Source organism: Micromonospora sp. NPDC051196, assembly GCF_040682415.1.
Classification (GTDB): Bacteria; Actinomycetota; Actinomycetes; order Mycobacteriales; family Micromonosporaceae; genus Micromonospora.
In genome coordinates, this window is record NZ_JBFBAY010000006.1 from 1 (window position 1) to 115343 (window position 115343).

85 protein-coding genes and 2 pseudogenes (1 of these 87 running past the window's edge) are annotated in these 115343 nt (G+C 69.0%); 39 read left to right on the forward strand and 48 right to left on the reverse strand.

From position 1 onward, the window contains the following. The first annotated feature begins 437 nt into the window (after nucleotides 1–437). Genes AB0M35_RS14225 through AB0M35_RS14240 form a run of 4 tightly spaced genes read left to right on the forward strand, consistent with a single transcriptional unit; the run spans nucleotide 438 to nucleotide 3624 of the window. Nucleotides 438–1319, forward strand: a complete 882-nt coding sequence (locus AB0M35_RS14225; protein ID WP_363745245.1) for a hypothetical protein — start codon at nucleotides 438–440, stop codon at nucleotides 1317–1319. Between the two features lie 49 nt (nucleotides 1320–1368). After that, nucleotides 1369–1806: an ABA4-like family protein gene (locus AB0M35_RS14230; protein ID WP_363745247.1), complete on the forward strand. Its 438-nt coding sequence runs from the start codon at nucleotides 1369–1371 to the stop codon at nucleotides 1804–1806. 10 nt (nucleotides 1807–1816) lie between these two features. Continuing rightward, nucleotides 1817–3001 (forward strand): histidine kinase, encoded by a 1185-nt coding sequence (locus AB0M35_RS14235; protein ID WP_363745248.1) that lies wholly within the window; start codon nucleotides 1817–1819, stop codon nucleotides 2999–3001. Beyond that, on the forward strand, nucleotides 2998–3624 hold the full coding sequence (locus AB0M35_RS14240; protein ID WP_363745249.1) for a response regulator transcription factor: 627 nt from the start codon (nucleotides 2998–3000) through the stop codon (nucleotides 3622–3624). The genes AB0M35_RS14235 and AB0M35_RS14240 overlap by 4 nt, the downstream gene beginning before the upstream one ends. 5 nt (nucleotides 3625–3629) lie before the next feature. Here AB0M35_RS14240 and AB0M35_RS14245 read toward each other — a convergent pair whose 3' ends face one another. Together AB0M35_RS14245 and AB0M35_RS14250 are read right to left on the reverse strand one after the other, a co-directional pair. Next, on the reverse strand, nucleotides 3630–4127 hold the full coding sequence (locus tag AB0M35_RS14245) for a hypothetical protein (RefSeq protein WP_363745251.1): 498 nt from the start codon (nucleotides 4125–4127) through the stop codon (nucleotides 3630–3632). Further along, entirely contained in the window at nucleotides 4117–5919 is a 1803-nt protein-coding gene (locus AB0M35_RS14250) for a RyR domain-containing protein (RefSeq protein ID WP_363745253.1), read from the reverse strand. Before AB0M35_RS14250 ends, AB0M35_RS14245 begins: the two co-directional genes overlap by 11 nt. A gap of 313 nt (nucleotides 5920–6232) precedes the next feature. Here AB0M35_RS14250 and AB0M35_RS14255 point away from each other — a divergent pair, with 313 nt between their 5' ends. After that, on the forward strand, nucleotides 6233–8461 hold the full coding sequence (locus AB0M35_RS14255; protein ID WP_363745255.1) for an AAA family ATPase: 2229 nt from the start codon (nucleotides 6233–6235) through the stop codon (nucleotides 8459–8461). 15 nt (nucleotides 8462–8476) lie between these two features. Here AB0M35_RS14255 and AB0M35_RS14260 read toward each other — a convergent pair whose 3' ends face one another. From AB0M35_RS14260 to fxsA, 3 genes are read right to left on the reverse strand one after another with little or no spacing between them, the layout of a single operon-like run. Then, nucleotides 8477–9466, reverse strand: coding sequence for a hypothetical protein (locus AB0M35_RS14260; RefSeq protein WP_363745257.1), 990 nt, complete (start codon nucleotides 9464–9466; stop codon nucleotides 8477–8479). Nucleotides 9467–9477: 11 nt separating this feature from the next. After that, nucleotides 9478–13329: an FxSxx-COOH system tetratricopeptide repeat protein gene (gene fxsT / locus AB0M35_RS14265; protein WP_363745259.1), complete on the reverse strand. Its 3852-nt coding sequence runs from the start codon at nucleotides 13327–13329 to the stop codon at nucleotides 9478–9480. Next, nucleotides 13316–13507, reverse strand: coding sequence for an FxSxx-COOH cyclophane-containing RiPP peptide (gene fxsA / locus AB0M35_RS14270; RefSeq protein ID WP_363745261.1), 192 nt, complete (start codon nucleotides 13505–13507; stop codon nucleotides 13316–13318). Before fxsA ends, fxsT begins: the two co-directional genes overlap by 14 nt. A 270-nt stretch (nucleotides 13508–13777) precedes the next feature. On the opposite strand from fxsA, the gene AB0M35_RS14275 reads away from it, so the two are divergent. From AB0M35_RS14275 to AB0M35_RS14285, 3 genes are read left to right on the forward strand one after another with little or no spacing between them, the layout of a single operon-like run. Next, nucleotides 13778–14977: an FxsB family cyclophane-forming radical SAM/SPASM peptide maturase gene (locus AB0M35_RS14275; RefSeq protein ID WP_363745263.1), complete on the forward strand. Its 1200-nt coding sequence runs from the start codon at nucleotides 13778–13780 to the stop codon at nucleotides 14975–14977. Then, the gene (locus AB0M35_RS14280) at nucleotides 14974–16287 is read left to right on the forward strand and encodes an HEXXH motif domain-containing protein (protein ID WP_363745265.1); all 1314 of its coding nucleotides are present in this window, start codon (nucleotides 14974–14976) and stop codon (nucleotides 16285–16287) included. Before AB0M35_RS14275 ends, AB0M35_RS14280 begins: the two co-directional genes overlap by 4 nt. A 35-nt stretch (nucleotides 16288–16322) precedes the next feature. Continuing rightward, nucleotides 16323–17108 (forward strand): hypothetical protein, encoded by a 786-nt coding sequence (locus AB0M35_RS14285; protein ID WP_363745267.1) that lies wholly within the window; start codon nucleotides 16323–16325, stop codon nucleotides 17106–17108. A gap of 145 nt (nucleotides 17109–17253) precedes the next feature. On the opposite strand, the gene AB0M35_RS14290 is transcribed toward AB0M35_RS14285, so the two are convergent. From AB0M35_RS14290 to AB0M35_RS14300, 3 genes are all read right to left on the reverse strand, one after another. Then, nucleotides 17254–18696, reverse strand: coding sequence for a M28 family metallopeptidase (locus tag AB0M35_RS14290; protein WP_363745269.1), 1443 nt, complete (start codon nucleotides 18694–18696; stop codon nucleotides 17254–17256). A gap of 133 nt (nucleotides 18697–18829) precedes the next feature. Beyond that, nucleotides 18830–20929 carry a UvrD-helicase domain-containing protein gene (locus tag AB0M35_RS14295; protein ID WP_363745271.1) on the reverse strand — a complete coding sequence of 700 codons (2100 nt, stop codon included), beginning with the start codon at nucleotides 20927–20929 and terminating at the stop codon, nucleotides 18830–18832. Nucleotides 20930–21006: 77 nt separating this feature from the next. Then, nucleotides 21007–23544 carry a DUF262 domain-containing protein gene (locus AB0M35_RS14300; RefSeq protein WP_363745273.1) on the reverse strand — a complete coding sequence of 846 codons (2538 nt, stop codon included), beginning with the start codon at nucleotides 23542–23544 and terminating at the stop codon, nucleotides 21007–21009. 359 nt (nucleotides 23545–23903) lie between these two features. On the opposite strand from AB0M35_RS14300, the gene AB0M35_RS14305 reads away from it, so the two are divergent. Further along, the gene (locus AB0M35_RS14305) at nucleotides 23904–25280 is read left to right on the forward strand and encodes a hypothetical protein (RefSeq protein ID WP_363745275.1); all 1377 of its coding nucleotides are present in this window, start codon (nucleotides 23904–23906) and stop codon (nucleotides 25278–25280) included. 84 nt (nucleotides 25281–25364) lie between these two features. On the opposite strand, the gene AB0M35_RS14310 is transcribed toward AB0M35_RS14305, so the two are convergent. The 4 genes from AB0M35_RS14310 to AB0M35_RS14325 all read right to left on the reverse strand — a co-directional run bounded on the left by AB0M35_RS14310 (nucleotide 25365) and on the right by AB0M35_RS14325 (nucleotide 36320). Next, nucleotides 25365–26654: a serpin family protein gene (locus AB0M35_RS14310; RefSeq protein ID WP_363745277.1), complete on the reverse strand. Its 1290-nt coding sequence runs from the start codon at nucleotides 26652–26654 to the stop codon at nucleotides 25365–25367. A gap of 125 nt (nucleotides 26655–26779) precedes the next feature. Beyond that, on the reverse strand, nucleotides 26780–29020 hold the full coding sequence (locus AB0M35_RS14315) for a UvrD-helicase domain-containing protein (RefSeq protein WP_363745279.1): 2241 nt from the start codon (nucleotides 29018–29020) through the stop codon (nucleotides 26780–26782). Further along, nucleotides 29017–35442, reverse strand: coding sequence for a DEAD/DEAH box helicase (locus AB0M35_RS14320; RefSeq protein WP_363745281.1), 6426 nt, complete (start codon nucleotides 35440–35442; stop codon nucleotides 29017–29019). The genes AB0M35_RS14315 and AB0M35_RS14320 overlap by 4 nt, the downstream gene beginning before the upstream one ends. Before the next feature lie 152 nt (nucleotides 35443–35594). Further along, nucleotides 35595–36320, reverse strand: coding sequence for a hypothetical protein (locus AB0M35_RS14325; RefSeq protein WP_363745283.1), 726 nt, complete (start codon nucleotides 36318–36320; stop codon nucleotides 35595–35597). Between the two features lie 640 nt (nucleotides 36321–36960). Here AB0M35_RS14325 and AB0M35_RS14330 point away from each other — a divergent pair. After that, nucleotides 36961–37758 (forward strand): G5 domain-containing protein, encoded by a 798-nt coding sequence (locus AB0M35_RS14330; protein ID WP_363745285.1) that lies wholly within the window; start codon nucleotides 36961–36963, stop codon nucleotides 37756–37758. Nucleotides 37759–37780: 22 nt separating this feature from the next. Here AB0M35_RS14330 and AB0M35_RS14335 read toward each other — a convergent pair whose 3' ends face one another. The 3 genes from AB0M35_RS14335 to AB0M35_RS14345 all read right to left on the reverse strand — a co-directional run bounded on the left by AB0M35_RS14335 (nucleotide 37781) and on the right by AB0M35_RS14345 (nucleotide 39915). Next, the gene (locus AB0M35_RS14335; RefSeq protein WP_363745287.1) at nucleotides 37781–38152 is read right to left on the reverse strand and encodes a hypothetical protein; all 372 of its coding nucleotides are present in this window, start codon (nucleotides 38150–38152) and stop codon (nucleotides 37781–37783) included. After that, nucleotides 38139–38345 carry a hypothetical protein gene (locus tag AB0M35_RS14340; protein ID WP_363745289.1) on the reverse strand — a complete coding sequence of 69 codons (207 nt, stop codon included), beginning with the start codon at nucleotides 38343–38345 and terminating at the stop codon, nucleotides 38139–38141. The genes AB0M35_RS14335 and AB0M35_RS14340 overlap by 14 nt, the downstream gene beginning before the upstream one ends. A gap of 301 nt (nucleotides 38346–38646) precedes the next feature. Further along, a complete protein-coding gene (locus AB0M35_RS14345) occupies nucleotides 38647–39915 on the reverse strand; it encodes a cytochrome P450 (RefSeq protein ID WP_363745291.1) in 1269 nt (422 codons plus the stop codon). A 613-nt stretch (nucleotides 39916–40528) separates the two neighbouring features. Between AB0M35_RS14345 and AB0M35_RS14350 the strand changes: the two genes are divergently transcribed. The 3 genes and pseudogenes from AB0M35_RS14350 (at nucleotide 40529) to AB0M35_RS14360 (ending at nucleotide 42607) form a co-directional block, all read left to right on the forward strand. Beyond that, nucleotides 40529–40972, forward strand: coding sequence for a hypothetical protein (locus AB0M35_RS14350; protein ID WP_363745293.1), 444 nt, complete (start codon nucleotides 40529–40531; stop codon nucleotides 40970–40972). Nucleotides 40973–41363: 391 nt separating this feature from the next. Then, nucleotides 41364–41495 (forward strand): annotated as a pseudogene (locus tag AB0M35_RS14355) (cell division protein DivIVA); the annotation flags it as partial. Nucleotides 41496–41686: 191 nt separating this feature from the next. Then, nucleotides 41687–42607, forward strand: a complete 921-nt coding sequence (locus AB0M35_RS14360) for an alpha/beta hydrolase (protein ID WP_363745295.1) — start codon at nucleotides 41687–41689, stop codon at nucleotides 42605–42607. On the opposite strand, the gene AB0M35_RS14365 is transcribed toward AB0M35_RS14360, so the two are convergent. Then, nucleotides 42503–43279: a hypothetical protein gene (locus AB0M35_RS14365; RefSeq protein ID WP_363745297.1), complete on the reverse strand. Its 777-nt coding sequence runs from the start codon at nucleotides 43277–43279 to the stop codon at nucleotides 42503–42505. The genes AB0M35_RS14360 and AB0M35_RS14365 overlap by 105 nt on opposite strands. Before the next feature lie 240 nt (nucleotides 43280–43519). On the opposite strand from AB0M35_RS14365, the gene AB0M35_RS14370 reads away from it, so the two are divergent. Together AB0M35_RS14370 and AB0M35_RS14375 are read left to right on the forward strand one after the other, a co-directional pair. Next, on the forward strand, nucleotides 43520–44401 hold the full coding sequence (locus tag AB0M35_RS14370) for a helix-turn-helix transcriptional regulator (RefSeq protein ID WP_363745299.1): 882 nt from the start codon (nucleotides 43520–43522) through the stop codon (nucleotides 44399–44401). Next, on the forward strand, nucleotides 44394–44591 hold the full coding sequence (locus tag AB0M35_RS14375; RefSeq protein WP_363745301.1) for a DUF397 domain-containing protein: 198 nt from the start codon (nucleotides 44394–44396) through the stop codon (nucleotides 44589–44591). Before AB0M35_RS14370 ends, AB0M35_RS14375 begins: the two co-directional genes overlap by 8 nt. 528 nt (nucleotides 44592–45119) lie before the next feature. Here the strand turns inward: AB0M35_RS14375 and AB0M35_RS14380 are convergent. The 5 genes from AB0M35_RS14380 to AB0M35_RS14400 all read right to left on the reverse strand — a co-directional run bounded on the left by AB0M35_RS14380 (nucleotide 45120) and on the right by AB0M35_RS14400 (nucleotide 56362). Then, nucleotides 45120–45314, reverse strand: coding sequence for a hypothetical protein (locus AB0M35_RS14380; RefSeq protein WP_363745303.1), 195 nt, complete (start codon nucleotides 45312–45314; stop codon nucleotides 45120–45122). 36 nt (nucleotides 45315–45350) lie between these two features. Next, a complete protein-coding gene (locus AB0M35_RS14385; RefSeq protein WP_363745305.1) occupies nucleotides 45351–50261 on the reverse strand; it encodes a class I SAM-dependent DNA methyltransferase in 4911 nt (1636 codons plus the stop codon). After that, nucleotides 50258–53077: an SNF2-related protein gene (locus tag AB0M35_RS14390; protein ID WP_363745307.1), complete on the reverse strand. Its 2820-nt coding sequence runs from the start codon at nucleotides 53075–53077 to the stop codon at nucleotides 50258–50260. Before AB0M35_RS14390 ends, AB0M35_RS14385 begins: the two co-directional genes overlap by 4 nt. 16 nt (nucleotides 53078–53093) lie before the next feature. After that, nucleotides 53094–54194 (reverse strand): serine/threonine-protein kinase, encoded by a 1101-nt coding sequence (locus AB0M35_RS14395; RefSeq protein WP_363745309.1) that lies wholly within the window; start codon nucleotides 54192–54194, stop codon nucleotides 53094–53096. Between the two features lie 206 nt (nucleotides 54195–54400). Further along, a complete protein-coding gene (locus tag AB0M35_RS14400) occupies nucleotides 54401–56362 on the reverse strand; it encodes an N-6 DNA methylase (protein WP_363745311.1) in 1962 nt (653 codons plus the stop codon). A 98-nt stretch (nucleotides 56363–56460) separates the two neighbouring features. Here AB0M35_RS14400 and AB0M35_RS14405 point away from each other — a divergent pair, with 98 nt between their 5' ends. The 7 genes from AB0M35_RS14405 (at nucleotide 56461) to AB0M35_RS14435 (ending at nucleotide 63629) form a co-directional block, all read left to right on the forward strand. Then, complete coding sequence (locus AB0M35_RS14405) at nucleotides 56461–57006, forward strand: DUF4352 domain-containing protein (RefSeq protein WP_363745313.1); 546 nt, start codon at nucleotides 56461–56463, stop codon at nucleotides 57004–57006. A 77-nt stretch (nucleotides 57007–57083) separates the two neighbouring features. Beyond that, the gene (locus tag AB0M35_RS14410; RefSeq protein ID WP_363745315.1) at nucleotides 57084–57902 is read left to right on the forward strand and encodes an RNase H family protein; all 819 of its coding nucleotides are present in this window, start codon (nucleotides 57084–57086) and stop codon (nucleotides 57900–57902) included. 32 nt (nucleotides 57903–57934) lie between these two features. Further along, nucleotides 57935–58201 (forward strand): hypothetical protein, encoded by a 267-nt coding sequence (locus tag AB0M35_RS14415; protein ID WP_363745317.1) that lies wholly within the window; start codon nucleotides 57935–57937, stop codon nucleotides 58199–58201. A 413-nt stretch (nucleotides 58202–58614) separates the two neighbouring features. Then, nucleotides 58615–60726 carry a PQQ-dependent sugar dehydrogenase gene (locus AB0M35_RS14420; protein ID WP_363745319.1) on the forward strand — a complete coding sequence of 704 codons (2112 nt, stop codon included), beginning with the start codon at nucleotides 58615–58617 and terminating at the stop codon, nucleotides 60724–60726. A 77-nt stretch (nucleotides 60727–60803) separates the two neighbouring features. After that, the gene (locus tag AB0M35_RS14425) at nucleotides 60804–61823 is read left to right on the forward strand and encodes a sugar phosphate isomerase/epimerase (RefSeq protein ID WP_363745321.1); all 1020 of its coding nucleotides are present in this window, start codon (nucleotides 60804–60806) and stop codon (nucleotides 61821–61823) included. A gap of 84 nt (nucleotides 61824–61907) precedes the next feature. Then, on the forward strand, nucleotides 61908–63236 hold the full coding sequence (locus AB0M35_RS14430) for a TIGR04013 family B12-binding domain/radical SAM domain-containing protein (RefSeq protein ID WP_363745323.1): 1329 nt from the start codon (nucleotides 61908–61910) through the stop codon (nucleotides 63234–63236). A 12-nt stretch (nucleotides 63237–63248) separates the two neighbouring features. Next, nucleotides 63249–63629 carry a MazG-like family protein gene (locus AB0M35_RS14435; RefSeq protein ID WP_363745325.1) on the forward strand — a complete coding sequence of 127 codons (381 nt, stop codon included), beginning with the start codon at nucleotides 63249–63251 and terminating at the stop codon, nucleotides 63627–63629. Here AB0M35_RS14435 and AB0M35_RS14440 read toward each other — a convergent pair. The 3 genes from AB0M35_RS14440 to AB0M35_RS14450 all read right to left on the reverse strand — a co-directional run bounded on the left by AB0M35_RS14440 (nucleotide 63583) and on the right by AB0M35_RS14450 (nucleotide 65822). After that, complete coding sequence (locus AB0M35_RS14440; RefSeq protein WP_363745327.1) at nucleotides 63583–64353, reverse strand: alpha/beta hydrolase; 771 nt, start codon at nucleotides 64351–64353, stop codon at nucleotides 63583–63585. The genes AB0M35_RS14435 and AB0M35_RS14440 overlap by 47 nt on opposite strands. Before the next feature lie 67 nt (nucleotides 64354–64420). Further along, nucleotides 64421–64990, reverse strand: coding sequence for a DJ-1/PfpI family protein (locus AB0M35_RS14445; RefSeq protein WP_354970464.1), 570 nt, complete (start codon nucleotides 64988–64990; stop codon nucleotides 64421–64423). A gap of 88 nt (nucleotides 64991–65078) precedes the next feature. After that, on the reverse strand, nucleotides 65079–65822 hold the full coding sequence (locus AB0M35_RS14450) for a GntR family transcriptional regulator (protein WP_363745329.1): 744 nt from the start codon (nucleotides 65820–65822) through the stop codon (nucleotides 65079–65081). 298 nt (nucleotides 65823–66120) lie between these two features. On the opposite strand from AB0M35_RS14450, the gene AB0M35_RS14455 reads away from it, so the two are divergent. The 7 genes from AB0M35_RS14455 to AB0M35_RS14485 all read left to right on the forward strand — a co-directional run bounded on the left by AB0M35_RS14455 (nucleotide 66121) and on the right by AB0M35_RS14485 (nucleotide 74415). Next, entirely contained in the window at nucleotides 66121–67554 is a 1434-nt protein-coding gene (locus tag AB0M35_RS14455) for an extracellular solute-binding protein (protein ID WP_363745331.1), read from the forward strand. A gap of 14 nt (nucleotides 67555–67568) precedes the next feature. Then, nucleotides 67569–68498 (forward strand): sugar ABC transporter permease, encoded by a 930-nt coding sequence (locus tag AB0M35_RS14460; RefSeq protein ID WP_363745333.1) that lies wholly within the window; start codon nucleotides 67569–67571, stop codon nucleotides 68496–68498. Next, nucleotides 68498–69409 (forward strand): carbohydrate ABC transporter permease, encoded by a 912-nt coding sequence (locus tag AB0M35_RS14465; protein WP_363745335.1) that lies wholly within the window; start codon nucleotides 68498–68500, stop codon nucleotides 69407–69409. Before AB0M35_RS14460 ends, AB0M35_RS14465 begins: the two co-directional genes overlap by 1 nt. Beyond that, nucleotides 69409–70476, forward strand: coding sequence for an ATP-binding cassette domain-containing protein (locus AB0M35_RS14470; protein WP_363745337.1), 1068 nt, complete (start codon nucleotides 69409–69411; stop codon nucleotides 70474–70476). Before AB0M35_RS14465 ends, AB0M35_RS14470 begins: the two co-directional genes overlap by 1 nt. Further along, complete coding sequence (locus AB0M35_RS14475; RefSeq protein ID WP_363745339.1) at nucleotides 70476–71552, forward strand: ABC transporter ATP-binding protein; 1077 nt, start codon at nucleotides 70476–70478, stop codon at nucleotides 71550–71552. Before AB0M35_RS14470 ends, AB0M35_RS14475 begins: the two co-directional genes overlap by 1 nt. A 58-nt stretch (nucleotides 71553–71610) precedes the next feature. Continuing rightward, nucleotides 71611–73071: an NAD-dependent succinate-semialdehyde dehydrogenase gene (locus AB0M35_RS14480; RefSeq protein WP_363745341.1), complete on the forward strand. Its 1461-nt coding sequence runs from the start codon at nucleotides 71611–71613 to the stop codon at nucleotides 73069–73071. Between the two features lie 126 nt (nucleotides 73072–73197). Continuing rightward, on the forward strand, nucleotides 73198–74415 hold the full coding sequence (locus tag AB0M35_RS14485) for an iron-containing alcohol dehydrogenase (protein WP_363745343.1): 1218 nt from the start codon (nucleotides 73198–73200) through the stop codon (nucleotides 74413–74415). Nucleotides 74416–74498: 83 nt separating this feature from the next. Here the strand turns inward: AB0M35_RS14485 and AB0M35_RS14490 are convergent, their stop codons facing one another. After that, the gene (locus AB0M35_RS14490) at nucleotides 74499–74987 is read right to left on the reverse strand and encodes a VanZ family protein (protein WP_363745345.1); all 489 of its coding nucleotides are present in this window, start codon (nucleotides 74985–74987) and stop codon (nucleotides 74499–74501) included. A gap of 306 nt (nucleotides 74988–75293) precedes the next feature. Then, nucleotides 75294–76340, reverse strand: a complete 1047-nt coding sequence (locus AB0M35_RS14495) for an alpha/beta hydrolase (protein ID WP_363745347.1) — start codon at nucleotides 76338–76340, stop codon at nucleotides 75294–75296. On the opposite strand from AB0M35_RS14495, the gene AB0M35_RS14500 reads away from it, so the two are divergent. Further along, the gene (locus AB0M35_RS14500) at nucleotides 76314–77243 is read left to right on the forward strand and encodes a WYL domain-containing protein (RefSeq protein ID WP_363745349.1); all 930 of its coding nucleotides are present in this window, start codon (nucleotides 76314–76316) and stop codon (nucleotides 77241–77243) included. The two genes, AB0M35_RS14495 and AB0M35_RS14500, sit on opposite strands and share 27 nt — an antisense overlap. Before the next feature lie 112 nt (nucleotides 77244–77355). On the opposite strand, the gene AB0M35_RS14505 is transcribed toward AB0M35_RS14500, so the two are convergent. Then, the gene (locus AB0M35_RS14505) at nucleotides 77356–77631 is read right to left on the reverse strand and encodes a hypothetical protein (protein WP_363745351.1); all 276 of its coding nucleotides are present in this window, start codon (nucleotides 77629–77631) and stop codon (nucleotides 77356–77358) included. Nucleotides 77632–77755: 124 nt separating this feature from the next. On the opposite strand from AB0M35_RS14505, the pseudogene AB0M35_RS14510 reads away from it, so the two are divergent. Further along, nucleotides 77756–77917, forward strand: a pseudogene (locus AB0M35_RS14510) (IS5/IS1182 family transposase); the annotation flags it as partial. Nucleotides 77918–78002: 85 nt separating this feature from the next. Continuing rightward, a complete protein-coding gene (locus AB0M35_RS14515) occupies nucleotides 78003–78515 on the forward strand; it encodes a SigE family RNA polymerase sigma factor (RefSeq protein WP_363745353.1) in 513 nt (170 codons plus the stop codon). A 523-nt stretch (nucleotides 78516–79038) separates the two neighbouring features. Here AB0M35_RS14515 and AB0M35_RS14520 read toward each other — a convergent pair. Further along, complete coding sequence (locus AB0M35_RS14520; protein WP_363745355.1) at nucleotides 79039–80694, reverse strand: hypothetical protein; 1656 nt, start codon at nucleotides 80692–80694, stop codon at nucleotides 79039–79041. Nucleotides 80695–81032: 338 nt separating this feature from the next. Between AB0M35_RS14520 and AB0M35_RS14525 the strand changes: the two genes are divergently transcribed. Then, entirely contained in the window at nucleotides 81033–81857 is an 825-nt protein-coding gene (locus AB0M35_RS14525) for a class I SAM-dependent methyltransferase (RefSeq protein WP_363745357.1), read from the forward strand. Between the two features lie 183 nt (nucleotides 81858–82040). Here AB0M35_RS14525 and AB0M35_RS14530 read toward each other — a convergent pair whose 3' ends face one another. Both AB0M35_RS14530 and AB0M35_RS14535 read right to left on the reverse strand, forming a co-directional pair. Continuing rightward, on the reverse strand, nucleotides 82041–82445 hold the full coding sequence (locus tag AB0M35_RS14530) for a hypothetical protein (RefSeq protein ID WP_363745359.1): 405 nt from the start codon (nucleotides 82443–82445) through the stop codon (nucleotides 82041–82043). Further along, nucleotides 82442–82756, reverse strand: coding sequence for a hypothetical protein (locus AB0M35_RS14535; RefSeq protein ID WP_363745361.1), 315 nt, complete (start codon nucleotides 82754–82756; stop codon nucleotides 82442–82444). Before AB0M35_RS14535 ends, AB0M35_RS14530 begins: the two co-directional genes overlap by 4 nt. A gap of 300 nt (nucleotides 82757–83056) precedes the next feature. Between AB0M35_RS14535 and AB0M35_RS14540 the strand changes: the two genes are divergently transcribed. The 4 genes from AB0M35_RS14540 to AB0M35_RS14555 all read left to right on the forward strand — a co-directional run bounded on the left by AB0M35_RS14540 (nucleotide 83057) and on the right by AB0M35_RS14555 (nucleotide 86607). Continuing rightward, nucleotides 83057–83611: a hypothetical protein gene (locus tag AB0M35_RS14540; RefSeq protein WP_363745363.1), complete on the forward strand. Its 555-nt coding sequence runs from the start codon at nucleotides 83057–83059 to the stop codon at nucleotides 83609–83611. Between the two features lie 175 nt (nucleotides 83612–83786). After that, nucleotides 83787–84833 (forward strand): methyltransferase domain-containing protein, encoded by a 1047-nt coding sequence (locus AB0M35_RS14545; protein WP_363745365.1) that lies wholly within the window; start codon nucleotides 83787–83789, stop codon nucleotides 84831–84833. Between the two features lie 29 nt (nucleotides 84834–84862). Further along, nucleotides 84863–86110 (forward strand): NAD(P)/FAD-dependent oxidoreductase, encoded by a 1248-nt coding sequence (locus AB0M35_RS14550; protein ID WP_363745367.1) that lies wholly within the window; start codon nucleotides 84863–84865, stop codon nucleotides 86108–86110. 8 nt (nucleotides 86111–86118) lie between these two features. Further along, nucleotides 86119–86607 (forward strand): MarR family transcriptional regulator, encoded by a 489-nt coding sequence (locus tag AB0M35_RS14555; protein ID WP_363745369.1) that lies wholly within the window; start codon nucleotides 86119–86121, stop codon nucleotides 86605–86607. Nucleotides 86608–86701: 94 nt separating this feature from the next. Here AB0M35_RS14555 and AB0M35_RS14560 read toward each other — a convergent pair whose 3' ends face one another. The 3 genes from AB0M35_RS14560 to AB0M35_RS14570 form a co-directional block, all read right to left on the reverse strand. Next, a complete protein-coding gene (locus AB0M35_RS14560) occupies nucleotides 86702–86860 on the reverse strand; it encodes a hypothetical protein (RefSeq protein ID WP_363745371.1) in 159 nt (52 codons plus the stop codon). 57 nt (nucleotides 86861–86917) lie between these two features. Next, nucleotides 86918–87931, reverse strand: a complete 1014-nt coding sequence (locus AB0M35_RS14565; protein WP_363745373.1) for a diguanylate cyclase — start codon at nucleotides 87929–87931, stop codon at nucleotides 86918–86920. Between the two features lie 762 nt (nucleotides 87932–88693). After that, entirely contained in the window at nucleotides 88694–89524 is an 831-nt protein-coding gene (locus tag AB0M35_RS14570; protein WP_363745375.1) for a helix-turn-helix transcriptional regulator, read from the reverse strand. 135 nt (nucleotides 89525–89659) lie between these two features. Here AB0M35_RS14570 and AB0M35_RS14575 point away from each other — a divergent pair, with 135 nt between their 5' ends. Further along, nucleotides 89660–90052, forward strand: a complete 393-nt coding sequence (locus AB0M35_RS14575) for a nuclear transport factor 2 family protein (protein WP_363745377.1) — start codon at nucleotides 89660–89662, stop codon at nucleotides 90050–90052. A 77-nt stretch (nucleotides 90053–90129) separates the two neighbouring features. Here the strand turns inward: AB0M35_RS14575 and AB0M35_RS14580 are convergent, their stop codons facing one another. The 12 genes from AB0M35_RS14580 to AB0M35_RS14635 all read right to left on the reverse strand — a co-directional run bounded on the left by AB0M35_RS14580 (nucleotide 90130) and on the right by AB0M35_RS14635 (nucleotide 105885). After that, on the reverse strand, nucleotides 90130–93396 hold the full coding sequence (locus AB0M35_RS14580) for a response regulator transcription factor (RefSeq protein ID WP_363745379.1): 3267 nt from the start codon (nucleotides 93394–93396) through the stop codon (nucleotides 90130–90132). Nucleotides 93397–93402: 6 nt separating this feature from the next. Further along, entirely contained in the window at nucleotides 93403–94437 is a 1035-nt protein-coding gene (locus tag AB0M35_RS14585; protein ID WP_363745381.1) for a MoxR family ATPase, read from the reverse strand. Between the two features lies 1 nt (nucleotide 94438). Continuing rightward, a complete protein-coding gene (locus AB0M35_RS14590) occupies nucleotides 94439–95890 on the reverse strand; it encodes a hypothetical protein (RefSeq protein WP_363745383.1) in 1452 nt (483 codons plus the stop codon). Then, a complete protein-coding gene (locus AB0M35_RS14595) occupies nucleotides 95878–96981 on the reverse strand; it encodes a caspase family protein (protein WP_363745385.1) in 1104 nt (367 codons plus the stop codon). Before AB0M35_RS14595 ends, AB0M35_RS14590 begins: the two co-directional genes overlap by 13 nt. Next, nucleotides 96978–98171, reverse strand: a complete 1194-nt coding sequence (locus tag AB0M35_RS14600) for a hypothetical protein (protein WP_363745387.1) — start codon at nucleotides 98169–98171, stop codon at nucleotides 96978–96980. The genes AB0M35_RS14595 and AB0M35_RS14600 overlap by 4 nt, the downstream gene beginning before the upstream one ends. Nucleotides 98172–98378: 207 nt before the next feature. Beyond that, on the reverse strand, nucleotides 98379–99089 hold the full coding sequence (gene deoC, locus AB0M35_RS14605) for a deoxyribose-phosphate aldolase (RefSeq protein ID WP_363745389.1): 711 nt from the start codon (nucleotides 99087–99089) through the stop codon (nucleotides 98379–98381). Between the two features lie 129 nt (nucleotides 99090–99218). Next, a complete protein-coding gene (locus AB0M35_RS14610) occupies nucleotides 99219–100268 on the reverse strand; it encodes a zinc-binding dehydrogenase (protein ID WP_363745391.1) in 1050 nt (349 codons plus the stop codon). Nucleotides 100269–100294: 26 nt separating this feature from the next. Beyond that, complete coding sequence (locus AB0M35_RS14615) at nucleotides 100295–101779, reverse strand: FGGY family carbohydrate kinase (protein ID WP_363745393.1); 1485 nt, start codon at nucleotides 101777–101779, stop codon at nucleotides 100295–100297. After that, the gene (locus AB0M35_RS14620) at nucleotides 101776–102600 is read right to left on the reverse strand and encodes a carbohydrate ABC transporter permease (RefSeq protein ID WP_363745395.1); all 825 of its coding nucleotides are present in this window, start codon (nucleotides 102598–102600) and stop codon (nucleotides 101776–101778) included. Before AB0M35_RS14620 ends, AB0M35_RS14615 begins: the two co-directional genes overlap by 4 nt. Beyond that, nucleotides 102600–103568 (reverse strand): sugar ABC transporter permease, encoded by a 969-nt coding sequence (locus AB0M35_RS14625; RefSeq protein ID WP_363745397.1) that lies wholly within the window; start codon nucleotides 103566–103568, stop codon nucleotides 102600–102602. The genes AB0M35_RS14620 and AB0M35_RS14625 overlap by 1 nt, the downstream gene beginning before the upstream one ends. 55 nt (nucleotides 103569–103623) lie before the next feature. Continuing rightward, nucleotides 103624–105000, reverse strand: a complete 1377-nt coding sequence (locus AB0M35_RS14630; RefSeq protein WP_363745399.1) for an extracellular solute-binding protein — start codon at nucleotides 104998–105000, stop codon at nucleotides 103624–103626. 102 nt (nucleotides 105001–105102) lie between these two features. Then, nucleotides 105103–105885: a GntR family transcriptional regulator gene (locus AB0M35_RS14635; RefSeq protein ID WP_363745401.1), complete on the reverse strand. Its 783-nt coding sequence runs from the start codon at nucleotides 105883–105885 to the stop codon at nucleotides 105103–105105. A 448-nt stretch (nucleotides 105886–106333) separates the two neighbouring features. Between AB0M35_RS14635 and AB0M35_RS14640 the strand changes: the two genes are divergently transcribed. Continuing rightward, entirely contained in the window at nucleotides 106334–107011 is a 678-nt protein-coding gene (locus AB0M35_RS14640; protein WP_363745403.1) for a lytic polysaccharide monooxygenase, read from the forward strand. 183 nt (nucleotides 107012–107194) lie between these two features. On the opposite strand, the gene AB0M35_RS14645 is transcribed toward AB0M35_RS14640, so the two are convergent. The 3 genes in view from AB0M35_RS14645 to AB0M35_RS14655 are tightly spaced (at most 10 nt apart) and all read right to left on the reverse strand, a layout consistent with a single transcriptional unit that may run on beyond the window. Further along, on the reverse strand, nucleotides 107195–108931 hold the full coding sequence (locus AB0M35_RS14645) for a hypothetical protein (RefSeq protein ID WP_363745404.1): 1737 nt from the start codon (nucleotides 108929–108931) through the stop codon (nucleotides 107195–107197). 10 nt (nucleotides 108932–108941) lie between these two features. Beyond that, on the reverse strand, nucleotides 108942–113405 hold the full coding sequence (locus AB0M35_RS14650; RefSeq protein ID WP_363745406.1) for a hypothetical protein: 4464 nt from the start codon (nucleotides 113403–113405) through the stop codon (nucleotides 108942–108944). Beyond that, nucleotides 113405–115343, reverse strand: partial view of a DUF3892 domain-containing protein gene (locus AB0M35_RS14655; protein WP_363745408.1) — the final stretch only. The gene runs 3506 nt beyond the window's last position; only the last 1939 of its 5445 coding nucleotides appear in the window; its start codon lies beyond the right edge, outside the window; the stop codon is at nucleotides 113405–113407. The genes AB0M35_RS14650 and AB0M35_RS14655 overlap by 1 nt, the downstream gene beginning before the upstream one ends.

The following is a 115343-nucleotide window of genomic DNA, read 5'->3' on the forward strand; positions in this document are numbered from 1 at the left end:
CGCCGCCTCACCCGAGGCCAACCAGCCACCCGCCAACAACGCCGCACCTACCACCAACAACCGACGTCATAGCCCCTTCTCAAACACCCTCTGAGGCTGGCCTGGACGCGCCAGGATTACGAGTCCGACGTTCCGCGACTGGTTGAGTCATTCAGTGGCGTCATCCAGCTGCAACGTCCTGATGGCATTGCAGTGGTGAACGAGCAGATCCCGTGGCGCTGACCGGCAACGACCGCAGTGGGCCTGGTCAGCGTCGCTCGCTGCCGGCCTCGCGGCAGTGCGGCGGCAACCGCCTCCTACCAGGGTAGGAGGCGGCGGTCAGACCCGTGGTCGTGGTTGGGGCCTGCGGTCGGGCGCGCTGCGGCACTACGCCGAACAGCATCGGAGGCATGACTGGTACCTGTCGACGCCAGGGGACGACCTGGCACCGTCCATTGATGGTTTTCGTCTGGGCGATGGCGGCCCTCGCCGTCGTCTCCGCCGTCGGCGTCGTCGTCGACGAGCGGGTCCTGACCGGTGCGCCGATCTGGCTCAAGCCGTTGAAGTTCGCGGTGTCCTTCGTGTTGTACGGCGTGACCCTGGCCTGGCTGCTCTCCCTGCTGCGCCGGCGCAGCAAAGTCGCGGAGTGGACGACCACCGTCATCGTCGCGCTGGGGGTGCTGGAGATGGCCATCATCGTCGGGCAGGTGTTGCGCGGCACGACCAGCCACTACAACGTGACAAGCCCGTTGAATGCGGTGCTGTGGCTGTTGATGGGTGCGGCGATCATGTTGCTGTCCGTGGCGCACCTCGTTCTCGCGGTGGCGGTGCTGCGGCAGCCGGTTGCGGACCGGGCCGGCCGGTACGCGATCGGGCTGGGGTTCGGGCTGGCGCTGCTCGGCATGCTGGTGGCGATCCCGATGGTGATGGCCGGTGACGGGTCGGCCGCCGAGGGGATCGCCGGGGCACACAGCGTGGGGGCGGTCGACGGTGGTCCCGGGTTGCCCCTGGTCGGTTGGAGCAGCACCGGCGGGGATCTGCGGATCGGCCATTTCGTGGGGCTGCACGCGATGCAGGTGTTGCCGGTCCTGGCAATCCTGCTCGGCCGGTTCGGCGGTGGCCGCCTCGACGGGGATGCCCGGGCGCGGCTGCTGGTCGTCGCGGGCGGCGCGTACGCCGGGTTGACGCTCCTGGTCACCTGGCAGGCGTTGCGGGGGCAGCCGCTGCTGCGGCCGGACGCGCTCACCCTGGGCGTCGCGGCGGCGCTGATGGTCGGCACCGTCGCCGCCGCGCTGGTGGTGGCTCGTGGCCGCAAATCCGAAGTGGCGCTGGCGGCGTGAGCGGGCGGAGCATCAGGTTCACCGTGTGCCGGTATGAAGGAGAGCAGACATGACCGAGGTGCTGTTCACGCTGACGTTCGCGGTGGCCGCGCCGTTCTGGGCGCTGATGATCCTGGCACCGAAGTGGTCGGTGACCGCCCGGATCATCGCCTCGCCGCTGATCGTGATCCCCGGCCTGGTGATCTACGCGTTGCTGGTGCTGCCCGCGCTCGGCGAGGTGCTGCCGGCCGTGGCGTCCCCGACCCTCGACGGGGTACGCGACCTGCTGGGCGGGGCGGACGGCGCGGCAGCAGGATGGGCACACATGATCGTGTTCGATCTGTTCGTCGGTCGGTGGGCGTGGCTGGACAGCCGGGAGCGGGGAGTGCCGTCGCTGGTGATGGCGCCGGTGCTGGTGTTGACGATCCTGCTCGGGCCGCTCGGCCTGGCCGCGTACCTGGCCATCCGGGGCAGGTGGACGCCGCGCCCGGCCGGTCCGGAGAGCTAGGGTGACCCGCGTGGGTTGGGTGGGACGCCTGTTCGACGCGCGGGACAGCTTCGCGCGGATGGTCCTGCTCGACCTCGCGGGTCTCGGCTACCTGATCTTCGGCCCGCTCGGTGGCAGTCGACCGCCCGCCACGCAGTGGGTCCTCGCGGTGATCGCGTTCTCGCTCGGCCTGGTGTTGCACCGCCGGCCCCTGATCAACCTGGTGGTGCAGACCGCGCTGCTGGCCGTGGCGATCCACCTGGTCGACGACACCACGATCAACCAGGTGGGGGCCAGTTGGGCGTTGCTCGAACTGACCATGCGGGCCGAGGCGACCCGGACGATCTGGCTGGCCGCCGCCGGGTTGGCGGCGGTCGCGCTGACCGACTCGATCGGCGAACCGCTGCCCCGGATCCTCGCCGGTGTGGTCGGGCTGCTGCTGGAGGTCGGCGTTCCGCTGCTGCTCGGCCTGGTCGTGCGGACGACCCGCGAGTTGACCACGCAGGCACAGCAGCGGGCGGCGGAGGAGCAGCGTCGCCGGGAGTCGGAGGCCCGCGCCGCCCGCGCCGACGAACGCAGCGCGATAGCCCGCGAACTGCACGACGTGGTGGCGCATCACGTGGCGTCGATGGTGCTGCGGGTCGGCGTGGCCCGGCATGTGTTCACGGACCTGGATCCGCGGGTGGGCGCGGTCTTCGACGACGTGCACGGCACCGGCACCGCGGCCCTGGCCGACCTGCGCCGGCTGGTCGCGGTGCTGCGCGACCCCGACACGGTACGCGGCGACGCGGCGCTGACCGCGATCGAGCCGGCGGCGCTGCCGGCCGCCCTGGGCGCGGCGGTGGATCGGGCCCGCCAGGCCGGGATCACCGTGGAGGCCGACATCGACCCGGCCATCGCCTCGATCGACGCGGTACGGGGTTTGGCGGTGCTGCGTCTGACCCAGGAGTCGCTGACCAACGTGGCCAAGCACGCCGGCCCGTCCGCCGTGGCCCGGCTGACCGTACGGATGCTCGACGACGCTGTGCACTGGGAGGTCGTGGACGACGGGCGTGGCCCGGTGTCGGCTGCGGTGCCGGGCGGCGGCGGTCACGGCATCCCGGGGATGCGGGAGCGGGTCGAGGTGCTCGGCGGCCGGTTGACGGCCGGACCGATCAAGGGTACGGGCTGGCAGGTCCGCACGGTCCTGCCCGCCGCTGCGGAAGGGGTGTCATGATCCGGGTGCTGCTGGTCGACGACCAGCACCTCATCCGCGCGGGCCTGCGGATGCTCTGCGAGTCCGCGCCCGACATCGAGGTCGTCGGTGAGGCCGACAACGGCCGCGAGGCGATCTCCCTGGCCACCCGGCTGCGGCCTGACGTGGTGGTGATGGACCTGCGGATGCCCGGTGTGGACGGGATCACCGCGACCACCCGCATCCTCGCCGATCGGCCCGCCACCCGGGTACTGGTGCTGACCACGTTCGGCGACGACGACCACCTCTATCCGGCCCTGACCGCCGGTGCCTGCGGGTTCCTGCTCAAGGACGCGCCCCCCACCGACCTGCTCGACGGCATCCGCCGGGCCTCGGCCGGGGACAACCCGTTCAGCCAGGAGGTGCTGCGGCGGCTGGTGCACCGGGCGGTGCACGCCCGCGCCGGGGCATCCGAACCGTTCGACGGGCTGACCGCCCGCGAACAGGCGGTGCTGGAGCTGGTCGCCGAGGGCCTGTCCAACGCGGAGATCGCCGATCGTCTGCACATCGGCGTCACCACCGTCAAGACCCACATCACCAGCCTGATGACCAAGACCGGCAGCCCGAACCGGGTGCGCCTGGCGCTGTTCGCCCACGGGGTCTGAGGCCGTCAGGCGCGGCGGGCCTGGGCGGGCCACAGGATGGTGGTCGGGATGCCGCGCTGCCGGGCCGCCTCGACGGTCCGGTCCGTCGAGGCCGCGTGGCAGCCCGGTGACCCGTCCCAGACCGCGACCAGCCACTGCACCCGGCTCAACAGTTCCTGGTTGGCGGCCACGTAGGCGGCGGTGTCGGAGTGGTGGTGCCCGGTGTGGATGATTCCGCTGGCCCGCCCCAGCAACTCGTCGAAGTCGGCCCGACTCGCGGCGGTGATCGTGTCGCGGTAGTCCAGGGCGGGCAGGATCACCTCGTACGTGCCGCCGGTGGCGAGGACCACCCGCGCGAAGATCTGGTCGGTGCCGTCGGCCAGGCAGGTGACGCCGTGTACCGGCCGGTCGCTGAGGCGGCCCAGTTCGACCCGCAGCGCGTCGGCGATCGGCCGCTCGCTGCCGGGTGCCAGGTGGATGTGGCCCGCGATGCCGACGCGCAGCGGGCTGTTCTCAGCGGCCATCGGCTGCTCCCGGCCGTGGTGCGGGCACCGTGCTGGTCAGCCGGATCAGTTCGAACCCGCTGTCGGACAGCACATCCGGCAGGGCCCGGATCTCCTCACGGTTCTGCTCCTGCACGGCGGGGCTCAATTCGTCCCACGGTCGCAGTTCGGGATGCCGCTGGCGGACGTCGTCACGCGGCTCACCGTACGTCCAGCCTTCCGCGCGCCGTTCCCGGCACCACCGTTCGTGTTCGAGACGGGCCAACTGCTCGATGCGGTCGGTGATGGCCTGGCCCGCCGCCGAGGCGTCCCCGGTGTGCCCGTGCCGGGGTGCCACGACGCAGCCGAGGTTGAGTAGCTTGGCGGCGATGTCCTGGACGTGGCTGCGGTTGGCGCGGCGCAGTGACTCGGGCAGCCGGGACCAGTCCACCATCGCGGGGGCTTCGCCGAGGCGTACCCCGGCGCGCTGCCGGGCGTGCAGGTACCGCTCGTGGATCTGTTGGGCCAGCCGCTCGGTGAGGTCCTCGGCGATCAGTCGGGCCTCGCAGGCGTGGGTCAGCACCGGGTAGAGGCACAGCTTGCCGTGGACCTCGTCGAGCAGGTCGTGGCGGGAGTCGCCGTGAAAGGCGGCGGCGAGCGCGGCCTGCCGGTAGACCGGCACGAAGACGGTGCTGCGGGTGCCCTGCCAGAGCGCGGGGGTGTCCAACGCGAACTGCAGGCCGCTGTCCTCTTCCCGCAGGCAGATGTAGATGCGGTCGTAGCCGCCGACGGCGAACTGCGCCAACCCGGTCAGCCCGTCGATGTCCAGGTCGTGCGTCGTCACCCGGCAGACGGTACGCAGGAACGGGTAGCGGGCCGCCACGAGTGCGAGTTCGGCGCTGGCGTCCGGGGCGACCAGGTCCACCCGCAGCGGTGCTCCGGCCGGGTCCGCCCGGGTGCGCTGGGCTCGCCAGTGTCGGACCGTCTCGACCAGCAGGGCGCGACGGAAGCTGCCGTTGCCGACGATGAGCACGGTCGTGGTCCGGCCCCGGGCCGGTCGCAGCGGGTGGTGTCGGTGCAGCGCGCGGGCGGCGATGTCGTCGACGTGGAAGTAGTCCAGGCGCAGCCGACTGGAACCGGCGGCGCCGAGCCGCCGCGCCTGCAACGACAGGCACATCTCCGGATCGTGAACCTGGACGTAGACGCGCGGCGGATTGCGTCGGTCGTGGATCAGGCGACTGGCGGTGTTGGCGATCGCGTGGTTCAGGTCGTCGTCGTGGGTGCAGGCGTAGATGGTGTGTGCCCTGGGCAGACCGGCGCCGCGCAGCACCTCGATGCTGGTGGGGTCGCCGATCACCCCGAGGTACCGACGTCGGCGGTACTCCAGCGGACCGAACGGTTCGGAGCGCACCACGACCACCCGTTCACCGTCGGCGAAGAGTCGGTCGGCGAGCATGTGGGCGAACTGGGAGTCGCCGCAGACCAGCACGTGGCCGCTGGCCCGCCGGGCCCGCCACCGGCGGATCTCGGCGGCCAGCAGCAGGCGGGCCGCCTCGGCCACGGCGAGCAGGGTGAACATTGGGGCGACGAACCGGGCGACCTGCAACTGCCACGGGTAGGGGCCGGGTTCCTCGAAGGGTTCGGCGCTGAGGAAGAACAGTTGCAGCGCGTAGTAGAGCACGTCGTAGGAATCGTGGATGGCTTCCGGGCGTACCGTGCGCAGCCGGTCGAACCCGAGGTAGCCGAGGACCAGGGCGACCACCCCGATGACTCCGAACACCACCCGCAGCCACCAGACGGACGGCCGGGCAAAGCCGGAGGCCGGGTACATCATCGAGCGGTGTCCTCCTTCGGAGGGCCGTGCGCACGGGAACCGGCCGGTCGGGGCCGCCCCGGTCGGCATCGCGGCCACCGGACTGCGCCCATGGGCCAATGGTATTGGACGCAGTCGATCACGAGGGCGTTCGGCGGACCCGCCGATCGGGTCTTTTTTGCAGGTGAGCCCCATCTGCGCCCGGTTGAGGGTCCGCCTGGATGGCTACCGACGGCTACGATTTGAGGACGTTCCGGTGGCGGCGTACGGGGAAACCGACCTCCGGCGTGGGACTGCCTGGTGCCCAGACCAGAGCTACCGGAGGATCAGGGCAATGGACGCAATCGAAGATCCGGCGGCGGTCGACCCGGTGAATCCGTTCTCCCCGACAGCAGTGGCCCGAGTGACCGAGGGCGGCGCGCTCGCCACCACCGTGGTCACGGTGGCCATCCGCGACGCGCTCGCCCACCTCGACAACTACCTGCGCACCGGCAACGGCGGAACGGTCGCCGTGGTGGGTGACTACGGCACCGGCAAGACGCACCTCGCGGCCGAGCTGCTGGCTCATGCCCGGCGAAGCACCACGGGGGCGGGTCAGGCCGTGTACCTCGACGCGCCGGCCGACACGTTCCTGTCGCTGAGTCGAGGGTTCCTGGGCCGGCTGTCCCGCGAGGCGGTACGCGCCCTGGTCGACGACTACCGGGCGGAGTCGGCCGGTGCCGCGACGCCACCCGCCGCAGAGCGGGTGACACCGGAGCGGGAGCGCACGGCACCCGACGATGAGCGCACACCGTCCGGTACGGGGCTGCTCGCCGAGCGGTTGCGGGCCGAGTTGGCCGAGGTCACCACCGACCCGTCCTTCGGTACGGTCCTGGCGATGCTGACCGATCCGGCCACCGAGGCGCCGGCCTGGGACTGGCTGATGGGTTACCCGCCGGGGCCGGCCCTGACGAGCGTCGGTGTCGTCGCGCGGACGGATGTGGAGTCCGGCGCGGTGGAGACGATGGGCGTGCTGGCGCTGCTGTACGCGCGCCGACACGAACGGTTCGTCCTGGTGCTCGACGAGCTGGACAAGATCCTGTCCGCGGCCGGGCGGCCGGACGACGAGACGTTGGCCCGGTTCTCCCGGATGATCGGCGTCTTCGCGTCGGCCGGAGCGTTGCTGGTGATCGCCGGTCTGCCCGAGTTGCTGCACCTGCTGACTCCGCAGGTACGCCAACGGATCGGGCCGATCGTGCGGATGTCCGCGCTCAACGCGCAGGACGTACGCGACTTCATCCGGCAGAGCCAGCTGCGGGCGTTCGGCCAGGCGAGGCTGTCACCTTTCACGGTGGAGACCACCGAATACCTGACCAACCTGACCGACGGTGTGCCACGGCGACTGATCCGGTTGTGCTACCACCTCTACCAGCGTGCGGTGCAGGACGGCACGCCGGTCACCCACCGGATGGTCCGGGAGGCCGTGCGGATCCAGTTCGACCTGGCCAGCCGGCAGGACGTCGCGGCCGACGTGCGGCGGGTGCTCACCCAGGAGGGCTGGTCGTACCAGCGGGACCATCTGATCGGTTCGCTGCGGGATCTGCCGGTCGACTTCTGGGTGCCGCTGGACGAGCAGGGCGCCGGCTGTTGTGTGCTGCTGACCGAGTCGGTGCTCAAGTCCGAGGAGGTCGACGAGCTCAACCGTCGGGTGGTGGCGATCCGGGCGGCGGTGCCGGACAGCGAGGTCATCCTGGTCGTCGTCGGGCACCTGCCGGCGGAGTTCGCCGCGGACCTCACCGAGACGTTCAGTGTGGAGCCGATCGTCCACGATCCACAGACCTTCGCCGAGGATCTGTCCGGCAGCGTCAAGGCGTCGATGCGTCGGCTGGAGCAGGCGCTCGGCGCGGACGCGTTGACCTCGGTACGGCAGCGGGTCGAGCGTATCCAGCGTCAACAGACCAACGCTCAGCGCTCACTGGAACGGCTGTCGTACCAGCTGGACGAGATTCGGGGTGACCTACGTCCGGATTCCCGAGGGCCGGCGCAGCGGAGCACGTCGGCGACGACGCACCCGGCCGAGGCGGGGCTCGCCAGTCCGCTGCCGGGCCGGGTGGCCCGGGTCTTCGTGGAGGCGGTGCAGGCGCTGGATCAGCTCACCGGTTTCGAACGCCACCTGCGGGACGCGTTCACCCCGTCCCGGCCGGAGCCTGCACGCCGCTCCGGTGAGGCGGCGCCGCTGCTGCGTTCGGGCCTGCGCTCGCGCGACGTGCAGCGGGCGCTGGGTACGGCCCTGGTGTTGCGACGGCTGATCGAGGCGTTCCGCGAGGGTGTCGAACAGTGGTACGTCAACCACCGGCATGCCCCCCATCCGGCCGACCTGCAACGGCTGGACCGGCTCTGCGAGACCTACGACGGGATCGCCGAATACCTGCCGTTGTTCCAACTGGACCTGCTCGACGATCTGGCGCTGCCCGACGGCGGCGCCACGGTCGAGCCAGCGGACCGGTCCCTGAGCTGGTCGGAGGCGAGGTCGATGTTCGACGGCCTCAGTGGGCAGGTACGCCGGCAGGTGGTCGACGGCTGACCAGCCGGCAACGGGCTAGGTGCGGGCCTGGAAGAGCTGCCCGCCCACCTTCCACATGGCCTGGTCGGCGTGGCTGACCCAGTCCTGGTCGAGGCACACACCGAAGATGTACTCGTCCGGGGCGAGCAGGTAGTAGTAGACGGCGCCGATCTCCAGGTCGAGCACCAGCCGCTCGACCTCACCGGTGATCGCCCGCCGGAGGTCCCGGCTGACCTGCAGGGCCAGCAACGACAGGTCCCGGGCCAAACGCTCATAGCCGGTACGCCGGTCGATCACGGTGGCGCCCCGGTTGAAGAACTGTTCGAGATCCGGGTGCCGCAGGATGTCGACCGCCGTCACCTGCTCACCCAACCGGTGGTGGCTGAGATAGTGCAGGCCGGCGGGGTGCAGGGCCCGGGCGAGGACTGCGTCGCCGTCGTCCGCACCGGTCAGGTAGGGCGCGATGTCGCCGCCCGACGACGACTGGTCGTACGCCTCGGTCAGCCAGCCGCCCGGATTTTGCGACGGCTGTCGCACCAGCCCCCGCAGGTCGGTGGCGAGTTTCGCGGCGCCCTGGTCGCTCTGACTGGCGGTAGCCGGGTTGACCACCGCGTCGATGGTCGGCGGTGTCCTCGCGAAGCCCACCACGTGTTCCCCGCCGACGGTGGCGTTGCAGAAGACGTAGTCGACCCGGGTCTGCACGGCCAGCCGTACCAGCCCGCCGCACTGCAAATGCCAGACCCGCCGGCTGAGCTCGGCGGCGCGGTAGGCCAGTTGGGCGCCCACCCGGCGGTGGGCCTCACGGCGCTGCGCCAGATCGGTGTCGGCGCGACCGGGCGGCGCCGATTCGTGCGCCAACAGGTCCAGCGAGAAGTCGAGCACGCCGCCGGTGTAGTGCGCGATGTAGTAGACCGCCGGGTCGGCGAGGAGCAGCTGCCGGCACAGGTCCCGCTTCTTGCGGAACCCCGGCACGTCCTGCTCGGCGGACTCCTCCACCACCGCATCGATCAGCTGCGGGTCGGTCACCTGGTCACTCCTCAGCTTCTCGGCACGTCGATGTCGGTGTCGGTCAGCGCGGTCACACCTGCGTCCTCCGTGCCGTCCCGCCGGGCGACGATCGCGGCGAGGTTGGCGGCGGCGTCGCCGGTGCAGGGGTGCCGCCGGCCGAGGAAACGCAGGCTGGTCAGGTGTGTCTCCTGCTGCAGGCGTACGGCGTCGGCCAGCTCGCCATGGGCGGCCAGGTGACCGGCCTGGGCCGTCGCGGCGGTCAGTGTCCACGGGTGGGCGTCGCCGAGCCGGGCCCGCAGGGTACGCATGCCCCGCTCCCCGTCGCGGATGGCGTGGTCGTACTCGCCGGTGCCCCGGTGGCAGATGCCGAGGTTGACCGAGCAGACCGCGGTGAACGGGTGGCCGGTCTCCAGCGTCCGCTCGTAGCCACGGAGGCAGCGCATGGCGTGTTCGACCGCGATTCCGGCGTCCCCGGCCCGGTAGTAGTCGATGGCCATGCTGAGCAGGCTGGACCGGGTGAGCGGATGATCTTCCCCGAACCGGTCCCGGTAGCCGCGGAACGTCTCGATGCTGCGCTTCTTCGCGGCGAGGGTCAGCCCGAGGCGTCGTTCGGTGACCGCGAGGCTGCGGTTGACCTGTAGTTCGTCGAGCTGGTTGGCCGACCGCAGCTCGTGCACCCGTTCCAGGGTCCCCCGCAGGGTGGCCAGCGACAGCTCGTACTCGCCGCTCTCCCGTTCCAGCGTGCCCACCAGGCACGAGGCCCGCCACGTCGCCGGCTCGTCCGGCCCGAAGAGGGTCATCCACCGGTCGAACAACTGGTGCGCCAGGCGCAGTGCTTCTCGCGCGTCGCCGGTCAACTGGAAGGAGATGGCGAGGTTGTTGATCGCCATCCGGGTGTTCGGATGGTCGCCACCGAGGACCTCCTGATAGGCGGCGAGGGTGGCCTGGTCCTCCACCAGGGCGTCCTCGAAGCGGCCGAGACCACGCAGGTCACCGCCGCGACCCCGGCCCGCGATGAGGGTCCGGAAGTGCCGTAGTCCGTACCGGCGGCGCTGCTCGCTGAGCACCTGCTCGTCGAGGCGCAGGGCCTCCTGCGGTCTGCCCAGCACCCGGTGCAGGTTCGCGGTCTGCACGAACAGGCGCATGGTCAGCTGGTCGAAGTCGCCGTCGGCCGTCCATTGGTCACAGGCCTGCTGCGCCAGGCGGACAGCGGACTGCCAGGCGTCGCTGTCGCCGAAGTAGAACAGGTAGCGGACCTGCTTGACCACCCAGTGCCGCACCCGCGCGTCGTCGGTGGTCAACGCCCCGGACGGCACGAGATGGCGTTGCAGTTCCTCGAACATCGGCAGGTAACGCCGGTCGTCGGCCTCCGGGTCGGTCGGCGCGTAACCGGCCAGCCCGTGCAGGACCTGACGGTGTCGTTCGCGCCGCTGCGGCTCGGGTATCGACTCCCGGATCAGGACCTGGATGGCCCGGTGCATCCGCAGCGCGGCACCCCGCCCCCAGTCGATGTCGAACAGGGCGAACCGGGCACCCACGGCCAGCACCAGGTCGATCTCCCCGGCGGCGAGCAGCAACTCCTGCGGGTCGGCCTCGGCTGCCGCGGCGAGCTGGACCAGCATCGGCGTGGACCGCAGCAGCGGCAGGCCGATCCCCTCCGGGGAGAGGAACGCGGCGACCTCGGCGACCCGCGTCGCCAACGCCCCGAACTCGGTGTCCCGCAGGGTGGCCAGGGTGTTGTCCAGCACCCGTGCGACGGTGGAGGTACGCGATCCGGGGATCCGTTCGGTCGGCTCCTCGGCGCCCGGCTGACTCAGCCAGGACAGCAGCTCCTCGACGCATCGGCTGACCGCCACCAGGTTGGGCACGCCCTCGCGTTCGAGGGCCCGGGTGCGCTCACGGATCCAGGCGGTGGCCAGCCGCAGGGCCAGCGGCAGATGATCGACCGCGGCAGCGATGGCCCGGGCGTCCTTGGCGCTGATGCCGAGCATCCGCCGCAGCATGGTGACGCTCTCGTCGCCGCTGAACGCCGCCACCTCCAGCGGCGCGGGCAGATTCGACGATCCGTCGTCGCGGGAGGTGAACAGGATGTGACCGGCGCCGGGGCGGGGCAGCAGGCCGGCCAGCACCTCGGCGTCGTCGGCGTTGTCGTAGATCAGCAGCCAGCGGGCGATGGTGCCGCGCGGCGCCGACAGGGCGGCCACCGCCGCTTCCGCCGCACCGACGCTGTCCACCACGTTGATCTCCTGGGCCAGCTCACCCAGGGCCGCCTGCACCGTCTCCCGGTCCTGCGCCGGTATCCACCAGACCACGTCGTAGTCGTAGGCGAAACGGTGGGCGAACTCGCGGGCGATCTCGCTCTTGCCGACGCCGGCCCCGCCGGTGAGGGTCACCGGCCCGCCCCCGTCGGTGAGCTGGTCGCGCAGCCGTTCCAGGTATTCGCTGCGCCCGACGAAGGACTCGTTGCGCGGCGGCAGGTTGGAGCGCAGCCGCCGGTCCGTCTCGGCCGGGTAGCGCGACGCGGAGCGCAGGTCGCCGGTGGGCTGGGTGGGTGCGATGAGACCCAGCCGGCTCAGCAGCAGGGGTTGGGCCCGGGCCGCGTCGACCTCACGCAGGTCGATGATCCGGCTGGGATCCAGTTGTTTCGGTGGCTGGCCGCCGGTCAGCACACCGAACACCTCGATGTCGGTGCCGGGTGCGGTCGCCAGGCCGGCGCCGAGCACCCGGACCACATTCGGGGAGAGCAGGGCCAGCACGGTGGCGTCCGTCTCGTACGCCGGTGCGGCGCCGGCCCGCAGCGCGTGCGGGTGGACGTGGACGTTGGCCCGCCGCAGTTGCCCGGCGATCCAGTCGGCGTACGGCCGGTCCGCCGGCTCGTACAGCACGTGGATCTCGTCCGCGCTCTCCGCCCGTTCCAGCAGCACACCCCGGCGGTAGCGGCGGCGGATCCGCTCGGGCACCTCGGCCACCCGGGTCACCGCGCCACCGCTGATCCAGGAGGCCATCTGTTCGTACGCCGACAGCAGGCTGCTCGGCTCGCCGGGGGTGTCGGCCAGCACGGCCAGCACGTCGTCGTAGGTGTCGTAGGTCGGCTCGGGCACCTCCACGATCTCGATGGATGAGTTCGGTGCACCGGCGGACTCGTCGAGCAGCTTCGCGAACGCCTTGCGGGCCGAGTCGCGGGCCTCGCCGTACCACGGTTGGCTGACGTCGCGCAGGGTGGGCGCGGCGAGGATCCGGATGCCGCCGGTGGCCTGCCGTTGCAGCTGGTCGGCGAGGTCGGCGGCCTCCTGCAAGGCCGGGCGGCGAGGTGGAATCGAGACCACGGCGACGTCGCTGAGCATCGCGGCGTAGCTGACGCCCGGCATGGTCAGATCCACCGGGGTGTCGATCAGGACGTAGTCGTAGCCGGCCTGCCGCAGCAACTGCCGGGCCCCCACCGGGTCGGCCTTGGGTAGGCCGTCGACCTCGAGGCTCACCCCGACCAGGGCGAAACCGAAGCTCGTGCCGGGAATGGCGTACCGGTAGAGGACACCTTGCTCGGGCGCGGGCGGCGTGCCCAGCGCCGAGGTGCGGTGGGCGGGTACGTCCGGGTGCGGGCTGGTCAGCGCGGCCAGCTCCGCGCCGAGCACCCCGGCGCTGACGACGGCGTCGACCCGGAAGGAGCGCAGGTAGTCGTAGACCCGGGGGGTTTTCGTGCACCAGTCGACGGCGAGGACGCGCTTGCCGTTCGAGGCGAGGATCCAGGCGATGTTGGCCACCGCGCTGCTGCGCCCGGAGTTGCTGCTGCTGGGCGACATGAAGGACACGATGGTGCAGTGCCCCGCCGGCTCGCTCACGCCCACGGCGGCCGGGCCGGCCTGCTGGTCAGTCGTCGCCATCGAGCGCACTGTCCCAGCCTGCGTACTGGTCACCGGCGGCGGCGCTGCGACGTTGCAGGCGGTGCAGCGCGGCCAGCAGGACCTGGCTGGGCACGCCCTCCAGGGCGGCCAGGTCCACATCGGTGAGATCGATCAGATCGGAGCGCCACACGTCCTCCCCGATGTCCAACCCGATCACCGCCTGTCTGCATATCGCACAATGATCGCGTCGCCTCGAAGCCGGACATAGATCGTTGGCCAGATCCGCTGCGTACGCCCATGATAACGGTACGGTGTCGACCCTACGGGGGTCCGCCCCGCCACCCACAGCCGACGACGGTGGACCATCTCGGACGGCATTGTTCGCCGCCCATCGATGCATCGGCTCCCCGGTCAACGTCGCTCATCAATGTATGCTGGTCGGTGTCGACGGCGGCCCACCGGCCGCCGCCAGTTCGTGGAGCCCCTGATGCCCGGATCCGACGAGGACCACCGGCCAGCCGGTGATTCGGCCGTCCGCCGTGCCCCGCCCGTCGCCCTCCGCCAGTTCGTGCTCAAGCTGCACAGCCGCTGCGACCTGGCCTGCGACCACTGCTACGTCTACACGATGGCCGACCAGCGCTGGCGGGACCTGCCCCGGACGATGTCGCCCCCGGTGCTTGCGGCGGCCGCGCGCCGCATCGGCGAACATGCCCGCGCGCACCGGCTCGACGTCGTCTCCGTCGTCCTGCACGGTGGCGAACCGCTGCTCGCCGGGCCGACACGGATCGAGAGCGCCGTGTCGGCCATCCGACAGGGCGTGGCGCCGGTGCCGACCCGGATCACGGTGCAGACCAACGGCATCCGGCTGGACGAGGCGTACCTGCGGCTGTTCGATCGGCTCGACGTGCGGATCAGCCTCAGCCTCGACGGCGACCGGAACGCCCACGACCGGCATCGGCGCGGCCCCGACGGGCGGGGCAGCCACGACCGGGTCGACGCGGCGATACACCGGCTCACCACCGGCTACCCGCACCTGTTCAACGGTCTGCTGTGCACCGTCGACCTGCGCAACGACCCGGTCACCACATACCGCAGCCTGCTGGCGCACCGGCCGCCGACGATGGACTTCCTGCTGCCGCACGGCACCTGGAGCACTCCCCCACCCGGGCGGGTGGCGCAGCCCCGACCGACCCCGTACGCGGACTGGTTGATCACGGTCTTCGAGCACTGGTACCACGCGCCCGGAGCACCCGTACGGATCCGTTTCTTCGACGAGATCATCCAGGTGCTGCTCGGTGGCACCTCCCGACTGGCCGGGGTGGGCACCAGTCCCGTCGCGGTGGCGGTGGTGCAGACCGACGGTGCGATCGAGATGGACGACACGCTCGCCGCCGCACACGCCGGCGCCGCACACACCGGGCTGCACGTGCTGCGGGACCGGTTCGACGACGCACTCGACGTGGCGGCGGTACGCGCGCAGCAGGCCGGGCTGGCAGCCCTCTGTGACACCTGCCAGGCCTGCGACCTGCGCCAGGTGTGCGGCGGCGGGCTGCGTACCCACCGCTACCGCGCCGACACCGGCTTCGACAACCCGTCGGTCTACTGCCCCGACCTGTACGCCCTGATCAGCCACATCGGGCGTACCGTGCGGCGCGATCTCACGGTGCTGTCCGGAGCGGCCCGGTGATCCCCACGGCACATCGGCTGCCCAGGGCGGTCCTCGACGAGTTGGCCGCCGGGCGCGGCGGCGCGGATGCCGTGGCCCGGTTACGGGCCGCCCAACACAGCAAGTCGGTGCTGCTGGTACGCGCGATCATCCTGCTGCTGCGCGAGCGGGGACATCCCGACCGGGCGGCGATCGAGGCCGCGTACCGGCTGCTGGCCGGGCTCCGGCCCGAGCAGCGAGCCGGGGCGCTCGGGCATCCGCCGGTCGCCGCCTGGGCGTTCGGCACCGTGGCACTGCTCGGCGGGGCCGGTGCGGCACAGGCGTATCCCGGCCTGCTGGCGGCGGTGGCGGCCACCGCAGCCGTACGCACCGCAACGGACACCGACCTGGACGTGCCGCTCGCGGCCGGCGCGGCCGGTCGGTTGGATCTGCCCGGTCTCGGTACGGCGGCGCTGCCGGTCTCCGCCACCCGCGCCCGGATCCGGGTCGCTCGCGGACACGCCTGGGCGTACGGCGCGGGAGAGCGGATCGACATCGGCGCCGGCTCGACCGACCCGCGCTGGCAGCCGGTGCCCCGGCTGGAGTTGGCGCACCACGGGCTGCGGTTGTCCCTGCTGCTGGACACCCGCAGTTGGCGGCATGTGCCCGGCATCGGCACCGGCCACCGGATCGGCGGTGAGTTGACCGCCGCCTGGCGGTCGCGCCTGGACGAGGCGTGGCACCTCCTGGTCGAGCACCATCGGCCGGTCGCCGAGGAGGTCTCCGGCGCGCTACGCGCGCTGGTGCCACTCCCCTCGCCCCGCGCCGGCAGCCGCAGCGGCACCTTCCACCACGCCTTCGGGTCGGTGGCCATGTCCCTACCGCCGGACGCCCGATCCGCCGCCGTCGTGCTGGCCCACGAGATCCAGCACGCCAAACTGGCCGCGCTGAACGACATGTTCGCCCTGCTGGAACCGGGGCCGGCGGACCTGTTCTACGCGCCGTGGCGCACCGATCCCCGGCCGTTGGACGGCCTGCTGCACGGCGCGTACGCCCATCTGGGTGTGGCGGGGTTCTGGCGCCGGCAGGTGCGGGTGACCGCCGCCGGTGCGGCCCGGTACCGCGCCGAGGTCGAGTTCGCGCGGTGGAGCAGGGCCGCCGACGACACCGTACGGCTGCTGGCCGCGCAGCGGCGGCTGAGCCCGGTGGGCCGGCAACTGGTCGACGGCATGGCCGGCGTGCTCGCCCGCTGGGCGGTCGAACCGGTCAGCGCGCAGGCCACCGAGCGGGCCCGACGGCTGCTCGACGAGCACCGCAACCGGTGGGATCGACGCCGGACCCCGACCGGCTGACAACTCGTATCGCTGGACTCCACTACGCTGTGTCCATGGGGGAGGGTAACGAACAGCCGGCGCGCCGTGAGTGTTTCGTGATCGCACCGATCGGTCCTGAGGGCTCGGACATCCGCAAACGCAGCGACCAGATCCTCAAACACGTCATCCGCCCGGTGGTCGAGGAGCGGGGTTACGTCGCGGTACGTGGCGACGAGATCGAGCGCGCCGGTCTGATCACCTCGCAGGTGCTGGATCGGATCATCCAGAACGACCTGGTCATCGCCGACCTCACCGACCAGAATCCCAACGTCTTCTACGAGTTGGCCGTCCGGCACGCGCTGCGCAAGCCGTTCGTGCAGCTGCTGGCCAAGGGCCAACAGCTGCCCTTCGACGTGCACGGCATGCGGGTGATCCTGGTCGACCACACCGACCTGGACAGCGTGCACAACGCCAAGGACCAGCTCGGTCGGGCGATCGACGCCTTCGGTGAGGCCGCCGACGTCGTCACCCCGATGTCGGTCGCCCTCACCCTGCAGGAGTTGCGTGGGTCGGCCAGCCCGCGTGAGGCGGGTCTGTCGCAGATCATCGAGACGTTGCCGCAGATGATGGACATCCTCCAGGACGTGCAGCGGCACCTGGGCACGGGCGGCCTCAGCGAGGGGGCGGGCGACGACGACCACCGCCGGCTGCGCACCCTGGTCGAGTCGCTGGCCGCGCGGGGCGGGGTGACCGCCGACGAGTTGACCGGGCTGCTCGGCGGCGGCAGCAGCCGGTTCGAGCGCTGGGTCGAGGCCCTCATCCAGCGGGTCGACCGACCTCCCGGTCACCGGCCCCGCTGAGCCGGCACGGCGGCACGCTGCCACCGCAGCCGATCAGGGGCGTACGCCGGTGTGGCGGTTGACGGGCGCGTGAGGCGCCGATCCCGCCCGCCGCCGTCGGAGACGGACGGGATCGAAAGCGCTCGGAGCCCCGGCGCGGCTGTCGTCAGCGGGGGAACGCCACCGGGCTGCGGTATCCGTCCCGGCTGACGGCGCGTACGCCGAAGAAGACATTGTCCTTGGACAGGTCGACGGTCGCGGTGGTGACGTCACCCACCTCGATGACGTGGGTCCAGTCCGGTTCGGTCGTCTCCCGCCAGAGCACCTCGTAGCCGGCCAGGTCCTCCTCCGTGCCCCGCTGCCAGCTCAGCGTCGTGTCGTTGGTGAGGGAGTTGGTGGCCATCCTCGCGTTCTTCGGAGTGCCGGGTCCCTGGGCCAGCGACCAGATCGTCGCCCCGTTGACCCGGGCGACGCGGGTGATGTACTGGAAGTCGCAGAACTCGGGCAGATCGCCGTACTGCTTGCCGTCCACCACGCGGACATCCTGGTGCTGATGCGCGAAGTCCTCGTTCGGCTCGGTGAACCGGCCCGCCGGCCAGCCCTCCTGCAGGAAGGGAATGTGGTCGCTGCCGCGCAGGTAGCGGTCCCGCCGGTAGATCACGCGGACCTGCATGCCGGTGATGCTGTGCGGGTTGACGTCGGTGACGAAGCGGGCGAGCTGACGGGACGCTCCGTCGTTCTCACCGCCGGTCGACAGCCGGGTGTTCGCCTGTTGCGGCGTCTCGGAGGTCGGCACACCCTCGGCGAAAAGCCGTACGGTGCGCTTGTCCCGGGTGCCGTCGTCGGCGGTGCTGCTCCCGACGATGTCGTTGCTGAACATGCCCTGGATGTCGACCCCGGCGGCCTTGAGCTGCTTGGCCATGTAGGTCGAGCCGTAGAGGCCCTGCTCCTCCCCCGCGACCGCGGCGAAGATGATGGTGGCCTTTGTGCGCCGGGTGGCCAGCACCCGGGCAAGCTCCATGACCACCGCCACGCCGGAGGCGTCGTCGTCGGCGCCCGGCGCGTCGCTGACGGCGTCGTTGACGTTGCTGGCCCGGGAGTCGTAGTGCCCGGTGATGACATACACCCGGTTCGGGTCGGTGTCACCGTGCAGGGTGGCGATCACGTTGGTGATCTGGGTCGGTACCGGAATCCGGGAGGCCCGTTCCTGAAGGTAGGACTGAAGCTCGACGGTCATCCGGCCACCGGAGGCCGCAGCGTAGCCGAGCATCTCCTGGTAGATCCAGTCCCGGGCCGCGCCGATGCCACGCTCCGGGTCGGTCTGGCTGGACAGGGTGTGTCGGGTCCCGAACGCGGCCAGCCGCCGCACAATGGCCTCGATGCGCGCCTCGTCGACCTCGGCGAGGATCCGCTTCAGCTCGTTGTCGGGTTGCTGGGGCTTGGCCGGTTTGCCTGGTCCGTCGATGCGGTGCGCACCGGGGGCCGCTGCGGCCGGGGCGCCGATCAGCGGTACGGCCACGGTCGCTGCGGCGGTGGTGGCGGACGCGGTCAGGAAGGTGCGGCGGGTGGACCTTGTGGGTTCCGCGCCGGGTTGCGGTGAGGATCTCATGTGATGATCGTGACCATCGACCGGGAAGACTGTCTATATTCAAGTGTCGAAAACAGCAACGCCAGACCCCGATCTTGATGAGTTTGCGCTCGAATCGAGTCGATGCCGACTCGGAGGTCGACCAAGAATGTGTTCAGGTGGCGGCGAAGGACAGGAACGGGCTGGGTGCGCCGCTCCAGGAGACGTGCAGAGCTTCCCGGGCTCGGGTGCTCGCCACGAAGAGCAGACACCGCTCCCGGAGCAGGTCGGACTCATGTTGCAGCGGGTCCACGTCGGGCGGCGTGACCTCCTTGGCGAAGGGAACCGTCTTCGCGGTGACGCCGACAATGGCGACACACCGGAACTCCAGGCCCTTCATCGCGTGCATGGTGGCCAGCCGTACGCCGTCGACATCGGCGCCCGGCTGGTCGCGCACCCGGACCGAGGGGATCCCGGCGGCGGACAGTTCGTCCTGCACGCTGCTCAGGGTGGTGTTGAACCGGGCGCAGACCGCGATCTCGCTGTGCCCGACACCCTGGTCGCGCCACTCCCCGACCCGCTTGACCAGCGCGCTGATCTCGGCCTGCGCCGAGGGGTACCCCTGCGTGGTGGGCCGCCTGCCGTGCAACAGGGACCGGTAGCCGGTCAGGCTGTCCTCGCCGTCGCCGCCGAGATCCTCGACCGACGAGCCGACGAGCACCTTGGTAGACCAGGTGAGGATCTCCTCGGTACTGCGGTAGTTGATCCGGAGCCGGCTGCTGCGACCGGTGACGGAAATCCCGAGGGCGTTCAACGAGACCCGTGAGTCGTAGATGCGTTGGTGCGGGTCACCGGTGACGAACAGGTCGTCGGGGCCGGGCGGCACGACGGCGCGCAGCACCCGCCACTGCGCCGGGTGCAGGTCCTGTGCCTCGTCGACCACCACATGCCGGTAGCCGTGCTCGGCCAGGTCGGCGTCGCCGAGCAGGTCCGCCGCGCGAGCGCAGATCTGTAGGTGGGTGGCGGTGCCGGCGGCCGACAGCTCCTTGGAGAACAGCTCCACGGCGTCCCACACCCGGTCGCGCTGCCGTGGGCCGAGCGCTGTCCCTCGGCCGCGCCGGCCGGCCGCACGGTACGCCTCCCGGTCGCGGATGTCCTGGGCTAGGACGACGTGCCGGTACTCCTGGGCCAGGAACTGCTCGGTGAAGGGCAGCGTCAGCTTGCGGCACACCCGCCGCCAGACCTGCCGTTCGTCGGCATCCCCGATCGGCATCGGTACCCGACCGGCGAGAGCGCGCACGGTCCGGTTGGCGACGGCGTTGACGGTGGTCACCCCCACCCGCGTCAGTTGCTGCTCGTCGCCGAGCAGCAGCGCCAGGTTCTCCCGCAGACTCGCGGCCAGGGCGTTGGTGTACGTGGTGAGCAGCACCCGACCCTCGGGCGTACGGGAGAGCAGGTGTTTGACCCGGTGTAGTGCCGCCACCGTCTTCCCGGTGCCCGGCCCGCCGGTCACCTGCGCCGAACCGGTGTACGAGATGCGGTACGCGACCCGCCGCTGCGACGGATGCAGGAAGACCCGCCACGCGGCGAACGGCTTGTCGAGGATCTCGGAGAGTTCGTCCGGGCTGGTCACCAGGGTAATCCGGCTGGCGGTGTTCGCGATCGCGATCTCCAGGCTGTCGCCGGACGCCGCTGCGGCATCCGCCGGCCGTCGCTCGATCATCACGTCGCGGTAGACCTCGTCCGGAGTGAAGCCCTCGGCGAGATACTGCAACACCTCGAACTGGTCCTCGGGCAGCAGAGTGCCGAACGCCTCCAACTGCGGCTTGTCGACGATCGTGCGGACCGCCCGCAACACCTGGTCGTCGATGCCGAGGTCACGCAGCACGGTGTCGGAGTGCTTGGCGAACAACAGGCGCGGTGCCCGCGCGGCAGCTTGCTCCAGCGCCGGGGTGAGCTGCTCGATGGCGACGACGTTGCGGACCTCCAACGCCCGCGTCGCGCTGTTGACCGTGTAGAGCCGCTTCGCGGCCCAGGTGTACGCGTCGTCATGCGGGACCACGTTGATCAGCAGGAAGGTGTCGCTACCGTCGTCGGGTGCGAGCACCACGCCGCGCCAGAAGTCGGTGATCCGGATGGTCCGCATCCGCGGATCACGGGCGTTGTGCACCGACTCCAGATGCAGCCCCTTGTCGGCGTGCAACTCGGCTACGGTGAGCTGCTGGAACTTCTCCATCGCCTTGCGTACACCGGCCTTGACCGGCTTCTCCAGCACGTCGAAGCTTTGCCAGAACGTGTTGGCGAAGGCGAGCTACGGCACGGCAAACCTCCCGGTTGCTGGAGCGATGGCAGCTAGATATGACGGTCTAGGGTGGGGGCGGTCGCCAAGTCGTAGAACCAGCGGAGATGATCGAACAGTGCCTCCCGGGCCTCGGCGTCCGCAAGGACCGTGAGGGGGAACCCGGGGCGGAGGGTAATCTTGGCGGCGGCGATGTCGACGTCGGGTAGCTGGTTCAGCCGTTGGCGCAGCTCTTCGCGCAGGGTGGCGTCGTCAAACGGCGCACGAACGCTCAGGTGTTGGAACACCACCTCGAACTTGCCGCTCGGGTAGATCGCCGCCGGCCAGATGTTGCCCAATTCGTGATCCTTGCCGCGCGCCATCAGGAAGCAGGAGGTTTCCCCCGCGCTGCCGTACAGCAGGGTGCCGCCCATCGTGGTCCACGCATCGAGCACCACGTGCACAGCGGTCGCGATCGTGGGGCCCTGTAGTGCGGTGAGCTGCTCGATGAACCGGGCGGCGTAGTCGACGTTCCCAGCCGGCCGCTGTCGTGGCAGCCGTTCGGGCAGGTCCTCTGGTGTCACGCCGGCAAGCTGTGCCAGCTCCTCGGTGCCGATGCGTTGGGCCTGGTCGGCTCGGCCGTGTTCGTCGAACTTCACGCCCTCCGCGCTGAGCAGCTCACGCGGATCGTCGGCCCGGCTCGGGTCAGGCCATCGAAAGTTGGCTGCTACCAGGCCATCAGCTTGCAGGACCCGATGAGCGTTCGGGGCCGGGTGTCTGGCCAGTCGAGTGCCCACCGGTAGCGGTGCCGTGCCGATGAGTGCGGCGATGTCGCCGTACGTGGTCCAGGATCCGGCGGGTAGTTCGGCAAGTGCCTTGTTCATCAGGCCCCATAGCGCATCCAACTGCTCGGGTGCCTGCTCAGTGGGGCTGGGCCAAAGGGTGACGATGCGCTCGGCGAGTGCATCGGCTCGGGCGTGGATCTCGTTACGACCCCACCGTTCCTGTCGGGCGATCTCCTGGTTCAGTTTGATGCCGCTGCGCTCCAGGTCCACCCGCTTGAGCACGAAGGACTTGTTGCCGAGTTCGGAGTTGTAGCCGGTGAGGGTCAGATTTCCGAGCGTGTGCACGAGGGCTTCGTACGCCTCTACGAAGTTCTCGTCCGGGCCGAGGTCGGCGGCCAGCATCTGCCGCCACTCGGGGGTCGGGGTTTGCGGCAGGACATGCTCGATGGTCAGGGAATCCGGCTTCACCGGCTCCTTACTACCAAACGACTCCTCCAGCCACTGGAGGATCAACTTGCGTTGGTGTGCCCGGCCGTTGAGGTAGAACGGGATCGATCGCACGGCGGCCCGCACGCTGGCGTCGCTGGCATAGTGCTTGCGGCCCGTCGACAGGTACGCCCGGACCGCATCGTCAACTGGCAGTTCCTGGCTCATCTCGGTGACGATGCCGAGCAGGATCCGGTTGATGTTCGCGGTGGCGCGGCCGATCAGCAGACGCCGGACGAAGAAGCTCTCGACATACCGCATGGCCGAGGCGACCTGCTCCGAGGTTGCCGTGCCCCGCTCACGGCGGTCGAGCAGGTGCAGCAGCAGTGGATAGACGGTGGTCGTGCCCCAGACGCGCAGCCGCTCCAGTCGCTGCCGTACGGCCGGGTGCTTCTCCTGCGAGGGGTGGAGGATGACCCGCAGTAACGCGCCGAGTTGACTGAACCGTCGGACCTCCGCCTCGATCTCCTCTTCGGAGCGCAGCCTGTTCAGCCGGGCCTGTTGGGCGGCGTAGACGTCGGTCTGCTTGACCCGCGGGTCGCGGTGCACCAGGTCTAGCCAGAACAGCAGCACCAGATCGTCGGGCTCCAGATGCTCCTGCAACGGCAGCCACAGGGTCTGGTAGACGGTCTCACCTCGGGTGGGCAGGCGCATGAACAGGTAGTTGCGCAGCAGGTCGGCCTGGGACAGACGCAAGCCGGTGTTGTTGAGCGACTCGAAGATCCGGTAGACGTTGTCACCGGCCTGCGCGGTCACCGACACCAGGGCCAGGCCGGAAATGACGGCGTTCTCGATCCGCTCGATATCCAGCGGATCGTCGGGGTCGTCGGCGGCGGCCAGTTGCGCGCCGAAGAAGCGGTACGCCTCACCGATCGGGTCGGCGCCGCCGGCCTGCGGAGTCGAGTCAACACATGCCAGATAGGCGGCCCGGTTGGCCTGGGTGGGGACCAGCTTCAGCCGCTGCGATTCCGCCCTGAACGGGTTGACCAGGTACTGCATGTGGATTCGATCGTGGTGCTCCGGGCCGTCGTGTTTGGTGCGGTGGTCGCGAATCGCGCAGAGCAGGATGGTCAGGGTGGTGAGTCGTTGCTGCCCATCCACCACCAGGTACTCGGCGACCCCGGCGGGTCCGATGTTCGGGCTGGGGGCAAGCACGAGCGAGCCGATGAAATGTGTCGCTTTCGGGTCGTCGATCTGGTCGTCGGCCAGCTTGCGGATGTCGTCCCACAGTCGCGTCAGCTGCGCCTTTGACCACGAGTAGGTGCGCTGGTAGAGCGGCACCTGATACTGCTTCGCGCCTTCCAGCAGCTCCCGCAGAATCGTCTCATGCGCCGCAACCATGCAACCGGCTCCTCGCTGTGATCTGGTCTTGAGTCCGGCAAGACAACCAGAGCAGCGGCGGGCCAGGCAACCCGAGAAAGGGACGAAAGCCCATTTGCCGATCCGCCAGCATGTCGGATGCCCGACATAGGACTATCAACTCCTCCATTCGCTCGAAATGCCGTGCGCCGTTCAGAGGCGCGATCCAGCCGATACGACCGACCCAGGTCGGAGGTTCATGTCCGGCAGCGGCCGTCCACCGCCATTGACACACCGCGATATCTCGATCACTCTGGGTGCCTGTCTCGTGCGGTCCGTCGACACCGGGGGTGGCGGTGGAAATAGACAAACTCGTGGAGTCTTTGAGTCACCGATCTCTGGTGGCGCTGGAGTCCGACGATCAACTCGTCGCCGATGTGCTGCGGTACGCCGAGACACACGCCAAGAAACGGGAGGCGTACCGGTACCACAAGGGGTTGACGCCGGTCGGGATCGGTACGGGTCGGCTGTGGACCAGTCCGACGCAAGTCCTGCACGAACTCGGGGTTGCCACCACCCTGCTGACCGCGTCGCCGCTGTCACAGGTGGCACGGCACTGGGCGGCTGTTCGTTACTGTGCCACCCTGACCAGGGCCGACGGTCGACGTCTTGCCTTGACGCGCGACGCGAACGAGGTTGTCTACCACCACAAGGTGACCCAATCTGAGCAACTGGGCATCGGCTTGGCCCTCGTTGTCGCCAAACGGCTGCTTCAGCAGCAGTATCGCGGCTGGACATTCCACCCGGTCGACGCGGAGGTGGCGTTGAAGGCCGGCTTCGTGGGCGGGGTCGGCACGGTGCAGTCGGTCTCGCGCACCAAGATGCGGCCGGATTACATCTTGCTGGGACACCACATCACGAAGAACAACCGACGGATGAAGATCGTGCTCCTGGAGTGCAAGGGCACCCATCAGGCACCGAGTTTCATCCACGGACAACTCGCCCGAGCTGCCGTACAGGTACAAACGCTGGAGGTCGGAGGACACCGACCACCCTCGCTGATGGTCGCCTCACATCTCTCCCGGAGCGGGATCACCGCCTACGTGCTCGATCCACCCGGTGACGACGAGTTGTGGTCCGGCAGCGACGAGGAGCTGAACGAGTTGGTGAGCGCCAGCCCCGAGGACCAGTTCTGGCGATCCCGCCCGGCCACCCCTGGCGAAACCGATGTGAGGGATGCGCCAGAGACTTCCCCTGCGGACGAAACCGTACCGACGCCGGACCTGGTCGAGGAGTTGCCGCCCGGTGCTCCCGAGGTGTTCGAGATACCGGAGCAGGAGCGTGGCTGGTTCACCCAGATCCTGACTCGCGCCGTGGCGGCCACCGCCCTGCTCTTCGCGGGGAACAGCGCCGACGCCAGCGGATATGCCACTCGACGCCAACGCGGTATCGAGGACTTCGAGTCTCAGCCTGGGCTGTTCGACCTCGATCCGGCGTGGGCGACGAGCAGCGCGGTGACGGTCGAGCTGCCCAACGGGATCTCCGCCGAGGGCACCCGGTATCGCGCGCCTCTGGGACGAGGCCGAACGCTGGAGGTGTTCCGGGGTGTGGAGAGCCACCTCTACCGACAACTGGTCGCGGGCCGGGTCGGCGCGTACCTGAGGGATGCACCAGGTTTTTCCGACAGGCGGGCAGCAGCACCCGCAGATGGCGGAATCTACTCGTTCGGCCAGGACGGGACCGTGCTCGTCGTTCGCGTCCTCGACAGCGGCAGGTGAGTCGCGAACGCCGGGAGGCTGCGCGCCCTCGGCGGGGACACGCAGCCTCGGCCGACAGGGCTGTCGGCGAGCCCGTCCGAAGCGCTACGGGCCGGTGGCCAGCGGGTCGTGGACCCGACCGAGGAACAGCGGTACACCGGTGAACCGGTCGTGGATGACGTACAGGAACGGCCGGTTCACGAAGAACTGCGGCCCCTGCGGGATCGACGGCGGCCGGACGATGACAGCCGACGCGCCTGCCGCCTCGGTGCCCTTCTCGTCCACCGCGATGAACGTCTCGTGCAGCACGTCGTCGATGCGCAGGGCCGGATCGGTGCTCATGCCGGTGAGGTCGGCCTGCGAGGTGAACGCGGTGGGCATGCCGAGGCCACTCAGCAGGGCAGCCAGTTCGGCCGGCAGGCGGAACGTCCATCGGGGCAGGCGCAGTTGGACGGTGGCGATGCCGAACCCGGTCAGCAACGCGCCCAGCCACGTCACGTCGAGGTTGGCCTCGATCGCGGCGAGATCGTCGCGGGTCGGCATGACGATGGCCATGGCCAGCCCGTCGCCCGCGAAGGGCACGTCGACCGCCCGCCATCCATCTCCTTCCTGGTAGCCCATCGGGTCGAACGGCCCGCGCATCATCGCGACGTCGACAACGCTGCCGTCGTCCCGGGTGAACGGCTCCGTCGTCGTGGCCGTCGTGATGAACCGGTATTTCCAGGCTGCCTTGAGGTAGGTCGTGTTGGTGAGGATCAGCCTGGTGTCGGGGCTCACGACGCCGGAGGGCAACAGCTCCGGGATCTTCGCGTTGGTCCGGTCGGACACCCAAGTGTTGATCTCCTGGCGGGCCACCTCCGGCGCGCCACCGAAGTCGACCGGGTGCGGCGCGGCACCGTAGTAGCCGGCCAGAGTGTCCTGGAACCCGGGTCGCAGGCCCAGACCGAGCCGGGTCCACAGGGCGTTGGCCGTGGTCAGCAGCGGCCGGGCTACCCCGTCACCGTCCTGGTAGCGGGTGGCGAGGGTCTGTTCGACGGTGTTGAGGCCGCTGTCCAGCGCGCCGGGTCGGGGATGGGGCGCGTGGAGCACCGCGTCCATCTCGTCCGCCGTGGTCGAGCCGGCACCCGCCCTGGTCATCGCCAGCGCGAGATTGACCGAGTACGGCGCGCACACCACGTTGCCACCGGGACGGGTCGACGCCAGCTCGCGGTAGAGGTCGGCCGAAAAGCCACGCACCGCAGTCGCGGCAGCGGCCATCGTGGCAGGATCGGGGGGTACGCGTACCGCATGGGTCGATGTGGACGACTCGTCGAGCCGACGGGACTGACCTGGGGTGGCGGTGAGGGCGGCGGCCGCTAGCGGCACCGTCCGCAGCACCGATCGACGCGAGACCATATCCCGACGGTAATGCAGTCGTGCCGGAAAACACCAGGCCAAGCACCCAAATTCATCGAAAGTCGACTATGGAGTAGGCCCTCGACCCGGCATCCAGGGGTATGCGCGGCTGCCCCCGGGTCGGCTCACGGTAGCTGGCGTTGCACGAGGCGGCTGGTGAGAAACGGGCTGGGCGTGCCGTGCCAGAACACCACCAGCTCGTCGCGAGGACGGGTCGCGGCAACGAAGAGCAAGGACCGATCTCGCTGGCGTTCGCGCTGGTAGCGCTTGGGGTCGGTATCCCGATAGCGGCTGATCAACTGTCGGGGTATCAGCCCGTCGCTGACCCCAGCGATGATCATCCGCTGGTATTCGAGGCCCTTGAACCGGTGCATGGTGCCGACGTGGATACCGTCGGGCTGTTTGGGACCGTCGGGGCCGATCTCCACGGCCGGCAGGCCGTCGGCTTGCAGGCGCGCGAGCACGTCGGCCGCGAACTCCTTCGTCGGCACGCAGACTGCCACCGAGCCGTCGGTCGGGTCACCCCAGGCGTGCACCTGCTCGGCGATGAGATCGCGTTCCTGGGTCCACGTCGCCGCGCCTCGGAAGGACGGTCGCTCTCCTCGCAGCAACGAGCGGTATCCGGCCAGGTCTTCCTCGCCGCCGTCGAGGTCGTCGTAGACCTCCCCGGTCATGATCTGTAGCGCGTCGGCGAGGATCTGCCGGGTGGTGCGGTAGCTCAGCGTCAGCCGCGAGGACCGGCCACGGATGTTGATGCCGAGGCTGCCCAGCGTCACGTGGTTGTCGTAGATCCGCTGGTGGGTGTCACCGGTGAGGAACATGTCGTCCGGGCCGGAGGCCACCATCGCCCGCAGCATCTTCCAGTGGGCCGCGCTGAGGTCCTGCGCCTCGTCGACCACGACGTGGCGGTACCGGGGTCGATGGAGACTGCCGGAGGATTCGGCCGAACCGGCGGCGGCACGGTCCATCTCAAGTCGGGCGGCCCGTTCGGCGACCTGTCGCCAGGTCCAGATCCCCTGTCCTTCCAGCCAGGTGGTGAACCGCTCGGTGAGCCGCCAGATCTGGTCGCGTTCCATCCGGTTGAGGCTGCGGCCACGGTTCGGGCGGCGGGCCTTGAAGTAGTCGGTCCGGGAGTTGAGTACCTGGCCGAGGATCACCTGGGTCCATTCGGCGGCCAGGAATTCGGCGTCCCAGCCGGTGTCGCCGACCTCGATCAGGAAGTCGGCCCACAGCTGCGGCACCTCGTTGTCGCTGACTACCCGCCGGCCACCACCGGCCCTGGCCTCCGAGACGACCCGGCTGGCCAGCCGGTCGATGTTGACGATGTCGACTCGGGCGACGAGTTCCTCACCGCCGAGGGCCATCAGCCGGGTACGCAGATCGGCCGCGAGGTTCCGGTTGAACGTGGTGAGCAGGATGGGTTTGTCCACACCGGGCGATAGCTGCCGGGCGAGGTACGCCACGCGGTGCAGAGCCACGATGGTCTTTCCGGTGCCCGGTCCCCCACCGACCCGGGCGGGGCCGTTGTACTGCCGCTCCACCAGCTTGCGCTGGGTGGGGTGCAGGAAGATCTGCCACCGTCCGAACGACTCGACAAGCATCGCCTGCAAAGCCTCATCGTCGGAGGTCACCTGGGTCGCCGGCCGGGCCACCGCGGCCTCGAAGTCCTCGGGGTCGATCGGTTCCTCGGCCCGGACCGGGTCGGTGACCTGGGCGCGTACCTCGTCGTAGGTCTTGCCGTCGAAGAGGGCGAAGAGCACGTCGGTGGTGAGTTGTGGTGCCCGGTCGAGCAGTTCCAGCAGTTGCGTCTCGGTGGTCAGGTCACGGATCTGCGGCAGCAGCGGCTCGGCGACACCCAGTTCCACCAGTTGGGTGTCGGCGTAGCGGTCAAAGATCGGTTTCGGCGTCGGCTGCGGCTCGACCACCGACGGGTCGGTCGCCGACGGGTCGGTCACCGAGGGACCAGCCACCGCGGGAACGGCCACGGACGAATCCGCGGAGACGACCCGGCCGACGATGCTGTCGCCGACCGGCGTCAGGTCGATGACTTCGATGCCGCCGGTGATCCGGTTGATGCGGTACGCGTATCGGCTCAGGTCGTCGTACACCTCGCTGCGGTGCTTGACCGCGACGAGCAGGAAGTCCTGCTCGGCGATGTGCAGCAGAAGCGCGCGGTAGTCCCGGTTGATCCGCGCGGACATCAGCCGCGAGTCGCCGTGCAGTGACTTGAGTTGGAGACCGGGGTTGTCCGGGTTGTGGCGGAACTTGTGGGTGAACTCGTAGACCGCTCCTTTGTCGGCGCGGCTGAGCTTCATGACCTCCTTGTCGGCCCGATCGAGCATCCGCAGCATCGCCCCGGTCTTCATCGGCCCTCTCCCCCACTCGTCGCGGCAAGCTGCGCCGCCAACTCCTCCGCCGACCACTGCCGCGCGGTCCGCACCCGCCAGCCTGCCTCGGCGTACGCCCGGTCCCGGTCCTCGACCTCCGGATCGTCCGCCGACCCGCTGAGCACGACGGCGACGCGCCGCTCCGGCCAGGCCAACTCCGCCTGCCACCCCTGATCCCCGAGCTCGTAACCGACGACCGGCAGGGGCAGGTCCCGAGCGGCCAACTGCTGGACCAGACCTTCCAGGGTGCCTTCGTCGGGGTCCACGTAGCGCAGCACCTCGCGCCAGGGTGATCCGTCCTGCACCGGCTGGGCCTGGGTCAGTGGGGTGACCGCACCGAGCCAGGTCGCGGACTCCTCGTCCAGCGGCAGGGCACGTCGGGTCAGGGCCAGTCCCGTGCCCTCGGCGACGGCCATCGACGCAGGCTCGAAGCTGTCGAGGTGGGAGACCACGAGCTGTCCGGCGTCACCACCGCCCTCGGCGAGGAACTGGATGACATTGCCCCAGGCCAACCAGCCCGACCAGCGCTGTTTGTGCCCGTCGGCGGCGATCGCCGCGGGCAGATCGTCGAGCACGGTCAACGCCGACCAGGTCGGCAGCGGCTTGCTGCGGCCGTCGACGAGCAGCGTCACGGCGCAGTCGGCGGCGTCCCGGGCCCGCACGACCATGATCTTCCCCTGGGTGGCGGGCGGCGGCAGTGGCTCGCCGCGCAGCGCCGCCAGCAGCCGGTCGGCAACGCCACCGGAGTCGCAGCGGCTGTTCTCCCGGGCCTGCGGAAGCAGACCGGCGAGGGCGGCTTCGGCCCGCCGCTGCCAGCGGTGCAGGTCCGGCTCGGCGAGGAAGCGCAGCAGCTGCTCGATCGGGTTGGCCCAGACCGTCGTCTCCAGTTCGTCCGGGTCGGCGCCGGGCAGGAACGTCCGGTACCGCTCCCGGGCGGCCTGTCGACTGATGCCACCGTACGGCAGCCAGCGCCCGGGGCTCTCCACGTTGCCCCAGGTCACCACGTCGTCCCAGGTGGCGGCGAAGACCAGGTAACCGTGGGCACGAAGCCGGGCGCGCTTCTCCGCGTCGTCGGCGAGCCGGTTGTACTGACTGGAGGCGTGGTACTTGAAGCCGTCGAGGTAGACGGCGACCTCGGGCGACGGCGCGTCGAGGCGCTTGAAGTGGACGTCCGGCCGGGTGCCCTGGACAGTGTTCTGGAGTTTCATCTGCCAGTGGGTGACGTTCTGCCCGCCGTCGGTGACGAAGCGGAGGTCGGCGATGCGGGCGCCGTCGTGATCCGTACGCTTCTCGACCCGCAGCCCGGAGTGCGGCGTGACGCCGAGCGCCAGCAGTTTGGTGAGGAAACGCATCTCCAGTTCGCTCTCCACCTGGCCGATGAGCGAGATCTCGTCGGTGCGGGTGCCCTCCTCCACGTTCCAGCTGTCCAGCAGCTTGTCCAGCATGCCCAGCGCCTCGTCCCGGCTCATCAGGGCGAACTGCTCGTTGCGTGCGTAGCGCAGCAGGCAGCGGTGGCAGACGGGCTTGGCCTGGAGTCGGCACTCGCAGGTGGTGATGCGCTGTCGGGCCAGTTCCAGCACCCGGCGGAACTCGTCCGGCTCGGCGAGCCGGTGCAGGTAGCCGGTACCCCGTGGCTGGGTGTCGAAGACGACGACGAAGTTGCGGGTGCCGTCGCTCTGCCCGTCGGGCATGGTGGCCAGGACCGCCTGGAGGTGGGCGGGGTCGCCGCCGTACTGGGCGGCGATGCCGAGCCGGATCGCCGCGGCGAAGGACACGACCCGCTCGGCCACCAGCGCGGTCGCCGCCGGGATCAGGATGCGCAGCGCCTCGGTCTCCAGCTCGTGGGCAAGGATCAGGTCGACGTGGGTGTCCGGCGCGGCCGGCGATCGCCGGTACGGACACCAGGGCCGATGGTGTTCGGCGCCTTGCACCACGGTCGCCCCGGACGCCTGCGCGGCGAGCTGCTGACTGACCACCGGCGCACCGTCGACAGTGGTGCCTCCGCACGAGGTGCAGGTGTGGAACTTGTTGATCCGCACCTCCTCACCGGCGAACGTCTCGGCGGCCCGGTCGAAACGCTGGGCGCCCAGGTTGAAGTGACGGATCATGGCGTGCCGGCTGTAGTCGACTCCGAAGGTCTCGTGTGCGTGCCGCCAGGACGAGTCGACCTTGGCCGGGTCGATGTCGACCGCGGCGGTGGTGGCGTAGAAGCGCCGCTTCCGGTCGTCGTTGTCGTCGCGGATGCGGGCGTCGTCGCGCTTGTCCCGGCTGTAGACACGGGTCGGTCGGAGCACCTGGAACAGCCGCCCGTGGTCGGCGATACCCCGGTCGGCGCAGCGCGGACAGGCGCTGGTGTCCTCCTGCGCCAGATGGGTACGGACGTATCCGCACTGCCCGCAGATCCGCCACTGCTCGTACGCGGGCCGGTCGGCCGGGCCGACCTCCAGGCCGGAGATCTCATGCTGATAGCCCCGTACGTAGTAGCTGTTGCCGGGGGCGATCTCCACCAGTGCCGCACGGGCGGGGCGGGCGTACTCGCGCAGCTCGCTGTGGAACCGGCGGTCACCGTCGACCTGCTCCTCCCAGGTCAGGGTGGCCTCCAGGTCGGTACGGGTGTCGATGAGGGCGTAGTTGGGCAGCAGTCCGAACTCCACCAGGGTGCCGTGTGCGGCGGCGGCGCTGATCTCCCGCAGCCGACGTCGTACGGCTGCCTCTTCCGCCTTGAGCATCTTCAGCTCGCGGGCGTGGTCGGGGTCGCTGGACACCAGCTTCGCTCGGGCGGCGGCGATCTCCTGGAGCCGGCGCCGCAGGTCGGCCAGGCGCAGCTCCCACCGTTCATCGGCCTCCTTGACCCGGTGGGCGATGCCGTCGACGGCGAACTCCCGCAGTTCGTCGGCCGCAGCCCGCAGGATCTTGTCGCCGAAGAGGGCCAGGAAGTTCTCGACCAGGTGTGGTCCTTCCCGGCGGCCGATCTCGGCGAGGTGGCCCAGCCAGCCGCTCGGGCCGAAGAGGACGTGCGCCCGGCGGGGCATCGGCAGCACACCGGGCAGCCGGCCACGGGCAGCCAGGTCGATCAGGTGGGCCAGGTACTGCCGGCGCAGGATCTCCACGGCGGACAGGAAGCAGCCGGGTGGCACGATCTGCCCGGCGATCATGTCGCGCGGCTCGGTGAGGTAGTACCGGTCCCGTTCGGTGCGCCCGACCAGGGTGAGCACGAGGGCGTTGCCGCTGCGGCGACCGGCACGACCGGCCCGCTGCACGTAGTTGGCGGGCCCGTGTGGCAGCGACGCCAGCACCACCGCGGATAGCGCCCCGATGTCGATGCCCATCTCCAAGGTCGGGGTGCAGGAGAGCACGTTCGGGTCGGTGTAGCGCTTGCCGTCGCGGAACTGCTGCTCGACGGTTTCCCGCTGGGCGCGGGTGAGCATGCCGGTGTGCTCGCCGGTCACCACCCGGAACACCGGGCTTTCCAGGTAGAGCCGCCGGTAGTAGTCGTCCGGCGTGGTGTCGTCGGGTGCGGGTCGGAGCCGACCACGGCAGCGGTACTGCCGGCACGGCTGGCCGACCCAGTCGGCGACCCGGTCGGGGTGCTCGGTCTGCTGCCAGTGACAGGTGTCGCAGCCCACACCGGCCGCCACGGCGGCGGTGTCGTCGAGGCGGGTGACGCGCAGATGGCCGGGGAGCAACCCGTAGACGGTGTTGCCGTCCTCGGTGTCCCCGGCGGCGACGATCCCGGCGGCGGCCAGGGCCGGCAGCAGTCGGCTCAGGTAGCCGGCGGCCTCGCCCAGATCCAGGCCGAGACAGCGGGCGGTCCAGTCCTGGTACCAGTTGCCGCGCGCGGTGATCGCGTCGAACTCGGATCGGGACTTCGGCGTGGCCAGCAGGAAGGCGGGCGCGGAGACGCCCCGGGGGAAGGCGGGCATACCGGCGGGACGGCCGCCCCACACCTGCCACCGGGTGCCGCCTCGCCGCAGGTACGGCACCAGCCACTCGTGATAGACCGCGCCCCGGGTACGCAGCCGTTCCAGCAGCCCGCGCAGGAAGGCGAGGTAGCGCGCGTCGTCGGGTGCGGCAACGCCGAGCTGGCCGGCGCCGGTCAGCTGCACGTCGCGGCAGAGCGCCACCGCTGCGGCCGGGTCATCGAGCGCCACCTCGACGGCGACGGCCCGGGTCAGTTCCAGGGTGCGGCCCTGCCGGGAGCGCAACCCGGCCTCCATCACGGTGGCGAAGACCAGCCGTTCACCGATCAGCGACCAGGTCTGTCGGCTGCCGGTCTCGTCCCCGGCGAGCAGGCCGTCCACGCCCGGTTGGCCGTGCAGGTCCGGCGGCACGACGGTGGAGAGGATCTCCGGCCGGGCCGCCGCCGCGACCATCTTCGTGACCAGATCGTCGAGTCCGACAGCCTCGCCGGGGGTGAGCTGGTCGGCCAGCAGAGAGCGCAGGGAGAACGTGTACGACCGGTTGGCCACGAAACCGGCCCGGTGTGCCGCGTCCTGGACGGAATCGTTGAACAGCAACGTCTTGCGTTCCGCCTCGGTCAGCTCTCCGCCGGTGAAGAGTTGGGTGATGGCCACCGAGGCGAGGGTGGCCAGGCCGGCGCCGAGGAACCGGATGCCGTGATCCAACTGGCAGGACGGGCAGCGGTCCTTCTCGGCGGCGTCGACGGCGGTCAGGTCACCGAGCACGGCGATCTCGTCGTCGCCCAGTGCCCGGTCGCGCTGCTCGTCGTAGGGGCGCACCCGCCGGCCGTGTTCGAGCACCAGCAGACCGGCGGCGCGTTGGCGGATCTCGTCGTCGGTGGCGGCGATCAGTGCGCGCACCCGACGTTTGTCCCGGCCGACGCTGGCCCGGTAGATCTTGTCCGGGTCGGTCTCCAGCTCCTGCGGATCCTTCTCCGGCGACAACGCCGTCCAGCCGGAACGGCCACAGTGCCGGCAGTAGACGGCCGGTAGCCGCAGGTGACGGTTGTCGGCAATGACCGCGTCCCGCTCGGTGGCGTAGGGGTCCAGCTCGCGCGGGGCCTCGCCGTACCAACCGAAGGTGGCCTGGTGGGAGGTGCCGCGCAGCAGCCGGGAGACGGCGCGTACCCACAGGTGGGTTTCGATGTTGAGCAGCGGTCGACGGTTGTCGTGCGGGTTGCGGGCCATGGACAGCAGCCCGACGAATCGGGCCAGGGCTCGCGCGGTGATCTCGGGTCGACTCTTCATCGCGCTGCCCCAGCCGGTGGCGTTCTTACGCGGCAACACATCGATGATCTCGTCGAGGGTGCGCGGCGCCGGGCCGAGCGAGTCGAGCACCGCCTTGGTCAGCGGGTGTTTGAGCAGCAGCTTGCCGAGTTGCCTCGGGTTGTCCAGGCAGTCCTCGCCGAGCACGAGTTCGGCGATCTCGGCCATCATCTTCGCCGGGTCCCGGCCGTCGACGGCGGCGAGTTGCTCAGGGCTGGGCAGCGGCAGGTTGAAATCCTGACCGGCCATGAACTCGCCGGGCTCGTAGCGTTCCTCCCCCATCAGCGAGTCCGCGTCGAATGCGATGCCGAAGACCTGCTCGGCGACCTCCCGGATCGCGGTTCGCCCGTCCCGGCTGCCACCCTCGCCGAGGGTGGCGGAGGTGGCCACCGGGCAGATCGGCCCCAGCGGGCGGTCCGGCTCGGCCAGGCCGAGCGCGGCGGACAGCCGGCGCAGCAGCATCGCCACGTCGGTGCCCTGGGCGCCGTCGTAGGTGTGGAACTCGTCGAGCACCACGTACGCCGGCTCGGCGCCCTCCCACAGCGGCAGGTCGTCGGCGCGCTGGAGCAGCAGGTCCAGCATCTTATAGTTGGTGATCAGGATGTCCGGCGGAGTGCGACGCATCTCCGACCGCTTGGTGAACACATGTGGGTATTCGATCTCCGCAACGTCACCGATATAGAGGCCGGCGGTCACCCCGGCCAGCGCCGGGTCGGTGAGCAGCTCGTTGAGGCGGTGGGTCTGGTCGGTGGCCAGGGCGTTCATCGGATAGAGCAGGATCGCCTTGACGCCGGGCTGTCCCTGCTGCCGGCGTCGCCGACAGTGGTCCAGGATCGGGATCAGGAACGACTCGGTCTTGCCGGAGCCGGTACCGGTGGTGATCAGCGTCGGCTCGGCGGCCTTCCCCCTGGTCGACAGCCGGGCGAACGCCTTCGCCTGGTGGCGGTAGGGGGTGAAGTTCTGCGGAGCCCAGTCCAGGTTCGCCCGCCAGTCGCCCTCCGCCGGGCGGAAGGGGGTGCGGATACGCAGGTACGGCCCACGGAAGATGCCCTGCTCGGGGTGGGAGAGAAAACCCTCCAGACCTTGACGTACGCCTTCCTCTGTCAACCCGAACGTGGTGGTCAGATATTGCGTGAGGGTCCGGCGCAGGGTATCGGCGGCGATCGTCGGCCTCATGAGCGCATCACCCGCGGCATGCTACGTCAATATCCACTGTGGTTGACCGGTTGATCAGCCGCAGTGGAGCTTCGGTCGGAAACGCGACACCTCGTCACATATGGAGGATGCGGTCGCTCTACAACGTGCCCTCGGAGACTGACCTTGCCCAGTCACCGATTGAGGAGCATGACCTCGATCGCGGCGCCGATAACGCCAGCGGGACAGATCGTCACGAGGGCTGTCGTCACTGCTAGAAGGACCCTCGGCACATGTCCCATGCGCGAGTTGAGGCGGTATACCGCCGTAGCCATGAGCAGCAGTCCGAGCAGCATCATCTGAACGGACCCTGCACCACCGGGGGAGCTGGTCGCCACGACCATGAGTATGAACGCGATCGCGAGCAGCAACAGGTCGCCGGGACGGGGTGGGGCGACCTTGAGGTCCGCAACCTCGATCTTGAGCGCGGTGGCGACATCGCCGCGATTCCGTGCCGTCACGACGGCTGTCGTCACCTCCGCCACCTCTTCGAGCGTCATCTCGCCCGCAGCGACTCGCGCATCCAGCATCGCCAGGAGGTGTTGTCTGTCCCGTTCGGTGATCGTCTTGCCGGCGAGCCCCGCAGCGCGCTTGGCGTCTTCGACAATCACGGGCGCGCCCACAGCGGTGTCGAAGTATGACATCTGTTGTGCTCTGACGAACACGAGATCATCCGCTCGTAGCGACACCCGCTCCGAGACGGTCCAGGTGGGACCAAACCCGAACCCGTTGAGTGGCTGGAGAGTTATGCGCGAGTAGCCGCCCTCAACCGTGATCCCCTTGACCGCATAAGACCTCCAGCGGAGATCGCGCAGGCGGCCCGGGTTCTGCGCGAGCCTAAAGTCGCGACGGCTCGGCATCTGGCGGCCACCCACAAAAGTCACGTGCGCTGTGCCGTTGTCGGTGCATGGATGCTTGGGCCACGGCGGCCCCAGTTCATCGAAGAAGACACGGCTGCCATGCTGGTTCGCGTAGAAGTAGACCGGCGCGCCGCAGACGGGGCAACGGGCATTAGGGCTAATCCATCCCACCGGCCCGCTGGGCACCGCACGGGTGGAAACCGGCGACGTCGATCTTGCGTAGGTTTGCCGACGTGGCGCGGAGAATCTCCCAGACGAACGTGTCACGTTGTGGGTGTTCACCCAGTGCAAAGAGCCGCCCGAACTCTTTCGCCAATGTCCCCGGCGTCGGTAGGTCGCCACCTGTTCACCACCACCGCATTTGCATTGGGCGAGCATAGCCGGAGACGTGGCGTCATCGACCTGGCTGATTTGTTGACGGCGATCATCCCCGGCCATCTCGTAACTCAGACCGATACCCTTTCCTCCGTCCGGCTGACGTCTACGGCATCCGACGGACTTGGGGCAGACGATCGTTCATCTCGCGGTATAGAGCGAAGGATGGAGATCGACGATCGTACGGCGACCTCGTCGATTGATCGACATGCATCGTGCCCGACCGGCCGGTGAGGAATCGGGCTCTGCTCCGCAGACTCGCAGGGTGACCAACCAGCCTCCGCAGAACCCGGGGCAGTGGCAGCCCTCGCCGCCGGCCTCTTTTCCGCACGTTCCGCCGCCCGGCCATGGCAGTAGGGCGCCGTACCCGACCGGGGTCTTCCCGGCAGCGGCCGGCGGTTGGGTCGCGCAGCCACCGAAGCGGACGAACCCGCTGATGTTCGTCCTGATCGGTGCCGTCGCTCTCGTACTCCTGTGCTGCGGAGTGGCTACCATCTCGGCGATCGTCGCGCCGCCGGGTGATTCTCCGAAACAGCAGGATCTCGCCGCCGAGGCCGTCCCGTCCGCCCGGGCTGACGACACTTCATCACCGACCACGGCAGCCGCGCCCACACCGTCGCAGCAGGCGACCCCGACGCAGTCTCCGACACCGGTGACGCAGACGCGCACCATCACCGTGACGAAGAAGGTGCCGTACAAGACCAGGACGGTCAACGACTCGTCCCTGGCCAAGGGCACCAAGAAGGTGCGTACCCCGGGCGTGCCGGGCGTCAAGACGCTGACGTACCAGGTCACCGTGATCGACGGAGAAGAGACCGCGAAAGAACTGATCAAGTCGGAGATCACGAGGAAGCCGGTCACCCGGGTCGTCCGGGTCGGCACCAAGGAGACGCCACAATGTGATCCGAACTATGCCGGTGCCTGCGTACCCATCGCCAGCGATGTCGACTGCGCCGGTGGCAGCGGCAACGGCCCCGCCTATGTCGAGGGACCCGTGCGCGTGATCGGCGATGACATCTACGACCTCGACCGGGATGGCGACGGCATCGGCTGCGACCGTTGATGGCGTAACCATGGCCGAGGTTTCAGGCGTCCGGCCGCAGCGCGGCGACCCGGGCCAGGACCGGCCGGAATGCGCCGGGCTGGTGATCCGGCCCGATCTCGATGCCTTCGAGCCACACCCACTCACCGTCGTACCACTGGCTGACGTCGAGCCGGACCCGGACGATCCGCAACCGCAGCGCACCGGTGGCGTACCGATGGTCGGCTTCGGCGAGCCGGACCACGTCGCCGGCCGCCACGGTCACGCGGGGCACGACCGGCACGCGGGCCCGCGTCGCCTGGACCCGACCGCGCGGCCATGGCGGCTGCGGTCCGGTGGCGGCCAGCGCCGCCCGTCGGGCGCGCAGGATCAGCCGGTTGCGGATCTGCACGGGCGACAGGTCAAAAACGTTCATCGCCCGGCCGTTCCTCGGGCCGCTCGTAGACCAAGGCGCCGTCGCAGCGCGAGGTCACCCGCAGCTCTGGTACGACATCCTCGACCACCAGCCGCCGGAACCGCCCCGGCACGTCACCGTCCGGTATCGCCTGCCCGGTCAGGTCCATCGCGACCTTTCCGGGCCGCAGGAACCACTTCCATCGCCTGCCCATGTCCCGTCACGCCTCCCTGCCGGTTCGAAGTCCTTTCCCGACTCGGCGTGGCCGTCCTCTTTGTCGAACACAACTGGGCGAGGACAGGCAGCAGCATCACTTTGCCGGAAAACGCGGCGGCCGGTTCGGGGGAAGACCCGGCCGCCGCGCTGCGGCAATCAAATGACAGTACGCAGGGAAAACGCAACGCCTGACGGCACAATCGCCCGCGATTTCGCCGACTTTCTTTTCCGCAATCCCCGGATGTTGCACCGTTGGATCGCACAGTGTTGCAGGACAGCCAACCGACCCACCGGCAACCTCAGCTCCAGCGGACCTCGACCCCGGCTGGTGTCAGCAGAGTGCTGCGGGCCGGTGCGACGCTGTCGGTCGGCGGCAGCTCAAGCTCGTGTCGCCCGATGACGGCGGCCAGCGCCATTGCCAACTGCACCGGTCCCAGGCGGGCCCCCGGACATACCCGGGTGCCGGCCCCGAACGGCAGGTACGCCTTACCGGTGTAGGGAATCCGTCCGCGCTGCCAGCGCGATGGAGTAAAGCTCTCCGGGTCGGTCCAGAAACGGGGATCCCGATGCACCAGGTACGGTGTGAAAAGCACTCGATCGCCAGCCCGCAGCGGGTATCCAGCCACCTCAACCGGCCGGGCGCAGGTGCGGCTCATCAGCAAGGTCGGCGGGTGCAGGCGCATCACTTCTTTGAGCACGGCCGCGGTGTGCGGCCACTCCTCGCCGGGGAGCGCGCCGCCGTCAGCCTGGGCCTCGGCGCGGATCGACGCCGCGTCGTCCGGCCGCTCCGCCAGCCGTAGCAGGCACCAGCTCAGCACCGCGCCGGACGGACCGTGCGAGGTGACCATCAGCAGCCGCAGCGCAGCCACCAGGAACCGTTCTGGCAGTCCTCGCTCGATCAACGCGTCCAGCGCGTCGGCAGGCTCGGCCTTACGGCGCTGGGCCAACCGATCCCGTACCACCTCGGTCAGGAGCTCCACCAGGGCGTTGTTGAGGGCCGTGGCGCGCTTGGCGATCGGCCGGCGGCTGATTCGCAGCCGCGACTCGGAGCCGTCGGCGACCTCCAGCGAGGCCCAGAACACCGCCTCCACCGCCTGCGCCACCGCCACCGTCGCCTGTGGATCGGAGCCGACGCAGTAGTCAGCGACTGCACCACCCACCAACCGCTGTGCCGTGTCGAACAGTGGCCGCCGAACTCCGGCCAGCCGCTCGGCCTCGTCGTTCATCCTCTGGCGAGCGCGGGGCAGATGCGCCGTCAGCACGGAACGAGCCAGACCCTGCTGTAGATGGCGGCGGGTCTCCAACCACAGCGGAAGTCCCTCGACCAGCCAGGCCCGGCCCCGCGCCCCGGCCACCATGGCGTTGTCGAGTAGAAACTCGTCATTGGTGCCGACCAGGACCTGATGAATGGCCTCTGGATCGTGGATCACCACAGTGCTCGGATCGAGCCGCACGATATCGCCGAACTCGGCGTGGGTTTCGCGCATCCAGCCGATCGGGTCGGCGTTGAACTCCAACGCCGACCCGATGTAGAACCGACCACGGGGGCCGGGAACCTTCGGCCTCATCATTCCCCCTCGGGCGCGGGCGCCTGACGCGCCCGAGTTGACATGATCAGTAGAGCGGGTAGATGTACCCCCAGCCGCGAGTCGCCTGGGTCATACGCTGCTTGACCGCCGCGAGATACCTCATGATCGCTCCTTTCGGTTTGCCGCTGGACGACTTACCAAAGTATTCGGTTCGACCAATGTCAAGTCAATGGAGCACCCCCGGAAAATGCCGACTTCAACCATTTCTTATCCATTGGTCGGAGATCGGGCCGCCCAGCCAGCGGATGAGATCACACACGGCCCGCTCGTAGACCAAGCCGTCGCAGCGCGAGGTCACCCCGCAGCTCCGGTACGACATCCTCGACCACCAGCCGCCGGAGGTGCCGGGAAACGTGGCGGCCGGTTCGGGGGAAGAACCGGCCGCCACGCTGCGGCAATCAAATGACAGTACGCAGGGAAAACGCAACGCCTGACGACGCAATTGCACGCGATTTCGCTGACTTTCTTTTTCGCAGTCCCCGGATGTTGCACAGTCGGATCGCCGAGTCTTGCAGGGCAGGCAGATTTCCTTGGCACCCGACTCAACCCGTAGCATCATCGGATTCCGCAAGTTGATAAGCCGGAGGTCGGTGTGCCGCGCTGGGACGGCTTCTTCGCCAATCTGGCAGGTGCGTTGGCCGACCTGTTGATCCAGCTGTTCGCGACGTTCCTGACTGCGGCCGGGGTGGTGTCGATCCTGCGCGGCCCGGCCGAGGGGTTCCTGCCCGCGCTGCTGCTCCTGGCCGGCGGGCTGGGCCTCCTGGTGGTGCCGATCACCCGGACCGTGCGCGGCACCTACGTCATGAGGGTGTCCGGCTCCGGCACGGTCGATCTGGAGGTGAGCACCGTGTCGGTGCCGTACTTCGTCCTCGACCTCGGCTGGCTCGTCTTCGGCGCACGCTGGCTCCACGACTCGCTCACCAATCCTCCCGCACCACCGGACCCGTACTTCGACCTCGGCGGGCCGGCGACGATCCTGTCGGTCGAGGCGGTCCTGCTCGGCCTACGGATACGGAGCCGGCTCCGCGACCGGTGAGCGGACTCGAAGCGGACCCTCGGCCGGCCACCGAATCGGCGGCCAGGCCGTCAAAGCCCAGCAGCCGGGTCGTCACCGGTTCCTGTCACGCCGTGCCAGCATCGCCTTGTACACAACCATCCGAGGAGAACCTATGCGCAAGCCGGCCAAGACTGCCGCCGTCCTTGTCGGGCTCGGCGTCGGCGTAGCAATCGGTCCGTCCCTTGGTCCGGCCGCGCTCTGGTCCGGCGTCGTGATCGCGGTGCTCGGCGTCGCGCTCTACCTGGTCGGTACCACGGAATCCGATCTCGTCGGCGACGGCCTGGTGGACCGCGACGAAGATACCGGGGTGGCAGGCGACGGAACCACCACAGGAACAACGGTCGCTGCCCCACGGCGGCGAAACCGCCAGCGGCCAGGCCTCAGTGGCCTGGGCACCCGGGTAGAACAGATCCTCGAACTCGCCGAGAAACAGGCCAACGACCACCGCGCCGAGGCGCGGCTCGAGAGCGAGGCGATCGTGACCGCTGCCCGACGGGAGGCCGAGGCGATCCTGAAACGAGCCCACGACCAGGCGACCGGGATCACCGGCACCCGCCGGGATTCGTCTCCGGTACCGCCCACCCGGACGGCTTCACCAAACGAAAACCCGAGCCCTCTCATCGATACGACGCCACCGCAGCGCTCGACCAGCGGCAGCTGAGAATGTTTGCTCAGGGTGATGGGATTTGTGGGATGAAACGGATGGAAGTCCGCCGCGACAACGTTGTCCTGTCCTGCCTCGACGGTGGGTTGGGCGACGACGGCATCATCCTGTTGCATGGCCTGGCCGGCAGCGGACAAGAAATGGTGCCTACGGCCGAGGCCCTGCTACCGGATCACCACGTCATCGCCATAGATCAGCGCGGACACAGCCATTCGACACGTCGACCGGAGGACCTCTCTCGCCGAGCGTACGTAGAGGACGTGGTCGCCGTCGTCGAGGAACTCGCGAACGGTGCACCGGTGACGGTTGTGGGTCAGTCGATGGGCGGGCACACCGCGATGTTGTTCGCTGCCTGGCATCCCCACCTGGTGCATCGGCTGGTGCTGCTGGAAGCCGGAGTCGGGGGCGGTGGCGCTCAGGACGACTATCCGGCCAGGCTCGGGGACTGGTTCGCGTCGTGGCCAGTACCATTCGCCGATCTTCCCAGCGCGGCCGAGTTTCTTGGCTCCACCCCGATCGCCCGATCATGGCTGCGGGACCTGGACAGACGCGCGGACGGGCTGTGGCCACGATTCGAGCCCGATGTCATGCGGGCCGCCATCGCGGCCGTTGCGGACAGGGCGCGATGGGACGAATGGCAGCAAGTGAAGGCTCCCACCTTGCTGGTACAGGGTCAGAACGGCACTATCCCGGCCGCCGAGGTGCAACAAATGCTGTCATTACGGCCCGACGTCATGCATATCGTCATTCCTGACGCCGGCCATGATGCACACCTGGAACAGCGAGACGCATGGGTACGCGCGCTACGAACGTTCCTCGGCAGTCCGTCGCCGAGGCATCTTCACTCAGCTGCGGCAGACGATCGTCGCGTCGTCGGTGGCGACACCGTCGCGGACCTCGGCCTCCCTGACCCGGCGGATGATCTCGCCGGGCCCGTCGGTCCTGAGTAGGTGCAGCAGTCCCGCCCAGTCGGTGAGCCCGAAGGTGTCCACGAACCGGCTTGCGCCATTGCTGAGCAGTGCCGTCGCGGTCACCTCGTCCGCCGGGCAACTGCCGGTGATCGCCTCGTCCACCACCCGCGGGTCGTCCTTGGCCACCCAGAAACCGCCCGGGCTGTTGCGGTGAGCCCGCAACTCCCGCAGTAGCCGCCGGTACTCGTCACTGCCCTCGGGAATGCCCGTCAGCCGGGCCGCGAAGGACCGGGCGATCACCACCTCGCGCGGATCGTGGGCGACGAACGGCTCGACCCCATCCCGGCCGACGACCACCACGGCGTCGCCGAGGACGAGGTGCTCGACGAGCCCGCCGGAAAAGCGGAGCACCGCCACGGCTGCGTACGGGCTGATCGAGTGCGCGACGTCGCACGTGTCGCGGTGCTCGTCGGTGACCCGCCCGATGCTCTCGGCCAGCACGTCGCGCAGGCTCCGGTCCTCAGACAGCATGCCCAGGAGGGCACCGCCGAGACGGGTGGCGTACCAGGCCACGCCGTGGTGGCAGACCTTCTCGGCGCCAGCGATGCCACCCGCGCCGTCAACCAGGACCATGCCGCACGGAACGGCGCCCGCGAAGTCCTCATTGGTGCGCCCGGGATGTCCCGCATCGGTCGCCATCGCTACCCGCATTACCCGATCATCCCACGGCCAGAAGGGCGCACTGTAGCCAGACCGCCGTGCACTCCGATACGCCAATAGACGCGCATGGGAATTGCGCGATAACGACTGCTGTCAGGGCTGTCTTGTATGGTCAGAGGCGTAATGAATCTCGCGCGGATGGTGTTCGGAGAAATGAATTCTCCGGCAACCGCACCGCGTTTCACCGATGGCGTCCGGATGTAACAAAATGCAACACGGGAGGGGTGGCTGATGGCCGACGACATGGGATCGACAGTCCCCAGGCGACAGCTCGGGCGGGCGCTGCGCGACCTGCGCACCGAAGCACGCATGACCCTCGACGGCGCGGCCGAGGCCATGCAGTGCAGCCGACAGAAGATGTGGCGCATCGAGACCGGCCTCGGCCCCACCCGCGCCGTCGACGTCAAGGCCATGTGCGAGCTGTACGCCGCCACCCCCGAACTGACCGCCGCCCTCACCGCCCTGGCCCACGAAACCAAGGCCAAGGGCTGGTGGCACTCCTACGGCGACGCCATCCCCGACTGGTTCGAGCTGTACGTCGGCCTTGAATCCGCCGCCTCGCACCTACGTGAGCACGACGACACTCTGGTGCCAGGGCTTCTTCAGACTCCCGCTTACACCCGTGGGGTCTACCAGAACCGACCCAACATGCCACCCGAGGAGCTGGAAGAGGTCTTGGAGGTTCGCCGACGGCGGCAGGAGGTCTTGGTTCGGCGACGCCCAAAAGCACCGAATCTGGAGTGGGTCCTGTCCGAAGCCGTGCTGCTGCGATGCGTCGGCAGCCCCGCCACGATGGCTGAACAACTTGACCGACTCCTGGAACGCACCGCTCTGCCCAACGTGTCGATCCGGGTTCTCCCGCTGTCGGCAGGCGCTCACTACGGCGCGCTGGCCGGGGCGTTCGTCATGCTCGACTTCCCACTCGGCAACCGAGTCGTCCCTGACCCGTCCATCGTCTACAGCGAGTCGGTGACCGGCGCACTCTACCTCGACCGGGCAGAAGAGTTCGCGGTCTACGAGAAGGTCTGGGCGAGCCTCGTCAGCCTTTCACTTGATGAGGAACAATCAGGAAGGATGATCAGCAAGATCAAGGAAGAGGTCCACCATGGCTGACGATTTGCTCGGGGCGCAGTGGCGCAAGAGCACCCGCAGCGGCGACAACAACGGCAACTGCGTCGAGGTCGCCGACAACCTCCCCGGCCTCGTCGCAGTGCGCGACAGCAAGGACCCTGCGGGGCCCGCCCTCGTCTTCTCTGTCGCGGCGTGGGCCAACTTCGTCCGGGCATCGAGAAATACGCGCTAAGCCTGACGCTGGACGGGAGCATCCGGCGGACCGTTCGACGGGCGGGGCCGCAGTTCTGCTGCGGCCCCGGTGTGAGCTAGCCGACGTAGAGCAGCATATTCGACGAGGTCGTCGGATTATGGATCATCGTTGACAGAGAGCTGCTCGGGGTTAGCCCCGGCCACTCTGCCATTCGAAGCGGCCCACTCGGGAGGAGTAGGCCCACTTCCGAGTTACGCCGGATTAATGCCGAGCAGCAGGACGGCCTGGTCGGACCCGCCTTAAAGTCAAACCCTTGTCGACCGTACTGCAACGCCTCCGCCTTCCCCCGTCGAATCCCCGTTTCGGTCCGCGGTACCCGCCCGAGACGCCGATCCGGACTCTTTGAACACCGAGCATCTTCCGCCTGACAGTAAGTCAAGGAAACGGCGATAACGTGCTTCCTAACAGCGATACACGATCCAAGAGAACGGTCAACCGCCAGGAACGCACACAAACCCGACAGCAGGATCGCCGCCACCAAGAGCAAGATAACGCCCCACCAGCCTTCTAGCGTTTTCTATTAACGCTACGGAAGAATTGACGGATTGCAACAAGTAAAATTGCCGCCAGAACTGCGTATCCCATTGACTCACCGGCACTGCCGAACAGCTTATCCATGACCATGAATAAACACCCAATTAACGCCATAACGACGACTAGCGCAATTAGGCAACCGCCAAAATCGAAATTTTCATTGCTCATGAAAGACCACCAAAACTTAAGAGCGAACCCGACCCGCTAGGCTGACATCCAGCCAGCATCGATCGCGTTCTGGAGCCGCGCACTAAATGCCGCATGCGCCTGCCGATATTCGTCCTCACGACTCGCCTTGTAGAAAGGCGCTGTGTACCCATCGGGTGCCGGCACAGAAACGGGATCTGACAGATGCCGCAGCAACCTCTCGTACGTATCCGTGGCCTGCCCAAAGCCATAGGAGTAGGGATCACTGGAAATTCTGCGACCACCAGCATCGAACCACATTCCACCTTCGCGATCCATCAATATCGGATACCTTGAACCAAGTATTGCAATCAGCTCATCAATTCCAATCCCTAACCACACCGAAACTAGCGCGTCAATCTCAACCAGAGCGGCGCGTCGCTCATATTCAGACCGTAGCGGCACTGACATATTCCAATCGCGCGCGACCGCACTGAGATCCCGAAGGGCCGGCCAATCGACGGACCAACTTAAGACGTTCCATTCAGGATCATAGAGCTCACCCCAAAGCCCTGCGTAGTGGGTCGTCATCGCGTTCAAGCGCAAAGTCCGCAACAATAAGTCAGACGCAAGCGGATGACCCTTCGTCGGCATCGGCATACCCATCGCCTCACTAGGACGCAAGTCCGCTCGTCCAGTGATGCGCAGGAAATAGTCCAAAGGGAGCGAGGCCCAGAAACCACAAGAAAGGGCAGTCTCTAAGTTGGACTCCATCGCCATCGAATGTACGGTCTGAACGTGGGCCGGACCGGGCGGCAACAGCGCAGCGAATAGGGATCGCTCGGTGTTAAACGCGATCATTCGACGCCACGCCAGTCGATAATAGTCCGTATACGGGAAACCTTGCCACAACTCCTGCGACCTTCGGCTCGACTTTTCCGAGCCCACTACCACATAATTTGTGCGAGGGACATAATCGGGACCAAGACTAGCAGGATCAATTAAGTTCCAGTCTCGGTTACTTCGACACGGAACGGCTGGCTGCTTAAAGAATGGAGAGGCGATGCCGAAGTGCGGACCTTGAATAACCATTTCATTCACAGAATTGGGAATTAGTTGATTCCATTCGATGAGTCCTTCTTTCCTGGCGGCAGTTTCATGATAGCCGTCGGTAACATTAACCATCGCCTGCCCGATTCTGGAGCCAAAAGCGGCTAGGGCTTTGATTGCTGCCTGCTCGTCCACTGTTATCGGATACAGCAGAGGCGCTTGCGTCGCCGGAGCAGTTGAATGACCTCGAAGGCTCTGCCATTTAGAAAGTTGACCTTGATTAACAGACACCACCCGGCGAAGGTGGGGTCTCGTGTCCCACTTTCCATTGTACTTCAACCCGGGCGATAAACCGCTCCCGTCATGAGCTAGGGAGTCGGCGAGGGTAGCAGCACCGTATAAACGGCTAAGGTGGAGGAAATCTATTTCTTGAGGTCCGCCGTAGATATGCACGCCGAACTCCAGGCTCCGCACAGCATCCTGAAAAGCCCAATTCGATCCGTTTACGAAGTGAGCATGCACACGTAGGCGACGATAAGCGGCCTCACGCAAGTTTCCTTCACGAAGGCCGCCAAGATGGGTATCTGGATGGACCAACCCCCCTGTACCTAATAATCCTGAGTGTGACCACACTCGACACATCATAGCCCGATAAAGGTCCGGCTGAGTGCCGGCTAGAAGCGGATAAGTTGCCGAGCCACCGATAAAAGCAACATTCCCAGAGTTTGCAGCTAGCTCAGCCAGAAGAGTTAGGCGCACTACTCTGATGGCTGCCAGTTCTCGCTTACGCGACTCACTGACCTCAACCGCAACCTTGTCATTGAGTTTGAACCAGGGATCATACTCAGCGAGGACGACGTCCTCCATCCACAGAGGGCGAACCCACGGCGGATTGCCTACCTGAAGGTCGAAGCCACCTTTGGCTAGTGCCTGTGCAAAGGTCAACTCCCAGTGGAAGAAGCCCTGCTGCTCGGCGATTCGCTCGGCGGCGAGCAGCCATGGGAAGCGGTCGGCGAGCGTCCACGGTGAGTCAACGCCGATCACCCCGTCTAGTCTCTGTTCGAAGTCGCTCATCTCGGCGAGGCTGGTGAGCTTGCGGCCGTAGAACGCTTCGGTGGTCTCATCGGCGTCGGTGCGGCCGATCAGCGCCTCCGCAAAGGTCAGCCAGTCGTCCAGGTTGGTCAGGGGGACCTGCTTGCGGAGTTGTTCGGCCACGGTCGCGCGACGGGTGCCGGTGGCCTTGGTGGGCAGCTTCATCTGCTGCGGCTGCACGTTGCCGAACAGGTCCGCAGCCTCGTAGACGGCCGGTTCGTCGTACGCAGGGATGTCTTTGACGTGCTCGACCTGGACGGGCGTGGCCGGGTAGACGGGGTCGGAGCCGTCGAGGAGGCCGACCTTGTCCAGCGGCCAGAACCAGAGGGCGCACCACACGTCCATCAGGGTCTTGAGCCGCCAGTACGGGGTGCCGGGGGCGGTCAGGTCGGCGAGGATGTCTTCGCGGGCTACCGCTTCGCGCACCTCGGGCAGGTCGTCGGCGCCCCAGACCTTGATGTCGCGGCGGATCTCGCGCTCGGAGATGGCGAGGCGCTGCTGCACCAGCCCCCACAGGAACTCGACTCGGCGACCGAGCGCTTGCAGGCGTTTGACCTGGGAGTTCTTGCCCTTGGCGGATGGCGTGCGCTTCATCGCCGTACGCCAAGCCTTTAGCTTTGCGGTTTCGGCCGGCGCCAGTTCGCGGGCTTCCTTCTCCCCCGCTACCGCGCCCCAGCCGTCGGCGGGAAGCAGGAAGTGGTGGATGGTGTCCGGGTCGATCGGGCCGTCGCGGAAGGGTTTCTCGGCCGGGGCGGTGGTGAGCCAGGACTTGTCGGCGAGTTGCTTCGCCTCGTAGGTCTTGCGTCCGCAGCCGATGAGGGAATTGCCGCGTTGCAGGTGCAGGCCGAACCAGGGGGCCTGGAGGCCGGCGTGCATGACGTTGAGCCAGAGGGAGACCTCGGCCAACTCGACGGCGGTGCGGTTGAGGTCGACGCCGTAGCAGTTGTGCAGGGCGATGTACGCCTTCGCCCGCTGGAGTTCGAGGTGGTAGTCCTCCGGGTCGAGGGTGGTGTCGAGTTCCTTCTGGCGGCGGCGCAGGTATTCGGCGGCGACCTGGTTGATGGCCTCGTTGAGGAACGCCCCGGAGCCGAGCGCCGGTTCGCAGATCGTCCAGTCCAGCAGTTCGCGGGCGGGCGTGATCGTGTCGTCCTGGTCGAGGCGGTACTTCAGGGCGAGTTGGACGGTGACCTCGGTCAGCGACTGCGGGGTGTAGTAGGAGGCGCTGGTCTGCCGGTCCCGGCCGGCGAGCCGATAGACGAACTGACCGGCCTCGTAGACGACGCGGCTGCGGATGCCGGTGTAGGCGTTCTCGCGGTAGACGAAGACGTTGTCGTCGTACTCGTCGGCCTTGGAGGCGGGGATCATCCACGAGCCGTCCTTCGGGTCGCCGTTCTTGGCGACCTCGTAGAGCTGCTCGGTGGCGACGAAACCGGTGTACGACATCAGGCCCTCGTAGACCGCACCGAGCTGGTTGATGCCGAGCTGGGCGTACGAGATGAAGCCGCCGCGTCGCCGCTTGCCGCCCTTGGTGAGCATCAGTCGGCGCAGCACCTCGAAGAGGACCTTGTTGCGCAGCCGGGTGTCGATTTTCGGGCCGTCGGGGTCGTCTTCGTCGCTGCCGGGGACCGGGATGAGTCGACCGATGAGTCGGGTCTTCTCCGGCAGGAACAGGTCAGACTTCATGGGCTCGAAGCGCAGGCCCTCGCCCTCGCTGGCCGTTGCCTCGATCTCGGTGCCGCCGCGCGGGCGGTGGCCGTCGTTGACCATGCGGAACAGCAGGTCCAGCGACTCGTACAGGTGGGTGCCGTCCTCGGCGGACGGGGGCAGGCGACGCGCGACCAGGTCGCCGATGCGGGCCAGGCTGTAGCCCTCGACGTACTGGGGGTCGTTGACCGGCAGCACGCCCAGCTCGGGTCGGGCCTCGGCATAGAGCAGGAACAGGATGCGGTAGAGGTAGCGCAGCGCCTCGCGGCCGAGTTCCTTGGCCAACTCGTCGAGCACCATCACCTGCTGCGGCTGGTAGCCGGCGGCGCGGATGCGGTCCAGCACCTCGTTGGCGATGAGTTCGACGGAGACCTTGAGGCCCTCGCGGAGTTCGCTGGAGACGCCGACGGCGTGTTGGCGGGAGCCGGCGACCAGGTCGGCGAGGGGTTCGGTGCCGCCCTCGGCGGGCGGGCGCAGCGAGTCGGCGCCGAAGAGGGCGGCGACGACGTCGTACTCCCGGTCGTCGTTGCGGGCGTACGCGGTGTCCAGGCTGACGGCCAGGTAGCGGCCCTCGCCCCAGGCGGCCCGGTCGGCGAGGGTGATCACGCCGCCGCTGAGGATCAGCACGTAGCGGGGTGGCTGCTCGGCAGCGAACAGCCAGGAGGCGAGTTTCGCGCCGGTGGTGATGGTCTCGTTGCCGGGCAGGGTCACCGGGTCGAGTAGTTGACCGGCGGCGTCCGGGTCCTGGGCGGCTTCGGTGTCCACGGCCCAGCCGCAGTCCAGCGCAACAACGCCGTGCGCAGTGCCCAGCTCGGCGTGCGCGACGGTGATCTCCTGCTGGTGGCCGGCGCGTTCGACGGTGATGGTCTGCGGGGTCGGCTCGAAGCCGAGCGCCTTCAGCAGCTCCTGGTGCAGTTTGCGCAGTCGTTCCGGGTCGAAGAACTCCTCGTCGGCCAACTCGGTCTTGGCGTCGAAATAGGGTCGGCGCAGACCTCGCAGGCCGGTGCGGGGGGTCTGCTGGTTGGCCTTCTCCCGCTCGGTCCACTGCTTGACCAGGCCAGCTTTGAGGGTGGTGGGCAGGATCTCGGCGAGGTAGTGCGCGGAGAGGTACTCGCCACGGTTGGTCAGCGACTCGAAACTCATGCTGGCACTCCGTGCTCAGGGGCGGATTCCGGCGAGGGGACGAGGACGGCGAGCACCCGCAGCAGCGGTTCGCCGTCGGTTTCCAGGCGGTCGAGCAGGTCGTGCTGCTCGGCGACGGTGGCGTCGACACGCTGGCGGCGGCGCTCGCGGTGCGCGCCCGGCAGCTCGTCGACCAGGCTGGCCTGTCGGAAGGTGACCAGTCGTTCCCGGTGGCGGCGCAGCGGTTCGGCGTTGGCCGCGTCGAACTCGGCGCGTTTGCCTTCCAACTGGTCGCGGGCGGCGGCCACGGCCCGTGGCAGCAGCGCGGTCAGCGAGTCGGTGTCGATGGTGTCGACCCGGTTGACCATGTCGGGGCCGACACCGGCTGCGCGCAGCACCTCGTCCATCGGCGCGATGGTCGGTTCGGCAGGAAGGCCGGCCACGGCCATCCACTGCACCACGGTGGGTTGGCCGAGCCGGTTGGCGTAGACGCCCTGGATGAGGAAGGTCGGGGTGCTCACCTCGGCGGTGAGCACCGGGGCCTGCTGGCGGCCCAGCCGGATCAGCACCTTGTCGACCAGCCAGTCGACCATCGGGTGCACGTCGCTGAGGAAGGCGATCTCCGGCCACATCGGCGTCCTGCTCTGCCGCGCCTGGTCGAGCTTGCGTTGGGCGAGCCGACGGTCGAAGGTGACCTTCAGCCGCAGGTCCTCGCCCTCGCGGTGGGCACGCAGGTAGGAGCGCGGCAGGTCGGTGAGCCGGTGCACCAGGTCGTCGGGGGCGCGGAAGGTCAGCAGCTCGTCCTCGCGGCGCAGGTCGATGCGATCCTCGGGCCGGTCGTCGTAGATCTCGTGCAGGGCGGCGTCGACGAAGTCGCGGGTGGAGTCGAACAGCTTCGGCACCCGGGCCTGCGGCACCCCCTCGACGACCGGGGCGCTGCCGACATCGCCGAACAGGTCGGCCAGCACGTCGATCTCGGTGTGCGCCTGCGCGTACGACTCGTCGACGGTCTTGCCGTGGAGCAGGTCGCGTACCAGGCGGTCCTCCTCGGCTTTCGCGTCGTAGTGGCCGGTCGCGGCCTCCACGCTGCCGAGGGTGCGGTGGGCGGTCTCCTCACGCCGCAGCAGCACCTCGGAGACCGTACGGTCGTCCTTGGCGTCCTCGCGGGCGGAGGTGAGCAGCAGCGCCCGGAACTGCGGCTGGTGGCGCTGCCCGTACCGGTCGATGCGGCCGTTGCGCTGCTCGATGCGGATCAGGCTCCACGGGATGTCGTAGTGGATCAGGTGGTGGCACTGCTGGTGCAGGTTGACGCCCTCGGAGGCGACATCGCCGGTGAACAGCAGCCGCACGCCGCTGCCGGCCAGTTCGAACTCCTGGAGGATCTGCTGTTCGTCGGAGTCGGCCACGCCGCCGTGCAGCACTCTTATCGCCTCGGGCTTCAGACCGAGCAGGCCGGGGACGGTGTCGGCGAGCCATTTGATGGTCGGTACCCGCTCGGAGAAGACCACCGCCCGGGTGTCGCTGCCCTTGCCGACCCCGATCTCCTTCAGTTCCTCGACCAGGCGGCGCAGTTTGCTGGCGTCGCGGTCGGTCATCGCCGAGGTCAGCTCCGCGAGCCGGTCCAGCGCCGCACGTTCGGTGCCGGTGGCCTTCTTGCTCCGGTTGGTCACCGTCTCGTGCAGCGCCCGGTGCGAGGAGAGAAAAGACTTCAACAGGGTGTACGGGAACAGCCGGTGCTGGCCGGTGATCGACTCGTCGCTCCACTTGCCGGCCAGCCACACGTCGGTCAGCTCGTCGAAGATCTGCTCCTCGATGGGGGTGGCCTGGCAGTGGCGGGCCTGGGACGGCCCACGGTCGGCCCAGCGGTCGCCGATCTGGTCGCGTACCTCCGGGCTGATCTTCGTGCGGCGCAGGTAGAGGTGGGCGATGTCGCTGGCCTGGTAGTCCTTCGGGTTGGCGATGGCCGCCGGGTCGAGCAGCGAGATCAGCTGGGCGAAGGACTCCTTGTCGCCGTTGTGCGGGGTGGCGCTGGCCAGCAGCAGCGCGTCGGTCTTCGCGGCCAGCCGACGGGCCAGTTCGTTGCGCTTGGTGCCCTTGTTGATCAGATTGTGTGACTCGTCGATCACCACGGCGTCCCAGGTGGTGGCGTCGAGGTGGTGGCCGAACTGACCGGCGTCCTTGAGCGTGTCGACGGAGATGATGGCCCGCTTGAAGTGCGTGAACGGATTCCGCCCGGCCGGGATCTCCTGCTGGATGCGCTGGATTCCGGTGGAGTCCAGCCGTACCAGCGGGATGGCGAACCGGGTCCACAGTTCCCGCTGGAACTGTTCGAGCACCTGTTGGGGTGAGACGACCAGGATGCGGTCGCCGCGCCCCCGGCGGATCAGCTCGGCGAGGATCAGTCCGATCTCCAGGGTCTTGCCCAGGCCGACCACGTCGGCCAGCAGGATCCGTGGGCGCAGGCCGGACAGGGCCAGTTCGACCGGACGCTGCTGGTAGGTCAGCGGGTCGAGCAGGAACCGGTCGGTCAGGGCAAGGCCGCGTTCGGTGCGGGGCAGGGGCGTACGCCGCAGCACCGCCTCCAGGAACAGCCGGCTCTGCCGGAACCGGGAGGAGGTGTCCCGGACGAGTTGGGTCTCCTCGGGCCGCATCGGCGCGATGGCGTCGAGGGCGGTGAAGAAGGTCGCCTCGACGTCCTGCACGAACTCGGAGACACCGACAGCCTTGATCATGGTGCCGTCGGCGGTGCCGGTCTTGACGCTGCGTACCAGCCACTCCTCGTCACGGACGACGATGCGGGAACCGGGGGCGAAGGTCGCCTCCTGGGCAGTGGTCATCGGTGATGCGGCCTTCCTACAGGGTGGATCGGCGGGCATACTGGCGGCGCAGCCTGTCGACCAGCCAGGTCACGTCGACCGGCGGGCCGCTCCCGAAGCGCTCGGGATCGACCTTCGTGGGGGCCGGTTCCGGCACCGCGACGGTGCTTCTCTGCTCGACAGCGCGGTCGTCCGCCCGCTCGCTCGCCACCACGGGCGGGTCCTCGGGATCCTGCTTCGGGTCTTGCAGGTCGGGCGGGACCAGCAGTTCGGTCGCACTGTCGTAGGTGCGCGCGGCGACCTCCTGCCGCAGGTCATGGACCTTCCTGCCACTGGTCGCGGTGGCCACGGCCAGCATGCGGGCCTGCACGTCGGCGAGCGCGGGCCGGGCGGACGGGTCGAAGGCGAGCATCGCGCCGAGCAGTGGCACCAACTCCGCCGGCACACCGGACAGGTCGGGCAGGTCACTCGGTTCGGTGATCCGCAGCAGCAGATTCCACGAGTTGGTCGGTGGATAGAGAGCGTGACCGGTCAGCGCGAAGACCAGCACCGCCGCCAGGCCGTAGATGTCCATCGCAGGGGTCAGCTTGCGCTCGCCCCGGACCTGCTCCGGCGACATGTAGGCCGGGGTGCCGACCATCGCGCCGGGTTCGGTCAGGTAGTCGCTGCGGTCGATGAGCACCGCCAGGCCGAAGTCGATGAGCTTCGGGCCGTCCGGGCCGAGGATGATGTTCTGCGGTTTCAGGTCCCGATGCAGCAGACCGGCCTGGTGCACCTTGGCCAACCCCTCGGCCAGCATCGCTCCGGCCATGGCAGCCAGCGGCAGCGGCAGCGGGCCACGGGTGTCGACGTACTCGCGCAGGGTGGCGCCGGGAACGTACTCGACCGCCAGCCAGGCCGGGTCGCCGGTGGTGTCGGCGTCCTCCAGTCGAGCTACCCGGGAGCCGAAGACCAGCTTGAGGCTCTCCACCTCGGACGCGAAGCGTTCCCGGATCGTCGGCGCCGCGATGAGATGCTTCTTGATCACCTTGAGTGCGACCCGCTGGGCGATCGGGGAGACCGCGAAGTAGACGTCCCCCATACCGCCGCACCCGAGCGGCTCCACCAGCGTGTACCCACCGACGTTGCCGAGTGCCATTGGTTTCCCCCTCCACAATGGCCCATACCCGACGCCTTGGTGCGCTTCGGGCTGCATGGACGCATGACCGTACAACGCCCGTCAATGGGAAGCCACCGGCCCTCTGGCGCGTCAAAATCGCCCTGACGGACCACAATCGACAGCCGATCGTGCCTGCGCCGCGCGGATCGTGCTTGCGTCGCGCGGTGAGCTGCTGGACGTGGCGGTTAAAGACCTTCTTGTAGTGACCCGCTGGCCAGGCCGTCGGCCGTCAGCTGGACCAGTTCCGCGCCGAGCGTCGCGGCCTGCCGGATCGCCGACTCGAAGGCGTCCAGCCGGCGAAACGCCGCCCCCTGCACCCGTTGGTCCTCCAGCGACATCCGCCGCACCTGGGCGCGGCGGATGTCGAAGCGCAGCGTTCCGGACAGGCTCGACGCCTGCTTCTCGTTGGTCGAGGTGCGTAGTTGCCCCGCCAGGAACCACGGATCCAGTGCCGCCGGGTTGGGTCTGAGCAGGTAGAGGTTGCGTCCGAGCAGTGCACCCTCGGCGGTCACCACCCGGGCGGTGAGCTGTCGGGCGACCATCGGCACCACCACGTCGCCGACGGCGAGGCAGATCTGCTGGCCGAGCCGGCCGTCGTCGTGGCCGGACGGCGGCTCCCCGTCGAGCACATCATCCACGGTCAGCACACGTGGACCGTCCGCCGCGCTGCCCGCTGCGGTTAAGGCGGTGCCGGACGAGCCGCCGTCGGCCGAAGCAGCCCCGGATGAGGCTTCGGAAGCAGCGGTGGCGCGGATCGGGCCGAGCAGGTGCAGGGCACCGGAGCGGACCAACTCCCCCACGGTCAGGAATTCGTCGTCCGGCCCCTTCTGCGCGGGCGTGACCTGCGGCATCAGCGCGGGCAGGTCACCGACGAGGGCGGCGAGGCGTTCTCTGGTGCGTACCACCTGTTCTCCGGTGGCCTCGCCCGCGACGGCGGGTTGCCGGCGCGCGGGGGTGAGGTCGACCTCCTCGTCGAGCAGTTCGATCACCGGTACCGCGCGGGCGAATCCCGGCTCCTCGGCCTCGGGGTCGGCGTCGAAGGCCCGCCAGGCGGCGAGGATCCGTGGCCCGTTCGTGGTCAGGTCGACGCCGGCGGCGTCGACGAGCAGCGTCCGCGCCGGTGGTGGTGTGTCGGGCGCGGGCCGCCGCAGCACCCACAGATGCAGCGGTACGCCGTGCGGCGCGGCGGCCCCGGGCGGCAGGGCGATCACGGCGCGCAGGGCGCCGCGGCGCAGCAGTTCGGCGCGGATACGTCGGCCGGCTCGGCGGCTGGCCACCGTGGGGGGCATCAGCAGTACGGCGTGCCCGCCGGCCCGCAGGTGGGCCAGGGCGTGTTGGACCCAGGCCAGTTCCGGTTCGGTACGCGGGGTGGTGCCGACGATCCAGCGTGGGTCGTGGCCGAGTTCCTCGTCGCCCCAGTTGGTGGCGCCGAAGGGTGGGTGGCAGACCACGGTGTCGTAGGTGTGCCCGGCGTACGCGTCGGCGCGTAGCGAGTCGCCGACGTTCATGGCGCCGGGCACCTCGCGCAACGCGAGCCAGAGTTCGGCGAGTCGGGCCAGGCCCTCGTCGAGTTCCTGCCCGTAGGCGGTGGCGCAGCCGGCGCGGACGGCGGCGCGCAGTACGGCGCCGGAGCCGGCGGCCGGGTCGAGGACGGTGCAGCCATCGACGCCGGCCAGCCCGACCATCAGGTCGGCGAGGTCGTCGGGGGTGGCGAAGGACCGCCCGGGGCCGGGTGCGGAGAAGCGTTGCCACAGTTCGTCGAAGGCGCCCTGGGGGCCGAGTTCGTCGGCGAGGGCTTCGAGGTCGGGCAGCAGCGGTTTCAGATGTGGGTCGACGGGACGGCGGGGGCGTTGGCCGCGTTGTCGGGCCAGGAGCAGGACACCGACGGCGGCCAGTGCCGCGGCGGGGGATTCGCTGGCCGGGGCGATCCGCCGCCAGAGCCGGTCGGCGGTGGCCTGCTCGGCGAGCTTGCCCTGGGCGCACAGCCACTGTTCGACCTGGATGAGGTCGAACTCGGGACTGGCCGCCGTGCCGCCGACCGGGGCGGGGAAGTCGACGTGCCGCTTGCGCCAGTTGCTGACGGCGGCCCGTCCGACCCCGGCGAGCCGGGCGATTTCGGCCGCCGTAATGGTCGGTTTCACCTGCACGTTCGGAGTGTGCCACACCTGTCAAGCGACATGTCTGTTGACAGTGTTCACGGGTGGTGTTCTCATTGACGCCGCACATTTATGACTGGAGGACAACTATGCGTAAGACCACGCTGATCGCCTTGCTCGCCACCGCTCTCATCGGCCTGGGCTGCGGTGCCGGAGCCACCGACGAAGCCGGCGACGCGAGTGGCGGCGACGTCGCCGCCAAGAGCGAGGACAAGAAGGCCGACAAGGCCGACAAGGTGGCGAAGATCGGCGACCCGGCCCGCGACGGCAAGTTCGAATTCACCGTCAAGTCGACCAAGTGCGGCGTCCGCAAGGTCGGCAACGACCTGCTCGGCGCCAAGGCGCAGGGCCAGTTCTGCCTGGTCACGTTGAAGGTCAAGAACATCGGCAAGAAGTCGCAGATGTTCGACGGCAGCAGCCAGAAGGCGTACGCGGCCGACGGCACCGAATACTCCGCGGACGGAGCTGCCGCGATCTACGCCAACGAGAACGCCGAGACCTTCCTCAACGACATCAACCCCGGCAACCAGGTCACCGGCGTCGTCGTCTTCGACGTCCCCAAGGACGTCAAGCTGACCAAGCTTGAGCTGCACGACTCGCCGTTCTCCGGCGGAGTCACCGTCGCCCTGAACTGACCCACGCGCATCGACCGGGGCGGGTTCCACAAGACCCCGCCCCACCACATTCCACTTCCGAACGGAGGGAGAACGTCGTGCGTCCTGACGAGTTTCTACGTGCCGTGGAGTTGCTTCCCGATGACCTGCGCGAGCCCGCCTTCGCGTTGCAGGCCTACGTCCGGCCGACCCACTGTCTCAAGTGCGAGCTGATCGGTGACGGGTTGCGGTTGTGCCTGACCGCCGCGCGATACGACGAGTTCTCCTCGGCCCGCCACCTGCTCGACACCGCACAGCAGCAGGCCGTTGAGCACGGCACGGCCTGCCGCAACCAGCCGGACCGGCGCCGGGGTCGCGGCCGGGTGGCACGGTGGGCGAGCGCGTCCGGAGCCACGGTCGCCGCGACCGACGCCAGTTGGAAGGACCGTGCCGGCGGCATCGGGTACGTGGTCAGCGACGGCCACTACGGCCTGCGAGGCCGGTACAGCGGACGGATGGACACCACCGGGTACTCCCGGGTCCTGATCAACGAACTGCGCGCGGTCGACTTCCTGCTGAGCGCCCACGACGTGCCGCCGGTGGGGATGGTCGTGCTGCTGGACAGCCTCGCCGCGTTGCGCTATCTGCACCAGTGGCAGTCCGGCAAGACGACCGCAATGCCGGCGGGCTACAGCCTGCGACCCCGCCAGTGGTCCGATCAGCCCACCCTCGTCCGGCTCGCCGAGCTCGTGCAGCAACGGCCGGACCTGTCGTTCGAGCATGTCAAGGGGCACAGCGGCCACCCGCTCAACGAGGCCGCCGACGCCTTGTCCCACATGGCCCGTCGGCGAATCGGCGAGTCCTTCGACGTACGCCGGCGCGCCCACGACCTGGTCGACGCCTTCCTGCGTGACTGGCACGCCACCGTCGCACGCTGACCGCCCCCCGCCCTGACAGGAAGGACATCGCCGTGTCGAGCGAACGGAACCCGCAGCCGCGCGACGAGAAGGTCCCCGCCGTCGACGCGGACCAGACCATGGCGCGCCGGTTCGTCCAGCAACGGCTGGCCGAGTTGCCGCACCGGCCCGAGGATGCCGAGGCCCGGCTACGCGGCCTGCTGGCGATCTATGAGGAGTTGAACGCGCTGGGTCATCCGGAGCCGATGGTCCTGCTGGCCGGCGTGCTGGGCATTCCGGTGGATGTCCTGATCCGGCACCTACGCGCCGCGCAGCGCTGACCCGGACGGCCCCTCGCGTTCGGCCTGCGCGCCTTGGCGCGTTGGTACGACCACACCTGACAGGCGGTCGCTGCACGGATGCGCTCCCGCCGAGCTGCGGTTCTTCCTGCACCGACGAGGCTTTCGCTGCCTTGGCGGAAAGTTCCACGGAGGTCGGCGAAAGCCATAGACACATCTACATCACTTTGTTAGCTTCAGGCGAGATGTTACGTCGAGGTAAATCGATACAGGCGCCTGCACCTCGGCCGTGACCTCGCCATTGACCACATCTGCGTCCCTATCCATCAGAACACGCCCAGACTGCCGCGCAAGCGGTGCTGACGGGCGATTCCGTGCTGCCCCCATCCCACGAGGAGGAACCAGCCCCTCCGTCTACGACCTGCCCGACCAGTCCCTCACCGAAGGAGAGGCAGTTGAAGAGACGACTCGCGCTCGCCGTGGCCGGCCTGACCGCCGTCACCCTCACCGCGACGCCGACCCCGACGATGGCCGCGCCGGAGACCACCAACACTCCCCCGGACACGGCCTTCCAGAAAGTCACCCTCAACGACCGACCGGGCGAACCGATGGACCTCGCCGTGTTACCCGACGGCCGGGTCCTGCACGTGACCCGCGCGGGTCAGGTCTGGTTACACAACCCCGCCACCCGTCGCAACACCATCGCCGCCACCCTGGACGTGTACCAGCACGACGAGGAGGGCCTGCAGAACGTCGCGATCGACCCCGGTTTCGGCAAGGGCGGCAACAACTGGGTCTACCTGTACTACTCGCCCCCGATGGACACTCCGGTCGACGATCCGTCCACTCCGGAGGTCAACGAGGGCGACGCGCCGGCCTGGGGCACCGAGGAAGACTTCGCGCCCTTCCGTGGGGTGATCCGGCTGTCCCGGTTCCGCCTGGTCAAGGACAAGCTGGATCTGCGGACCGAGCAGCAGATCATCGACGTGCCGGTCGACCGGGGAATCTGCTGCCACGTCGGCGGGGACATCGTCTTCGACAGCAAGGGCAACCTTTACCTGTCCACCGGCGACGACACCAACCCGTTCGAGTCCGGCGGGTACGCCCCGATCGACGAACGGCCCGGCCGCAACCCGGCGTACGACGCGCAGCGCAGCTCGGCCAACACCAACGACCTGCGCGGCAAGATCCTGCGGATCACGGTGGGCGCCAAGGGCGGATACACCGTCCCGAAGGGCAACCTGTTCAAGAAGGGCACGCCGAACACCCGGCCCGAGATCTACCTGATGGGCCTGCGCAACCCGTTCCGCATCGAACTGGACCGCGAGACCGACACACTGTTCGTCGGTGACTACTCGCCGGACGCCCGCCAGCCCAACCCTGAGCGCGGGCCGGCGGGGCAGGGCAAGTGGCTCGCCGCCCGCGAGCCCGGCAACCACGGGTGGCCGTACTGCATCACGCCGGACCAGCCGTACCGCGACTACGACTTCGCCACCGCGCAGTCGGGGCCGCCGTTCAACTGCGCCGCACCGGTCAACGACTCGCCGCACAACACCGGGCTGCGCAAGCTCCCGCCGGTGCAGCAGCCCCAGGTCTGGTACGGCTTCGGCGCCTCCCCGCAGTTCCCGGAGCTGGGCACGGGCGGCATCGGGCCGATGGCCGGGCCGGTGTACCAGTTCGACCGCTCGACCACCCGTGGCCGCAACCCGTCCGGCTGGCCGGCGTACTACGACGGCAAGCCGTTGTTCTACGAGTGGACCCGCGACTACGTGAAGGCCTTCGAACTGGACCGGCGCGGTCAACTGCGCGGCATCGAGTCGGTGCTGCCGTCGGTGGTCTTCGACAACCCGATGGACCTGGAGTTCGGCCCGGACGGTGCGCTCTACGTGCTCGAATACGGCGACGGCTACTTCAGCGAGAACCCGGACGCCCAACTGGCCCGCGTCGACCACATCGGCTGGGACGGCAACCACAGCCCGGTACCGCAGGTGTCGGCCACGCAGACCGCCGGGCTCGCGCCACTGACGGTGGAGTTCTCCAGCGGAGGCACCGCCGACCCGGACGGTGACCGACTCCGGTACGAGTGGTACCTCGACGACGATGACAAGGTCGACTCGCGCGAGGCGAACCCGACGTTCACGTACCGGCGCAACGGCAGCTACGAGGCGACGCTGAAGGTGACCGACCAGAAGGGCCGGTCGGCGTCGGCCTCCGTCCGGGTGGTGGTCGGCAACACCACGCCCGTGGTGGAGCTGGTCAGCCCGGTCGTCGGGCAGCCGTTCACCTTCGGTGACGTGGTGCGCTTCGAGGTACGGGTCACCGACGACCAGCCGGTGGACTGTGCCCGGGTCAGCGTGACCTACATCCTGGGTCACGACGATCACGGCCACCCGATCACCACCGCCAACGGATGCACCGGTGCGATCACCACCACGGTGCCCTCCGGGCACGATCCGGCGACCGACAACCTGTCCGCGGTGTTCGTCGCGTCGTACACCGACCCGGGTGGCGACGGTCTACCGCCGCTGACCGGCACCACCGAGGTCGTCCTGGTTCCTTCCCAGTAGTCCCTGATCGAGGTCCCTGGTCGACACCGGTCGGCCAGGGACCTCGACGCGGGTCCACACCACGAGAGGAGTGCCACATGTGTTACGGGTACGACGGCGGGGCCGCGTTGCGGCGATCCGTCATCGACCGGCGGGGGCTGTTGCGCGGATCGTTGGCGGCCGCCGCCGGGGTGGGGCTGGTCGCCTCCGGGATCGGTGCGACCGCCGCGAGCGCCGGCCCTGGCCACGGTCACGGGCCGGGTCACGGTCATGGACATGGGCCTGGCCACGGGCACGGGCACGGGCACGGGCCTGGTCATGCTGGTCGGCGGCACGTGCCGCCGGGTCTGATCAGCATTCAGCTCTGGACGGTCCGCGACGCGTTGAACGGCTCACCGGGCTACGACGCCACGCTTGAACACCTCGCCCGCATCGGCTACCCGAAGGTGGAACTGGCGCTCGGCTACTTCGGCCGCAGCGCCGGTCAGCTGCGCCGGTTCCTCGACGGCATCGGGATCAAGGCCAGCTCCAGCCACGACGGAATCAGCGCCGACGCCGCCGGGCTGCGGCAGAAGATCCAGAACGCGGTCACCCTGGGCCAGAAGTTCATCGTGGTGCCGTACCTCTACTCCGAGAGCGCCGACGACTGGAAGCGCTGGGCGGAGCAGATGAACGTCGAGGCCGCCGCGGCACGCAAGGCGGGCCTGCGGTACGGCTACCACAACCACGCGCACGAGTTCACCATCGACCTCGGCGGCGGTCGTACGCCCTGGGACATCCTGACCGCCGAACTCGACCCCAAGCTCGTCCACCTGGAGATCGACATCTACTGGGCGGTCACCGGTGGCATCGAGTCCGGTGCCGGCGCGGCCGACCCGGAAGGCTTCACCCTGGACGTGATCCGCTCCGCGCCCCAGCAGGTCCTTCAATACCACGTCAAGGACCGGCACGCCGCCGACGGGGACATGGCCGACCTGGGCACAGGGATGATCGACTTCGCCCGGGTCTTCCGGGGCCACTCGGTGCTGGAGTACATCGTGGAGAACGACACCCCCGACGTGACGCCCCAGCAGACCGCCGAGGTCGGCTACCGCTACCTGCGCAAGCTGCGGTACTGACCGTCTGATGACGGCACCGGGCCGGCTCGGTCGGCCCGGTGCCCGTCGACACCACAGCCGGTACCCCCTGACACAATCGCCGCCATGGAAGCTGCCGAGCTGGTGCTGGTACTGCGCTACCGCAAGGCGGTGACGTACGGGCTGCACGTCCTGCTCGGCGCGCTGGAGACCCATCAGACCTCCACCCGGTACGAGGTGCGGTTCGGCGATACCCCGGAGGCGACCGCCGCGCACATCCGGGACGCCGCCACCACCGCGAGCCGGGTGCTGGTGCTGTGGTCGTTCTACTCCCCCGACGCCCACGCCCTGGCCCAGGAACTGGCCGAGATCCGCGCCCTGGCCGACGCCCCGAACGTGACCCACGTCGCCGGTGGCGTGCACGCCACCGCCGAGCCGGTGCAGACCCTCGACGCCGGGTGGGACATCGCGGCGGTCGGCGAGGGCGAGACCACACTGCTCCACCTCGTCGACGCCGTCGGTGACCCGGCCGGGATCACCGGGCTGGTGTACCGCGACGGCACCCGCTCCGTGGTACGCACGGGACGACCGCAACGGCGACCGCTCGACGACTTCCGGGGCTTCTCGCTGCGCTGGGATCGCTTCAACGCCCTGGAGATCACCCGAGGCTGCGTCTTCTCGTGCCGCTTCTGCCAGACACCGTTCATGTTCTCCGCGAAGTTCCGGCACCGGAGCGTGCCGAACGTGCGGTGGCACGTCGACCAGATGCGAGCGCGTGGGCTGCGCGACGTCCGGTTCATCACGCCGACGGCGTTGAGCTACGGCAGCCAGAGCGAGGAACCGAACCTCGACGCGGTCGAGGAACTGCTGGCCAACTGCAAAGAGGGCATCGGGCCCAACGGGCGGGTCTTCTTCGGCTCCTTCCCCAGCGAGATCCGACCAGAGCATGTCAGCCGCACGGCGCTGCGGCTGGTCAAGAAATACTGCGCGAACAACAACATCATCGTGGGCGCCCAGTCCGGCTCCGACCGGGTGCTCGACGCCGCGAAACGCGGCCACGGCGTCGACGAGGTCAAACGCGCTGCCCGACTCGGCATCGAGGAAGGCTTCCGCATCAACGTCGACATGATCTTCGGCATGCCCGGCGAGAACGACCAGGACGTCGCCGACTCACTACGGCTGGCCGGTGAACTCGCCGAGGTCGGCGCCCGCATCCACGCCCACACCTTCATGCCGCTGCCCGGCACCCCGTGGCGTGACGCCCCACCCGGCGACGTCGACCCCGAGACCATCCGCCAGGTCGACCGCCTCTCCCAGCGCGGCGCACTCTACGGACACTGGCAGAAGCAACGCGAACACGCCGCCAGGCTTGCCGCAGCCGCCGAGGCGTACCCCCGCCCCGGACGCAGCCGCACCATCCTGCCCCAACTGCCGAGAAAGACCAGCGAACACTAGAAAGACAACTCGATGACTGACCTGTTTGATCTCGCCGCCCTGGTAACCGCCCGGCTGGACGCCATCAACGGCCGCAGCCGCGAGGAGACCGGCCTGCGCATCCTCAAGGTCACCGAAGAAGCAGGCGAGGTCGCCGCAGCGTGGATCGGCACCATCGGCCAGAACCCCCGCAAGGGCGTCACCCACAACACCGACGACGTAGCCGCCGAACTGGCCGACGTGGTGCTCACCGCCCTGGTCGCCATCACCAGCCTCGGCCACGACCCGCGTCACGTCGTCACCACCTGCGTCGACAAGGTCGCCGCTCGCCTCGACACCTACCCGACGAAGGGACCTGCCGCAGCAATCAATGACAGCGGTCCCGGCGGAGGAAGCACGACAACAGTTGCCTGAACTCGTGCGGGTGCTCGATCGCCGGCACGTGCCCGCATCGGCCGAACACGTGCAGACGGACATCGGCCAGGTGTTCGAGTAAGGGCGGGGTTGCCGTTCCGAGCGGGGTGACTCGGTCCTCGGCGCCGTGCACGAGCAGCACGGGCGCGCGGATCGCTGCCAGCGTCTGCGCCGAGAGGGTGAGGTCGTCGGCCCATCGTGCCCTGGGTGGAGGGAACAACGACGCGAAGGCGGCCGCCCCCGCTCTCATCGCAGCTGCACGGGCATCGACGGCCGAGTCGGTCACGAGCGTCTGGTCGAGGACGAGGCGACTCAGCATGTCTCGTGCTCCGATCGGGCCGGCGGGGGCGGCCCAGATCGCATCGAGCTCGGCGGACAGCGGCGCCCCGGGGGCGCCCATCGTCGAGACCGCCACGACCCGGGTGACCTGCTGGGGGCGCGCGGCCGCCAACGCCAGCGCCACGGCACCGCCCATGGAGTGACCCACCACGCTGTAGTGCTCGATGCCGAGAGCATCCATCAGGCCTGCGGCCTGCTCCGTCCACAGCCGGAGCCCACCCCTAAAGCCTGCCGGGACAGGGGTACGGCCGAACCCCGCCTGGTCGGGAGCGACAATGTGCACGGTTTTCAGTGCCTGCGCGGTCATTGCCCAGGCTCCGGACCCGGTCGTGCCGGGTCCGGAGCCGTGCAGCATCAGCACCGCGGGCCCGGTACCGCTCTCCATGAGGTGAACGGGGGAGCCGTCGACTGTGACGGTCCGAAGTGCCGTCACCGGGGCACGCCAGGTGCGCTCAAGCCGATGCGGGGTTGACGGACTTCGAGAAGACTTCCATCATCGCCCTGCCGAATTGCGGCATGTCGGGCCATCCCCGGCAGGAGACGAGGTTGCCGTCCACGACGTCGGGAGCGTCGATGACCGTCGCGCCCGCGTTCTCCATGTCACCGGTGATGGGCGGGAAGCAGGCCGTCTTTCGACCTTTCAGCAGCCCGTACACCGCTGGCACCTGGGCGCCGTGGCACACCAGCGCGATGGGGAGGTTGCGGGCGAAGAAGTGCTCGGTGATGCGCCGGACGTCGGCGTCGACCCGGATCCACTCGGGGGCACGCCCGCCGGGGATGATGAGGGCGTCGTAGCGCTCGACGTCGACCTCGGCCCAGGGCACGTCGACCGGCAACTTCCGGCCGTTCTTCTCCACGTAGGCGTCGGAGTTGGGGTCGAACTCGTGGATGACCAGTTGCACGTCACGCATCGTCCGTGACGAGACGTCGACGTCCCAACCGCCCTCCTGCACGCGGTAGTAGGGATACATGGTGTCGAGTTCCTCGGCGGCGTCGCCGGTCAGGAGCAGCGCTCTGGGCACCTGCTTCTCCTCGCATCTGGGGACGGGCGAGATAGATCCAATACGATCCGATCCGATCGGTTCAGCATTCCCCGGCCCAGTCCGCCCGTCAAGCCTCTACCGCCACCGCGTCCGCGTCCTCGATCTCGTCGAACAATCGTCGGAAACGCTCACCGGAGCGCAGGATGTGCCGACGCATCGCGTAGGCGGCGGCGTCGGGGTCACGTGCGGCGATCGCGGCCACGACTTCCTCGTGCTCGGCCATGGCCAGGTGGGTGACCTGGGCGTCGCGGTGCAGCCGGAAGAGGTGCACGTGGCTGTGCAGGCGAGCCAGCGTTTCACGGATGACCTGGTTCTCCGCGCTCAGAGCGACGAGATCGTGAAAAGCGGCGTCGCGCAGACCGAAGGCGCCGTAGGCCGCGGGTCCGTCGCCCCCCTCCAGCTCCGCCATCTCCCCCAGCATTCGTCGCAGACCGGCCACCTGCTCCAACGATGCGCGTTCGGCGGATCTACGGGCCGCTGCCGGCTCGAGGAGCAGGCGGACCTCAAGCATGTCCTCGAATCGGTGCCGGGTGATCTGAGGGGGAATGCGGTAGCCGGCATGGGGCACACGCACGACCAGACCCTCGGCCTCCATGCGGTTCAGAGCGTCCCGGATCGGTGTCTGCGAAACCCCCAGCTCTCGCGCCAGGACGTCGATCGTGACGCGGGAGCCAGGCTCGATCCGTAGCGACATCAACTGTCCGAGCAGCGTGTCGTACACCTCGTCGGCAAGCCGGCCGCCAGCCCTTCCCGACGACGTTCCGCCCGTCACGACCCTACGGCCCCGCGCGATCATCGCTTCGTCGTCCATCGTGACGTGAGGTCCTTCCTTGCGCCCTTCGGGAACCCATTGACATCAGTCACAACGCTGCGACATGCTGACGCCCCACCGGATCGTATAGGAAAAGTGGCGGATGATCGCCATCCTGCCGATGGACCGAAGGCTTCTCAACGGCATGACGACCCGGTACATCGCGGCGCACTCGTGACGCCGGTCCGCAGGTCGGCCCGCGCGACAGCCCGGCAACACGCCCTGAACAACCCAGCAACTGCTCGGCCAAGCACATAGCGAGGTTCTCGAAGTCCGAACCCAGAAAGCAGGCAGGAAGATGCGGCATTCACAGCGAATAGGACTATTTTCCGCTCCCGGACGAAAGGCGCAGCTGGCGACGGCGGCCATGCTGCTGGTGGCCACGACCGTGGTGGCCTGCGGCGATGGCCGGGACGACGGCGCGACGGCGAGCGCCCCCAAGGCACCGGCGACCGTCCCGGAGCTCACCAAGGACCCGCTGACTCTCAGCTTCATCTGGTTCGACTGGCCCCCCGCCCAGGCCCTGGAAGACTTCGCGAACGCGGAGTACAAAAAGGAGCGGCCGAGCGTCACCGTCAAGGTCAACACCGTGCCGAACGCGAACTGGCACGATGCGATGTTCACCCAGTTCGCCGCGCGCAAGACCGACTTCGACATCGCGATCCTGGACTCGCAGCACATCGGCGAGGCCGTGACGAACGGCAACATCCTCGACATCACCGACTTCGTCAAGAACAACATCGACGTCGAGGCCTACAACCCGTACCTGCTGGCGGCGTACGGCCAGTTCCCGCAGGCGGAGACCGGCCAGCGTGACGAGAACGCCAGCCTGTACGGGCTGCCGCTGCTCGGCGACACCTGGACGATGATCTACCGCAAGGACCTGATCGGCGACCAGCCGCCGCAGACCTGGGACGAGATGATCTCAGTCGCCGAGAAGTGTCAGGCGGACAACCCTGGCGTCAGCGGGCTGGCTTTCCATCAGGCCAACGGCTCCGACGCCGCGGCCGTCACCTACAACACGGTCAACGGTGTCTACGGCGGCAACCTCTGGGACCCCAAAACCCGCAAGATCGACGGCATTCTCAACGACGCCGCAGGCCACGAGGCGATGGACGTCCTCGTCAACAAGATGAAGCCGCTGACCGCAAGGGGCTCCGGCAACTGGTTCATCGACGAGGTGAACGCGGCGGTCGCCCAGGGCAAGGCCTGCATCGCGTTCAACTGGATCGCCGCGAGCGGCGGCCTGCTCGATCCGAAGGAGTCGACGCTCGGCACCACCCGGGAGCAGATCCTCGACAAGCTGGGTTTCGCCACCCTGCCGAGCCAGAAGACCAACCTGGTCCCGCTCGGCGGCATGGGGATGCACGTGTCGGCCTACTCCGCCGAGGCGAACCAGGCGGAGGCGCTCAACTTCATGAAGTGGTTCCAGCGGGCTGATGTCCAGAAGAAGTGGGCCGCGGCCGGTGGCGTGCCGTCGCGTACGGACGCCCTGTCCTCGCCCGAGTTCCTCAATGCCGGGCCGTTCAACCAGGTGTACGCCGACTCGGTGCCGCGAATGCGGGACATGTGGAACGTGCCCGAGTACGCGCGCCTGGTCGACATCGAGAACACCAACGTCAACGCGGCTCTCAACGGTGCGAAGAACCCGAAGGCTGCGCTCGACGACATCGCCAAGGAGCAGCAGAGCGTACTCGACTCCAGCAGCCGCAAGGGCGGCGGCGGACTGTGAGTGACCCCGTACCTGTGACGACCGATGCCGGGCAGGTGGCGGCGGCGACGCCACCTGCACCGGGTCGGCCCCGCCGGCTGAGCGACCGCGGGCTGGCGGTGGCGTTCATCTCCCCCGCGTTGCTGCTGTTGCTCGCGATGTCGGTGTTCCCGTTGCTGTGGGCGCTGTACCTGTCGTTCACCGACTACTCGGCCACCCGAGGCGGGCGCGCCTACTTCGTCGGGTTCGGCAACTACACCGCCATCCTGACGTCGGCGCAGGTCCACCAGCGGGCCCTGACCACGTTGATCTACGTGGTCGGCGCGGTCACCCTGCAGACGGTGCTCGGCTTCACCATCGCGTACCTGATCTCCCGGCGTACCCACGGGCGCGGGCTGCTGACCACGTTGTTCCTGGTCCCGATGATGCTGTCGCCGGTGGTGGTCGGGCTGTTCTGGCGGTTCATGCTCGACGCCCAGTTCGGCGTGATCAACAGCATGCTCGGGTCGCTCGGCCTGGGGCAGGTGGAGTGGCTGACCCGGCAGCGTACGGCGTTGATCTCCCTGATCGTGGTCGACACCTGGCAGTGGACGCCGTTCATCATGCTCATCGCGCTGGCGGGGCTCACCGCGGTGCCCAAGTACCTGTACGAGGCCGCCTCGATCGACCGGGCGTCGGAGTGGTTCCGGTTCCGCACCATCACGCTTCCGCTGGTGTGGCCGCTGCTGCTGATCGCCGTGCTGTTCCGGGCCATCGAGGCCTTCCGGCTGTTCGACCTCGTCTACATCCTCACCAGCGGCGGGCCGGGTGTCTCCACCGAGACGTTGTCGTTCCACGTCTACAAGGTCGCGTTCCTGGGCTTCAACACCGGAACCGCCTCGGCGTACGGGATCCTCATGGTCCTCGTCGTCATCGTCCTCTCGCAGATCTACCTGCGCTACCTGAACAAGCTCAAGGAGGGCTGATGGCCGTCTCCGTCGACGAGGCCGTGTCCACAGGTCCTGCCCGGGATCGCCGACGCCCCGCGCGCCGCCGGGGCGGCCGGGGCCGCTCGGTGCTGGAGGTCGCGCTGCTGACCGTGCTGGCCGTGGTGATGCTCTTCCCGGTGCTGTGGATGATCGAGACGTCCATCAAGGAGAACCGGGACGTCTACGCCGTCCCCGCCGAGTTCTTCGGCTTCACGGTCACCATGGACCATTTCAAGGACGTGTTCGTCGGTCCCGACGGCGGTCGCTCGGACCTGTCCGTCGCGTTCCTCAACTCCGTCCTGGTCGCCGGGGCGTCCACGGCGCTGGCCACCCTGCTGGGGGTTCCGGCGGCCTGGGCCTACTCACGCTTCGCGGTGAAGGCCAAGAAGGACCAGCTGTTCTTCATCCTGTCCACCCGCTTCATGCCGCCCGTGGTGGTCGTGATCCCGATCTTCCTCATGTACCGCCAGGTCGGACTCATCGACAGCAAGCTCGGCCTGATCCTCATCTACGCCGCGTACAACCTGCCGTTCACGATCTGGATGATGAAGGGGTTCGTCGACGAGGTGCCCGCGGAGTACGAGGACGCCGCCATGCTCGACGGCTACACCCGGCTGCAGGCGTTCCGGCGATACACCCTTCCCCTGCTCGTGCCCGGCATTGCCGCGACGGCGGTCTTCGCGCTCATCTTCTCGTGGAACGAGTTCGTGTTCGCCATCTTCCTGACCTCCAGCGACAGCGTACGCACCGCCCCACCCGCCATCGCCGGCCTCATCGGTGGCACCACTGTGGACTGGGGTCTGGTGGCCGCCGCCTCGGTGGTGTTCGCCCTACCGGTGCTCCTCTTCGCCTACCTGGTACGCAAACACCTCATCGCCGGTGTGACCCTCGGGGCGGTGCGACGCTGATGGCCGGCATCGAGGTGACCGCCCTGCACAAGCGCTACCCGGACGGCACGGTCGCAGTCGAACACATCGACCTGTCGATCGAAGACGGCGAACTGTTCGTGATGCTCGGTCCGTCGGGTTGCGGCAAGACGACCACGCTGCGGGCCATCGCCGGCCTGGAAAGACAGACGACGGGCGACATCCGCATCGGCGACACCCTGGTCAACGACCTACCGCCGGCCGAGCGGGACATCGCCATGGTGTTCCAGTTCTACGCCCTCTACCCGCATCTGAAGACCCGCGACAACCTGGCGTTCCCCCTGCGGGCCGAAGGGCTGCCCAAGTCGGAGGTGCTCAAGCGGGTCGACGAGGCCGCCCGGCTGATGCGGCTCGGTCCACTCATGGACCGGCGACCACGCCAGCTGTCCGGCGGGGAGCAGCAGCGCGTCGCGCTCGCCCGTGCCCTGGTGCGACGACCGCGCGCATTCCTGATGGACGAGCCGCTCACCAACCTGGACGCGGAACTGAGGGCGGACATGCGTACGGAGATCAAGCACCTCCAGGGCGAGCTGGGGGCGACGATGGTCTACGTCACCCACGACCAGGTCGAGGCGATGTCGCTCGGGCACCGGATCGCCATCCTCAACAAGGGCCGCGTCGAGCAGATCGGCACGCCGCTGGAGGTGTACGACCGTCCGGCGAGTCTCTTCTGCGCCGCCTTCATCGGCTCCCCGCCGATGAACCTGATCGAGGTGGAGGTGGCCGACGGGAAGCTGCGCGCTCAGGGCGGGCTGGTCCTCACGCCACCGCCAGGCCTGCCACGCGACCGTCACCTGGTCGCAGGTGTGCGGCCGGAGGCGCTGGAAGTCACCGCACCAGGGGCCGAGCGTTCGGTTCCGGCCCGCGTGGTCTCGGCGGAGTGGCTGGGCGACGAGATCATCTACGTCGTCGATCACAGCGGTCAGCGCGACGTCCGGGTGCGGATGCCACCGACCGTCCGTTTCGCCGCTGACGAACCGGTCGGGCTCCGGCACACCGGCGCGACCCCGGCGGTCTACGACCTGCGTACGGAAGAACTGGTGGCCTGATGGGAACCGTGGCAGCGCACGGGCTGAGCAAGTCCTTCGGCAAAGTCCAGGCCCTGGACGGGGTGACCCTGGACGTGCCGGACGGCTCCTTCTTCGTCGTCCTCGGCCCCTCCGGGGCAGGCAAGACGACAACCCTGCGGGCGATCGCCGGCCTGGAGAAGCTTGACGCCGGGTCGGTGCACCTGGACGGCGCAGACGCGACCGGTGATGCCCCGGCCGCACGCGACCTGGCCATGGTCTTCCAGAGCTACGCCCTCTACCCACGACACACGGTGTACGAGAACATCGCGTCGCCGCTGCGGGCACGCCGCTGTTCTTCCAGCGAGATCACCGCTGCCGTCGAGCAGATGTCGCGCCTGCTGCACATCGAACGCCTGCTGCAGCGTCGTCCCGCGCAGTTGTCCGGCGGTGAGATGCAGCGGGTCGCCCTGGCCCGGGCGCTGGTCCGTAGCCCGCGCGCGTTCCTCATGGACGAGCCGCTGACGAACCTCGACCTCAAACTCCGCGTCGAGATGCGTACCGAACTCACCCGCATCCACCGCAGCCTCGGAGCAACCTTCGTCTACGTGACCAACGACCAGGTCGAGGCCCTGTCCATGGCCAACCAGGTCGCGGTCCTCAAGGAGGGAAAGGTGCAACAGGTCGGCACACCGACCGAGGTGTACGAGCGTCCCGCCAACCAGTGGGTCGCCGGATTCGTCGGGAGCCCTCCGATCAGCCTGCTCGCCTGCCACGCCGAGGGAGATCGTCTGGTCGGTGCGGAAGGATGGACGCTGCCGCGGCCCCGCTGGACCACGGCTGAGGACGGTCAGGCGCTGCTGCTGGGCCTGCGCGCGGAGGACCTGTCCGTCGAGCAACGGGGGCACGCCTCGTTGCCGGGAGAGCTCTACGGGCTCGAGCCGCTCGGTGACCGAACGGTGGTCGACGTCCGAGTGGGGACGACGATCCTCAAGGTCAAGGCACGACCCACCATCACCGGTACGCCGGGCGAGCGGCTGCTGGTCACGGTCGACCTGGACCGTGCGCACCTGTTCGATGCGGGCACCGGCCTGTCGGTGTCCGAGGCTGGGCGGTAACCCGCGCCGGACGGCTCCGTGCAATCGCCCTACCAAGACGATCACAGGAGGCGACGCCATGAGTGACCCGACGAACGTCCTGACCCCCGAACATCGGCGGCTGCGGATCGGCGACGCCTGGCGCGACGCCGAAAGCGGAGCCACCTTTGCCGTCGAGGACCCCGCCACCGGCAAGACCATCGCCGAGGTGGCGGACGCCGGCGTCGTCGACGGGCTCGCCGCCCTGGACGCGGCGAGCAAGGCGATGGCGCAGTGGGCGGCGACCCCGCCACGGAAACGGTCAGAGTTGTTGACCGCGACGTACCAGGCACTGACCGAGCGATCCGAGGAGGTCGCCCGGCTGATAACGCTGGAGATGGGCAAGCCGCTCGCCGAGGCTCGGGCAGAGGTGGCCTACGGCGCCGAGTTCTTCCGATGGTTCGCCGAGGAGGCGGTACGCGTCGAGGGCCGCTACAGCACCGCTCCCGCAGGCGGGTATCGGATCCTCACCGTGCCGAAGCCGGTCGGCCCGTGCGTGTTCGTGACGCCCTGGAACTTCCCGCTGGCCATGGGTGCCCGCAAGATCGCTCCGGCGCTGGCCGCAGGATGCACGACCATCACCAAGCCGGCAGCCCAGACACCACTGACCATGCTGATGCTGGCCCGCATCATGCAGGAGGTCGGCGTACCCCCCGGGGTCGTCAACGTGGTGACCACCAAGCGTGCCGGCGAGGTGGTCTCCGCACTGCTGGCCGACGGTCGGACCCGCAAGCTGTCGTTCACCGGGTCGACCGAGGTCGGGCGGGTGCTGCTCCGACAGGCGGCGGACAACGTACTGCGTACCTCCATGGAACTGGGCGGCAACGCCGCCTTGATCGTGTGTGCCGACGCTGACCTGGACGTCGCGCTCGACGGCGCCATGGTGGCCAAGATGCGCAACATCGGGCAGTCCTGCGTCGCGGCCAACCGGATCTACGTCGAGGAGCCGGTACGCGAGGAGTTCACGGCGCGCTTCGCCGAGCGGATGGGCGCGCTGTCGGTGGGCCATGGTCTCGACGACGGCGTGGACGTCGGGGCGTTGATCGACGCAGCCTCGGTCACCACGATCGACGAGCTTGTCGCCGACGCGGTCGATCGCGGCGCGCGGATCCTGGTGGGCGGCGCGCGTCCGGATGGGCCGGGCCACTTCTACCCGCCCACGGTCCTCACCGACGTGCCCGACGATGCGCGGATGCTGGCGGCCGAAATCTTCGGCCCGGTGGCGCCGATCATCTCGTTCACCTCCGACGACGAGGTGATGGCGAAGGCCAACGACACCGAGTACGGCCTGGTCGGCTACGTCTTCACCCGTGACCTGCAGCGGGCACTCCGGTTCACCGAAGGGCTGGACACGGGGATGCTCGGCATCAACCGTGGTCTGATCTCGGACCCGTCAGCGCCGTTCGGCGGTGTGAAGCAGTCCGGGATCGGCAGGGAAGGGTCGCACGAGGGCATCCTCGAGTACCTCGACCTCACCTACGCCGCGATCGACCTACCGTGACCGGTCTGCTGCCCCGGGCGCCCAGCGTCTGCCTGCGCCACCCGGGCGGTCAACTGTCCCCGGTCTCGCAGGTGACCTGGACGTCCGCCCCGCCAATCGCCGCCGACGTTTCGGAGAGGCACCGACATGCTTGAGACCGTCCGCGGGCCACGCCAGCTGATCGTGGGCGAAGGGGTCGCGCAGAACATCCCACGAGTGGTGGCCGAGAGTGGCTCACGTGTCCTCATCGTGACCGACCAGGTGCTTCTGGGACAGCCGGGCGTGGCCGACATCGTGGCCGCCGTACGGGAAAGGGTCGAGGTCGTCGAGGTGTTCTCCGACGCGACCGCAGACGTGCCACTCGCCGATGTCGCCCTGGCCGTCTCGGTCGCCGCCGAGGTGGACGCCGACGTGATCCTCGCCATCGGGGGCGGCACGGTGATCGACCTCGCCAAAATCGTCGGCGTCATCCGTCGCCACGGTGGAACGCCGCGCGACTACTACGGCGAGTCGAGAGTGCCGGGGCCGACGATTCCTCTCGTCGCGGTCCCGACGACGTCAGGCACCGGCTCCGAGCTCACACCCGTCTCGGTGTTGACCGACCCGGACCGCGCGCTGAAGGTGGGGGTCTCCAGCGTCCACATCGTGCCCGACTTCGCCATCGTCGACCCCGAACTCACCTACACCTGCCCGGCGACCGTCACCGCCCACTCCGGCATCGACGCGTTGTGCCACGCGGTGGAGAGCTACACCGCGCGACCCCGGGCCCACGGACCGCGCGACCCGGTGGAGCAGGTGTTCCTCGGCCGCAACCCGATCACCGACCACTACGCGCTCCTGGCCGCGCAGCGGATCGCCCGTAGCTTGCGTCGTGCTGTCAGCAACGGAGGCGACACGGAGGCGCGCGCGGACATGTCCTACGGGTCCGTGCTCGCCGGGCTCGCCTTCTCCCACGCGGGCAACGCGGCCCCGCACGCCCTCCAGTACCCCATCGGCGCAGCCACGCACACACCGCACGGCCTGGGCGTCGGGCTGCTGCTGCCCTACGCGCTGGACGCGGCCAGGGATGCCATCGGCGACCGGCTGGCCATCCTCGCCGGGGTGTGCGGGCTCGACGTGACCGACGCCTCGGATGCCGAGGCCGCAGACACGTTCCTCACCTGGCTCGACGGGCTCCTGGCCGACATCGGTATCCCGCCCACCTTGGCAGACATCGGCGTGGCCCGCGCCGACCTCCCGCGCTTCGCGGAAATGGCCAGCGGCGTCACCCGCTTGATCCAGAACCATCCAGGCCCGACCGACACCGCCAGCCTGACCGCGATCCTCGAAGCGGCCTGGACCGGGGATCGGACCCGACGGTCCTGACTCCGAGCAGAGATAGCGACCGGCTTTGACATGACGCCGCGTCCGGAACGTACTGGTAGTCGACGGCGGTCAACGGGAGGGGCTTATCGCGCCTGCGGTAAGGACAGCAGGCGATCGGGAACCGGCAGCCGACGCGCCGCGAGGGCGGCCAGGCCCGCACCCGTCGCATTCAACAACACATCATCGATCGACGAAACGCGTCCGAGTGCCAGGGCGTACTGCAGTGCTTCCACCGTGGTCGACATGCCTGCAGCCGCTACGACCACAGATGCGAACCGGACCTGCCACCCCAGCCCTAGACCGAACCCAACCGCCGCAAACACCAGCAGATTGCCTACGATCTGGAAGAACGCGGTCAGCGGATGGTCGGCGAGTATCTCCACAAGATCGCGCAGCGGCACCAGCCGAACCTCTCGGGGTGCATCGAGTGGGGTGAGGACCACCATCAGCCACGGCAGCGTCCAGACCGTGATGGCCGTCGTGGCCAATGCCCGCCGAACCGCCAGCCCCGCTGGGACGCCGCGCTGCCGGTAACAGGCCACGAGGTGACGCGTGCCGACCAGGCTGGCCATGACGAGAGCCACCGCAGTCGCCACGACCGGAAGCCACCGCAGGTACCCGCCTGGGATCATCGTGGAGCATCATAGTCCGGCCGGGAATCAGCCCTGACTGCTCACTTCGCAGCATCCACCCCCGGTAGACCGCGTCGTACGCAGGCGGGAACCGCGCCTCATCGCGGCTATATCCGTGTACGTGATCTTTGTGCTCATGTCCGCGCATCCTGCGGGTTGGTGGCTGGCGCCCTCAACCCGCAGGATGACCAGCGATTACAATCCGCGAACCCTCAGCGGACCTGAAGCGAATCTCCTGCTGTGGCGCTAGGCGGCATCCCGCTGGTCCAGCCACTTGAGAATCGCCTGGTTTGTTTCTTCCGGCTTCTCCTGCTGGATCCAGTGACCGCAATCCAGACTGACCACCTCCACATTCGGCACGAATTCTGTCAGTCTTTCAGACTTTGCGACCGTATCGCGGTCGCCGTAGATCATGAGGGTGGACTGTCGGATGATCGGGTCCACGTCCGCCAGCAGAGACCAGTTGCGGTCCAAGTTTCTGTACCAGTTCAAACCGCCCGTGAAACCTGTTGATTCGAAGGCGGAGACGAAAACGGCCAGTTCACTGTCGCTCATGACAGCCTCACCGAATGGCGTTTCCATTCTGGCGAGGTTGATCAACGCGTTGCCCGGCTGCGGCTCCACGAGGGGCACGTCCTTCCGGTACATGTTCCGAAGGAACTGGTACGTGTTCTCCTCGAACACGGCGTCCGCGACGCCCGGCTGCCGGTTGAAGTGGACAAAATAGAAATCGCTACCGAGCATCTCCTCCATGAACTCGATCCAGGGCTTATCCCCTCGCTCGAGGTACGGCAGGCTCAGGTTGATCACCTTGTTGACACGGTTCGGATGCAACAATGTCAGACCCCATACGACGGCTGCACCCCAGTCATGACCGACGAAGGTGGCATCGTCGTATCCGTAGTGATCGAGCAGTGCGACGAGGTCACCTGACAGGTGTGCGATGTCGTAGTCGGTGACTTCGGTCGGGCGGGACGAGTTGCCGTAACCCCGCTGGTTCGGGACGATGACGTGGTAGCCCGCTGCCGCGAGGGCGGGCATCTGATGGCGCCAGGAGAAGGCGTGCTCCGGCCAGCCGTGACAGAGCACGATCGGGTTCCCCGCATTCTGCCGGCCGGTTTCGAAGACTTCGAGTTCTACACCGTTGACCGAAATGCGGGCAGGCTCGGGAAAGTCGATTGTCATGCCGGCATCCTGCCGACCGATACCGGTCACCTCCTGACCGGTTTTCGTGGCAGTGTTGTCGGAGTGCGAGCCGACCGGTTGATGGCCATCCTCCTTCTCCTGCAACATCGCGAGCAGGTGACAGCAGCGGAGGTCGCCCGGGAATTGGAGATCTCCGAGCGCACCGCCCGCCGCGACCTCGACGCCCTGGGTATGGCCGGGATCCCGGTGTACTCCAGGCAGGGCCGAGGCGGCGGCTGGCGCCTCGTAGGCGGCGCCCGCACCGACCTGTCCGGGTTGACCGCAGGTGAGGCCCGCGCCCTTTTCCTCATCGCCGGCCCGGCCTCGGCTGCGACGCCGGCCGTGAAAGCTGCGCTGCGCAAGCTCGTCCACGCCCTACCGGAACCCTTCCGGGTACAGGCCAAGGCGGCAGCGTCGTCGCTCGTGGTGGACCCGCAGCGATGGGGGGCGAGTCGCATCGAGCCCCGACCGCCTCGCTTCCTCGACGAACTCCAGGACGCGGTGATCCGCGGCGTCCAGGTCCGGCTCGGCTACATCGACCGCGAAGGCACCAAGACCACGCGAACCGTCCACCCGCTGGGCATCGTCGCCAAAGGCCCATCCTGGTACCTCGTCGCCAACACCGAGGCCGGTCGACGGACCTTCCGGATCGACCGCGTTTCGTCCGCCGACCCGACCTGCGACCCCGTGCACCGGCCCGAGGACTTCGACCTTGCCGAAAGCTGGCGCGCGATCGCCGACGAGGTCGACCGCAAGCGCACGCCGCTCGAAGTCCGGGCACTGTGCACGCCCCAGGGAATAGGCGTGCTCCGGATCGGGTTCGGCGGTCGGCTCGAGGTGGGATGTTCCAGGCCCGACGGCCGCATCGAGGTCGTGATCCGTGGCAACGACGAACACATACTCGCTGGCGAGCTTGCCGGGCTGGTCGAATGGATCGAGGTGACCGGCCCTCCGGGTGTGCGAGACCACCTGGTCACGATCGGCAACACGCTCGTCGAGCGATACCGCTGAGAACGGCGTAGACGTCGTACAGCAGGACGATAACCAAGGTCATCCTGCTCACCAGCACCGATGAAACTCCGACTGATCGCACGGCACCACGACGAGACGAGACGAGCGCCAGCTACACGGCCCGACCGTCACCGTGAGAGGGTTCACCCCACGATGCCGACGGGAGACCGCGTGGGATGGTGGCGTAGTGACCGCCAGGTCGGTAGGGCGCGCCGGCCAGTCGGATCAGCCGCAGATCGGTAATCCGGCCGGCGGCGGCCATCAGCAGTGGGTTCGCCACCGCGATGGCCCCGTAGCCGGCCGACACTCCGATCAGGAGCAGCGTGGCGAGCCAGACGAGGCGGTCCTCGGCGCGATCCGCCTCGGCCGCCCACCCGGCGACGTCCACGATCCGCGCTCCGACGGGCGGGGCAATCCGGTTCTGGACGTACACCGCGGCCTGTCCAACGCGGAGCTGGCCGCACACCTCAGTCTCAGCCTGCCTACCGTGAAGACGCACGTCGGGCGGAAACGACGTGATGACCTTCGCCGGCAAGGGCTACCAGGATGCCCGCGACAGCGTGCGCACGCCGTTCAAGCGACGCCACTTCCGGTGCACGCTGACACGCCGGGAGAAGGCCGTGAACCGGGCCCACGCGAAGATCCGCGCCCTCGGCGAACCCGCGATCGCCACCCAGGATGAAGAGCATCCCATGGATAGTGGCTGCGGTCCCGCGCGTCTGTGGTGGTGAATGAGGCGTACCGGACGGAGCTGAGCGGTTGGACGACAAGGCGAGAGCCAGGTTCGGCGAGTTCGCGCAGAACCGGACCGCCGCCCTGATCAGGGCGGCCTACCTGCTCACCGGCGACCAACATGCCGCCGAGGATCTGGTGCAGTCGGCGTTGGCCAAGACGTACGCCAAATGGCCGACGATCCGGCACGAGGACCCCGAGGGGTACGTGCGCGCGGTGATGTACCGCGAGCGGGTCAGCTGGTGGCGGCGCCGGGGACGACTACGGGAGACGCTGGTCGGCTCGCCGGTCGAGCAGGAACACCCGGACGACAGCGGCCATGCCGACCTGCGGCTGGCCATGCGGGCAGCCCTGCTGCACCTTCCCGTGGCGCAACGCGCGGTGCTGGTCCTGCGGTACTACGAGGACCTGCCCGAGCAACAGGTGGCCGAGGTGCTCGGCTGCTCGGTCGGGACGGTCCGCAGCCGGACCCACCGGGCGGTCAGTCGGCTACGTGAGGTGCTACCCGGTGCCGAACTCGTGCTGGAGCTGAAGCGATGAACACCCCGATCGACGACCTCATCCGATCCACCCTTACCGATCTTGCCAAGGAGGCAGTTCCGATGAATCTGACTGATTCCGCCGTCGCTCGGGCGCGCAGGCGTCGTACCCTCACCGTCTCGGTGGGGGTGGCGGGCGTCGTCGCCGCCCTCATGGTCGGCACGCCGCTGGCGTTGGCGGTGAGTCGGGACGCCCCGCCGCCGTCCGCTCCCGCCGACCAGCCGCCGGTGGACTTCCCCAGTCCTGTCCCGATCAGTCCTGTCCCGTCCCCACCGGTAAACCTGCCCAGCCCTGTCCCGATCAGTCCTGTCCCATCTCCGCCGGTGGATTCGAAGGGTCCGGGCACGGGTTCCTAACTTCATAACCCGTCAGCACGCGGTCCCGCCCTGGACGGGGGGAGCAGTTTGGGATGTGTCCCGCCCGGGAGATCGCCCTGCACCTCGCTTTACGTAGGGGCAGGTCAAGCGCCGTACGTCTGCGCGTTCGAGGGACGCGATTCGGCTCTCCACCGGCGGCGCGTCGCTCAGCGAGCGGCCAGCGGGACAGCGATGAGCAGGACCACCAGGCCGATGGCCAGTGCCCGGTCGTAGAAGCGCAGCCGGTGATGCCTGTAGGTGTTCGGCCTGGTACGGGCCTCGATCCTCGGCGCGAACCCTATGCTGATGGCGAACGCGAGCACGACGAGGAAAGACCGAGCGAGCGCCGAGCCGGTGCCGAGCGCCAACTGCCCGCATGCCTGCGTCTTCCGGATCAGGTACCGCTGGGGGTACCGGTCGGTCGGTGTCGCCGGTATGTGGGAGCAATCGGCGGTCCGCGCGATCCAGTCTGTGACCGGATGCCCTGCCTGGGTGGTGGCGATGAAACCACTCGGGTTCTTGGACAGGCCGCGTGCGGCGGCGTTCCAGGAGTCGGCGGGCATGTCCGGCGCGTGGAGGATCGACTCGGACAGGTCGACCGCCAACTGCATCAGCCCGCGGGCGGAGTTCGACGTGGAGTAACGGGCGGTTACCTCCAGCGGTGTCATGGTAGCCCAGAGCATCACGACGGCAATCACAGTCACGGCGAGTACGGCCACACCCCACACGAACCGGGTCCCGGAGGCCAAGAAGGCGAAAAGCACGGCAAGGCTGGTGAGCGTCCACCAGGCGGCGAGCGCGTCATAGTCCCATCCGGACCGGGCGAGGAGCCCGTACGCCCACAGTGGCAGGGCGACGACCGTTCCGGTGAGCATGAGCAGCATGAACATCGTCCCGGGACCGAGTTCGGTGTGCGTGGCCGCGAGCACCCAGACGATTCCAAGCGCAGCGCCAGCGATGAGGAACGTCGCGAAGCTGGCCAGGAATGGCCGGTACACCTCCTTGACGATCTCGGCGAAGGTGTTCGTGAGCACCGTCTGCAGTACCAGGCCACCGACCGAGAACACCGCGATCGAACGCAGGAGCTGCCAGAGGCTTGTGGCACGACAATCGCTGTCGGTAGCGTCGGCCCGCGCCACACGACGGTAATGAAGAATCATCTCGACAGTCAGGCCGGTCACGCTGCCGACGACGATACTCAACACGCTGGGGCCCGGATTCTGCCGAAACACAGCGATGGCAACCCATACGAACCACCCCAGAGTAGCGCCGACCCCGCCGATGACGCCGCAGAAGAGCGGGTAACGCAGCAACACACCGGGTTGCGGTTTACGCCGGGCAGCGGGCGCCGCAGTACCGGCGGGCCGATCCGGTAACCGCCGGGTTGGGTGTGGCGTTTCCACCACCGGCTCGTCTTCGTGCGGCTCGTCGCTGATGTCGGGGCTTGGTGCGGCGCTCCTCGGGGCTGGTTGCGAGCCGACCACAGGACGGGGTCCGGATCCCGCGAGGCTCGGCGTGGCGTTTTGCCGGCGGAGGAGAAATGCGATGGCCGATCGGGTCGTTGCCCCCCATGCGCGGAACATCTCGGACAGATCCCAAAACCAGCTTTCGACCCGCTCGGTGAACATCACCAAACCCACTGCTCCGGCCACCAGAGCGAGGAAGAACAGCCGGTTACCCCACTCGGAGACCGAGTCCTCGATCCGGTACCCCGCGATAAAGCTTCGGTCGTTGACGTCGCGGAGCAAACCCCGCGAGATCATCATGGACACGATCGAGACGGCCAGCAGTGCCCAGCCAAGACCTCGCCGCAACCCGTCCACACGAGATATCTTCGGCCGGTACGTGGGTCATCGTCTTCACCTAATCGGCCAGCCCGGGAGCAAGAAACAATGTCGGGGATATTGTTTGGTTCCGCTTGGACCCCGGCTGTCAACGACGGCTGAAAGATGGCTCCGCGCTGCCTTGTCGTTCTCCCTTGGAAGAGGGCTCAGGTGCGCGCGGGGGGTGTAGCCGGCTTCTCAGGCGACCGGGAGGTCGATCCGTCGTCCGGTTCCGTCCGGCTCGAAGCAGAGCTGCCGACGTGCGTAGTCTGCGGCCAGATCCGGTAGCCCATGTCGCGGCGCGTCCGGCCGGTGCGATGGGCTGCGAGACTGTTCGGATGTACGACCCGACCCAGTTCAAGGGCACCGCTCGGTACTACCGGCATGGGCGGCCGCCCTACTCGGCTCAGCTGGGCGATGTGCTGGCAGGCGAGCTTGGGCTCGACGGCAGCGGCCAACTGCTCGATGTCGGGAGCGGGCCCGGCACGGTGGGACTGCAACTCGCCCCGCTCTTCGAGCACGTGACGCTGCTGGAGCCGGACGCGGACATGCTCGCCGAGGCCCGCGCCTACGCAGCGGCAGAGAGGCTAGCAGCGGTCGACTTCGTCCGGGCCACTGCTGAGGACCTCTCCAACCTGACGCTGCCGCAGATGCGGATGGTGACGTTCGGACAGTCGTTTCATCGCACCGACCGCGTTCGTGTCGCCGAAGCCGTCTGGGACGCGCTGGAACCGGATGGGGCGATCGCGCTCATCGTCCACGACCCGACCCGGCCGGCCCCGCAGCAACTGCCGGACACGCCACCCATCCCGCATGACGACGTCGATCGGCTCATCAGGGCCTACCTCGGGCCGCAGCGGCGCTCGGGTGCCCGACCAGCAACGTTCTACCAGGCGGAGCGCTTTGAGCAGACGCTTGCCCGCACTCGCTTCGGAAGACCGCGCGTCGTCTACGCACCGGGAAGGCCCGACATCGTCCGTGATGTCGACGGCGTCGTCGCCGGCTATCTGTCGATGTCCTTCGCTGCACCTCACCTGTTCGGGTCCAGGCTGGAGGAGTTCATCGCAGAGCTTCGGGTCCTGCTGGAGCATGCATCGCCGACGAGCGGTCTGTTCTGGGACTGGCCCGGTGACACAGAAATCCTCATCGCCGAACGACGGTGACGTTTTCAACTCACCGTTTCGACGGTCGTGCCCGTGCCGCCCACGTACCTACTCATCGGCGAGTGCGGATGTCATCCAGCACAAGCAAGCTACGTCATGTACCCGATCGGGACCTGAGGCTACCAGCGCGCGTGACTTCAGCCGTGCCGGGCCGTCTGTGGGCCGGACTGCTGCACCCCGGGGTCACTGGTTCGGCATCAAGTTGATCGGCAGGCCCTCTCCGTAGCGGTGGCCCTCGCCGGTCAGGATCTGCGCTTCGTGCTCCAGCGACGCCAGCACCGTCGTGGCCAGGTCGACCCGGCTGGTCGCCCCCAGCCAGTACGACAGCTCCAACCAGTCCTCACCCCAGGTGGGCAGCACCGCGCAGGCATCCATCGCCAGCAACGTGTGCAGGTCTTCCCGGTCCTTCGGGTCGGTGACCAGCTTCAGGGTCTCGGCCACGGTGACGGCGGTGACGCCGAAGCGCTGCCGGTCGGTGATGACCTCGCCCACCGGCTCCACGGCGTGGATCGACCCGGCCACGTATGCCAGCATCGCCGAGCGGTCCAGCACCAGGGTGACCGGGGGCAGTTGGTCCTCGGGGGTCACGCGGCCGACGCCGGTTGGTCTCCGCCGGCCAGTTCCTGCTCCATATGCTGGCGGACCCGCTCGCGAACTGCCGCGAATCGCTCCGAGGGCCACTCGGCCTGCACCGCGTACCGGCGGGCGCGGGCGGCGTCCATGCCCTCCTGGGTTGGCGCGACGCCGCGGCGAGCCTGCTCGTCACGGAACTGCTCCCACGCCCTCTGGGCGCGCACGGCCCGGGTCACGTAGGCGCTCGCCTTGCCCGGGCCTTGCCGCTCCAGGGTCTCAGCTACGTCCTGAGGGACGGAGATCGACAACTTCCGCACGGTGGTCATACCGAATAGCGTACGCCGGTAGCACCGTTACGTACAGCAACACCCGGAACTCGCACCCCGATCCGCTGTGCGGCCCGAGAGCTCTGGACACGACCGCAGATAGCGCCGCCCTACCGCGCCGCAACCACAGGTCGTGGTGGCTCGCCCACACGCCCGCCGAGTGCCACGTCGAAAGCGACAGACCGCCGGCAGAGGTCCCCAGTCGGCGGCAGCCGCTCGGGAAGGGCTTGACGCCCTGACTTCCATCGCGCACGGTCAATGAGTATCGATAGTCTCCAATACTCGACACGGGGAGGACTGATGAAGGCCTTCGTCACCATCGTCTCGGCTGCGGCCCTGCTGCTCCTGGCCACGGGCAGCGCGCCCTACGGCCGACCGACAGCCGACACGCCCTGCACCGGGCAGATCCACACGAACCCGGGATTCGAGCGCGGCACCACCGGCTGGACCGCCGGCCCCCGCATCGTCGTGCTCGGCGACGCGACCCGGCCCGCACACACCGGCCGCGCGTACGCCACCTTCGCCGGGCTGGACGTGACGCGTACCGACCTGCTGCGTACCACCGTCACGGTGCCGGCCGACTGCGACCTGACGGTCCGCTTCTGGGTCCGGACCACCACCACGGAGACCAGCCGCAGCGATTACCTCAACGTCGGGTTGGCGGTCACCGGGATACCCCCGAAGACGAGGTTCTCCCTGGCCTTCGACGGCGGGTCACAGTGGCGGCAGTACACCATGTCGACCGGAACGGCGACGACCGAGCGCACCGCGACGGTCAGCTTCGTCGCCAGCGAGACGGCCGGCAACGGCGTCACGACCTTCGACGTCGATCACGTGACCTTCACGTTGAGCTGACCACGGCGGGCAGCCGCCAGGACGGCCAGCGCGGCCCGGTGACCCTCTCGCGCAAGGCGCGAACCACCGCCGTGCGGCGCCGGACGGCGGCCCTGCCGTCGACAGGCCAGTCGCCGCGCCTCCGAGAAGGAGGCTGCTGTGCTCGCCCGTGCCGGCGCAAGTTGGAGCGAGGATGGTGAGGTCGGCACTCGTGTTCGGCACCGTGCCCGAGCGCTACTACGTCCACAGCGAGCACCGCGGTGAGACCCTGCACCGCTCTGCCGCTGAGTCCGTTCACCGCGAGCTGATCGCCCTCGACGTGGCCGAGGGCGCGCGCGTTCTGGAGATCGGCACCGGCACGGGGTACTCCGGCGCGTTGCTGGCCGCTCTAGCCGGGGCTTCCGGCCGCGTGACCAGCATCGACATCAGCGACCACCTGGTCGGCTGGGCCGACCGGTTGCACCGCCGACGCGGCCTGACCACCATCACATGCCACGTTGCCGATGGTATGGCCGGCTATCCGCCGCATGCCCCCTACCAGCGGCTCGTGGCCTGGTGCACACCGCCACGGTTACCCCGCGCGTGGGTAGACCAGTTGACCGCCGACGGCCGGATCGTGGCCTGTCTACCTATCGCCGCGCAGCCATCCACCACCCTGATCACGACCATCACCCTTGCGGCAGGGGAACCACGCATCGATACGATGATCTTCGGCGGCTACGCCCAGAGCACCACCAGCGCGGTAGAAGACGCGCTGAGCATCCCCGGTCGTTGGGTGGACCACATCCACCAACAACCCGAGCCCGCGTGGATTTCCATCGGCTGGCGCGACCGCGACGACCGGCAGCACACCGGCGCCCGCGCAGCCCTCAGCCTGCTCATGCACCCCGGGCACACGGAAACCTACACCGGAGCACCGCTGGACTGGCTGTCGTGGACGGTTTACTCCGTCGTCGCCGCCGGCGACAGCCGCAGCGTCGCTGCCCTACGCGACGGTGTACGCGGCATCGGCCACACCACCGCATCCTCGGCCGCCATGATCCTCACCAACTCCACCATCATCGCCGATCACCCGCGCTCCCCCTCCCTGGCGGCGTTGCGGACCTGGCTCGACCGGTGGGAACAGGCCGGCCGGCCCGCCGCGACCTGGTACGAGCCCACCCTGACCCCGAACGACAACAACGGCCTTCCCGGCTGGGACCTCACCATCACCCCCGGTACCGCTGGGGTCGGAACGCTTTGACACATCATCTTAGTCATTAAGATAACCGCATGGACACATCGACTGACTTCTCGGTGGCGATCGCCGGTGCCGGCCTCTCCGGCCTCTGCCTCGCCCAGTACCTGATGCGCGCCGGCATCGACGTGCACGTCTACGAGCGGGATCCGGGCCCCTTCGTCAGGCAGCAGGGCTACCGGATCATTCTCGACCAGTACGGGCTCGAGGCGCTGCACAAGAGCCTGCCCCGCCCGCTGTACCGCCTGGCGTTGGCCACCGGCGACGAGCCCGGCGGGCAGCTACGCTTCACCGACAGCCGGCTGCGGGACGCATTCACCATCACCTTCAAGGACAAGCCGAACGCGACCCGCCAGGTCGACCGGCTGACCCTGCGGTCGATCCTGCAGTCCGGGCTGGACGGCCGCATCCACTACGGCAAGGCAGCCGTCGCGGTGGACAGCAACGACCCGGCAAGGCCGCGGCTGGTGTTCTCCGACGGCGGGTCCGTGGCGGCAAGCGTCATCGTGGGCGCGGACGGCGTCGGCTCCGCGCTACGCGCGCAGCTCATGCCGGACGCAGCCCCCGCGAACACCCCGATGGCAGGCATCTACGGCCGGACGCCGCTGTGGCGAAACGGCGCGAGCATCATCCCGGACGCGCTGCGTACCAGCGGGGTCCTGGCCATTGCCGACCGACCAGGCCGCGCCTTCTTCTTCACCTCGATGCGCTTCGGCGAAAGCCCGCGGGAGGCGTTCGCGCGCCTGGCCCCGGGCAGCTATGCGCCCACCGGCGACGACTACGTCATGTGGGGCCTGCTGCTCCGGCAGGAGGAGGTGCCCGACGGCATCCGCCGGGACCTGCTGGCGCTGTGGAAGCTGGCCGCCCGAATGGGCGCGGACTTTCACCCGCTGATCCGGCGGCTGATCGACACGGCCGAACTGGACGCCATGGTGCTCAACCTCTTCGCCACCGGCCGGCGCCCGCACCGGTGGGCGGTGCCCCGGGCCACGATGATGGGCGACGCCGTGCACGTCATGCCACCGTTCGGCGCTCACGGCGGCAACACCGCGCTCCGCGACGCCGCCCTGCTCGGCCACCGGCTGATCGAGGCCCGCGCGAGCGGCGCGCCGGTGGAGAAGGCGATCGCCCGCTATCAGGACGAGATGGTGCCCTACGCTTTCCGCGCCGTCGACTCCGCCGCAAGGCTGATGAGTCGCCTCACCGGGGGCGCGGCCGCACCGCACTGGGTGCTGACCCGCGTGTTACCTCGGCTGCACCGGGTCACCGTACCGGAGGCATGATTGCGGGCATGTCCCACGAGCCCGCCCGTGCGTCCGCGATCGCCGACCTCATGCGCGCCGGGCGGGAGATGTCACGGCTGTCCATGGTGTTCCGGTACGCCATCGCGGAACAGTTGAGCCTCACCGTGAGCGACCTGGAGTGCCTGGACTACCTGGCGGACGTCGGATCGGCCACGGCGGGGCAGATCGCCGAGCGGACCAACCTCACCACCGGGGCGGTGACCAGCATGCTCCGCCGGCTCCAGCAGGCGGACTACGTGACGGCCGAACGCGATCCGGCGGATCGGCGGCGGGTGATCGTGACCCTGCGGCCGGAGCGGATCGCCGAGCTGGAGCGACCGTACGAGGGGTTCGCCGAGCGGGCGATGCAACTCGTCGAGGGCTACAGCGTCGAGGAGGTCATGCTGCTGGTCCGACACTACGACCGCATGCAGGCGATGTACCTCGCCGAGTTGGACCGCCTCCGCAACGGTCTGCCTGAGGCGGGCGTCGCGTGACTGACCGCTTCCGGTCGGCAGACCGAGGGGTGAGTCGCCGACGCAGCAACTCGCCCCCACGACCATGAAACGACGGATGAACCGCGACCGCTGACTAGTCCTGCCAGACGTTCAGGGCCCAGGCGAGGACGTACCAGACGCAGACGTATTCCCGTCCGGAGGCGATTCCGGCGATGTGGCAGGTGACCGGGTCGGGGAAGACACCTTGGAGCAGCCAGCCACCCGCCGCCAGCGTGACCGGCGCCGCGCTCACCGCCGAGTTGGCGGCGGAAACTGGGGCGGCCTGGGCAGCCCCTGCCGTCGCGGGCGTTCACCCAGATGGTTCCACTGTGGAGTCTGGCAGGGGAAGTTGTCGCGCGACTGCGACATACGATCCTGGTTGGCTCTTTGCGATGTGTTTCATCTCCGAAACCGCGACGGCCGCGTCACGCAGAGAGTTGACGCGAACCGCCGACCACTCCGAGTGGATGACCCCGATTGAAAGCGTGACCAGCGCCGCGCGTCGATGCCCGCCCTTCCGCGTTGAGAGAAGGACATATCCACGTATGGCATCAGCCGGATCGTACAGCTTGTCGGCGGCGCGTTCGAATTCAGCCGTGGCATGCCCCGTGAACGGCAAGACCTGCGACGGTTCGCAGATCACCAGGAAATCGTCCCCTCCGATGTGCCCGATCAAGGGGTTTGGCGTTCCAACCCGCAAGGCAGCGCCCGTGAGCGCCGTAGCGAGTGCGCGAAGGAAGTCGCCGGCGCGGGCAAATCCGTAAACGTCCGACACGGCCTTGAAGCGGTCGATGTCGAAGAACATCAAAGCGTACGGCAAGCCCTCCGCAAGTCGCTTTTGAAGGTGTTCGAATATCCACGCCGTGCCGGGTAACCCGGTGTCGGGTGACAGTTCTCGTAGATATCTGATGCGCCCCCAGATCGCAGCCACAACTCTCGCCAGTTCAGGGGAGGTTACGTCTGTCGGCAGATGGTGATCAATATAAAGGCCAATTCTCTTGGCGTGCCTCACCGAGCGCGGCTCGGCCAACATCAGGATTGTCGCCCCAGCCAGCCGGCGGTTGCCGACGATGTCGAATCTTCGTGAGCGGCGCCGCAAGATGCCGGCTGTTACGACGATGAGATCGACATCATTTGCCGCAAGGAACCGATTCCCGGCCCGCATGCTGTGACGGACATTGATGTCCAGCACCTGGCAACGCTTGAGGGCGGCGATGTGCTCGACATGAAAGTTCCTTCTCGTGAGGAAGAGCACACGGCCACGACGAGAGAACTCAAGGGTGATGTCTTCTACCACGTCGGAGCGTGATGACTCGCTGGTCACGGCATCTCCAGCGATCCGTCTTCAGGATTCGTGAAGAATTCGCTCTGTTTCACCGCTGGCCCGTTGAGAAGGGGTGTGAGCTGCAGGGCTATGCCCTGTGCCCGCTGCAACTCGTTCCCACCTGCGGATGCGCCACGCCACCCAACTTCCCCACATCAGACGACGGATGCCGAAACGGTATCGGCAGGCACGTTCCATTCGCGCGACGACAGCGTCGACGCCGCGAGGCCCGAAGCCGCGAAGGTTCATGCCAGCACTGGTGGTAACAGGCGGCGAATCCCATGCCTCGACACAGGCCGGGCCCACAATTACGGACATGTCGTCCACGCATCGATCAAATATGGAACTGAGCGTGCGGCTCTCCGCAGCGATCCAGCCTGCGATCTCTGCACGCTGCTCCTGGAGGGAATGTCCTCGATCTGCGAGAGCCGCCCGAGTGGCGGGCTCGTCGTCGGCACGTCGACGTATCCGGTACGGGTATTCCCCCCAAGCCACCAGGTATCGAACCGCCTGCGCATACCGATCGCGCCGCAAGTTGGCGTTTGCGCGAAGATTACCCGAGATAGCGTTGACGGCTGCGGCGACGACGCCGGAGCTGACGACCGCTACGAGAATGGTTACAGCGATCGGCTGGCCAGCCACCGACGTAGCTGCCGTGCCTTCGACGTACAAGGACATGTCCATCGTCTGACTTCCTCGCGACATTGGTCGTGGTGACGATATACGACCCTGTCTCGTCGCCATGGCTGGCGATCGCCATGGTTACGGTGGATGCGGAGAAGGTCGGAGATCGGCCGGCTCCGGGGTGGCCGACGCCATGGCGCGCAGCAGCTCCGCCGTCGCGGCGTCGGCCGGAAAGAACGTCTCGATGGAGATCTCGTCGAGCGTGACGTCGCGCGGCGCGCCGAACACCGTCGTCGCGTAGAACAGGGCCAGCTCACCGTACTCGGTGGACAGGCGCAGGGGGATCACCAAGTCATCCCCCGGCCCGGTGCCCGCGTTTGCGGCCGTCCCCGCCGGCGCCGGGTAGCTCTCCAGCTCGGCCAGCAGGTCCGCCAGGCCCTCCGCCGCGGTGCGGTCGAGCTGGCGTCGGACACGCCGCAGTACGTGTGCACGCCACTGGCTCAGGTTCCGGATCCGCCCGGACAGCCCGTCCGGGTGCAGGGTCACGCGCAGCACGTTGACCGGCGGCGTACGCAGGGAATCCGGCACACCGCTCAGGAACGCGGCCATGGCGTCGTTGGCGGCCAGCAGTTCCCAGCGCACGTTGACGGCGAGCGCCGGGTTCGGCTCGTGGCCGGCGAGCACCGCCGCCACGGCGGTCCGTGCCGCGCCGAGGTCGACGAACGCGCTCTCCCGGTGCACCGGCGCGAAGCCGGCGGCCAGGTAGAGGGCGTTGCGCTCGCGCAGCGGCACGTCGAGTTCGTCGCAGAGCCGCTCGATCATCGCCCGGCTCGGGTTGGCCCGGCCGGTCTCGACGAAGCTGAGATGGCGCGTGGACACCTCGGTCGACGACGACAGGTCGAGCTGTGAGCGGCCCCGCCGCTCACGCCAGCGCCGGATGAGCACTCCCACCGGCTCAGGTCTGGTCATGGCCGCCAGCCTCGCGCAGGGCACCGCCGGTCGGCAATGACCTCGAAGGTAATCGACACGCCACGGGCCGCCGACGCACGGTGTCAACACGGCACTCGCCGCACCCGACCCGTCGACCTAGAGAGGCACAACCCCATGAAGTCCCACACATACGACGACACCGTCGAACGTTACGTCCGGTTCTGGAACACCGGGCAGCCCGAGGAGCAGCGCCGGCTGGCGGCGGAGACCTTCACCGAGGAGGTCAGCTATCACGCGCCGGCCGGCGTCTTCACCGGACCGCAAGCGCTCATCGACTTTCACGGCCAGTTCACCCAGAACATGGGCACCGCCGTGTTCCAGCGACGCGCTGAGCCCCAGATCCACCACGATCGGGCCCGGGTGATGTGGGAGATCGAGCTCGACGGCGGACGGCCGTTCGCCGCCGGCACCGACGTCCTGGTGTTCGACCCGGACGGCCGGATCAGCTCGGTTACCACGTTCCTGGACCGCGCACCGGAGGGCTTCGACCCGCACGCCCACCACTGACGTCCGGCTCACGACGTCCGGCTCACCCGGGACGGCTGCACCGCATCGGGGGCCCGGGTGAGCCGAACCCGACCTCGTTACCCCGAGTCTTCCGAGGCGTAGTGGGCGAGGAGGCGCAGCAGGGCGTCGGGACTGTACGAGTAGGTGTTGGGACGGCGCTCGCCATCGGCTGTTTCGCGCTCGGAGGAGATGGTCACGACGCGACGGTCGGCAGGTTCCGCGCGCACGAGCCGGCCGATGAGCTCGCCGGTGGCGTCCCCTCTGCGGGGAAAGAGGATCCGCACGCCGCGCGGCGACGCTGGTAGAGGGCCAGTGCTTTCGGCCATGTCGAAGACGACGCTCACCTCGGTGTCCGTCCGAGTGGCCAGTTTCCCGAGATCGGCAATCAGCTGGTTGCGCTGCCGTACCATCTCGCCGGAACCGGAACCGGAACCGGAACCGACGACGTGGTGGCCGTCGATCACGAGGTGAACGTTGGGCAGGGTTAGCACCTCGTCGAGCAGGTCAGGATCGGTGGTGGAGCTGGTCGGGGCAGCGAGGGTGTCCAGGTGCTGGACGGTGGACGAGGAGCCTTGACCGGCGGCCTCCGTCGGTAGCTCGGAAGGATCGATCGCCACGAGCCAAAGATCGTGGAGCCGGGCGGCCTCCTCCTCGGGATTGCGATAGGGATGCTTCGCCATCGATGCCAGCACACGGACAACGGCGTTCACCGTGGACCAGTCGGCTAACGTCCGGCCGTACAACAACGCGTAAACGGTCGCAATAGCGATCCTGCCGGGCTTGTCGTGGCGGGCGCGGATCCTGGCGGTGATCCGGCGCATCGGCGGCGAACCCGCCGCGCGGTACAGCTCGGCGAGCGCAGCGACAAACTGGGCCCGCCTGCTCGCCGTGGCCACCGGCCCTCGCTCTGGTGGCGCAACCGTCAGCGCGGGCAGCATCTCGCTTGTCGCCTGTTGCTCGTGGCGGAGGTAGATCGCGGTCGCCTGGACACGGGTTCGCACCTGAAGTTTGTCGAAGATGTGGCTCACGTGTACGCCCACGGTGCGCTCGGACATGAAAAGCCGTTGGCCTAATTCGCGGTTGGTCAGTCCCTCAGCCAGCGCCGCCAGCACCTCGCGCTCGCGAGCGGTCAGCGTGGACAGCAGGTCGATGTCCGCTGATGGCGGTGTCATGGCGGCCGGCGCGACGGTCGTCGACGAGGGTTCCGCAGCCCCGGCAGCGTCCGTCCACAGCCAGGCGACGCCCTGGTAGCCCTTGGTCGCGACGTCGATGCGCCGGAATGCGCGCGGATCCAGGACCGCCATGTTGCCCTGCCGCACCGGTAAGGTGCCCGCTGCCCGAACCACCTCGGTGTAGAGCTGGTCGGAGACTGCGGCGACGAGCAGCAGGTCGGGGCGGTCGGCCATTACCTGGCGTACCTGGGCGCAGTTGCACAGCCGAACAGCCTCTACCAGAGCGTTGCCGGAGGCACTGCGTACGAACGAACTGGCGGAGGCGCCCACCCGGAGCCGCAGCTGCTCGGCGTATCGGTGACGGTCTAGGTGTAGGTGTTCGGCCATGGAGTGGAGCAGGGCTGCGAGAGCAGGGGCCTGCTCCGTATGTGGCGGCAGGACGACAAGCCACCCGTCGCCGACCATGTGGCGCTCGGTGTCGTCGAACTCGACACCCATTTCCCGCAAGGCCGCGTCGACCATCCTGTTCAACAGTCGGAAGACGGCCCGCTGCTGAGAGGCGTTACCGGCGGCGTAGCCGACGATGTCGATACTGAGGACCATTCGTGCAGGTGGCGCTTCCGGCGCCTCACCGGCCCGCTGCTCAACGACAGTCCTCGCTCCGCCGCTGCTGTGTGTTTTCGCCTCCAGGCGGTCAGCGAGGCCGGCGAACCGCGGACCGAGGCCGCGTAGCACGGGCGCAGCGATCCGGGCGATCGGCAGCGTGCCCGACGTCAGCTCGGGGACCTCCGCTGTCTCGGGGGCACGAAGCAACGCAGGGAAGTCGAGGATCTGGCGGCCGAACCGATCGGTCACGTACGTCGACATCAGGGTGAGCACCCGTACCGCCTCGGCGCGATCGGTGGAATCGAGCAGCAGTTCGCGCACCCCGGGACGGAACTCGAACTGCACGGTGTCGATGTCGTCGTCCGGACCGGCCGGGGTGGGCTGGTAGATCAGGCCGCTGAGGTAGACCTCCGCGAGATGGGTGGGAGCGGAGTCGGGCAACATGACCTGTTGGACCAGCCGCATGGTGGGCAGAGTCAACGGCGCGGCGGCGAGGTAGCCTGCCAACCGCTGTGCGGTGGGCGAGGCCACGTTCAGGAATCGCCGGAGAAGTTCCGCCGGACCAGTGGCGTCAGGTTGTCGGGTGCCGGTGTCGTCAGGTGGCAGCAGGGTGGCCGCTCCCTGGGCGCGTCCGATCTTCGGGCCGCGCCGACGGATGGCGGGCAGGGAGAGTTCCAGGACGGGGACCGGCGCCCGGGCCTCCCGGTGCGCCGGCCGGTCGCTGGTGGCGGTCCGGGTGCGTAGCCCCGTGGCGTTCCACATCCGGCGAGGTAGCACGCACAGTACCTGCAGTCGGTTGACCCGGGCCCAGCGTTGCAGCTGGATGTCCATCCGACCGTCGTGCCAGGCCGCGCCGACGCCGTCGGTGACGACGATGATGATTCTGCGGCGGGTGGGGTCGGTGACGGAGTCGGGATCGATGGCGGAGGCGACCCGCGAGCCTCGGGGTAGCAGTGCCAGCTCACCGTCGCGATCGCTGTCGAGGCAGTAGTCGCGGATGATGCGGAACGCGCCGATCCGCTGCATGAGCAGGAGCAGTTCGCGGAGGGTGGGCTGCCATACGGCCATGGAGGGAGACGAGTCCACGATCAGCGCGAGGTCGGCTTCCAGTTCCGGCCGGGGCCGGAACATCGGAATCCAGAGTCGCTCGTGGGCGATGCGATTGGCGGTCTCCTCCTCGTCCAGGTCGAACACCCGGGACGAGGGCACGTACCGGCGTAGCGGGCGCAGGGCTCGTCCCAGCGCGAGGGCGTGCGGCAGAGCGGGCACACCGGGGCTACGCAGCGCCAGGGTGTTCGGTGCCCCGCTGGCCAGGTGATCGTCTGCGGTCGAGGGATGCAGCTCGGCGCCGGGGTCGGCCGGTGGCGGCGTCGCGGTCACCGGCATGCTCAGCACCGCGTCGGTCGGTGGTGGTGGGTGATGCGACGCATCGCTGCGCGTCCGGGCGACGAACGAGACCGGGGCGTCGATGATCTGTGCGAGCCAGAGCGTCTCGGCGATGTCGACCGCGGTGGTGTCCAGCCCGGCGGAACGCAACGCGGCGATGAGGTCAGGCAGCGCGGTCATGTCGGATTACGCCGGCCCGGGCGAGTTGAGGTCACCCAGGAGATGTTCGGTCACCGAGTCGAGCATCCCGCTGTCGTTCTCCTCATCGGTTGAGGCGTACCGCAGGTAGACGGCGCTGAGCAACTGGTCGGTGGCGTAGGAGCCCGGCCCGTTACGTTGGGCCGCGAACTGTTCGATCATCTGGGTCGCGCGGGCGGCGATGTCGGGTCCGAGGTGGGCGGCGACCATGGCAGACAGCTGCTCGGTGTCCGGCTCGGTGAGAGTCAGACGCAGGCAGCGGCGCAGGAACGCCGGTGGGAACTCCCGCTCGTCGTTGCTGGTGAGCACGATGAAGGGAAACGCTCGGCACTGCACCCGGCCCTCGCGGACCACCGCCCGACCGCCCGGGTCGGCGGTCTGCACCTCGATTTCGGGTTGCTGGCCGGCCAGCCGGCGTAGTTCGGCGACGACGTACTCGCCGTCCTCCAACACGTTGAGAAGGTCGTTGGGCAGATCGACATCGCTTTTGTCGATCTCGTCGATGAGCAGGACCCGGGGCAGCTCGAACGGCAGCAGCGCCGTCCCCAGTGGGCCCAGCGTCAGGTAGCTGCCGATGGTGGCGTCGGTGTCGGGGTCGGGGTGGTCGCGTGCGGCGAGCTGGCGGATGTTCTCGTCGCGCAGACGGCCGATCGGGTCGTACTCGTAGAGACCCTCCCGCAGGGTGGAGCGGCTGGAGATGGGCCAGCTCAGCACCGGTCCGAGCTTCAGTTCGTGCGCCACCTGGTAGGCCAGCGACGACTTGCCCACCCCCGGTTTGCCGGTGACCAGCAGCGGGCGGCGCAGGTAGAGTGCCGCGTTGACCATCTCCACGACGCTCTGTCGGGCGGTGACGGACACGTCGGTGACGCCGAGGCGCCGCAATGCTCCGGTGCTGCGGTCACCCGGAATGGGCAGTGGCGGGCCACCGTCGAAGCGACGCCAGTTCGGTGGTGGGGGTAGCCGGACGATGCCGTCGTGCGGTTCGCCGTGGCCACGGTAGATACACCAACTGTTTGCGGGCACGCTATGTCCTCCGCTCCGGAGCGTTGACCAGGTAACTCGAAGGTGGTGGCCGGGTCGGGTCATCCCACAGCAGGACAAGGTCCCGGTGGTGACTGTCGCCGTGCCAGCCGTTCTCGCGGAACTTACGTACGGCGTCCGGAAGCTGGGTGACCAGGCGGCCCCGTGACAGCCCTTCCAGCACCGCGCGGCGCGACGGTTCGGCGTGGTCGCCGCGTAGCCACACGGCCACCGGCGTTCCGGTGGACAGCACCGCGTCGACGGCGGCCGGCTGCCGTCCGACCAGCGGGCAGGTCACGGCCATCCACGCCCACCCCGAACAGTCGGCGGGCTCGGCCGAAACACTGCCGGTGGAGTGCAGCCAGCGCATCGACTCCGGTGCGGGGCTGTCGACCCGCGCGCCGGCGACCAGCACCTTCCAGCGATCCTCCAGCAGTGGCAGGGCCGCAGCCGGCCGCGTCAGTGGCCGCACGATGACCTGGTACAGCGCGCCCAGTCGTTCGCCGCCGGCCAACCGCCAGGTGTCGACGGGCTCGTTGAGGTGGCTGGGTGGTAGGGCGAACTCGATGAGTGGTCGCCGCCGAGGATCGAGCGCGCCGTGGGCATAGCGCGCGATGAACTCACGCAGCCACCGCTGCAGCTCGTCGAGGGTGACGATCTCCTCGGGGCCGCAGTTGGGCCCGAAGGGTGCATCGGTCTGGCTGAGCCACGCCATCGCCAGGTAGGTGTCATCTTCGGCCGGCTCGACCCGCACCAGCAGGCAGGTCCGCGCCTTTGCGTCGACGGACCGAACGGCGTTGCGCAGTCCGGTCACCTCGGCGCGGCGATGCGCCTCGACCAGGTCGAGGTGCGCGTCGATCCAGCCGCGGAGGTCGTCGACCGTTGCGCTGTGCTCGCTGTGGTTGGCCAGCAGCTCCAGGAACCGCAGGAGCGGCACGGCCGTGCCGCGACGTTCCAACTGGTGTACCGCGCCGACCATGGTGGACGCTGCCGTGTGCACAGGAACCGGTCGTGTCGCCTCGACGAACAGTGCTGGCACGTCCGCGTGTGCGGTGAGCGAGATGCCGTCGAGCAGGTCGAACAGTCCGGCCCGGTCGTCCTCGGTGAGGAGGCTGGGCTCCAGCTCCAGCACCCGGTCGCACTCGGCGAGCAGGACGCCGGCAGGGCCAGCCCTGTCGAACAGCACCAGGGCGGCGGCGCGCAGTGCGCGTACACCGCCTCGAACCCGCAGGCATTCCCGGGTCAGTGCGACCAGGTCCAGGCGGCGTACCGGGCTGCGCGCCACCGAGAGGCACATCGCGGGCTCCTCCGCCCGCAGTTCCGTCTCGACAAGACTGATCAGGAGGGAACGTGCGTGCGGCTCCACCAACTCCTCGACGTTCTCCAGGCTGGTCACCAACGCCTGGAGGGATCCGGACTCCCAGGCCGCCCGCACGGCGTCGGCTACGCCGGCCAATGCCGGTCCAAGGCGTCAAGGGTCCGGGTCAGATCGGCGCGGTTGGCCATGGCGAGGCTCAGCACCGTCGTCAGCGCCTCCCGTCCCGTCTCGTACATCTCACAGGTGCGCAACAGTCTGACCAGGTCCATCCGAGGGCTGCCGGCATAGGGCACGGCGCCGCGGATGTCCGACGGCAGCAGGCTGATGAACTGCTGCAGGTTCGGCACGCTCGCCAGTTCGTCCACGTCGAGCATGGCATCGACGATGGCGCCGAGCGCCGCCAGGGACATCCGTGCAGGACGGGCCGTTCCCAGGTCGAACACCACGCCCTCGCGGGCCGGGGTGCGTTGCCACAGGTACGGTGGGCGCTGGCTGGTGGCGCCCGCTGCCCGCAGCTGGGTGAAGCGCCGGTCGAGGTGGGTGGCGAGCTGGTCGACATCCGGTGGCCATCCGGCGGCCGGATCGGCGAGGGCTTGGAGCAGCTCGTCGGAGAACAGGCCCGTACGGCGGGTGGAGTCGTTCAGAGCCAGCTCGCCGGGGCTGGCGGCGACGAGCGCGTGCTGGTCGCGTCCGGGCATCAACGTTGGATGTGTCGGCAGCGTCTGGTGGGGCAGGAGGTTGACGTACTGCAACTCGGAGACGAGGTTCTGGCAGGCGTCCACCACGAGCAGCTGGTGGCGTGGGTGGGGGAAATAGGCTGTCATCAGTGTGCGCATCAGCGCGTTGAGGTCCAGGTTGCGTTTGTCCGGGACCGTGGCGTCGGCGTAGAACAACCGCCGATTGCCGTCACCGTCGATCACTCCGTGCCCGCCCCACACGACGATGAGCAGGTCCGCCTCGTCGGCGGGCAGCTCCCTGGTCAGCACGTCGTACACGACCGCCTGCTCGGCCGGCCGCACCGGTAGGCCCAACTGCGCCAGGGGCGCCTCGTTACCCGGCAGCGGGGAGGCGAGCAGGGTGACCGATTCGTCGTCGACGCCATGCCCGCGCAGCCACTGCACGTACCGGCACGCGTCGCGCACCGGCCCGTCGAGGTTCCACTCGGCGCCGACGTCGTAGCGTTCGACGCCCACGACGACCGCGCGCACCTGAGGGGCACGGTCGGTCATTCTCGTACCGCCGACATCACGTGCCGAAGCACGGCATACACGGCCGGGTTGGCGAAGTAGGCGCTGTGCGAGCGGGGGAACGGGACGCCGTTGTCCACCTCCACGTCACGTACCCGCTCACCGAAGATCGGTTCCGCCAGGAAGGCCAGCAGGTCCCGCCGGTCGAAGATGTTGATCCACGGGACGGGGAAGGTGTCCGGTAGCGGTGCGGCGGGCGGCAGACTCGGCAGGGCACCGAGTTCGTGCAGGTACGGGGCCTGCGAGCCGACCGTGATCAGGCCCCGTACGTTCGCCGGCGGGGCGTCCACCAGGACGTCCACGCAGGCGATGCCACCAAGGCTGTGGGCCAGCAGGACGACGTCGTCATCCACCGCCGCCACGGTCGTGGTGATGTGCTCCCTGATCGCGGCACCCCGGGCGAGATACACCATGATGTCGCCGGCCGCCGGGCTCACCGCACTGGTCAGCGCGAGCCGTCGTCGTTCCGCCGGGCGGGTCGCTCCGAGCGTGGCGGCCAACTGGGCACCGGCCATCACGGCCCGTCCCATCATCGCACGAGCGTCTCCATGCAATTGCGCGACCAGCAGCTCGACGAGGGCGTCGCGCCGTTGCCCGATCAGCGGGACGGGCCCACCGGCCTGCTGGTCGGCACGGGTCATGGCTTCGGCCACGATGGCCGCCGCCAGGGCGGTGGCCAGCTCGGTCTGCTGCCCTGCGGCGAGCGCGTCGGCGGTGACCGGCGCACCGAGGACGGTGGTGACGGCTGGATCGAAGGTCTCTGCCAGGCCGGCGCGACCAGCGGCCTCGCGCACCTGTGGACTGGTGGGCAGTTCCAGTGCCGCCTGCCGGATACGCCTACCAGGTGGCACCGTGTGCGGGGCCACCTCGCGAGCCCCGGCGCCGGTGGCGGCGATGAGCCGCAACTCGAACAGCGGGTCGATCTCCAGCAACGCCCATCGTCGCACCTCGCCGTCGTCGAGCGAGTCGTCATCCGTCCCGCGTGGACGCATGCCGTCCGGGATGGACGCTCCGTCGCGCGACAGTCGGGCTCCGTGGGGCTCACCCCAGTAACACGGCAGGACCGGTACCGATCCGTCGACATTCGCTATCTCGGCGGTGACCCGGGCGAACGTCGCATCGAAGTGGGGCTGACGGACCCCGGTACCGTGAACGAACACTACCGTCGTCATGCCGACGCACCCTCCAGCAACCGCGACGCCCGGACGACAACCTATCGTGCCTCTCCCCACAATTGGTCGTCACCTGTTCACCGGCCGCGCTCAGCAAGGATGGTGTCGGATCTGTACGTCTGCCGAACTCCCCAGGGCGTCGGTCGCCGTTGGCGTCGGCGGATCCGACGACGCCCGGCAACCGACGCCCTGGGTGCGGTCATCCGTTCAGTAGCTGACGGTTTTCTCGTTGGCGGTGTCCGTCACGATCGCGATGCCGGCGCTGGTGCCGAGGAGTTCGGCGCCGGCGCGCAGCAGTGCCACGGCCTGGGTGTAGGACTTGATGCTGCCGGATGCCTTGACCCTGCTCCGGCCGGCGGCGCGTCCCACCAGGTAGCCGATGCTGGCGGGGTTGGCGACCTCGATCGCGCCGCTGCTGGCGTTCTTCAGGTACGCGGCGCCCGCCTCGATGGACAGTTCGATGGCGGTCTCGCGCTCGGCCTCGGTCAGCAGCGGCAGCTCGAGCATCACCTTGACCGGGACCCCGGACGCGCGGACGACACCCGCGATGTCCTCGCGGAACTCGTCGTACATGCCGCTCTTCAGCCAGCCGATCTGGACTCCGATGTCGATCTGTTCGGCACCGGCGCGCACCAGGCTCTCCGCCTCGTACGCCTTCCCGGCGCTGGTGGTCACCCCGACGGTCGGGAAGTCGAGCGCGGAGGCGACCTGGACGCTGCTGCCGCGCAGCACGTCGGCGACGACCGGCACCCAGGAACCGGGCACCATCGCGGCGTTGAAGCCGTGGGCCAGGGCCTCCTCGGCGTGCTTGATCATGCGATCCCGGGTGGTGCCCACCTCGATCAGCGTGTGTTGGATGTACGGCGCGAGGGCGGCCGGGGTCAAGTCGGCGGGCAGGGCGGTGGGGGCGGAAGTCATTGCGGTATCTCCTTCTGCGGACGTGCGGCACCCTGCGGTCGGCGTCGTACGCCTAGAACCGCACGGGTGGGGTGGAACCGGGAGGGTGGTGAAGAGGATTCGACGGAGCGGGACGTGCGCCTGCTCGGGTCACGACCAGTCGATCAGCACCTTCCCGATGTGCCCGGCGTCAGCCGCGGCCAGCGCGTCGGGGGCCCGCTGCGCGGGGAAGGGGTCGGTGATGAGGTGCTGCAGGGCGGGGAGACTGCGGGCCGCTCGGAGGACCGCCGGGAACTCGGGCTGCGTGAAGACCCAACTGCCGATGACCCGCAGTTCCTTGCGGATCACGTCGACCCCGGGGTCGATCTCCATGCTGTTGTTGGCGCCGAGCAGCACGACGGTGCCGTGCGGCCGGGCCAGCTTCATCACCTGGGTCTGTGCGGTCGGATTGGCGGAGCATTCGAAGATGACCTCGGGTCCGCGCCCCTCGGTCACGGCCGCGACGGCGGCGACCGGGTCCTGCGCGATCGGGTCGATGGCCGTACCCGCGCCGAGGGTCTTGGCCAGGTCCCGCCGCCCCTCGATCGGGTCGACGGCGAACACCTCAGCTCCGGCGGCCGCCGCGAGGGCCACCACGCAGCAGCCCACCGGCCCGAGGCCGAACACCGCCACCCGGTCGCCCACCGCGACCCCGGACTTGCGGAAGGCCGAGTACGCGGTGCCGAAGTTGCAGGCGATCAGGGCCGCCATGGCGTCGCTGAGGTCGTCGGGTACGGGCAGGACGCCGGTGGCCGGCGCGGTGAGGTATTCGGCGTCCGCTCCGCTGCGGTGGTTGCCCAGGGTGCGCCGGTCGGCGCAGAACATCGGCTCACCGCTGAGGCAGAAGGTGCAGTCGCCGCAGCCCGAGTGCTGGTAGACGATGACCCGGGTGCCTTCGGCCGGTCCGTCGCCGCTGGCGGCGGCCTGGGCGATCACTCCCACCGCCTCGTGGCCCGGGACCGTGTGCAGCCGGTGGCCGAGTTCCTGCGCCGACTTGCGGTAGTGCGGCAGGTCGCTGCCGCACACCGCGGACACGGTTACCCGTACCAGCACCTCGTCGTGGGCCGGCACCGGGCGTGGCACCTGGCGTACGACCGATTGCTGGTCACCGGTCAGCATCAACGCCCGCATCGACTGCTCGTCGGTAGGGTGGGCTTCCATTTCCAGGTTCTCCTTGCTTGTGCTCGTCACGCCGCGGCCAGGCCCGACATGTCGAGGTAGCGGCTGTACAGCGCGTCGTAAACAGGGGCGGTGGTGGGGTCGGGCCGATGGCGTCGAGCAGCGGTGAGCAGCGGTCCGGCAGCGTGCGGAAGGTCGTCGTAGCGGCCGAGGCCCACCCAGGCCGACAGGGCCGCACCCCGCAGTGGTGCCGCCTGCGGATCACCCGCCGGCACCTCGACGGTTGTGCCGGTGACGTCGGCCAGGACCTGGCAGAACACGGTGGAACGGGCGCCGCCGCCGATCGCGGTCAACGTCGGCCCGGCCAGTGCGGGCGGCAGGTGCCGCAGCACGTCGCGGACCTGTAGGGCGATGCCTTCCATCGCGGCGCGGACGAGAAAGCCCGGTCCGTGCGCGAAGTCCAGGCCGCTCATCCGGCCGCTCGCCGCTGTCCAGTGCGGGGTTCCGACGCCCGCCATGGTCGGTGCGAACAGCAGGCCCCGCGCGCCTGGTTCGACCGCGTCGGCGTCGGCGGACATCCGCTCGTACGCCGCGTCGTCGTCGCCGTAGCGCAGTAGCGTTCGCAGCCAGCGAAGCACCGATCCGCAGGCGGGAATGGTTCCCTCGACCGACACGTGGTCCTCGACGATGTGTGCGGCGCGGACGAATCCTGCGACCTCGGGGGCGTCGCGGGCAGTGGCCGGGAAGACCATCGTCGCCGAGGTGCCGAGATTGACGGTGGCGGCACCGGGACGCACGCCGCCGCCGCCGGCCGCCGAGCACTGCTGGTCACCGCCGCCGACGTAGACGGGCAGCCGGCGTGGCAGGCCCGTCAGGTCGGCCACCTCGTCGAGAAGTCGACCGGCGACGTCGGAGCAGGCGCGCAGCGCGGGCAGCCGGTCCTCGCCGATGTCGAACGCGTCCAGCAGGTCTGCGCTCCAGCGTCCTTGGCGCAGGTTCAGCAGCCCGACCCAGGACGCGCAGCTGCGGTCGACCTGCGGCGGGCCGCCGGCCAGCTTGTGCAGCAGCCACTCCTGGACACCGACGAAGTACGCCGAGGCCGCGTACTCCTGCGGGGCGTGTCTGCGCAGCCAGACGAGGGTGGCCAGGGCCGGCATGGTGCTCAGCGGCATGCCGGACTCTCGGCTGTAGGTGTGCGCGTCCACCGACCGGCGCATGGTCGCCAGCTCGCCGGCACCGCGCTGGTCCATCCAGAGCACCAGCGGGGTGACCGGTTGCAGGTCCTTGTCGAGTCCGGCAACGGAGGCCCGCTGGGTGGCCAGGGTGAGCGCGACGATGCGATGCCCGGCCTGTGCGGCGAGTGCCTGGATGTCCCGAAGCAGCTGTGCGGTCGCGTCCCACATTGCCGGCAGCGACTGTTCGGCGTGGCCCGGGTATGGGTGGTCGATGACCAGTTCGCGGCTGTGCTGACCGTGCACCGTGCCCTGATCGTCGACCAGCGCGCAGCGGATACCGGTGGTGCCGGCGTCCACGACGCACACGACCTCGGTCATCCCTTCACCGCCCCGAAGCTCATGCCGGTGACCAGCTGCTTCTGCGCGAGGAAGAGCACGACGGCGACGGGAAGTACGGCCAGGGTTCCCGCGGCCATCATCGGGCCGACCGCCACCGACTGGAACTGCATGAACCCCAGCATCGCCACCGAGACGGTCTTCGCTTCGCCGCTGGCCAGCGTGAGGGCGAAGACGAACTCGTTCCAGGAGAAGATGAAGTTCAGCACGGCCGCAGCCGCGACCCCGTTGCGCACCATCGGCCACGCCACGCTCATGAATTTCCTGGTCTCCGAGCAGCCGTCGAGGTCGGCGGCCTCGAAGACCGCGGCCGGCAGGTCCGCGAAGAAGCTGCGGAGCAGGAAGAAGGTCACCGCGAGGTTGACCACCGTGTGCATCACGGTCAGCGCCCACACCGTGTCGATGCCGCCGATCTGGCGGAACAGGACGAAGTACGGGATGACCACGACGACCGCCGGGAGCATCCGGGTCGACAGCACCCAGAACTCGAAGTCCGACCGGCCCTTGAACTGCATGCGGGCGCAGGCGTACGCGGCCGGTGTGGCGGCGGCGATGGCGATCGCGGAGGACACCACCGCGACGAGAACCGACCGCCCGATCGCCCCCATGAACTCGGCGTCGCCGAACAGGTCGACGAAGTTGAACATGTACAGCGGGGCGAGCCAGTCCGGCGCACCGCCGTGGATGTCGCTGGGAGCGGCGAAGCCGACGCGGAGCATGAAGGCGAACGGCATGATCGACCAGAGGATGAGGGCCCAGATCGCCGCGGTGCGCAGCACCCGCCCTTTTCGAGTCTCGTGCACTAGTGCTCCAACCGTTGCAGCGCGGGTGCGGCGAACCGTTTCCCGACGATGAACAGGACGACGAGCAGCAGCAGGCCGAGCGCGGACGCCTCACCGATGTGCAGGTCGTTGAAGGCGGTCCGGTAGATGCGTACGACAAGCGTCTCGGTCGCCGCGCCCGGCCCTCCCCCGGTGATGATCCAGATGGAGTCGAAGGTACGGACCGCGTCGATCGCGCGGATCGTGACGACGAAGGCCACCAGTGGCTTGAGCATCGGCAGCGCGATGCGGACCAGCCGTTGCAGGGCGCTCGCGCCGTCGAGTGCGGCCGCTTCGAACGTCTCGTCCGGCAGGGACTTCAGGCCGGCGAGCATGACCAGGGTGATGAACGGCGCCCACTGCCAGATGTCGACCACCACGAGGGCGACCACGGCCAGCATGGGCTCCGACGTCCAGCCCGGTGTGGGTAGCCCGAGCCCCGCCAGGGCGGCGTTGATCTGTCCGCCGTCCGGGTTGAGCATCAGCCGCCAGGACAGGTACGCCGCGACCGGTGTCGCGCCGAACGGCAACACGAGCAGGGCCAGGTAGAGGCGGCTGCCGCGCAGCGGTCGCCACAGCAGCGAGGCGGCGAGGGTACCCAGGAGGAACTCGGCGACCACGGCGACCAGGACCATGCCGACGGTGAGCAGCAGCGCCCGGAGCAGGCCCGGTTCCCCGATGGTGTTGGTGAAGTTGGTCAGCCCGGCGAAGCCCTGCTCGTCGGGGCGGGTCAGGTTGTTGTGCCGCAGCGAGTTGACCAGCACCGACACGAACGGGTAGACCGTGAACGCCAGCAGCAGCACGGTCATCGGGGCGAGCATGCCGATGAGGAACAGTCTTCTGCTGCGCCGGTCGTCCGGTCGGGGCGTACGCCCGGCGGTGCCCGGCGGTGCCGCCGGCGTCGAGCCGGCGGCCTGCCGCGACAGCACAGCTGTTCGGTCTGCTGACATCACAACCTCGTTCGGCGTGGACGACGCCGGCCGGTCAGGCCGGCGGGACGGCGGCTCATCGGCCCGCTCGGGCCATCGCGGCTGCCGCGTCGGCCATGGCACGCTTCGGATCCTTGCCGTCCACCAGCACCTTGATCAGTTCGAGGGAGAGGGCGTCGGCCTCGCTCGGGAAGGTGGGCCGGGCGTACGGAACCCGGTCCGGCTGTACGGCCTGGAGGTTGGCGACGATCTCCTTCGACATGTCGCCGGGGTAGAAGGAGAGGAAGTCGTCGTTCGACCACACCGACTCGCGGGCCGACGGGCTGCCCGACTCGGCGCTGACCGAGGTGGCGGTCTCCTTGCTCATCGCCCAGGCGTAGAAGAGGGCGGCCTGCTCCTTCTTACGGGACGCCTTGGGGATGCCGGCCATCCAGTACCAGTAGTTCGGGGCGGCCTTGGCGGCGGCGCTGTCGGGCCACCGGGACACGGCGATCTGGTCGGTGTGCTTGCTGCTGTTCTTGTCGAGCACCACCGACAGCAGTCCGCTGGCGTCGGTGTAGAGGGCCGCCCGGCCCTCGTTGACGCTGCCGGTTGCCTCCAGCCAGCTCATGTTGGACGCACCCTTGGGGCCGTACTTGGTGAGCAGCTGCTGCACGTACAGCTCGGTGGCGGCGACCGCCTCGGGGCTGTCCACCGTCGGGGTGTTGCCGTTGTAGAACTCGCCGCCCTGGGTGAGGAAGAAGTTCGTCCAGGTCCACACGATGTCGAGTCCGCGCCGGCCGCGGCCGGCGAAGGGACGCTCCATGGCGGCGGAGAGTTTGGCGCTCGCGTCGACCAGGCTCTCCTGGGTGGGGAATCCGTTGACGCCGGCCTGGGCCGCGAGGTCCTTGCGGTAGATGACCACGCCGGCCTCCGCGGACAGCGGCAGCGCCATGAGTTCACCGTTGAGGCTGCTGGCCTTGCGGGCCGGCGCGAAGAAGTCGTTGGTGTCGAACCAGTCGGCGTTGACCAGGCCACCGCCGCCGAAGTAGGTGTCCAGCGGCTCCAGCCATCCGGCGTTCATGTACTGCCCGGCCTGCAGGTTGCCGACCATCAGCGCGTCGTACGTGGTGGCGCCGGAGGAGAGTGCCACCAGGGCCTGCTGGTAGTAGCTGTCCTCGGACAGCGTGTTGGCCTTGATCTTCATCCCGGTGAGTGCCTCGAACTCCGGGAATCGCTTGCTGACCGCGGAGGTCCACCAGTGTTCGCAGAGCAGGAGGTTGAGGGTCTCCCCCTTGAAGCGGTCCCATTCCATGCCGGACGCGCCGAGTGTTTCTCCACCTGTGGTGGCGCTCGGGGTGCCTGTGTCGCCCTCGCGGGAGGCGCAGGCACCGAGGGCCAGCGCGCCGGTGACGCCGAGGGCGCCGGTCAACAAGCCCCGGCGGGACAGCCTGAATGAAGTCTCGTTTCGCATGATGTCTCCTGTTGGCAGCACGTATCGACGGCGGTGGAGGACCACCGTCGGTACGAGTGGGGGTGGGGGGGGTGTGGTGCAGAGATGGGTGTCAGGCAGGTCCTACCGCTTGATCCAGGAGGAGATCCGTACGCGGTCTCCGCGTACCCATACGTCGGAGTACTCGACGGAGTTTCCGTTGGACTGGTAGGAGATTTGTTCGAGGTAGAGGACCGGGATGCCCGGACGCAGCGACATCGCGTGACTGACGTCGTCGTCGGGAAGTATGGCGGAGAAGGTACGCCGGACCGAGTCGACGGTCACGCCGTAATCGTGTTCGAGCACTCCGAACAGCGACCGGTCCTGAAGGATCTGCGGGGGCAGATCCGGGCACAGAACGGTCGGGAGGTAGTTGTCCAGCAGATAGACCACCTCACCGGCGACCGATCGGGTACGCCGGATGGCCAACACGCTGAGATCGTCAGCAGGTAGACCGAGGTGGGCGGCGATGTGGCTCGGTGCCTGGATGACCCGGGCGGACAGCACCTGGGTCTGGTACTCCACGCCCTCCCGGTCCAGGCTCTGCGCCGTGGAAATCAACTCCTGGGCGAACTCCTGCTCCAGCATCTGCCCCCGCACGAAGGTGCCCTTGCCGCGGGTCTGCTTGAGCAGGCCAGCTTCGATCAGGGTCCGGATCGCCCGCCGGACGGTGCCCCGCGAGACGTTCAGCGCGGCCGCCAGTTCCGGCTCCGCCGGCAACTTCAGGTGCTCCGGCCACTCACCCGACTCGATGCGCTGTCGCATCAGCTGCGAGATCTGCTCGTGCAGGGCCTCGGCGTCAGCCGCCGAGACCTCTCGGGTGAGCGCCCTGATCGCCGCGGGGGTGAGTTCGTGAGTCGTAGCCACGCCGCTCCCTCATCGCTTGTTCACTGATGTCCGCGTTGGTCTGTAGACATCACTGAACATATTCCGAGCTTCGGTGGCCGGTCAAGAGGCTGACCTCGGAAAACTTGGCTCGACGGACCACGGCGGGCAGGAGGCCGGGCGTGCGGCGGCAGGAGGAAGCCGATGGGACGAGCGGACGACCACGGACCGCGATCACGCGGTTACGACGAACTGCGGGCCTTGCGAGACCACCCGCGACAAAGGGCTGCGAATTTGTCGATCATCGACGGTCGACCCGCCGAGATCCATTCAGATCGGTGCAGCGCGAATGGAATCTCGGCGGCGATCGAATCGCCCCACGAACACAGAAATTAGATAGACGATCATTAATATGCGCTATCCTCGGTGCAAAGTCGTTGGAAGCGCTCCCAACCCGTCCCTGGGGGCGCCTCGGAACGGAGGATGCACCGTGCATTCACACCATCACCCCCCTCGATCCGGGCGGCAGTCCGCCGTCCGCCGACCTCTCCAGGCGCTCGCCCTGACGCTCACCATGCTGGTCGGAATGCTGCCCTGGACCGGCGCCGCCCAGGCCCACGGCACCGTCATCAACCCGGCGACCCGCGCCTACCAGTGCTGGAAGACCTGGGGCAACAAGCACATGGATCCGGCGATGCAGACGCAGGACCCGATGTGCTACCGGGCGTTCCAGGCCAACCCCGACACCATGTGGAACTGGATGAGCGCCCTGCGCGACGGCCTCGGCGGGCAGTACCAGGCCCGTACGCCCGACGGGCAACTGTGCAGCAACGCCCTGTCCCGCAACGACACCCTGAACCAGCCGGGAGCCTGGAAGGCCACCACGGTCAGCCGTAACTTCACGCTCCAGTTCTACGACCAGGCCAGCCACGGCGCCGACTTCTTCCGGGTCTACCTCACCCGGCAGGGGTTCAACCCGAACACCCAGCGTGTCGGCTGGGGCAACATCGACCTGATCACGCAGACCGGGCGGTACGCGCCGACGCAGAACATCTCGTTCAACGTCTCGACGTCCGGCCGTAGCGGACACCACGTCCTCTTCGTGATCTGGAAGGCCTCGCACATGGACCAGACCTACATGTGGTGCAGCGACATCAACATCGTCTGATCCAGAAGGTCGACAATTGCACCGCTACTCCGGTCCAGACGATGTGCTGGACCGGAGTAGTGGTGTCTCAGTTGTTGCCCGCCGTCGCAGAAAAGCGTAGCCGCCGTAAAGGATCTGTCCTTTCGACAACCGATCTTTGCGAGGCGAACGGCCGGTGAGATGTCGTACGGCAAGCGGTGTCCATCAGGTGGTCGCGACGACGTCGAACACCAATCCGCTCGAGCCCTCGCCGCGACCCGGCCGCTTCCGCCGACCGATCCAGGTGTGCGTCGACCCGTCCGACCAGCGGACCCGCTGGTGCACCCGGGTGACGTGCAGCCCCTCGCGAGGTACCTCCTCCGAGTGGATCGTCAGGTCCCGCCCGGGTTCGAGCAGTTCGCCCCACGGCCGGGGGTCTACCGGGTGCCCCGCGTCGTGCCGGGGAACACTGCCCCGGCGCAGCAGGTAGGCGCCCCGGACCGGTTCCACCGGCAGCAGCGGGAACCAGTGCTCCGGCACGCTGCTGGCCAGTCGGTAGTAGGCGCTCTCCCCCGCGCCGGAGGCCATCACCGGCCCGCCGGAGCCCACCGGGGCGTCGGCAGCCGCCAGTTGCGCTGTCTCGTGCCGGCGTACCCGACGGCCGATCACCCCCGCCACCGTGCTCTCCACCGCCCAGGCAACGTTGGCCATCTCGTCCCGGAAGATCCGGACCTCCTCCACCGGCTCGGCCTCCAGGCTGTCGGCGATCGCCGGGGCGACCAGGAAGCGGTCCGAGAGCTCACCTGCCGCTGCCTGCGGGCCGGTGACGTCGTGCCGGAACATGCTCCAGTCCTGGCCGTCGCCGGGCAGCGCACCGGCGGGGCGGATCAGGGTCCGGAAACCGAACGTGTCGGTGACCACCAGCGACCCGATCCGCGCCACGGTGGCCACCGGCAGGGTCAGCGGTATCAGGTACCAGTCGTTGCTGTAGACGGTGGCGTACTCCATGAGCAGCAGCCGAGACAGGTCGGTCGGCTCCGCCTCGACCCGCCCGTAGTCCACCCGCGCGTCCTCGAACTCCCACCAGCGCGCCGCCGGCATGCCCGGATAGCCGGCCGGGGCCGGCAGCACGGTCCGGACGATCTCCTCGGCCGGCTCCTCGCTCGGATCGGTCGCCGGCAACGAGCCACCCATGTCGACGCTGAACGAGTACCAGTCGAGCCGGCCACCGTCGTACTCGGCGGCGGAGAACACCGTGTCGACACCATCGGACCGGGCCGCCACCTCGAACCGGTACTCCATCCGGGACGGATCCCAGGCCGGCGGCGCCGGGTCCGTACCGTCCGGGGCGAGCCCGAGCGATTCGAGCCAGGTCAGCCAGGACCGGGCCGTGGACCGCAACGCCCGCAGGTCCGCCTCGGCCACCGCCACCCCGGCCGGCGGCGTGCCGTGGTCGACCAGGGCGCGCAGCGCCGGCAGTAGCCGGGCGCCACTGGGCGTCCGCCGCCCCAGCACCGACAACCAGCGCCGGCTCTGAGGGTCCGGCAGGCTGTCACCGGCGTCGTCGAGGGTCAGCGGGTAGGCCGCCGCGAACCCGTCCCGGTAGCCGGCCAGTGCCGGATCCGCACCGAGCAGCCGCAGGAAGTGCTGGCCCGCGCGGGCCGCGATCCGCGGATCGGTGAGCCGGCCGGCGGAGCCGGCCTCGACCTGCGTCTCCAGGGGAGAGCCCCGGTCGTACGGCCGAGTGGTTCCGCCGTGCGGACGGTAGCGGGTCACCGGCGCGACTTCCGCCCGCAGGCGGACCGACACCGGCGAGCCGGCGTCCTCGCCGGTGAACTCCCCCAACTGCCACTGCCGGGCCAGCATCCAGAGCGGGTCGTGGATCCGGGCCTGCAGGCCGGGGGCGAGATCGTCGCTACGGGCACCCGGTTCGAGCCGGGTCCATGAGGTGACAGAGGACATCGTGAGTTCCTTAGCCGGCGGTGACGGTACGGGTGAAGTCGGTCGCGGCGGTCTCGCCGTCGGTGTTGAACGGGAAGTAGAGCGCGGGCAGGAACTGACCGACCTCGCCGAGGGTCGCCACGTCGACGGCGCGCAGCGGAGCGAGTTCGAGAGTCTCCACGAGCGTGCGTTCCAGGGCTTCCCGGGTCCACAGCGTCGCATCGTCGGCGGGTACGGCGAGCAGGATGGCCTGGGGTGCCGCCTGACCGGGCGTCTCGGCGTGGAACGCCACCCCGGTCGTCTCGGCCTCGTTCGGCACCACCTCGACCCACTCGTCGACGAGCAGGCCGCACATCGGCGCGGCCGGATCGACGGTGGCCGGTGCGTCGACGACGACCGACAGCCGGGACCCGGCGGGCCGCTCGGCGCCGAAGCGAAGCCCCAGCCATCGGTCGCCGGGCGTGTACGGCAGCTGCGCCACCCGCAGGTCCTGGTACCGGTCGGGGCGGACCGCCTGGGCGTAGCCGCGTACCGTTTCCAGCCGGTCGACCCCGGCCCGCACGGGCGCCACGTCGGCCAGCCAGTCGTCGACCTCGTGCGGCGTACCGCCCTGCAGGTCGGTGCTCGCGGCCAGCGCCGTGGCCAGGCCGGCCGGATCGGCGAGGGTGAACGCCGGCAGGACCCGGAAGTCCGCCCCGAAGACCGCCTGCAACCGGGCCACGTCGTGGTCGCGGCGCTGCTCGGCGGTCGCCCTGTCCCGGTGGAAGTCGGTGGTCAACGCGACCAGCGCCGCGTGCCGGGTGGTGACCTCCGCGCCGACCGTGCGGGCCCGGGCCAGCAGGGCCGGCGGCGTGGCGTCCGGACCGAGGTACGCGCCCAGCACCCCGATGCCGGCGGCGGTGGCCAGTGCCGCTCTGAGTACCGCCGGTTCCTCGCTGGCCAGGTCGGTGACGAGCCGCAGCAGCAGGTCGGTCGCCTGGTCGGCGCGGTCGCGCAGGGACGGGTCGTCGTCTCCGCTCGGCGCCGCGCTGGCAGTGCCGGTGTCCGGTGTGCCCGGATCCGGCTCGGCACCGGCCGGCTGGAGGTCGGCGGCGGTCAGCGGGCGGGATGAGGACACCAGGGTACGCACCGCACGAGCGACCTCGACGAACTCGTCCAGCGCCAGTACGGCGGCGGCCCAGTCCTCGCTTCTGCCCGGCAGTAGTCGCTGTGGCCGGGACCCGGTCGCCCCCGGGGGCGGGGTCGCGGCGTCCAGGAGCCGGGCCACCAGCTCACTGTCGACGGAGATCTCCTCAGAGTCGGTGAGCGCGAGCAGGTCCAGCGCGGACTGGCCGATCCGGTCGAGCCTGACCTCGCCGGTGAGCGGGCCATGCGGTCCAGCCCACTCCACCCGCGCGCGCACCGATCCCGGCCGGGGCAGCAGGCTGGCGACCAGTGCGTCGAGTTGGGGTTCGGCCGCCGCCCGAGGGGTGGGTTCCGTGGCCGGCATGCCCTGCATCACGGCCGGCCGGTCGTTGCCGAGCAGCACCACCCGGTGGGTGACGCCCAGGCCGGTGCGCGGGGTCCGGGCGAACTCCAGCTCGCTCGGGGGTACGTCGCCGCGGGAGGCGGCGTCCAGGGTGGCACCGGTCCGCATCGGGTTGCCCTGTGCCGCCTGGTGCACGCTCTCGGCCAGCAGCGCGTCGGCCACCGCGTCGATCGCCTCGCCCAGCGAGGTGAGCACCTCCTCCAGCGCCACCTGGTCGTCGTCGCCGGGGTTCGGCAGGTCCGGGTCGCCGGACCAGTCGAGCCCGCCGTCACGCCAGCGCTGGTACAGGTCGAGGCCGTCCACCACGGCGGCGGAGGCGACGACCGGTTCGACCGCGGCGTCGTGCTGCACCCGCAGGGCCCGTACCGGGGCGATCTGCCGCAGTCGCGGCAGGTACTGCTCCAGCACGCGGGGATGGTCCTGGAGTTGGCGCTCGAACCGGTAGCCGAGCAGCTCGGTGAGGGGCTGCCCCTGGCGTACCCCGTCGAGGAGCCAACTGGCCAGCCGCACCCGGTCGGAGCTGAGGTTCACGGCCAGCGGGTTGTCGCCGCTGGAGCGGTGGGCGCGGTATCCGGCCCGCAGCACGGCGGCCGTGGCCGCCTGGCCGAGTGACGGCGCGTGCACGTAGCCGGCGTTGGCGGCGCCCTCCCGCAGCGGGCCCGGCTCGCCCGGCGGTGGGAAGAGCACGGGCGCGGTGGCGGTGCGGCTGCGGCGCAGATTCTCCACCCATCCGTACCCGCCCAGGTGCACCCCGCTCGGCTGAGCCTGGCGCATGGTGGCGAGCCGCTTCGTCGCGAACGAGGTGATCCAGGCGTCGAGCCGGTACGAGCAGAGGTCGATCGACTCGGCGAACATCCGTTCCAGGTCGGCGGCCGGATACGCGGCCAGCGCCAGCGCGCTCTCCCGGAACGCGAACAGATCGGTGCCGGGGGCGGTACGCAGGTGCTCGCCGACCTCGGCGGTCGATCCGCCCGGCAGCGGGATCTGCCGGGCCAGCTGACGCCAGAGCGTCCAGCTCGTCCGGTCGGGGCGGATGTCGATCAGCTCCGCGTCCCGGTACGCCTCGGCGGGCAGCGGCGCCACCATCTGCTGGAGCCGACGGGCTGCGGTGGCGTACTCGGCCAGGGCGGACTGGCGCAGCAGCCGGTAGAGCAGCGGAGTGGCCGTACCGTTGGTTTCCGCCTGGTCCCGCAGGTCGGTCCAGGTGCGTTCCAGGGCGGCGAACCAGGGCAGGTAGTCCGCCGGTCCCCAGCCCTCGGGCGGGGCGACCAGGGGTCCACCGATCGTGAAGGCGCCCTTGGCGAAGGTGGCCTGGGACAGTCGGGTCTCCCAGTCGAGTTCGAGCAACGCCATCAACTGGCTTGGCTCGAACGCCTGCCGCACCCGCCAGTTCTCGTCCATGTCCAGCCGCATGAACCGCCACAGGTGCGTCAGGTAGTCCATCCCGAGCAGACTGCGGGCCTGCCACTGCGACCCCAGCGGGCCCTGGGCCAGGATCCGCAACAGCACCTGCCGCTGGTCACCGGGACCACCGATCCGGGGTACGCCCGGCAGGCCGGTCGCCGGGTCGATCTCGGTGGCCGACGGGCGCCAGACCCGGTCGCGCAGCAGCCGAAGGAAGCCGACCAGTGCGTTGTCCCGGGCGTTGGTGCCGGTCCACTGGTTCAGCGCGGTCACCGGCAGCACCCCGTACGGCTGCTCCGCGACCCGCAGCGCCGGCACCGGACCGGCGGCCCGTACCTGCTCGATGTAGTGCCGCCGTCCGTGCCGGATGTCGTCCTCGGTGACCACCCCGGTCATCATGTCGCTGAGGAGATAGCCCCAGGTGGCGGCCCAGGTGACAGTGTTCATGTGTCGGGCACCGGCGGATTGGGACACCGCGGCCCGGGCCGGGGCGGCCGGCGGCCCCTCCGGACGGAGCGCGGCGCGGGCGAGCGCCCGGGGCGACCCGGTGGCTCTGCCGCGGACGGTGTGCAGCGGGTCACCCGGCTGCGCGACCAGCGGGACACCCAGCGCCCGGGCGGTGACCGGCGCGTCGCCCTCCACCTCGGCGGGCGGCTCCTGACCGGGCAGGACCCGCAGCAGGTCGATCCACTCAGGGTCGTCGGGGTCGTGGCCGGAGCGGGCGCCGGCCGTGTTGTTGGTCGGGGTGCCCGGCGGCACGAACCCGAGCCCGTGGGTGTGGAAGTGGGCGTCGAGCAGTTCACCGAGAACCCGGGCGCCCCGCCCGGCCGGGGTCTCCGGGGCGACCGCCTCGTCGGTGTCCACGCCGAACACCACCAGCCGATCGATGCCGCCCTGGGCCATCTGCACGGGTAGCGGGATCCGCATCGCCATGCCGGCGTCGACGGCGGCCTGGAAGTCGACCAGCCAGCGGCTCGCCTCGTCGACCGGCGGCTGGTCGTCACCGAGGGAGGTCAGGTCGACCGCGGGTGACGGGCCGACGACCAGCGGGCGGCGTACCGGTGCGGACTGGGCATTCACCGGCGCGACGCCGGCCCGCCACAGCGTGGCGTGCCATCGGCTCGGCAGGGCCCGAGCCACCGGCGCGCGGTCCCAGGCCTCGGCGCCGCCAGTGACCGGCGGAAAGTTCGGCTCCCGGAGCAGTGGCCGGCCAGGTAGGACAGGCTTGCCCGGGCGGCCGTCCGGCGCCGGCTCAAGCACCCGGGCGATCCAGGCGGCCCGTTGCGGGTCGACGAGCTGGCACAGCCGTCGCCAGGCGGTGACCTCGTCGGCGGAGACCCGCCCGGCCCGCCACACATCGATCCAGTACTGCTTGCCCCAGGCCACCTCGTCGTCGGTCAGCGCGGGCTGGTGGGTGTCGACGTGCAGCACGTCCGGCAGCACCCGCAGCCACAGCTCGGTGCCGGTCGGTCCGGTGTCGACGAATCGGGTTTCCACGCGCACTGGCAGCAGGGCCACCGGCCACTGGGTGGGCAGGTGCCACGGCGGGTTGGGAGTAGTCATCACGCGTCCTCGGCCAGTTCGGGCAGGGATAGCAGGTTGTTGGGCAGGTCACCGTCGGCCTCGGTGGTGAGGTACGGCCGACCGGTCCCGGTCCGGGAGACCACCACCCGGACCCGGTCGCCGACGGGGCGTTCGACGAAGAACAGTTCGTGCCGGCCGATCGCGGCGATCACCTCCTCGGCGCTCATCCGCCACGGCGTGCCGTCGGCACGGTGCCCACCGACGGCGACGATCCGGTGCTGAGGTATCCCATCGGCATGTCGGGCCACCGCCTCGATCTGCCAGGTGTCGTCGATCGGCGGAATCATGTCGCTGGCGTGGATGGCCACCAGGACCGGCCGTTGGAGAGTGATCTGCGCCTGGTGGGCGCTGTTGTACCCCCACTCCAGGCCGCCGAGGCGCAGGCTGTTCAGCCGGCCTGTGACCTGGGCGTGCCGCAGTCGCTGCTCCTCGGGCGCGTCGGCCGTCAGGTGCCGCCAGTGCAACTCGGACCAGTGGGTGGGGACACCGCCGTGGCTCGCGTCGTCGGGCGGGGCGTCGAGCCCGAACCGGGCGTCGGTCGGCGGCTGCCGCAGCACGATGAACCAGCCGGCATCGGTGCCGTCACCCCGGGCCTCGGACACCCCCAAGGGGAGGCCGAAGAACTGGATGTCCGGGTCGAGTCGGCCGGTGAACTGCGGTTCGCGCGTCTCGGGTGCCAACTGCCGAGTGCCGTCCGCGGCGAAGGTGGCCTTCTGCACGTAGATCGCCGTACCTGGGTAGCGGCGCAGCAACTCGCCGCGGACCAGCACCACCAACAGGTCTCCGGCGCCGACGGCGGTGGCGTTCTCGCCCAGCCCGTTGCCGGGGTCCCAGCTGTGGATCGGTGGGATGTCGGACAGCGGGCCGACCGACGACTGCGCGGACCGGACATCCCAGAACTGGGAGAAGAAGGTGGCTCCCAGGTCGGTCGGGTATCGCCGCCACAGCATCTCCCGGCCCAGTTCGGAGTTGAGACCCACCATGAACGCCTCCACGAAGGACGCGTTGACCCGCAACAGGGTGACCGTCTCCGGCGGGATCCCGGCCACCCCGGGGAAGAGCAGTTCCTGGGACAGGTCCCGCAACGCCTCGTACATCGGGCGGGGGAACCGGGGCACCACCACCAGTTCGCGTAGCTCCTGCACCGACTCGACCCCAGCGAGCTTCAACCGGCCGGCGGTCTTGCCGGTGATTCCGCCGACAGGTTCCAGCGCGGTGGTCATCCGGGCCGCCAACGCGGCGGTGTCGACCGAGAGCCGTTGCTTGGGCCGGATGAGCTCCTGGGCCGCCAGGACCCGGTCCTGGTGGCGTCCGGCGGCGGCGGTAAACCGGTCACCCATCGCGGTACGGGCGCCGGTCAATGTCGGGTCGAGGTCGGCGAGGGCGATCGCCGCCCCCTGCCCCTCCCACCCGAACCAGCCGGGGACCTCGGCGTCGGCCGTCCATCGCCGGGCCACCCCGTGCCGGTCCAGGTCCCAGCCGACCCGGTAGTAGCCGCGGTTGGACTGGGCGGGGTTGGCCACGTGGAACAGCACCAGGTCGGCCCGGCGGGTGCCGGTGACGTCCATGACGGCGATGCCGGCGCCCTGGTGTGCCGCCGGCAGCGGGTCGCCGCCGACCACTCGGGTCGGCGTCCAGCCGGCGCTGACCCGGCCTCGGGCGTTGAGCTGCCATCCGATCCGGTAGACCGCCCGGTTGGTATCGCCGGCCGGCTCGATGGTGAGCACGATGATGTCCGGGGTCAGGTTGTCGTCGAGGTCGGCGACCGCCACTCCGACGCCCTGCACCGGCCCCGGCGTCCAGGGCACCGCCACCGAGTCGGACCATCCCCGGCTGATCGCGCCCTGGGTGTCCAGCCGCCAGCCGACCCGGTAGTACAGCCCCGGTGTGGCGCCGCCGGTGGCGTAGGCCAGGATC

Excerpts from the sequence above, each read along its gene's own strand:
- AB0M35_RS14225 (WP_363745245.1), top strand. The coding sequence starts at position 438 with ATGGTTTTCGTCTGGGCGATGGCGGCCCTCGCCGTCGTCTCCGCCGTC.
- AB0M35_RS14230 (WP_363745247.1), top strand. The coding sequence starts at position 1,369 with ATGACCGAGGTGCTGTTCACGCTGACGTTCGCGGTGGCCGCGCCGTTC.
- AB0M35_RS14240 (WP_363745249.1), top strand. The coding sequence starts at position 2,998 with ATGATCCGGGTGCTGCTGGTCGACGACCAGCACCTCATCCGCGCGGGC.
- AB0M35_RS14245 (WP_363745251.1), bottom strand. The coding sequence starts at position 4,127 with ATGGCCGCTGAGAACAGCCCGCTGCGCGTCGGCATCGCGGGCCACATC.
- AB0M35_RS14250 (WP_363745253.1), bottom strand. The coding sequence starts at position 5,919 with ATGATGTACCCGGCCTCCGGCTTTGCCCGGCCGTCCGTCTGGTGGCTG.
- AB0M35_RS14255 (WP_363745255.1), top strand. The coding sequence starts at position 6,233 with ATGGACGCAATCGAAGATCCGGCGGCGGTCGACCCGGTGAATCCGTTC.
- fxsT (WP_363745259.1), bottom strand. The coding sequence starts at position 13,329 with ATGGCGACGACTGACCAGCAGGCCGGCCCGGCCGCCGTGGGCGTGAGC.
- AB0M35_RS14275 (WP_363745263.1), top strand. The coding sequence starts at position 13,778 with ATGCCCGGATCCGACGAGGACCACCGGCCAGCCGGTGATTCGGCCGTC.
- AB0M35_RS14285 (WP_363745267.1), top strand. The coding sequence starts at position 16,323 with ATGGGGGAGGGTAACGAACAGCCGGCGCGCCGTGAGTGTTTCGTGATC.
- AB0M35_RS14290 (WP_363745269.1), bottom strand. The coding sequence starts at position 18,696 with ATGAGATCCTCACCGCAACCCGGCGCGGAACCCACAAGGTCCACCCGC.
- AB0M35_RS14300 (WP_363745273.1), bottom strand. The coding sequence starts at position 23,544 with ATGGTTGCGGCGCATGAGACGATTCTGCGGGAGCTGCTGGAAGGCGCG.
- AB0M35_RS14310 (WP_363745277.1), bottom strand. The coding sequence starts at position 26,654 with ATGGTCTCGCGTCGATCGGTGCTGCGGACGGTGCCGCTAGCGGCCGCC.
- AB0M35_RS14315 (WP_363745279.1), bottom strand. The coding sequence starts at position 29,020 with ATGAAGACCGGGGCGATGCTGCGGATGCTCGATCGGGCCGACAAGGAG.
- AB0M35_RS14320 (WP_363745281.1), bottom strand. The coding sequence starts at position 35,442 with ATGAGGCCGACGATCGCCGCCGATACCCTGCGCCGGACCCTCACGCAA.
- AB0M35_RS14325 (WP_363745283.1), bottom strand. The coding sequence starts at position 36,320 with ATGCCGAGCCGTCGCGACTTTAGGCTCGCGCAGAACCCGGGCCGCCTG.
- AB0M35_RS14335 (WP_363745287.1), bottom strand. The coding sequence starts at position 38,152 with ATGAACGTTTTTGACCTGTCGCCCGTGCAGATCCGCAACCGGCTGATC.
- AB0M35_RS14340 (WP_363745289.1), bottom strand. The coding sequence starts at position 38,345 with ATGGGCAGGCGATGGAAGTGGTTCCTGCGGCCCGGAAAGGTCGCGATG.
- AB0M35_RS14345 (WP_363745291.1), bottom strand. The coding sequence starts at position 39,915 with ATGAGGCCGAAGGTTCCCGGCCCCCGTGGTCGGTTCTACATCGGGTCG.
- AB0M35_RS14360 (WP_363745295.1), top strand. The coding sequence starts at position 41,687 with ATGAAACGGATGGAAGTCCGCCGCGACAACGTTGTCCTGTCCTGCCTC.
- AB0M35_RS14365 (WP_363745297.1), bottom strand. The coding sequence starts at position 43,279 with ATGCGGGTAGCGATGGCGACCGATGCGGGACATCCCGGGCGCACCAAT.
- AB0M35_RS14370 (WP_363745299.1), top strand. The coding sequence starts at position 43,520 with ATGGCCGACGACATGGGATCGACAGTCCCCAGGCGACAGCTCGGGCGG.
- AB0M35_RS14375 (WP_363745301.1), top strand. The coding sequence starts at position 44,394 with ATGGCTGACGATTTGCTCGGGGCGCAGTGGCGCAAGAGCACCCGCAGC.
- AB0M35_RS14380 (WP_363745303.1), bottom strand. The coding sequence starts at position 45,314 with ATGAGCAATGAAAATTTCGATTTTGGCGGTTGCCTAATTGCGCTAGTC.
- AB0M35_RS14385 (WP_363745305.1), bottom strand. The coding sequence starts at position 50,261 with ATGAGTTTCGAGTCGCTGACCAACCGTGGCGAGTACCTCTCCGCGCAC.
- AB0M35_RS14390 (WP_363745307.1), bottom strand. The coding sequence starts at position 53,077 with ATGACCACTGCCCAGGAGGCGACCTTCGCCCCCGGTTCCCGCATCGTC.
- AB0M35_RS14395 (WP_363745309.1), bottom strand. The coding sequence starts at position 54,194 with ATGGCACTCGGCAACGTCGGTGGGTACACGCTGGTGGAGCCGCTCGGG.
- AB0M35_RS14405 (WP_363745313.1), top strand. The coding sequence starts at position 56,461 with ATGCGTAAGACCACGCTGATCGCCTTGCTCGCCACCGCTCTCATCGGC.
- AB0M35_RS14425 (WP_363745321.1), top strand. The coding sequence starts at position 60,804 with ATGTGTTACGGGTACGACGGCGGGGCCGCGTTGCGGCGATCCGTCATC.
- AB0M35_RS14430 (WP_363745323.1), top strand. The coding sequence starts at position 61,908 with ATGGAAGCTGCCGAGCTGGTGCTGGTACTGCGCTACCGCAAGGCGGTG.
- AB0M35_RS14435 (WP_363745325.1), top strand. The coding sequence starts at position 63,249 with ATGACTGACCTGTTTGATCTCGCCGCCCTGGTAACCGCCCGGCTGGAC.
- AB0M35_RS14440 (WP_363745327.1), bottom strand. The coding sequence starts at position 64,353 with ATGGAGAGCGGTACCGGGCCCGCGGTGCTGATGCTGCACGGCTCCGGA.
- AB0M35_RS14450 (WP_363745329.1), bottom strand. The coding sequence starts at position 65,822 with ATGGACGACGAAGCGATGATCGCGCGGGGCCGTAGGGTCGTGACGGGC.
- AB0M35_RS14455 (WP_363745331.1), top strand. The coding sequence starts at position 66,121 with ATGCGGCATTCACAGCGAATAGGACTATTTTCCGCTCCCGGACGAAAG.
- AB0M35_RS14465 (WP_363745335.1), top strand. The coding sequence starts at position 68,498 with ATGGCCGTCTCCGTCGACGAGGCCGTGTCCACAGGTCCTGCCCGGGAT.
- AB0M35_RS14470 (WP_363745337.1), top strand. The coding sequence starts at position 69,409 with ATGGCCGGCATCGAGGTGACCGCCCTGCACAAGCGCTACCCGGACGGC.
- AB0M35_RS14475 (WP_363745339.1), top strand. The coding sequence starts at position 70,476 with ATGGGAACCGTGGCAGCGCACGGGCTGAGCAAGTCCTTCGGCAAAGTC.
- AB0M35_RS14480 (WP_363745341.1), top strand. The coding sequence starts at position 71,611 with ATGAGTGACCCGACGAACGTCCTGACCCCCGAACATCGGCGGCTGCGG.
- AB0M35_RS14485 (WP_363745343.1), top strand. The coding sequence starts at position 73,198 with ATGCTTGAGACCGTCCGCGGGCCACGCCAGCTGATCGTGGGCGAAGGG.
- AB0M35_RS14490 (WP_363745345.1), bottom strand. The coding sequence starts at position 74,987 with ATGGCCAGCCTGGTCGGCACGCGTCACCTCGTGGCCTGTTACCGGCAG.
- AB0M35_RS14500 (WP_363745349.1), top strand. The coding sequence starts at position 76,314 with ATGGCCATCCTCCTTCTCCTGCAACATCGCGAGCAGGTGACAGCAGCG.
- AB0M35_RS14495 (WP_363745347.1), bottom strand. The coding sequence starts at position 76,340 with ATGTTGCAGGAGAAGGAGGATGGCCATCAACCGGTCGGCTCGCACTCC.
- AB0M35_RS14525 (WP_363745357.1), top strand. The coding sequence starts at position 81,033 with ATGTACGACCCGACCCAGTTCAAGGGCACCGCTCGGTACTACCGGCAT.
- AB0M35_RS14535 (WP_363745361.1), bottom strand. The coding sequence starts at position 82,756 with ATGACCACCGTGCGGAAGTTGTCGATCTCCGTCCCTCAGGACGTAGCT.
- AB0M35_RS14540 (WP_363745363.1), top strand. The coding sequence starts at position 83,057 with ATGAAGGCCTTCGTCACCATCGTCTCGGCTGCGGCCCTGCTGCTCCTG.
- AB0M35_RS14550 (WP_363745367.1), top strand. The coding sequence starts at position 84,863 with ATGGACACATCGACTGACTTCTCGGTGGCGATCGCCGGTGCCGGCCTC.
- AB0M35_RS14555 (WP_363745369.1), top strand. The coding sequence starts at position 86,119 with ATGTCCCACGAGCCCGCCCGTGCGTCCGCGATCGCCGACCTCATGCGC.
- AB0M35_RS14570 (WP_363745375.1), bottom strand. The coding sequence starts at position 89,524 with ATGACCAGACCTGAGCCGGTGGGAGTGCTCATCCGGCGCTGGCGTGAG.
- AB0M35_RS14575 (WP_363745377.1), top strand. The coding sequence starts at position 89,660 with ATGAAGTCCCACACATACGACGACACCGTCGAACGTTACGTCCGGTTC.
- AB0M35_RS14580 (WP_363745379.1), bottom strand. The coding sequence starts at position 93,396 with ATGACCGCGCTGCCTGACCTCATCGCCGCGTTGCGTTCCGCCGGGCTG.
- AB0M35_RS14595 (WP_363745385.1), bottom strand. The coding sequence starts at position 96,981 with ATGACCGACCGTGCCCCTCAGGTGCGCGCGGTCGTCGTGGGCGTCGAA.
- AB0M35_RS14600 (WP_363745387.1), bottom strand. The coding sequence starts at position 98,171 with ATGACGACGGTAGTGTTCGTTCACGGTACCGGGGTCCGTCAGCCCCAC.
- deoC (WP_363745389.1), bottom strand. The coding sequence starts at position 99,089 with ATGACTTCCGCCCCCACCGCCCTGCCCGCCGACTTGACCCCGGCCGCC.
- AB0M35_RS14610 (WP_363745391.1), bottom strand. The coding sequence starts at position 100,268 with ATGGAAGCCCACCCTACCGACGAGCAGTCGATGCGGGCGTTGATGCTG.
- AB0M35_RS14615 (WP_363745393.1), bottom strand. The coding sequence starts at position 101,779 with ATGACCGAGGTCGTGTGCGTCGTGGACGCCGGCACCACCGGTATCCGC.
- AB0M35_RS14625 (WP_363745397.1), bottom strand. The coding sequence starts at position 103,568 with ATGTCAGCAGACCGAACAGCTGTGCTGTCGCGGCAGGCCGCCGGCTCG.
- AB0M35_RS14630 (WP_363745399.1), bottom strand. The coding sequence starts at position 105,000 with ATGCGAAACGAGACTTCATTCAGGCTGTCCCGCCGGGGCTTGTTGACC.
- AB0M35_RS14645 (WP_363745404.1), bottom strand. The coding sequence starts at position 108,931 with ATGTCCTCTGTCACCTCATGGACCCGGCTCGAACCGGGTGCCCGTAGC.
- AB0M35_RS14650 (WP_363745406.1), bottom strand. The coding sequence starts at position 113,405 with ATGACTACTCCCAACCCGCCGTGGCACCTGCCCACCCAGTGGCCGGTG.